Source organism: Flavobacterium sp., assembly GCF_027484205.1.
In the GTDB taxonomy this organism is placed as follows: domain Bacteria; phylum Bacteroidota; class Bacteroidia; order Flavobacteriales; family Flavobacteriaceae; genus Flavobacterium.
The window spans coordinates 1-115,343 of the sequence record NZ_JAIXUB010000013.1; the positions used below are offsets into that span (position 1 = coordinate 1).

101 protein-coding genes and 3 tRNA genes (1 of these 104 running past the window's edge) are annotated in these 115,343 nt (G+C 30.8%); 48 read left to right on the forward strand and 56 right to left on the reverse strand.

The window, feature by feature from the left end; genetic code table 11:
- Window positions 1-147 precede the first annotated feature (147 nt).
- From Q0049_RS04175 to Q0049_RS04185, 3 genes are read right to left on the reverse strand one after another with little or no spacing between them, the layout of a single operon-like run.
- On the reverse strand, window positions 148-678 hold the full coding sequence (locus Q0049_RS04175) for a 2'-5' RNA ligase family protein (RefSeq protein ID WP_298116885.1): 531 nt from the start codon (window positions 676-678) through the stop codon (window positions 148-150).
- Window positions 679-689: 11 nt separating this feature from the next.
- Window positions 690-1,334, reverse strand: a complete 645-nt coding sequence (gene nth / locus Q0049_RS04180) for an endonuclease III (RefSeq protein WP_298116887.1) — start codon at window positions 1,332-1,334, stop codon at window positions 690-692.
- A 2-nt stretch (window positions 1,335-1,336) separates the two neighbouring features.
- Window positions 1,337-2,200 (reverse strand): alpha/beta hydrolase, encoded by an 864-nt coding sequence (locus Q0049_RS04185; protein ID WP_298116889.1) that lies wholly within the window; start codon window positions 2,198-2,200, stop codon window positions 1,337-1,339.
- Window positions 2,201-2,276: 76 nt separating this feature from the next.
- On the opposite strand from Q0049_RS04185, the gene Q0049_RS04190 reads away from it, so the two are divergent.
- The 13 genes from Q0049_RS04190 (at window position 2,277) to rpsA (ending at window position 22,512) form a co-directional block, all read left to right on the forward strand.
- Window positions 2,277-4,217, forward strand: coding sequence for an alpha-1,4-glucan--maltose-1-phosphate maltosyltransferase (locus Q0049_RS04190; protein WP_298116890.1), 1,941 nt, complete (start codon window positions 2,277-2,279; stop codon window positions 4,215-4,217).
- Window positions 4,218-4,237: 20 nt separating this feature from the next.
- Complete coding sequence (locus Q0049_RS04195; RefSeq protein ID WP_298116893.1) at window positions 4,238-5,860, forward strand: trehalose synthase; 1,623 nt, start codon at window positions 4,238-4,240, stop codon at window positions 5,858-5,860.
- Window positions 5,861-6,162: 302 nt separating this feature from the next.
- A complete protein-coding gene (locus Q0049_RS04200; RefSeq protein WP_298116895.1) occupies window positions 6,163-6,474 on the forward strand; it encodes a GIY-YIG nuclease family protein in 312 nt (103 codons plus the stop codon).
- A gap of 311 nt (window positions 6,475-6,785) precedes the next feature.
- Entirely contained in the window at window positions 6,786-8,690 is a 1,905-nt protein-coding gene (gene glgB, locus Q0049_RS04205; protein WP_298116897.1) for a 1,4-alpha-glucan branching protein GlgB, read from the forward strand.
- A gap of 207 nt (window positions 8,691-8,897) precedes the next feature.
- A complete protein-coding gene (locus Q0049_RS04210; protein WP_298116899.1) occupies window positions 8,898-11,291 on the forward strand; it encodes a glycoside hydrolase family 31 protein in 2,394 nt (797 codons plus the stop codon).
- A gap of 37 nt (window positions 11,292-11,328) precedes the next feature.
- Window positions 11,329-12,147 carry a M48 family metallopeptidase gene (locus Q0049_RS04215; RefSeq protein ID WP_298116901.1) on the forward strand — a complete coding sequence of 273 codons (819 nt, stop codon included), beginning with the start codon at window positions 11,329-11,331 and terminating at the stop codon, window positions 12,145-12,147.
- A 73-nt stretch (window positions 12,148-12,220) separates the two neighbouring features.
- A complete protein-coding gene (locus Q0049_RS04220) occupies window positions 12,221-13,531 on the forward strand; it encodes an MFS transporter (RefSeq protein ID WP_298116904.1) in 1,311 nt (436 codons plus the stop codon).
- 62 nt (window positions 13,532-13,593) lie between these two features.
- Window positions 13,594-14,568 carry a DUF6252 family protein gene (locus tag Q0049_RS04225; RefSeq protein ID WP_298116906.1) on the forward strand — a complete coding sequence of 325 codons (975 nt, stop codon included), beginning with the start codon at window positions 13,594-13,596 and terminating at the stop codon, window positions 14,566-14,568.
- Between the two features lie 208 nt (window positions 14,569-14,776).
- Window positions 14,777-17,230, forward strand: coding sequence for an endopeptidase La (gene lon / locus Q0049_RS04230; protein ID WP_298116908.1), 2,454 nt, complete (start codon window positions 14,777-14,779; stop codon window positions 17,228-17,230).
- 127 nt (window positions 17,231-17,357) lie between these two features.
- The gene (porQ, locus tag Q0049_RS04235) at window positions 17,358-18,389 is read left to right on the forward strand and encodes a type IX secretion system protein PorQ (RefSeq protein WP_298116910.1); all 1,032 of its coding nucleotides are present in this window, start codon (window positions 17,358-17,360) and stop codon (window positions 18,387-18,389) included.
- A gap of 17 nt (window positions 18,390-18,406) precedes the next feature.
- On the forward strand, window positions 18,407-19,096 hold the full coding sequence (gene cmk, locus Q0049_RS04240) for a (d)CMP kinase (RefSeq protein WP_298116912.1): 690 nt from the start codon (window positions 18,407-18,409) through the stop codon (window positions 19,094-19,096).
- 78 nt (window positions 19,097-19,174) lie between these two features.
- Complete coding sequence (locus Q0049_RS04245) at window positions 19,175-20,494, forward strand: nucleoside permease (RefSeq protein ID WP_298116915.1); 1,320 nt, start codon at window positions 19,175-19,177, stop codon at window positions 20,492-20,494.
- 245 nt (window positions 20,495-20,739) lie between these two features.
- Window positions 20,740-22,512 carry a 30S ribosomal protein S1 gene (gene rpsA / locus Q0049_RS04250; RefSeq protein WP_298116917.1) on the forward strand — a complete coding sequence of 591 codons (1,773 nt, stop codon included), beginning with the start codon at window positions 20,740-20,742 and terminating at the stop codon, window positions 22,510-22,512.
- 170 nt (window positions 22,513-22,682) lie between these two features.
- On the opposite strand, the gene Q0049_RS04255 is transcribed toward rpsA, so the two are convergent.
- Complete coding sequence (locus Q0049_RS04255; RefSeq protein ID WP_298116919.1) at window positions 22,683-23,219, reverse strand: biopolymer transporter ExbD; 537 nt, start codon at window positions 23,217-23,219, stop codon at window positions 22,683-22,685.
- 96 nt (window positions 23,220-23,315) lie between these two features.
- The gene (locus Q0049_RS04260; RefSeq protein WP_298116922.1) at window positions 23,316-24,032 is read right to left on the reverse strand and encodes a hypothetical protein; all 717 of its coding nucleotides are present in this window, start codon (window positions 24,030-24,032) and stop codon (window positions 23,316-23,318) included.
- Window positions 24,033-24,216: 184 nt separating this feature from the next.
- Between Q0049_RS04260 and Q0049_RS04265 the strand changes: the two genes are divergently transcribed.
- The gene (locus Q0049_RS04265; RefSeq protein ID WP_298116924.1) at window positions 24,217-24,783 is read left to right on the forward strand and encodes a fasciclin domain-containing protein; all 567 of its coding nucleotides are present in this window, start codon (window positions 24,217-24,219) and stop codon (window positions 24,781-24,783) included.
- Window positions 24,784-24,831: 48 nt separating this feature from the next.
- Here the strand turns inward: Q0049_RS04265 and Q0049_RS04270 are convergent, their stop codons facing one another.
- The gene (locus Q0049_RS04270; RefSeq protein ID WP_298116926.1) at window positions 24,832-25,593 is read right to left on the reverse strand and encodes a C40 family peptidase; all 762 of its coding nucleotides are present in this window, start codon (window positions 25,591-25,593) and stop codon (window positions 24,832-24,834) included.
- A 37-nt stretch (window positions 25,594-25,630) separates the two neighbouring features.
- Window positions 25,631-26,809 (reverse strand): acetyl-CoA C-acyltransferase, encoded by a 1,179-nt coding sequence (locus tag Q0049_RS04275; protein WP_298116928.1) that lies wholly within the window; start codon window positions 26,807-26,809, stop codon window positions 25,631-25,633.
- Between the two features lie 264 nt (window positions 26,810-27,073).
- On the opposite strand from Q0049_RS04275, the gene Q0049_RS04280 reads away from it, so the two are divergent.
- The 4 genes from Q0049_RS04280 to Q0049_RS04295 all read left to right on the forward strand — a co-directional run bounded on the left by Q0049_RS04280 (window position 27,074) and on the right by Q0049_RS04295 (window position 28,140).
- A tRNA-Ser gene (locus Q0049_RS04280) sits at window positions 27,074-27,160 on the forward strand.
- 13 nt (window positions 27,161-27,173) lie between these two features.
- Window positions 27,174-27,248: transfer RNA gene (locus Q0049_RS04285), tRNA-Pro, on the forward strand.
- A 25-nt stretch (window positions 27,249-27,273) separates the two neighbouring features.
- Window positions 27,274-27,347, forward strand: a tRNA-Arg gene (locus tag Q0049_RS04290).
- A 76-nt stretch (window positions 27,348-27,423) separates the two neighbouring features.
- Window positions 27,424-28,140, forward strand: a complete 717-nt coding sequence (locus tag Q0049_RS04295; protein ID WP_298116930.1) for a M15 family metallopeptidase — start codon at window positions 27,424-27,426, stop codon at window positions 28,138-28,140.
- 3 nt (window positions 28,141-28,143) lie between these two features.
- Here Q0049_RS04295 and Q0049_RS04300 read toward each other — a convergent pair whose 3' ends face one another.
- The 6 genes from Q0049_RS04300 to tsaD form a co-directional block, all read right to left on the reverse strand.
- A complete protein-coding gene (locus tag Q0049_RS04300; RefSeq protein ID WP_298116945.1) occupies window positions 28,144-28,707 on the reverse strand; it encodes a hypothetical protein in 564 nt (187 codons plus the stop codon).
- Window positions 28,708-28,709: 2 nt separating this feature from the next.
- Window positions 28,710-29,894, reverse strand: coding sequence for a class I SAM-dependent methyltransferase (locus tag Q0049_RS04305; protein WP_298116947.1), 1,185 nt, complete (start codon window positions 29,892-29,894; stop codon window positions 28,710-28,712).
- 81 nt (window positions 29,895-29,975) lie between these two features.
- Entirely contained in the window at window positions 29,976-30,923 is a 948-nt protein-coding gene (locus Q0049_RS04310) for a zinc metalloprotease (protein ID WP_298116949.1), read from the reverse strand.
- A gap of 116 nt (window positions 30,924-31,039) precedes the next feature.
- Window positions 31,040-31,678 (reverse strand): DUF4159 domain-containing protein, encoded by a 639-nt coding sequence (locus tag Q0049_RS04315; RefSeq protein WP_298116951.1) that lies wholly within the window; start codon window positions 31,676-31,678, stop codon window positions 31,040-31,042.
- A gap of 4 nt (window positions 31,679-31,682) precedes the next feature.
- Window positions 31,683-32,387 (reverse strand): 16S rRNA (uracil(1498)-N(3))-methyltransferase, encoded by a 705-nt coding sequence (locus Q0049_RS04320; protein WP_298116953.1) that lies wholly within the window; start codon window positions 32,385-32,387, stop codon window positions 31,683-31,685.
- A gap of 2 nt (window positions 32,388-32,389) precedes the next feature.
- Window positions 32,390-33,412 carry a tRNA (adenosine(37)-N6)-threonylcarbamoyltransferase complex transferase subunit TsaD gene (gene tsaD / locus Q0049_RS04325; RefSeq protein WP_298116955.1) on the reverse strand — a complete coding sequence of 341 codons (1,023 nt, stop codon included), beginning with the start codon at window positions 33,410-33,412 and terminating at the stop codon, window positions 32,390-32,392.
- A gap of 108 nt (window positions 33,413-33,520) precedes the next feature.
- Between tsaD and Q0049_RS04330 the strand changes: the two genes are divergently transcribed.
- The 5 genes from Q0049_RS04330 (at window position 33,521) to Q0049_RS04350 (ending at window position 41,662) form a co-directional block, all read left to right on the forward strand.
- Window positions 33,521-38,038: a translocation/assembly module TamB domain-containing protein gene (locus Q0049_RS04330; RefSeq protein ID WP_298116957.1), complete on the forward strand. Its 4,518-nt coding sequence runs from the start codon at window positions 33,521-33,523 to the stop codon at window positions 38,036-38,038.
- A 156-nt stretch (window positions 38,039-38,194) separates the two neighbouring features.
- Window positions 38,195-39,181: a 6-phosphofructokinase gene (gene pfkA / locus Q0049_RS04335; RefSeq protein WP_298116959.1), complete on the forward strand. Its 987-nt coding sequence runs from the start codon at window positions 38,195-38,197 to the stop codon at window positions 39,179-39,181.
- Window positions 39,182-39,290: 109 nt separating this feature from the next.
- On the forward strand, window positions 39,291-40,298 hold the full coding sequence (gene gap, locus Q0049_RS04340; protein ID WP_298116961.1) for a type I glyceraldehyde-3-phosphate dehydrogenase: 1,008 nt from the start codon (window positions 39,291-39,293) through the stop codon (window positions 40,296-40,298).
- A gap of 75 nt (window positions 40,299-40,373) precedes the next feature.
- Window positions 40,374-41,225 (forward strand): BadF/BadG/BcrA/BcrD ATPase family protein, encoded by an 852-nt coding sequence (locus Q0049_RS04345; RefSeq protein WP_298116963.1) that lies wholly within the window; start codon window positions 40,374-40,376, stop codon window positions 41,223-41,225.
- A 62-nt stretch (window positions 41,226-41,287) separates the two neighbouring features.
- Entirely contained in the window at window positions 41,288-41,662 is a 375-nt protein-coding gene (locus tag Q0049_RS04350; RefSeq protein ID WP_298116965.1) for a methylglyoxal synthase, read from the forward strand.
- A 6-nt stretch (window positions 41,663-41,668) separates the two neighbouring features.
- Here Q0049_RS04350 and Q0049_RS04355 read toward each other — a convergent pair whose 3' ends face one another.
- From Q0049_RS04355 to Q0049_RS04370, 4 genes are all read right to left on the reverse strand, one after another.
- A complete protein-coding gene (locus Q0049_RS04355) occupies window positions 41,669-42,682 on the reverse strand; it encodes a hypothetical protein (RefSeq protein WP_298116967.1) in 1,014 nt (337 codons plus the stop codon).
- A 151-nt stretch (window positions 42,683-42,833) separates the two neighbouring features.
- A complete protein-coding gene (locus Q0049_RS04360) occupies window positions 42,834-43,289 on the reverse strand; it encodes a hypothetical protein (protein WP_298116969.1) in 456 nt (151 codons plus the stop codon).
- A 120-nt stretch (window positions 43,290-43,409) separates the two neighbouring features.
- Window positions 43,410-43,790 (reverse strand): RidA family protein, encoded by a 381-nt coding sequence (locus tag Q0049_RS04365; RefSeq protein WP_298116971.1) that lies wholly within the window; start codon window positions 43,788-43,790, stop codon window positions 43,410-43,412.
- A 120-nt stretch (window positions 43,791-43,910) separates the two neighbouring features.
- A complete protein-coding gene (locus tag Q0049_RS04370; RefSeq protein ID WP_298116973.1) occupies window positions 43,911-46,637 on the reverse strand; it encodes a putative LPS assembly protein LptD in 2,727 nt (908 codons plus the stop codon).
- An 83-nt stretch (window positions 46,638-46,720) separates the two neighbouring features.
- Here Q0049_RS04370 and Q0049_RS04375 point away from each other — a divergent pair, with 83 nt between their 5' ends.
- From Q0049_RS04375 to Q0049_RS04415, 9 genes are all read left to right on the forward strand, one after another.
- The gene (locus Q0049_RS04375) at window positions 46,721-47,869 is read left to right on the forward strand and encodes an N-acetylmuramoyl-L-alanine amidase (RefSeq protein ID WP_298116975.1); all 1,149 of its coding nucleotides are present in this window, start codon (window positions 46,721-46,723) and stop codon (window positions 47,867-47,869) included.
- A gap of 35 nt (window positions 47,870-47,904) precedes the next feature.
- Window positions 47,905-48,858 (forward strand): MlaD family protein, encoded by a 954-nt coding sequence (locus Q0049_RS04380; protein WP_298116977.1) that lies wholly within the window; start codon window positions 47,905-47,907, stop codon window positions 48,856-48,858.
- A 15-nt stretch (window positions 48,859-48,873) separates the two neighbouring features.
- Entirely contained in the window at window positions 48,874-50,208 is a 1,335-nt protein-coding gene (locus tag Q0049_RS04385; protein ID WP_298116980.1) for a (Fe-S)-binding protein, read from the forward strand.
- A gap of 89 nt (window positions 50,209-50,297) precedes the next feature.
- The gene (locus tag Q0049_RS04390; protein WP_298116981.1) at window positions 50,298-50,744 is read left to right on the forward strand and encodes a phosphoheptose isomerase; all 447 of its coding nucleotides are present in this window, start codon (window positions 50,298-50,300) and stop codon (window positions 50,742-50,744) included.
- 76 nt (window positions 50,745-50,820) lie between these two features.
- A complete protein-coding gene (locus Q0049_RS04395) occupies window positions 50,821-51,612 on the forward strand; it encodes a (Fe-S)-binding protein (RefSeq protein ID WP_298116983.1) in 792 nt (263 codons plus the stop codon).
- Window positions 51,613-51,665: 53 nt separating this feature from the next.
- Entirely contained in the window at window positions 51,666-52,148 is a 483-nt protein-coding gene (locus tag Q0049_RS04400) for an ABC transporter ATPase (RefSeq protein ID WP_298116985.1), read from the forward strand.
- A gap of 9 nt (window positions 52,149-52,157) precedes the next feature.
- The gene (locus Q0049_RS04405; protein WP_298116987.1) at window positions 52,158-55,151 is read left to right on the forward strand and encodes a glycoside hydrolase family 3 N-terminal domain-containing protein; all 2,994 of its coding nucleotides are present in this window, start codon (window positions 52,158-52,160) and stop codon (window positions 55,149-55,151) included.
- Between the two features lie 64 nt (window positions 55,152-55,215).
- On the forward strand, window positions 55,216-56,349 hold the full coding sequence (gene bshA, locus Q0049_RS04410) for an N-acetyl-alpha-D-glucosaminyl L-malate synthase BshA (protein ID WP_298116989.1): 1,134 nt from the start codon (window positions 55,216-55,218) through the stop codon (window positions 56,347-56,349).
- Window positions 56,346-56,771 carry a protease complex subunit PrcB family protein gene (locus Q0049_RS04415; protein ID WP_298116991.1) on the forward strand — a complete coding sequence of 142 codons (426 nt, stop codon included), beginning with the start codon at window positions 56,346-56,348 and terminating at the stop codon, window positions 56,769-56,771. Before bshA ends, Q0049_RS04415 begins: the two co-directional genes overlap by 4 nt.
- 36 nt (window positions 56,772-56,807) lie before the next feature.
- Here the strand turns inward: Q0049_RS04415 and Q0049_RS04420 are convergent, their stop codons facing one another.
- Window positions 56,808-57,299, reverse strand: coding sequence for a hypothetical protein (locus tag Q0049_RS04420; RefSeq protein ID WP_298116995.1), 492 nt, complete (start codon window positions 57,297-57,299; stop codon window positions 56,808-56,810).
- 134 nt (window positions 57,300-57,433) lie between these two features.
- On the reverse strand, window positions 57,434-58,246 hold the full coding sequence (locus tag Q0049_RS04425) for a hypothetical protein (RefSeq protein ID WP_298116997.1): 813 nt from the start codon (window positions 58,244-58,246) through the stop codon (window positions 57,434-57,436).
- Window positions 58,247-58,404: 158 nt separating this feature from the next.
- On the opposite strand from Q0049_RS04425, the gene aroC reads away from it, so the two are divergent.
- The 3 genes from aroC to Q0049_RS04440 are packed head-to-tail and all read left to right on the forward strand — an operon-like array spanning window position 58,405 to window position 62,443.
- Window positions 58,405-59,469: a chorismate synthase gene (gene aroC / locus Q0049_RS04430; RefSeq protein ID WP_298116999.1), complete on the forward strand. Its 1,065-nt coding sequence runs from the start codon at window positions 58,405-58,407 to the stop codon at window positions 59,467-59,469.
- 2 nt (window positions 59,470-59,471) lie between these two features.
- Entirely contained in the window at window positions 59,472-60,728 is a 1,257-nt protein-coding gene (locus tag Q0049_RS04435) for a cation:dicarboxylase symporter family transporter (RefSeq protein WP_298117001.1), read from the forward strand.
- 59 nt (window positions 60,729-60,787) lie between these two features.
- Window positions 60,788-62,443, forward strand: a complete 1,656-nt coding sequence (locus Q0049_RS04440; protein WP_298117003.1) for a T9SS type A sorting domain-containing protein — start codon at window positions 60,788-60,790, stop codon at window positions 62,441-62,443.
- A gap of 36 nt (window positions 62,444-62,479) precedes the next feature.
- On the opposite strand, the gene Q0049_RS04445 is transcribed toward Q0049_RS04440, so the two are convergent.
- The 3 genes from Q0049_RS04445 to Q0049_RS04455 form a co-directional block, all read right to left on the reverse strand.
- Entirely contained in the window at window positions 62,480-62,617 is a 138-nt protein-coding gene (locus tag Q0049_RS04445; RefSeq protein ID WP_298117005.1) for a hypothetical protein, read from the reverse strand.
- A gap of 67 nt (window positions 62,618-62,684) precedes the next feature.
- Complete coding sequence (locus Q0049_RS04450; protein WP_298117007.1) at window positions 62,685-63,095, reverse strand: thiol-disulfide oxidoreductase DCC family protein; 411 nt, start codon at window positions 63,093-63,095, stop codon at window positions 62,685-62,687.
- A 2-nt stretch (window positions 63,096-63,097) separates the two neighbouring features.
- Window positions 63,098-65,266 (reverse strand): DNA mismatch repair protein MutS, encoded by a 2,169-nt coding sequence (locus Q0049_RS04455; RefSeq protein WP_298117008.1) that lies wholly within the window; start codon window positions 65,264-65,266, stop codon window positions 63,098-63,100.
- 81 nt (window positions 65,267-65,347) lie between these two features.
- Here Q0049_RS04455 and ung point away from each other — a divergent pair, with 81 nt between their 5' ends.
- A complete protein-coding gene (gene ung / locus Q0049_RS04460; RefSeq protein ID WP_298117010.1) occupies window positions 65,348-66,010 on the forward strand; it encodes a uracil-DNA glycosylase in 663 nt (220 codons plus the stop codon).
- 133 nt (window positions 66,011-66,143) lie between these two features.
- Here the strand turns inward: ung and Q0049_RS04465 are convergent, their stop codons facing one another.
- From Q0049_RS04465 to Q0049_RS04535, 15 genes are all read right to left on the reverse strand, one after another.
- A complete protein-coding gene (locus tag Q0049_RS04465) occupies window positions 66,144-67,076 on the reverse strand; it encodes a transglutaminase (RefSeq protein ID WP_298117012.1) in 933 nt (310 codons plus the stop codon).
- A 20-nt stretch (window positions 67,077-67,096) separates the two neighbouring features.
- On the reverse strand, window positions 67,097-67,948 hold the full coding sequence (locus tag Q0049_RS04470) for a substrate-binding domain-containing protein (RefSeq protein WP_298117014.1): 852 nt from the start codon (window positions 67,946-67,948) through the stop codon (window positions 67,097-67,099).
- A 36-nt stretch (window positions 67,949-67,984) separates the two neighbouring features.
- A complete protein-coding gene (locus tag Q0049_RS04475) occupies window positions 67,985-68,482 on the reverse strand; it encodes a hypothetical protein (RefSeq protein ID WP_298117015.1) in 498 nt (165 codons plus the stop codon).
- 1 nt (window position 68,483) lies between these two features.
- The gene (locus Q0049_RS04480; RefSeq protein WP_298117016.1) at window positions 68,484-69,035 is read right to left on the reverse strand and encodes a GNAT family N-acetyltransferase; all 552 of its coding nucleotides are present in this window, start codon (window positions 69,033-69,035) and stop codon (window positions 68,484-68,486) included.
- Window positions 69,026-69,478, reverse strand: a complete 453-nt coding sequence (locus Q0049_RS04485) for a DinB family protein (protein ID WP_298117017.1) — start codon at window positions 69,476-69,478, stop codon at window positions 69,026-69,028. Before Q0049_RS04485 ends, Q0049_RS04480 begins: the two co-directional genes overlap by 10 nt.
- The gene (locus Q0049_RS04490; RefSeq protein WP_298117019.1) at window positions 69,475-69,852 is read right to left on the reverse strand and encodes a VOC family protein; all 378 of its coding nucleotides are present in this window, start codon (window positions 69,850-69,852) and stop codon (window positions 69,475-69,477) included. The genes Q0049_RS04485 and Q0049_RS04490 overlap by 4 nt, the downstream gene beginning before the upstream one ends.
- 19 nt (window positions 69,853-69,871) lie before the next feature.
- Window positions 69,872-70,738, reverse strand: coding sequence for a nucleoside phosphorylase (locus Q0049_RS04495; RefSeq protein WP_298117021.1), 867 nt, complete (start codon window positions 70,736-70,738; stop codon window positions 69,872-69,874).
- A 79-nt stretch (window positions 70,739-70,817) separates the two neighbouring features.
- Window positions 70,818-71,150: a translation initiation factor gene (locus Q0049_RS04500; RefSeq protein WP_298117023.1), complete on the reverse strand. Its 333-nt coding sequence runs from the start codon at window positions 71,148-71,150 to the stop codon at window positions 70,818-70,820.
- Between the two features lie 46 nt (window positions 71,151-71,196).
- Entirely contained in the window at window positions 71,197-71,595 is a 399-nt protein-coding gene (locus Q0049_RS04505) for a GxxExxY protein (protein ID WP_298117025.1), read from the reverse strand.
- Window positions 71,596-71,759: 164 nt separating this feature from the next.
- On the reverse strand, window positions 71,760-72,713 hold the full coding sequence (locus tag Q0049_RS04510) for a 2-oxoglutarate and iron-dependent oxygenase domain-containing protein (RefSeq protein ID WP_298117027.1): 954 nt from the start codon (window positions 72,711-72,713) through the stop codon (window positions 71,760-71,762).
- A gap of 377 nt (window positions 72,714-73,090) precedes the next feature.
- The gene (locus Q0049_RS04515) at window positions 73,091-73,360 is read right to left on the reverse strand and encodes a hypothetical protein (protein WP_298117029.1); all 270 of its coding nucleotides are present in this window, start codon (window positions 73,358-73,360) and stop codon (window positions 73,091-73,093) included.
- Between the two features lie 82 nt (window positions 73,361-73,442).
- Entirely contained in the window at window positions 73,443-74,096 is a 654-nt protein-coding gene (locus tag Q0049_RS04520) for a hypothetical protein (RefSeq protein WP_298117031.1), read from the reverse strand.
- 30 nt (window positions 74,097-74,126) lie between these two features.
- The gene (locus tag Q0049_RS04525; protein WP_298117033.1) at window positions 74,127-74,339 is read right to left on the reverse strand and encodes a KTSC domain-containing protein; all 213 of its coding nucleotides are present in this window, start codon (window positions 74,337-74,339) and stop codon (window positions 74,127-74,129) included.
- A gap of 3 nt (window positions 74,340-74,342) precedes the next feature.
- Entirely contained in the window at window positions 74,343-76,106 is a 1,764-nt protein-coding gene (locus Q0049_RS04530; RefSeq protein WP_298117035.1) for a helicase HerA-like domain-containing protein, read from the reverse strand.
- Complete coding sequence (locus tag Q0049_RS04535; protein WP_298117038.1) at window positions 76,103-77,290, reverse strand: SIR2 family protein; 1,188 nt, start codon at window positions 77,288-77,290, stop codon at window positions 76,103-76,105. Before Q0049_RS04535 ends, Q0049_RS04530 begins: the two co-directional genes overlap by 4 nt.
- Window positions 77,291-77,568: 278 nt before the next feature.
- Between Q0049_RS04535 and Q0049_RS04540 the strand changes: the two genes are divergently transcribed.
- The 3 genes from Q0049_RS04540 to Q0049_RS04550 are packed head-to-tail and all read left to right on the forward strand — an operon-like array spanning window position 77,569 to window position 80,463.
- Window positions 77,569-79,557, forward strand: coding sequence for a dehydrogenase E1 component subunit alpha/beta (locus tag Q0049_RS04540; protein ID WP_298117040.1), 1,989 nt, complete (start codon window positions 77,569-77,571; stop codon window positions 79,555-79,557).
- A gap of 5 nt (window positions 79,558-79,562) precedes the next feature.
- On the forward strand, window positions 79,563-79,787 hold the full coding sequence (locus tag Q0049_RS04545) for a hypothetical protein (protein WP_298117042.1): 225 nt from the start codon (window positions 79,563-79,565) through the stop codon (window positions 79,785-79,787).
- Window positions 79,788-79,833: 46 nt separating this feature from the next.
- Entirely contained in the window at window positions 79,834-80,463 is a 630-nt protein-coding gene (locus tag Q0049_RS04550) for an archaemetzincin (protein WP_298117044.1), read from the forward strand.
- Window positions 80,464-80,525: 62 nt separating this feature from the next.
- Here the strand turns inward: Q0049_RS04550 and Q0049_RS04555 are convergent, their stop codons facing one another.
- The 19 genes from Q0049_RS04555 to Q0049_RS04645 all read right to left on the reverse strand — a co-directional run bounded on the left by Q0049_RS04555 (window position 80,526) and on the right by Q0049_RS04645 (window position 105,344).
- A complete protein-coding gene (locus Q0049_RS04555) occupies window positions 80,526-82,502 on the reverse strand; it encodes a DUF3857 domain-containing protein (RefSeq protein ID WP_298117046.1) in 1,977 nt (658 codons plus the stop codon).
- The gene (locus Q0049_RS04560) at window positions 82,502-84,430 is read right to left on the reverse strand and encodes a DUF3857 domain-containing protein (protein WP_298117048.1); all 1,929 of its coding nucleotides are present in this window, start codon (window positions 84,428-84,430) and stop codon (window positions 82,502-82,504) included. The genes Q0049_RS04555 and Q0049_RS04560 overlap by 1 nt, the downstream gene beginning before the upstream one ends.
- Window positions 84,405-87,656, reverse strand: coding sequence for a hypothetical protein (locus tag Q0049_RS04565; RefSeq protein WP_298117049.1), 3,252 nt, complete (start codon window positions 87,654-87,656; stop codon window positions 84,405-84,407). Before Q0049_RS04565 ends, Q0049_RS04560 begins: the two co-directional genes overlap by 26 nt.
- Before the next feature lie 249 nt (window positions 87,657-87,905).
- The gene (locus tag Q0049_RS04570) at window positions 87,906-88,154 is read right to left on the reverse strand and encodes a 4a-hydroxytetrahydrobiopterin dehydratase (protein ID WP_298117051.1); all 249 of its coding nucleotides are present in this window, start codon (window positions 88,152-88,154) and stop codon (window positions 87,906-87,908) included.
- The gene (locus Q0049_RS04575) at window positions 88,141-88,890 is read right to left on the reverse strand and encodes an Asp/Glu racemase (RefSeq protein ID WP_298117053.1); all 750 of its coding nucleotides are present in this window, start codon (window positions 88,888-88,890) and stop codon (window positions 88,141-88,143) included. Before Q0049_RS04575 ends, Q0049_RS04570 begins: the two co-directional genes overlap by 14 nt.
- Window position 88,891: 1 nt before the next feature.
- Window positions 88,892-89,281 carry a hypothetical protein gene (locus Q0049_RS04580; protein ID WP_298117055.1) on the reverse strand — a complete coding sequence of 130 codons (390 nt, stop codon included), beginning with the start codon at window positions 89,279-89,281 and terminating at the stop codon, window positions 88,892-88,894.
- Window positions 89,281-90,192, reverse strand: a complete 912-nt coding sequence (locus tag Q0049_RS04585) for a fumarylacetoacetate hydrolase family protein (RefSeq protein WP_298117057.1) — start codon at window positions 90,190-90,192, stop codon at window positions 89,281-89,283. The genes Q0049_RS04580 and Q0049_RS04585 overlap by 1 nt, the downstream gene beginning before the upstream one ends.
- A gap of 48 nt (window positions 90,193-90,240) precedes the next feature.
- On the reverse strand, window positions 90,241-91,350 hold the full coding sequence (locus Q0049_RS04590; RefSeq protein ID WP_298117059.1) for a cupin domain-containing protein: 1,110 nt from the start codon (window positions 91,348-91,350) through the stop codon (window positions 90,241-90,243).
- A 53-nt stretch (window positions 91,351-91,403) separates the two neighbouring features.
- Window positions 91,404-92,384, reverse strand: coding sequence for a carbon-nitrogen hydrolase family protein (locus Q0049_RS04595; RefSeq protein ID WP_298117061.1), 981 nt, complete (start codon window positions 92,382-92,384; stop codon window positions 91,404-91,406).
- Window positions 92,374-92,736 carry a WG repeat-containing protein gene (locus Q0049_RS04600; RefSeq protein WP_298117063.1) on the reverse strand — a complete coding sequence of 121 codons (363 nt, stop codon included), beginning with the start codon at window positions 92,734-92,736 and terminating at the stop codon, window positions 92,374-92,376. Before Q0049_RS04600 ends, Q0049_RS04595 begins: the two co-directional genes overlap by 11 nt.
- Before the next feature lie 3 nt (window positions 92,737-92,739).
- The gene (locus Q0049_RS04605) at window positions 92,740-93,165 is read right to left on the reverse strand and encodes a thioesterase family protein (RefSeq protein ID WP_298117065.1); all 426 of its coding nucleotides are present in this window, start codon (window positions 93,163-93,165) and stop codon (window positions 92,740-92,742) included.
- A gap of 43 nt (window positions 93,166-93,208) precedes the next feature.
- The gene (locus tag Q0049_RS04610) at window positions 93,209-94,789 is read right to left on the reverse strand and encodes an FMN-binding glutamate synthase family protein (protein ID WP_298117067.1); all 1,581 of its coding nucleotides are present in this window, start codon (window positions 94,787-94,789) and stop codon (window positions 93,209-93,211) included.
- 65 nt (window positions 94,790-94,854) lie between these two features.
- The gene (locus tag Q0049_RS04615) at window positions 94,855-96,456 is read right to left on the reverse strand and encodes an AMP-binding protein (RefSeq protein WP_298117069.1); all 1,602 of its coding nucleotides are present in this window, start codon (window positions 96,454-96,456) and stop codon (window positions 94,855-94,857) included.
- 80 nt (window positions 96,457-96,536) lie between these two features.
- On the reverse strand, window positions 96,537-98,837 hold the full coding sequence (locus Q0049_RS04620; protein ID WP_298117071.1) for a bifunctional salicylyl-CoA 5-hydroxylase/oxidoreductase: 2,301 nt from the start codon (window positions 98,835-98,837) through the stop codon (window positions 96,537-96,539).
- A gap of 51 nt (window positions 98,838-98,888) precedes the next feature.
- A complete protein-coding gene (locus tag Q0049_RS04625; RefSeq protein ID WP_298117073.1) occupies window positions 98,889-99,488 on the reverse strand; it encodes a flavin reductase family protein in 600 nt (199 codons plus the stop codon).
- Window positions 99,489-99,797: 309 nt separating this feature from the next.
- Window positions 99,798-100,382: a hypothetical protein gene (locus Q0049_RS04630; protein WP_298117075.1), complete on the reverse strand. Its 585-nt coding sequence runs from the start codon at window positions 100,380-100,382 to the stop codon at window positions 99,798-99,800.
- A 12-nt stretch (window positions 100,383-100,394) separates the two neighbouring features.
- On the reverse strand, window positions 100,395-100,736 hold the full coding sequence (locus Q0049_RS04635; protein WP_298117077.1) for a hypothetical protein: 342 nt from the start codon (window positions 100,734-100,736) through the stop codon (window positions 100,395-100,397).
- A gap of 222 nt (window positions 100,737-100,958) precedes the next feature.
- The gene (locus Q0049_RS04640; RefSeq protein ID WP_298117079.1) at window positions 100,959-102,098 is read right to left on the reverse strand and encodes a tryptophan 7-halogenase; all 1,140 of its coding nucleotides are present in this window, start codon (window positions 102,096-102,098) and stop codon (window positions 100,959-100,961) included.
- An 18-nt stretch (window positions 102,099-102,116) separates the two neighbouring features.
- Window positions 102,117-105,344: a LodA/GoxA family CTQ-dependent oxidase gene (locus tag Q0049_RS04645; protein WP_298117082.1), complete on the reverse strand. Its 3,228-nt coding sequence runs from the start codon at window positions 105,342-105,344 to the stop codon at window positions 102,117-102,119.
- A gap of 293 nt (window positions 105,345-105,637) precedes the next feature.
- Here Q0049_RS04645 and Q0049_RS04650 point away from each other — a divergent pair, with 293 nt between their 5' ends.
- The 9 genes from Q0049_RS04650 to Q0049_RS04690 form a co-directional block, all read left to right on the forward strand.
- Window positions 105,638-106,057, forward strand: coding sequence for a helix-turn-helix domain-containing protein (locus tag Q0049_RS04650; protein WP_298117084.1), 420 nt, complete (start codon window positions 105,638-105,640; stop codon window positions 106,055-106,057).
- Window positions 106,058-106,156: 99 nt separating this feature from the next.
- Complete coding sequence (locus tag Q0049_RS04655; RefSeq protein ID WP_298117086.1) at window positions 106,157-107,446, forward strand: hypothetical protein; 1,290 nt, start codon at window positions 106,157-106,159, stop codon at window positions 107,444-107,446.
- A 28-nt stretch (window positions 107,447-107,474) separates the two neighbouring features.
- On the forward strand, window positions 107,475-109,013 hold the full coding sequence (locus Q0049_RS04660; RefSeq protein ID WP_298117088.1) for an MFS transporter: 1,539 nt from the start codon (window positions 107,475-107,477) through the stop codon (window positions 109,011-109,013).
- An 11-nt stretch (window positions 109,014-109,024) separates the two neighbouring features.
- Complete coding sequence (locus tag Q0049_RS04665) at window positions 109,025-109,240, forward strand: DUF6814 family protein (RefSeq protein WP_298117090.1); 216 nt, start codon at window positions 109,025-109,027, stop codon at window positions 109,238-109,240.
- A gap of 162 nt (window positions 109,241-109,402) precedes the next feature.
- On the forward strand, window positions 109,403-109,597 hold the full coding sequence (locus tag Q0049_RS04670) for a hypothetical protein (RefSeq protein WP_298117092.1): 195 nt from the start codon (window positions 109,403-109,405) through the stop codon (window positions 109,595-109,597).
- A complete protein-coding gene (locus tag Q0049_RS04675; RefSeq protein ID WP_298117094.1) occupies window positions 109,590-112,283 on the forward strand; it encodes an ATP-binding protein in 2,694 nt (897 codons plus the stop codon). The genes Q0049_RS04670 and Q0049_RS04675 overlap by 8 nt, the downstream gene beginning before the upstream one ends.
- A 98-nt stretch (window positions 112,284-112,381) precedes the next feature.
- Window positions 112,382-112,744 carry a response regulator gene (locus Q0049_RS04680; RefSeq protein WP_298117096.1) on the forward strand — a complete coding sequence of 121 codons (363 nt, stop codon included), beginning with the start codon at window positions 112,382-112,384 and terminating at the stop codon, window positions 112,742-112,744.
- Window positions 112,745-112,843: 99 nt separating this feature from the next.
- Complete coding sequence (locus Q0049_RS04685) at window positions 112,844-113,713, forward strand: helix-turn-helix domain-containing protein (RefSeq protein WP_298117098.1); 870 nt, start codon at window positions 112,844-112,846, stop codon at window positions 113,711-113,713.
- Between the two features lie 131 nt (window positions 113,714-113,844).
- Window positions 113,845-115,343: the 5' portion of an acetate--CoA ligase gene (locus Q0049_RS04690; protein ID WP_298117100.1), read on the forward strand. It continues 397 nt past the right edge of the window; 1,499 of the gene's 1,896 nt are visible here — the first part of the coding sequence; its start codon is at window positions 113,845-113,847; its stop codon lies off the right edge, out of view.

The window sequence follows — 115,343 nt, forward strand, 5'->3', positions numbered from 1 at the left end:
CCCATTCCGAACAGAGAAGTTAAGCCCGATTGCGCAGATGGTACTGCATAACTGTGGGAGAGTATGTCGCCGCCTTCTTTTTTAAAAACCCTATCCAATATGGATAGGGTTTTTTGTTTTGTATAAATTATAGAAAAATATACTCTGTTATTTATAAAAATAGATTGTTTCTATAATATCTGAATATTGTTTTGTTTTCTGATTGAATTTTCTAATGTGTAAAGAATCACAGATGAATTCAAAATTAATTTCTGTAGTATTAAATTGATCTTGAGTTTTTTTCATTTTTTCAGAATCTAATCCTCTAGCTATAGTCATGTGAGCATGAGTATTTTTAATATCAAAACCTATTGATTTATGTATGTCAATAATAATATTGTTAAGATATAGTTGCGATTTTTCATCTGGTGAAATAAAAAAGGTATGGTGATTAAAAGAATCTAAAGAATCAAATCTAACTTTTTGAGGAATGATAGTTTTACAAAAATCTTTTATTTGGTTTATGTAAAGTCCTAATGTCAACTCGTTTTCAAGATTTATTATTGTAATATGCGCATCAGAATTTGCACTACCAAACCAACCAATAGTTTCTTTTAAAGATTTCTTGAATGATTTTATTAAACTTCGTTGTTCGATAGTTGGAATAATAACTAAAGAATATAGTGGAATTGTTCTCAATATTTAAATCATTAAATAGTTTTTAAAGAATATTTACAATTATTTTGAATAGGACATTCTGTACATTTTGGATTAGTAGGTCTGCAAATTTCTCTTCCTAAAAATGAAATAGCCATTCCAATTTCTCCCCAAATTTCCTTTGGTAGTAATTGCATTAACTGTTTTTCAACCTTGTTTCCATCCTTACTTTCACCACATAAACCAATCCTTGGAGCAACTCTAATAACATGTAAATCTGCAATGATTCCTTCAGCAGGAGCTTTCATTTCTCTCATAATTACATTTGCAGATTTTCTTCCAATTCCTTTTAAAGAGATTAAATCATTTAAATTGGTTGGAATATTTTTATCGCTCTTTAATGTTTGAGCGATTTCAATGAGCCAACTTGATTTTATATTGAAATTTCTAACTTTATTTACATAAGGAAATAAATCTTCAATTGTTAAAGCTGATAGCGTTTCTAAATTTGGAAATTCTGCAAAAAAAGTTGGAGAAATTTTATTAATATTGACATCAGAATCCTGAGCTGATAATATAACAGCTACCATTAATTGATATAAATTATCGTAATTTAAAGGATGTTTTTTTTCTTTATATTTATCGATTAAAGGTTGTAATTTTTCTGCCCAATCATTTGTGCTTTCAAATAATTCCATAATTATTCATTTATAAATTTAATAATTTGCATAATAACTTCTGTATTTCCTAAAATTTTTCGATGACCTAAATTTTTTGTAATCATCAATTCTGAATTTTTTAAATTTTCATTAATCTGATAAGCAGCTTTTACATTAACATCAACATCATTTTCATCGTGAATTATTAAAACAGGAATTGAAACTTCTTTCGCTGCATTTGAAGCTGAATAATAATTCATTTCAACTCCATATTTTTTTTCAAAATGATCTCTTAATTTTATTCCAATTTCATGTTTCAATTTTAACTTCTCAATAAAATCATCAATTATATCTTGAATAATATCACCACTTCCTATAATAACAGCTTTATTTACTTTAAGATTTTCTCTTATTGCATTCAATATTGACATACCGCCAAGAGAGTGACCAATGGCAAATTCAAATGGTCCAAACTGTTTTTCCAATTCCAAAATAGAAGCAATAAATTCAATCATTATTGATGAATTTCCTTTGGATTTTCCATGCGCTGGTGCATCAAAACTTATTGTCGAATATCCCAAATTCAATAACTCATCTGCAATTTTTACTAATTGTGTCCCTCTTCCTGACCATCCGTGAACAAGTAAAATTTTCTTATCACTCTTTCCGTAATGATAAACAATAATTTCTTTATTTATAGAAGGAACGAAAATCATTTCTTGAAAACTTTCTTTGTCCATAAGAAATTCGCGTTTCGGAATTTTATGTTTTATTGGTGTAGTAAATAATTTTGCAGCAAACTTTACAACTAATTTTGTCGAAATTACTTCTAAAAATTTAGCTGTAATCAATATTACCTTCGGAATTTTCAATGTTTGGGCTTGTATTTCTTTATTTTTTGACATTTCAATAAATTTTAATGCAAGTTACTTTATTTTATCTTTTTTTCTTAAATTTAGACATCAATAAATTAATCTGAAAATGTTAAATCAAAAACGCGTAATAATTGAAAATGTATTGCCTCAATTAGACAATGGGGCATTTTTTATAAAAAGAATTGTAGGTCAAAAAATTAATGTAATAGCTGATATAATATCTGATGGTCACGATGTAATGGAAGCAGTAGTGCAATACAAATTTGAAAAAGACAAAAAATGGTCTGAAGTTAGAATGAATGCTTTACCAAATGATGTTTTCGATGCTACTTTTTCAGTTGAAAAACAAGGTTACTACTCTTATTTTGTAGAAGCTTGGATTGATTACGCTCTAAATTGGCAATACGGAATTGGTAAAAAAATCAATGACAACCAACATGTAAAATCAGAATTATTAGAAGGAGTAGAGTACATCAAACCTTTATTATCAAAAGTTTCAGCTTCAGATAAAAAATATTTGAATGAAGTTGTCGAATTATTTTCAAATGAAACTAATTATGAAAAAGCTGTAATTGAAGCAGTTTCAGATAAATTAAAAACTATCTTTAAAGAAAATCCAGCTAAGTTTTTAGCCAATCAAACTCAAGAATTAAGAGTTTACGTAGACAGACAAAAAGCATTATTCAGCACTTGGTATGAATTTTTTCCACGCTCGGCTTCAAAAGAAGAGGGAAGACATGGTACTTTTAAAGATTGTGAGCAAATTTTGCCAAAAGTTGCTAAAATGGGGTTTGATACCTTATATTTTCCGCCAGTGCATCCAATTGGAGAAGTTAATCGTAAAGGAAAAAATAATGCTACAGATGCGCAACCTGGTGACGTTGGTTCGCCTTGGGGAATTGGTTCTCAATATGGCGGACACAAATCGATTCATCCAGAATTAGGAACTATTGATGATTTCAAATCATTAGTTAAAAAAGCAAAATCATTAGATATTGAAATCGCTATGGACTTTGCACTTCAAGCGGCACCAGATCATCCGTATGTTAATGAATTTCCGCAATGGTTCAAATGGCGTCCCGATGGAACGGTACAATATGCTGAAAATCCTCCAAAAAAATACCAAGATATTTTACCAATTTACTTTGAAAGTGGCGATTGGAAAAACCTCTGGAAAGAACTTTTAGATTGTGCTTTATTTTGGGTTGAAGAATGTGGAATTCGTGTTTTCAGAGTTGATAATCCGCATACAAAGCCATTCTTTTTTTGGGGTTGGTTAATAGCCGAAGTAAAGAAAAAATATCCAGATGTATTGTTTTTAGCAGAAGCCTTCACGCGACCAAAAATCATGCATGAATTAGCTAAACAAGGTTTCACACAATCGTACTCTTATTATACTTGGAGAAATACTAAAGCAGAATTGCAAGAGTACTTAACAGAACTAACTCAAACCAATCAAAAGGAATTTTTCCGTCCAAACTTTTGGCCAAATACGCCAGATATTAACCCATTTCCATTGCAAGGTGCAAATGAAAGTACGCACTTACAAAAATACTTTTTAGCTGCTACATTATCTTCATCTGTTGGAATTTACGGTCCGATATTTGAATATATGGTTTCAGATGCTATTCCAGGAAAAGAGGAATATATGGATAGTGAAAAATACCAAATTCGTCATTGGGATTGGAATAAAGAAAATAAAATAACCATGCTAATTTCTAAAATAAATCAAATTAGAAAAGAGCAAACTTCATTACAACAAACTAATAATATTGAGTTTTGTGATACAGATAATGACCAAGTAATTGCCTACTACAAATTTGACGATAACAAAGAAAATGAAACACTCATGATTGCCAGTTTGGATGCTTATTATACCAAACAAGCATGGGTAAAATTACCATTAAAATCATTAGGAATTCACGAAGGTCAATCCATAACTGTAGTTGATTTGATAACAGGAAACAGCTATAATTGGGACAAAGAATGGAATTTTGTAGAGTTGCATCCAGTTTTACCTTTTCACTTATTTAAAATTCAGAAGTAATTAATAATAAATTTATTATCATGAAAAACGATAATCAAGATACTTTTGCTACTCCATTCAAGTTTAAAAATGAATGGAAAGACGCCTTCAATGATGACGAATTTATTAAAATTTTCTCGTCGGATATCCTTGAAAATTATATCATTAACAAAAGATGGTATGGCGGAAAAGCGAGTACGTTAAAGTATATAGAAGTCGTCGATCATTTCAAAATTACTTCTAAAAAGAATACTTATTATGGCGTTTTATTGGAAGTAAATTTTAAGGAAGCTTTCTTTCAGCACTATTTTATGCCAATTGCTTTCATGACTAATGATGAGTTAGATACCAATACTATCATTGCTCCTGCAAAGTTTGGGAATATTGATGGCTTTCTAGTTGACGCACTTCATCAAGACGATTTTAGGAGACTTCTTTTTGAAAATATTGTAAATGAAACCCAAAATAAATCACTCAATCTAATATTTCATAAAGGAATAAATTTAGTCGATAAAGAATACAAATCGTCAAAGTTTATGGGTGTTGAACAAAGTAACACTTCAATAATTTATAATGATACCTTTGTTCTCAAAATTTTCAGAAGGATTTATGTAAGCACTAATCCTGACTATGAATTGAGTCGTTTTTTAACCGAAAGAATGCATTATCAAAATACGCCAGCATACACAGGAAGTATTAATATTGCAATGACTGAAGGAAATATTACCTTGGGATTAATGCAAGAATTAGTTCCAAATCAAGGCGACGCTTGGAAATTTATGCTCGAACAAATGGATGGAGTTTTCGAAAACCTTTCCAGAAAAAAAATTAAAATTGATAAACTTCCAGAGGTTGACTTATTCAAACGATTAAAAATCAACGAAATTCCACCCGAAATTATTGATTGGGTTGGTTTGAGTCTATTTTTAAGAGTGCAAACTTTAGCTTTACGAACTGCCGAAATGCACATCGCACTCGGAAGTGATATTCACGAAACTGCTTTTACACCAACAACTTACAACGGAGATTATACCGTTTGGTTAAAAAATCGTTTGCTATACCAATTCCAAAACCGATTGAATATTATTGAAAATAGTTTACACAAACTCGACGGAATGGCACTCGATTTAGCACATCAATTCCTCGAAAATAAAAAGTTAATTCGTAAGCATTTCGTAGATTTCGATTGGACAAAAATGAAATCCGAGCGTATTAGAATTCACGGCGATTTTCATCTTGGTCAAGTTTTGGTAAACGGAGATGATTTCTATCTACTTGATTTTGAAGGTGAACCAGAAAGTACCATTCGTGACAGAAAAGTAAAACAACCACCATTGAAAGACGTTGCCGGAATGTTCCGTTCGTTTCATTACGCCATTTACGCCACGATTTTCAACAACGCCGATAAATATCCATTTGAGCAAGATGAATTGTTCAAAGCAGGCGAATTATTGTTTAAATACTTAGTCGGAGCTTTCCTTGAAACATACATTGAAAAAGCCCAATCTGGCAATTTAAATATCGGTTACAGTCACGAAATCAACTTTTTACTAAAATATTGCATCCTAGAAAAAGCGGTTTACGAGTTAGGTTACGAACTAAATTCTCGTCCGCGTTGGGCTGTAATTCCATTGCGAGGCATACAAACGATTATGGGATATTAACGTCAGGATGACTTTGTCGAAGTTAGGAGCGAATGGTTCGGGCATTTTCAATAATGGCAATTCCCGCTTTTCGTTTCAATCTTTTCACTTGTTGCCTGAGGTGTCACATTGAGCTTGTCGAAATGCTCACGAAGGCAACAAGTGAAAAGGATTTCCACTACAATCGGGGCTAATTAGTTTTTGTATTGAGTAGAGAATAGGTTTTTTAAGAAACCAAAATTTGAATTTTAAAAGTGGTTGTTAGATGCAGGATTTGTCACCCTGAGCGCAGTCGAAGGGCTTATTGTTAAATAGAAAGAAAAATGAAGTTTTATTACGTTTACATAGTAAGATGCAACGACAATTCCCTTTATGTAGGAATTACAAATGATTTAGAAAGAAGAGTAAACGAACACAACGACGGAAAATTACCAAATGCCTACACATTCAAAAGAAGACCGGTGGTTTTAGAATGGTTTCAAGATTTTACCGAACCCAATCAAGCCATTTATTTTGAAAAGAAGTTTAAAGGTTGGTCCAAACAAAAAAAAGAAGCATTAATAAAAGGAGATTTTGATATGATTGAAACATTAGCAGAATGCAGAAATGCAACACATCATAAATATAAACCATAAAGTAAATTACAAATGTAAAGCCCTTCGACTTTAGTTTATGCTGAGCGTAGTCGAAGCACTCAGGGTGACAATTCACGTAAATATTCATATTTTGCAGTCAAATTTAAAAATGGTTTAAAGAATTCTTATAAAATAAAGCTTAAGTAATAAGATAATAGAATAGTATAATTAATTGCATAGTCTTTCATCCCGAGAAGTTCATATTAAGTGCTGACGAAATAATGGCGAGGGAATGTTAAGAAAGAAATTAAAAACAATATCAATATCAATTGCAATATCAATGTCAATTGCAAAAAAATAAAAACATAAAAATGAACCAAGTACAACCACATTCCTTATTCACCGATTTCGACATCGATTTATTCAAAGCAGGAAAACATTTTCAACTCTATGAAAAATTAGGCGCACATCTTATCGAAGTAAATGGAGTTAAAGGCGTTTATTTTGCCGTTTGGGCACCATCAGCGCGCTCAGTTTCTGTGGTTGGTGATTTCAATTTTTGGGTTCAAGGCGAACACCAACTAAACGTTCGTTGGGACGAATCCGGAATATGGGAAGGTTTCATTCCAGGAATCGATAAAGGAACAACCTATAAATATAAAATTCAATCCAACAACGGCGGTTTAATCACTGAAAAAGCTGATCCATTTGCTTTATATTGTGAACATCCACCACACACAGCTTCTGTAATTTGGGATTTAGAATACAAATGGAAAGATTCAAAATGGATGGAAATCCGAAAAGATAAAAACGGATTAGACAAGCCATTTTCGGTTTACGAAGTACATCTTGGTTCGTGGAAACGCAACGCCGATGGTAAGTTTTTGACTTACATTGAATTGGCAGACCAATTGGTTTCTTATGTAAAAGAAACAGGTTTTACCCACGTTGAGTTTATGCCAATTATGGAATATCCTTACGATCCATCATGGGGTTATCAATTAGTAGGTTATTTTGCTCCAACTTCACGATTCGGAAAACCACAAGATTTTATGCTTTTGGTAGATAAATTACACCAAGCAGGAATAGGAGTAATTTTGGATTGGGTGCCATCACATTTTCCAGATGACGCTCACGGATTAGGTTTTTTTGATGGTTCTAACTTATACGAACATCCAGACAGAAGAAAAGGCTATCATCCAGATTGGAAGAGTTTAGTGTTCAATTATGGACGTAATGAAGTGCGTTCGTTCTTGATAAGCAACGCAATTTTTTGGCTAAAAAATTACCACGTTGACGGACTTCGAGTTGATGCTGTTGCGTCAATGTTATATTTAGATTATTCAAGAAAAGAAGGCGAGTGGGAACCAAATATTTTTGGTGGAAGAGAAAATTTAGATACCATAAGTTTCCTTAAAGACTTCAATGAAGCCGTTTATGCTAATTTCCCAGACGTTCAAACAATTGCTGAAGAAAGTACCAGTTTTCCAATGGTTTCGCGACCAACATTCCTTGGTGGTTTAGGTTTCGGAATGAAATGGATGATGGGTTGGATGCACGATACATTACAATATTTCGCAAAAGAAAGTGTCTATAGAAAATACCATCAAAACGACATAACTTTTTCTATGACCTATGCGTTTACAGAAAATTTCATGTTGCCACTTTCTCACGATGAAGTGGTTTATGGAAAACATTCCATTCAAGGAAGAATGCCAGGTGATGAATGGCAACGTTTCGCAAATCTTCGATTACTTTATGGCTATATGTTCACTCATCCTGGAGCAAAATTATTATTCATGGGTGGCGAATTTGGGCAAACATCCGAATGGAATTTTGAAAGTAGTCTCGATTGGCATTTATTACAATATGGTTTCCACGATGGAATCAAAAAATGTATCACCGATTTGAATGATTTATATAAAAGTTATCCAGCATTATATGAAAAACAATTCTCAGCAGAAGGTTTTGAATGGATTAATTATTCCGATAATGAAAATTCAGTTTTAGCTTATATCCGTAAAGGAAATAAAGAAAAAGAAAACCTAATTGTGGTTTGTAATATGACACCAGTTGTTCATGAAAACTACAGAATTGGACTTCCAACAAAAGGAAAGCTAACCGAAGTTTTCAATTCCGACAAAGTAGAATATAATGGAAGCGGAGTTAGTAACTTAAAACCAATAAAAATTGACAAAACTCCATGGAATGACAGAGAATTTTCAGCTGAAATTGTTCTTGCACCATTAGGAATTTGTGTTTTTAAAATTGGATAGTTTTTTGCCACAAAGACGCAAATTTTTAAAGAAATATTACTTTTTTAACTTACAAAATTTTCAAATTTGATTGTCCAAACTTTGTGTCTTCGTGTCTTTGTGGTAAATACAAACATCCGCAAACGTTATCGTTAAAAACTACTTTAATTACTTTTGAAAATTCGATGCTACATTCGTATTTTCGCAACTTGTCTTAAAATTATTCCTATGATAATTAATACCGAACTAGAATACAAAGGCGATTTATTTCCGTCTCAAATTATATCTTACAACCAAGAAGTAGATTCTATAGATTTCCATACTGATAACAATGTAATTCTAAGAGTTACAGTCCTTCGCGATAGTATGATTCGTTTTAGATTCACCGCTAAAGGTTACTTTAGTAATGACTTTTCGTATGCTATTGATAAAACACAATCACATGGTTACAATGTTTTAGAAGTTACAGAAGAAACAGACCACTATCGAATTAAAACTTCTAAAGTTTATGTTGTCGTTCAAAAACACGATTGCCGCGTTGGAATCTATGAATTAGATGGAACGACAATTCTTGAAGATGAAATTGGTTTTCATTGGGAAGAATGTTATGAATATGGCGGAAACATTGTAAAAATGAGTAAAACATCTCACGATGGCGAATCATTTTATGGTCTTGGTGACAAAGCAACTCATCTTAACTTAAAAGGAAAAAGATTAGAAAATTGGGCAACCGATCAATATGCTTTTGCAAAAGATCAAGAGCCATTATATAAAGTAGTTCCTTTTTATATAGGACTTCACCACAATAAAGCGTATGGTATTTTCTTTGATAATACGTTCCGCTCGTTCTTTGATTTTAGTCATGAAAGAAAAGGCGTAACCAGTTTTTGGGCTGATGGTGGTGAAATGAATTACTACTTTATTTATGGTCCAAAAATGAGTGATGTAGTAACGACTTATACGCATCTGACAGGAAAACCAGAATTGCCGCCACTTTGGACATTAGGTTATCAACAATGTAAATGGAGTTATTATCCAGAAGCAAAAGTTAAAGAAATTACAGGAAAATTTAGAGAACTTCAGATACCTTGTGATGCAATTTATTTGGATATTGATTATATGGATGGCTTCCGATGTTTTACTTGGAATAAAGATTATTTTCCAAATCCAAAACAAATGGTTGCTGATTTATCAAAAGAAGGATTCAAAACCGTAGTAATCATCGATCCAGGAATTAAAATTGATAAAGAATATTCAGTTTATAACGAAGGAATTGAAAACGATTATTTCTGTAAACGTGCCGATGGTCCATACATGAAAGGTAAAGTTTGGCCAGGCGAATGTAATTTTCCTGATTATACAAATCCCGAAGTTAGAGAATGGTGGGCGGGATTATTTAAAGAATTAGTTTCAGAAATTAGAGTAAAAGGTGTTTGGAATGACATGAACGAACCAGCAGTAATGGAAGTTCCAACAAAAACATTTCCACTAGATGTGCGCCATAATTATGACGGCAATAATTGTAGTCATAGAAAAGCTCACAACGTTTACGGTACTCAAATGGCACGTGCAACTTATGAAGGTGTAAAAAGATTTGCTTATCCAAAACGTCCATTCGTAATTACACGTTCGGCTTATTCAGGTGCGCAACGATATACTTCATCTTGGACAGGCGACAATGTGGCAACTTGGGAACATTTGTGGATTGCAAATATTCAAATGCAACGAATGTCAATTTCTGGAATGGGATTCACAGGTTCAGATATTGGAGGATTTGCAGAGCAACCATCGGCAGAATTATATGCTCGTTGGATTCAATTAGGAGTTTTTCACCCATTTTGCAGAACCCATTCTTCTGGACATCACGGTGAACAAGAACCATGGAGTTTTGGCGAAGAAGTAATTGATATTACAAGAAAATTTGTAGAGTTAAGATATCAATTACTACCATATTTATATACAATGTTTTGGCAATATATCAATGATGGTGTTCCAATGTTGAAACCATTAGTATATTTTGATCAAGATGATGCTCAAACACATTATAGAACTGACGAATTTATTTTTGGAAATCAGATATTGGTTTGCCCAATTTTAGAGCCAAATGCACTCGGAAGAAGAATGTATTTACCTCAAGGAAATTGGTATAACTATTGGACAAATGAATTAGTCAAAGGTAAAAAAGAACTATGGGTTGCTACTGATTTTGATCAGATTCCATTATTTGTGAAAGAAGGCGCAATTATTCCAAAATATCCTATTCAACAATATGTGGGACAAATTGAACATCCTCAACTAACTTTAGAAGTATATTTTAAATTAGGTAAAGAAAAATCGTATGTTTTTGAAGATGCTCAAGATGGTTATGATTACAACAAAGGAAGATTTAGCTATAAAACATTTACTTTAAACGGTAAAGAAAATGAATTATTAATTCATCAACACAAGGAAGGTACTTTCGAAACACAATACAAAACGGTTATAATAAATTTGAAAGGATTACCATTCAAGGTAAAAGAGATTGAAATCGATAATGAAAAAGTAAGCTTTGAAAGTGTAAATTTTGTAGAAGATTGTCTACAAATTGATAAAGATTTTACTGAATTACATATTTTTGCATAATAATATTTACATTTGTTTTAATAAATAAAATACAATTATGAAAAATAAAAGTTTAATTTTTGGTTTAGGTATTTTGGGATTACTAATTGCCTGCTCAAAAAATCCTTTTACTGGGAAAAGCACTATGGCACTTGTTCCAAATAGTCAGATATTTCCAATGTCTTTTCAGCAATACAATCAATTTTTAACAGAAAATAAAGTTATCAAAAATACTGCTGAGGCAAAAAAAATTGAAACGGTTGGTACAAAAATAAAAGTTGCTGCAGAAAGATGGCTAACAGCAAATGGACATGCTGATTATCTAACAGGATATAATTGGGAATACAATTTAGTTGAAAGTAAAGACGTAAATGCTTGGTGTATGCCTGGTGGAAAAATTGTTTTTTACACAGGAATTTTACCAATTTGTAAAGATGATGCAGGAATTGCAGCTGTTATGGGACATGAAGTTGCTCATGCATTAGCAAATCACGGTCAGCAAAGAATGAGTGCTGGAATGGTGCAACAATTAGTTCAAGTTGGTGCAGCTGCCGCAGTTTCAAATCAAGATCCACAAACACAACAAATGGTTATGCAAGCATACGGAATTGGTTCACAAGTTGGAGTAATGTTGCCATTTAGTAGAAAACACGAAAGTGAAGCCGATATGATTGGACTAACATTAATGGCAATTGCAGGTTACAATCCTCAAAATGCTGTTGCTGTTTGGGAACGTATGTCTGCACAAGCTGGAGGACAAGCGCCGCCAGAAATTTTAAGCACACATCCAAGTAATCAGTCAAGAATTGATCATTTAACATCATTAATTCCTCAAGCTAAAGCAGAAGCTGCAAAATTTGGAGTAACGTTTAAATAACATATAAATTACAAAAAAAGAGTATATTTGAATCCCGAGAAATCGGGATTTTTTTTATTTTAAAAACTAAAATATGGCAAATCTTGAGAAAGGAAATCCAAAATTAATTAATGCTTGGGCTTTTTATGACTGGGCAAATTCTGTTTATAGCCTTGTAATCGCTACAGCAGTTTTTCCAATTTATTATGAATCAATAACAGGTGATAATGGAGGAATTGTTCACTTTTTAGGAACTGAGTTTCATAATTCTACATTATTATCTTATTCATTATCATTTTCATTTTTAATAGTAGCTTTAATTTCCCCAATTCTTTCTGCAATTGCTGATTACACTGGAAATAAAAAGAGATTCATGCAGTTTTTTTGTTATTTAGGATCACTATCAGTAATGAGTTTATTCTTTTTTACTGGTGTTGAAAATTTATGGATTGGAATTATTTTTACAATTTTAGCAAGTATTGGTTTTTGGGGAAGTTTTGTTTTTTATAATTCATATTTGCCAGAAATAGCGCATCCAGAACAACAAGATAGAGTTAGTGCAAAAGGCTTTATGTTTGGATATACTGGTTCGGTTTTATTATTAGCATTTAATCTGATAATGGTAATGAAACCAGAATTATTTGGAATAAATGATGCTTCTTTACCTGCTAGAATTTCTTTTCTAATGGTTGGAATTTGGTGGATGGGTTTTGCACAAATTACTTTTTATCATTTACCTAATAATGTATTTCATAAAAAACCAGAAAAAGATTTTATTTTTAAAGGTTTTAAAGAACTTAAAGGTGTTTTAATTGCTTTAAAAAATCAAATGAGTTTAAAACTATTTCTTTCTGCTTTCTTTTTTTATAGTGTTGGTGTTCAAACTATTATTTTATTATTAGGAATTTATGTCAAAAAAGAGTTAGGAATCGAAACAAGTAAATTGATAATAATTATTCTTTTAATTCAAATTGTTGCCATTTTTGGAGCATTTCTATTTTCAAGAATTTCTGATAAAATTGGAAATATTAAAACCTTAAAAATAACTATAGCAATATGGGGAATTGTATGTTTAGCCATATATTTTACCAATGCAAAAAGTGAATTTATTGATTTACAAGTATATTTGCTTGGATCAGGAATTGGAATGGTTTTAGGAGCAATACAATCTATTTCTCGTTCAACATATTCTAAATTATTACCTGAGACGGAAGATCATGCAACTTATTTTAGCTTTTACGATGTTACTGAAAAAATCGCTATAGTTTTAGGAACATTTATTTTTGGTTTTGTTGGTGCAATTTCAGACTCATTAAAAAACTCTATTTTTATATTAGCAATTTTCTTTCTACTAGGTTATATCGTATTAAGTTTTATGAAAAAGAATGTAGTTTTATCAAAATAACGTACTACAAAAAATAATTTTTAGTTTATAAAAAATAATTATATTTGAAAAAAATAACCAAAATGAAAAAAATAAAATTTTTATCTGCTTTAATCGTACTTTTTAGCGCATTTACATTCATATCTTGTGATAATGAACCAATTGATTCAGCTATTGATCCTTCATCAGGCGGTGGTTCTGGTGGCGGTGGAGGTGGCGGAGGAACCGTGACAGGAACTTTTAAAGTAGATTTTGATGGACAAACTTTTGTAGCAAATGTAACTCAGGCTATAGTTAATTCAGAATATATTGCAATTTCAGGTTTAAAAACGTCAACAGGTGAATTTTTTCAAATTACAATTCCAAATGGAACTGTTGGAACATATACGTGGGATGATTTTGATTCTACAGGAATGGGACTAGGTTTAGTCTATTCAAATGGTTCTGTTTCAGAGAGTAGTTTTGTAAGTGTTAGTAATGGCGATGTAAATTTTGCGGATTTTCCCGAGTATAATGACACTGCAGAAGTTAATATTGTAAGTTTAAATTCTTCAACAAATAATATTACAGGAACATTTAAGTTTACAGGTGTTCGATTTACTGATGATACAGGAGATACAATTGAAACTAAGGAATTTACAAACGGACAATTTAATTTAACTTATACTTCTGATACAACTTCACCATCAGATAATTCATTTTTCGCAAAGTTAAATGGTGCTAACTTTAATCCAACTAATGTTGATGGATACAATAATAGTGGAGTTATTTCAATTATCGGAAGACGTGGAGCTGTAGAAAATATTAATTTAGCTTTTCCAAATACAATAACACCTGGTACTTATAATATTGAGTTTGGTGGAACTTACATGGGTAATTATATTTTAAATTCAACAGGTGAAGGTGTTTTTGGTGGTGAAACTGGAACGGTTACAATTATAAGTCACAATACTTCTACAAAAAGAATTAAAGGAACTTTTAATTTTAATGCAACTAGTTTCTTTTCAACCGCAACATACAACGTAACTGAAGGAACTTTTGAAGTCACTTATTTATAAAAAAATATTTTTAAATATAAAAATCCGTCTTTATGGCGGATTTTTTTTGTGGCATAATCATTGCATTTTTATAACAACTATCGATAAACAGCATTTCATCTCGACTTTATAGCATTTTTAATGCTTTACGTCGATTTTAATTTCGCAAACTTTATCAAAATGCTATATTTGTTTAAAATTTTAATGTCATATTGACTTATTCAAAACTATGTCAAATCAAAAAATAATCGCCTTTGACAATTTGTCACTTCAAGAATTTGACTCTGAAGCCGAATTGATTCCATTATTAACTCCAGAAGATGAAGAAGAAATGGCTAATGAAGAACTTCCTTCGTCGTTACCAATTTTACCTTTGAGAAATACTGTTCTCTTTCCTGGCGTTGTTATTCCAATTACTGCAGGAAGAGATAAATCTATAAAACTTATTAACGAGGCTAATGCTGGTAACAAAATAATTGGTGTTGTTGCTCAAAAAAATGAAGAAGATGAAGATCCAACTAAAAATGATATTCATCAAGTTGGAACTGTAGCAAGAATTTTAAGAGTTCTAAAAATGCCTGATGGTAATATTACTGTTATTCTGCAAGGAAAGAAACGATTTGAAATTGATGCAGTAATTTCTGAAAAACCATATATAAAAGCGCAAATTAAAGAAGTTCCCGAAAAACGTCCCGGAAAACATGATTCTGAATTTTTTACAATTGTAGATTCAATCAAAGAATTAGCAATTGAAATTATAAAAGAAAGTCCTAATATTCCTTCTGAAGCTACTTTTGCTATCAAAAATATTGAAAGTCAATCGTTTCTAATCAATTTTGTTTCTTCAAACATGAATCTTACTGTTGAGGAAAAACAAAATTTATTGATGATGAATGTTCTAAAAGAACGAGCATTAGAAACCTTAAGGTACATGAATGTTGAGTTGCAAAAATTAGAATTGAAAAATGATATTCAATCAAAAGTTCGATTTGATTTAGACCAACAACAGCGCGAATATTTCTTGCATCAGCAAATGAAAACCATTCAAGAAGAACTTGGAGGTGTTTCTAATGAGCAAGAATTTGAAGAAATGCGTCAACGTGCTAAAACAAAAACTTGGGACGAAAAAACGCAAAAACACTTTGAAAAAGAGTTTGCAAAAATGCAACGTATGAATCCGCAAGCACCAGACTTTGGGATTCAAAGAAATTATTTAGATTTATTTTTAGATTTACCTTGGAATAAATTTTCAAAAGATAATTTCGATTTAAAAAATGCTCAAAAAGTTTTAGATAGAGATCATTTTGGATTGGAAGATGTTAAGAAAAGGATGATTGAACATTTGGCAGTTTTAAAATTGCGAAATGACATGAAGTCGCCTATTATTTGTTTAACTGGACCTCCAGGAGTTGGAAAAACTTCTATTGGAAAATCAGTTGCAGAAGCTTTAGGAAGAGAATATGTTAGAATTTCACTTGGCGGATTGCGTGATGAGGCAGAAATTCGTGGTCACAGAAAAACGTATATTGGAGCAATGCCTGGAAGAATTATTCAAAGCATCAAAAAAGCACAAACTTCAAATCCTGTGTTTATTTTGGATGAAATTGATAAACTTTCTGTCAGCAATCAGGGTGATCCATCATCAGCTTTATTAGAAGTTTTAGATCCAGAACAAAACAATGCTTTTTATGATAATTTCCTTGAAATGGGTTATGATTTGTCAAAAGTAATGTTCATTGCAACTTCAAATACGATGTCAACTATTCAACCTGCCTTGAAAGATAGGATGGAAGTAATAAAAATGACAGGTTATACAACAGAAGAAAAAGTTGAAATTGCACGCCAACATTTGTTTCCAAAGCAATTAAAAGAACACGGATTAACTTCTAAAGATTTAACTATTGGAAAAAAACAATTAGAAAAAATTGTTGAAGGTTATACTCGTGAATCTGGTGTAAGAAGTTTAGAACAAAAAATTGCTCAAGTCATTCGAAATGCTGCAAAATCAGTAGCAATGGAGGAAGAATACAACAAAAAAATTACAGAAGAGGATATTGTAAAAGTTCTTGGTTCACCAAAATTAGAGCGTGACAAAGCAGAAGGAAACGATGTTGCAGGAGTTGTTACAGGTTTAGCTTGGACTTCTGTTGGTGGTGATATACTTTTTATTGAATCATTGATTTCTAAGGGAAAAGGCTCACTTACCTTAACAGGAAATTTAGGTACAGTCATGAAAGAATCAGCTACAATTGCATTGGAATATATTAAAGCAAATGCAGAGTTATTTGGTTTAAATCAAGAGGTTTTATCTAAATATAATATTCATCTTCATGTTCCAGAAGGTGCAACTCCAAAAGATGGTCCAAGTGCTGGAATTGCAATGCTAACTTCAATGGTTTCGTTGTTAACACAAAAGAAAATTAAAAAGAGTTTGGCCATGACAGGTGAAATTACACTTCGAGGAAAAGTACTTCCTGTTGGTGGAATTAAAGAAAAAATTCTTGCTGCAAAAAGAGCTAACATCAAGGAAATCATACTATGTCATGAAAATAAAAGCGATATCGAAGAAATTAAATCTGATTATTTAGAAGGTTTAACGTTTCACTATGTAAAAGAAATGAGTGAAGTAATTGATATTGCTATAACAAATCAAAAAGTTAAAAATGCTAAGGTTATTGATTAATTCATCCATTTAAAATTTTTGGAAGGCGTAAGTTTATTTCTTACGCCTTTTTATTTTGTTTTTATACTAACTTTAAAAATAATATCTTCGCATTTCCGTTATAGTTAGAGAAATTGCTATATTTTATATGTTAAAAAAACTTTTTATTGGTTTTTCATTGCTTTTTTGTGTCCAAATCAACGCACAAATTGGCGGTAAATCAGTGTATCAATTTCTAAACTTGGTAACCTCTCCACGTCAAGCTGCTTTGGGCGGAAAGGTGTTGACAATTTATGATAATGATGTCAATCAAGCCCATTTCAATCCGGCAACAATCAATGCCGAAATGGACAATCATTTGTCTTTGAATTATGGTAATTATTATGGCGAAGTAACCTACGGAACAGCAGCCTATGCCTATACTTATGATCGACATGTGCAAACATTTCATGCAGGTGTAAATTATGTAAATTATGGAAAGTTTGATGGTTATGATGAAAATGGACAGCCAACATCTTCATTTACAGGTAGTGATATGGCGCTTTCTTTTGGTTACGCATACAATGTTCCATTTACTGAATTTTATTTTGGTGCTAATGCAAAATTAATTTCCTCAACCTTAGAAAGTTATAATTCCTTTGGAGCAGCAGTTGACTTTGGTGCTTTATTTATTGATGTAAAAAACGATGTCAATTGGGCTTTAGTTGTTAGAAATGTTGGAACCCAAATTACAACATACGCAGGAACACAAGAAAAGTTGCCTTTAGAAATATTATTAGGAGTTTCTCAAGAAGTTGAAAATGTGCCTATTAGATGGCATTTAACGTTAGAAAACTTGCAACAATGGAATATCGCTTTTTCAAATCCAAATAGAGCGGTTGGAAGTATTGATGGCGATGCAACTCCTGAAAAAGTTGGTTTTGTCAATAATGCTTTGCGTCATGTCGTTTTTGGAGCAGAGTTGTTTCCTAAAAAAGGATTCAATTTACGATTTGGATATAACTTTAGAAGAGCTGAAGAATTAAGAGTTTTAGAGCAAAGAAATTTTTCAGGATTATCGGTTGGAATGGGATTGAAAATGGGTAAAATAAAATTTAATTATTCCTATTCGAGATATACTTTAGCAGCAAATACAAGTCTTTTTGGATTAACAATTGATTTTTCTGATAGCAGATATTAAACTTAAAACACAAACTTTTGAAAAACATTACTATAGCAATTGACGGATTTTCTTCAACTGGCAAAAGCACTTTGGCTAAGCAATTAGCAAAACATTTTGGATATATTTATGTTGATACAGGTGCAATGTATCGAGCAGTAACCTTTTTTGCTATGGAAAACGGTTATATTTCAAAAGACTTTTTTGATAAAGAAACACTTATAAATAGTTTACCTTCAATAAAATTGCACTTTGAGTTTAATGCTGATTTAGGATTTGCAGAAATGTTTTTGAATGATATCAATATCGAAAAAGAAATCCGCACCATTGAAGTTTCAAGTTTTGTGAGTAAAGTTGCAGAAGTTTCTCAAGTCAGAGCAAAATTGGTGGAACAGCAACAGGAAATGGGAAAAAATAAAGCAATCGTCATGGATGGGCGCGACATTGGTACTGTTGTTTTTCCTGATGCCGAACTTAAAATATTCATGACAGCAAGCGCAGAAACAAGAGCGCAAAGACGATTTGAAGAGCTTCAAGCTAAAGGTGATAATGTGTCTTATGAAGAAGTTTTAAAAAATGTTCAAGAACGCGATTATATTGATACACACAGAGATGATTCACCTTTAGTAATAGCTGATGACGCCATTGAAATTGATAATTCTTATCTTTCAAGAGAAGAACAATTTCAAGCAGTTTTAGATTTAGTTGACGAAGTAATCAATTCATAAATTCATTCTCAAATCATTTGTAAATCTCAATTTTAATAGTAGATTTACATTCTATTTACGTTACAAAAACATATTATTATGAGTATAAAGTTTAGATTAACTCTAATGAATTTCTTCCAACTTTTTGTTTGGGGTGCATGGTTGACAACATTAGCAAGTTATGGATTCGGTTTTAAACAATGGAGTGGTCAAGAATTTGGAATTGTTTTTTCTACTTTAGGAATTGCGTCTATTATAATGCCTGCAATTTCTGGAATAATTGCGGATAAGTTTATGAACTTAGAAAAATTATATGGATTACATCATATTTTGTATGGTGTTACATTATTAATTATTCCAAATATAGATAATGCGTCGTCATTTTTTTGGGTTATGCTTCTTGCGATGGTTTTTTATATGCCAACATTATCATTGTCCAATGCGCTTTCCTATACAATTTTAAAAAATAATGATTATGATGTAGTTAAAGTTTATCCACCAATTAGAGTTTTTGGAACAATAGGATTTATCGTTGCAATGTGGATAACTAATTTAGTGAGTGATCCCGAATCACCTCTAGCTTTTGGTTTAGAAATTGGAAATAGAATATCAAACTTGACAGGAATGGCTATCCAATGTAATCAATTTTATATTGCTGCATTTTTTGCAATTTTACTTGGTATATATTCAATGACTTTACCTAAATGTCCGCCTAAAAATGAAATTAATAGCACTAATGCTTCATTAGCAGAAAAGTTAGGTTTACAAGGATTTAAATTATTTAAACAAACAAAAATGGCAACTTTTTTCATTTTTAGTATGTTTTTAGGAGCTGCATTACAATTGACTAATATGTATGGTGAAACCTATATTAAAGATTTTAGTAAAGTTCCAGAATTTGCTGATACATTTGCTGTAAAGTCAGCTAATATAGTATTGTCTATTTCACAAATTTCAGAGACCATTTTTATTTTAGCAATTCCTTTTTTCTTAAAACGTTTTGGTATTAAAAAAGTAATGTTATTTAGTTTAATTGCTTGGGTTTTACGTTTTGGATTCTTTGCTTATGGTGATCCAATTAATAGTTTATGGATGATTATAATGTCAAATATAGTTTATGGATTTGCTTTTGACTTTTTTAATATTTCAGGTTCATTATTTGTTGAAACAACTACAGATTCAAAAATTCGTTCCTCCGCTCAAGGTTTATTTATGATGATGACTAATGGTTTTGGTGCTGTTTTAGGTAGTTTGTCAAGTGGATACTTAATAGACAATTATTTTACTCATAACGATGTTAAAGATTGGCATAATATATGGTTAACATTTGCAATATATGCATTGGTAATAACCGTTTTATTTGCAATTTTCTTCAAACACAAACACAATCCTGATGAAGTGGCTAATGTAAGTCATTAAACATATTTAAATTTTGTATTTAAAAACCCTATTAAAGTAATGATTTGATAGGGTTTTTTCTTTATTGTAGGTTTTTAATATTTTGTAGTTGTAAATATTTTGTAATTAATAAATTATGCTTACTTTTGCAAACCTTTTGGCGAAGAAGAGTTTCCTTTAGGTATCAACTATTTATGTAAAACACTGCCACTGTTTTCTATTCGATAATAAACTCAAGAAGCACGGCATACAAATTTTTTATCAGCATGTCTGAATTAAACAAAGAACAACAAGCGTTTTTAAACGAATTTAACTGGCACAATTATGCAGAAGGAATTGATGCAGTAGATGCTAAAAACTTACAAGAATTCGAAGATTTAGTTTCTAAAACTTTCATCTCTACAGATCAAGAAGAAGTTGTAGAAGGTGTAGTAGTAAGAATTACTGACAGAGACGCAATTGTTGACATTAATGCAAAATCGGAAGGTGTTATTTCTTTAAACGAATTCCGTTACAACCCAAACTTAAAAGTAGGTGACAAAGTAGAAGTATTAATTGATGTTCGTGAGGACAAAACAGGTCAATTAGTATTATCTCACAGAAAAGCTAGAACTATCAAATCATGGGATAGAGTTATTGCTGCTAACGAAACTGGAGAAATTGTTCAAGGTTTTGTTAAATGTAGAACTAAAGGTGGTATGATTGTAGATGTTTTCGGAATTGAAGCATTCTTACCAGGTTCACAAATTGATGTGAAACCAATCCGTGATTACGATGTATATGTGAATAAAATGATGGAATTTAAAGTTGTGAAAATCAACCACGAATTCAAAAATGTTGTTGTATCTCACAAAGCACTTATCGAAGCAGATATCGAAGTTCAGAAAAAAGAAATTATTGGTCAATTAGAAAAAGGACAAGTATTAGAAGGTGTTGTTAAAAACATTACTTCTTATGGTGTGTTTATTGACTTAGGTGGTGTTGATGGATTAATCCACATTACTGACCTTTCTTGGTCTAGAATCAATCACCCAAGTGAAGTTCTTGAATTAGATCAAAAATTGAACGTAGTTATCCTTGATTTCGATGACGAAAAAACAAGAATCCAATTAGGTTTAAAACAATTAAACGCTCACCCATGGGATGCACTTGGTGCTGAACTTAAAGTTGGTGACAAAGTGAAAGGTAAAGTAGTAGTTATCGCTGATTACGGTGCTTTCATTGAAGTTGCTGAAGGTGTTGAAGGTTTAATCCACGTTTCTGAAATGTCTTGGTCAACTCACTTAAGAAGTGCTCAAGATTTCGTAAAAGTTGGTGATACAGTTGAAGCAGTTGTTTTAACTCTTGACAGAGACGAAAGAAAAATGTCATTAGGTATCAAACAAATGACTCAAGATCCATGGACAGATATCACAGCTAAATATCCAGTAGGTTCTAAACATACAGGTATCGTTAGAAACTTTACAAACTTTGGTATTTTCGTAGAATTAGAAGAAGGAATTGATGGATTAGTTTACATCTCTGACTTATCTTGGACTAAGAAAATCAAACATCCATCTGAATTTGTTAACGTAGGTGACAAATTAGAAGTTGTAGTATTAGAATTAGATGTTGACGGACGTAAATTATCTTTAGGTCACAAACAAACAACTGCTAATCCTTGGGATAAACACGAAGATGCATTTGCTGTTGGAACTATCCACACAGGAACAATTGCTGAAATCGTTGACAAAGGTGCTACTGTAGATTTTGGAGATGATGTTGTTGCATTTATTCCAACACGTCACTTAGAAAAAGAAGATGGTAAAAAATTGAAAAAAGGTGACGAAGCTGAATTCAAAGTAATTGAGTTCAACAAAGAATTCAAAAGAGTTGTTGCTTCTCACACAGCTATCTTTAGAGAAGAAGAAGAGAAAAATGTTAAAGCTGCTACAGAATCAGTTGCTGCTTCTAACAATAATAATCAAGCTTCAACTTTAGGAGATAACAATGATATCTTAGCTGAATTAAAAGCTAAAATGGAAAAAGGAGGAAAATAATTCTCTGAATTTCTAAAATAATAAAAGCTCTCAAGAAATTGGGAGCTTTTTTTGTGATTTATTTGAAGCTATTTCCTGCTGTTCGCTATATCTTTTTATTTTTAAAGAAAAAATAAAAAGGATGTCGCTTCCATCAGGGCTAGGGTAACATCTTTAATAGGAAATTTGATTTAATTCATAGCCAATAATTTAGCTTCATCTGGAGTAAAATCATTTACAATAGCATAAGTCTGAATATTAGTAATCGCCATTTCATCTAATATTGAAATTAAATTACCAAAATTTGATTTCTTACTAGGTTTGATAATAACAATCGCTCCTCGATCTTGGTCACCAAGTTGTTCTGTTATTATTTTGTTTTTCTTCAGTAATTCCTTTCTAATTCCTTCTTTTCCATAACTGAGGGTTTTTGGTTTATCGTCAGGTACTTCAAGTAAACCTTGATAAGTTATTACTTTATTGTTGTCATCAAGTAAAATAGTAATGACTCTATCTGGTCTTGGACCACAACTAATTCCACACGTAATTTCTCCACACATATCTGGTAAACCCAAATTCATTGCTTTAGGTTTACTAATTTCTATCATAACCATATAGAAAATGATTAATAGAAACGAAATACTAACCATAGCAGAAAAATCAACTTTTGCATGTAACTTTTTACTTCTAGGTTTGTTTAAGCTATTAAAATCTTTTTCATCTATCATAAAAAATATGTTTTAAGTTACTATTATTAAAATTGTAATTATATCTTAATAACGATAACATTTTTAGTTTATTACAATGACAGAATTAAAATTTCATTAGTTCTCTTTAAACTCTCTATTCCAAATCATATTATTAAAGTTTTTACCCATCATAAAAAAGTAGTAAGAGACTGTTCCTACTATAGATTTAAACATAAATAAAAAGATGATTAATGGTGCATAAGAAATTGATTTGCTTAATTTCGTTTCTGGAGTTAAAAATGTTAAAACCAAGCTTACTAAAAAACAAAAAAATGTAAAATTTATTATATTTTTTAGAGGTAGCACAGCAATCTTTCTGTACCAAGCTAAATCATTACCCCATTTATGAATTAAATAGTAATAATCATTTCCAATGGGTGCAAACAATAAAGGATCGTCATAATTTTTCAAATTAAACGCCTTACTTGGAGCCATAATTTTAAAACCTTCTAATGTAGTTTTGTGTGTTTTTTCTAAAGTTCTAATCTCCGAAATAGCTTCCTCTGGGATTTCATTTTTAAACAAACTGCTATTTAAGAAACGTAACCTATAATCTGTACAAACCTTTTCAATTTGATTGATATGAAAAATTTTGTCAGTTTCTAATAATTCGAAATCAAAATCATTAGTATTTGTTGAACTTTTAGATGTTAAATTCGATTTAATACTATTTCTTTCGAGTTCATTTAAATGTAAAATGGTATAGACTTCTTCTAATAAATTTTCAACTGAAATATTTTTTTTTCGTTGATGAAGTAATTCTTCCTTTAAGGTTCTAGCTTTTAGTTGCATAATGTTTTGATATAAAAATTTATTTAACAACCTGTTTTCTATATAAATAGAAAACTAAAAGTACATATATTTTATATTCTTTCAAAAAAAATCAATTACTAAACTAATGTTAAATTAAACATTCATAAAAACCAATGCTTTCTTTTGAGCGTAAATCATGCTATAAACTTTAAAAAAAATAATTATGAAAACTAAAAATTTAATGTCAGCTTTTGTTTTAGCATGTTCACTTTTTGCATCAACTATGACTTTTGCACAAAAAGAAAAAACAGTCAATGTTGGTGGTGCTCCAATGTATCCGTCAAAAAACATTATTGAAAACGCTGTGAATTCTAAAGATCATACCACTTTAGTAGCCGCTGTAAAAGCTGCAGGATTGGTAGAGACACTTCAAGGAAAAGGACCATTTACTGTTTTTGCTCCAACAAATGCTGCATTTGATAAATTGCCAAAAGGAACGGTAGAAACATTATTAAAACCTGAAAATTTAAAAACCTTGCAAACTATTTTGACGTATCATGTGGTTGCAGGAAAAATGAATTCTTCAGATATTGCAAAAGCAATAAAAGCAGGAAATGGTAAAGCAACATTAAAAACTGTTTCAGGTGGAACTCTAAGTGCTTGGATGAAAGGCAACGATTTATACTTAACAGATGAAAACGGAAATAGTTCAAAGGTTACTATTGCAGATGTTAATCAATCTAATGGTGTAATTCATGTTGTTGATTCTGTTGTTACTCCAAAATCTTAAAGTAGCAAGCATTTCAACAAAAAAGTCCTGATAAACTCAGGACTTTTTTTATATAATTTTCTTAATAACTCTTAATCGATGCGTATGTCTATTTTGCTCAGCGTTGTATATTCCTAAATGATCTAATCTATCAATTCTAACTTTTCCACTGGCATGAATGATGTAATTATTTTCAAGCATAATTCCAACATGGATAATTTTACCTTCTTCATTGTCAAAAAAAGCTAAATCACCAGGTTCACTTTCTTCAATAAAACTTAAAACTTCACCTTGTGACGCCTGTTGTGAAGCGTCTCTTAATAATTTATAGCCATTTAGTTTATAAACCATTTGTGTAAAACCTGAACAATCAATTCCAAAAGGCGTTTTTCCACCCCAAAGATAAGGAGCATTTAAATACATGTATGCTGTATTTACCAAATCGTTTTTTTGTTTTACACCGCTAATTTTTAAACCTTCAAATTCATAATTTTGAGTATTAATCTCGGAATGGTTTAAGAATGATAGTGATGCACCTAATGTAATTGGAATCAAAATATTATTTGGAGCAGAAATGTATTCCACCAAATCAGAATTCAAAATCAAGGCTTCATTACAAAGAATATCATAGTTTTCTTTAGAAATTATTTGATATTGTTTGGAATCAATCCAACCCTCATAGCTGTCAAAATTCAATTTAATTTTTGACCATTGCCTATCTTGTTCAATAATCTCAAAATGCTCACCAAAAAGAACTTGAGAAACAATTTCGCTTTTGTCGCTTGGTTCAAATCGCATTGGAATTATAGATAAATTACAAATGGCAAACATCTATTAAAATAAATTTATGAATTAATAAGTGAATAATTTAAGCTTTTTCAATAACAATTGCTGAAGCACCGCCGCCACCATTACAAATTGCAGCAGCACCAATTTTAGCATTATTTTGTTGTAAAACGTTTATTAGAGTTACAACAATTCTTGCACCTGAACAACCAAGAGGATGACCTAGTGAAACTGCACCACCATTGACATTAATTTTATCATTTGGTAAACCTAATATTTTTGCATTAGCCAAACCTACAACAGAAAAAGCCTCATTAAATTCAAAATAATCAACATCTGATATTGCTATACCTGCTTTTTCTAATGCTTTTGGTAATGCTTTCGCCGGAGCAGTTGTAAACCACTTTGGTTCTTGAGCTGCATCAGCATAAGATCTTATATATGCTAATGGTTTTAATCCCATTGAAAGTGCTTTTTCTTCACTCATCAAGATTACAGCTGCTGCACCATCATTTATTGTTGAAGCGTTTGCAGCAGTAACCGTTCCGTCTTTTGTAAAAACGGCATTTAAAGATGGTATTTTATCTAGTTTTACATTTGTATATTCTTCATCTTTGGTAACCATAATTGGTTCTCCTTTTCTTTGTGGAACAGCAACAGGAACTACTTCAGAATCAAATTTACCTGATTCCCATGCTTTTGCAGAACGTTCATAAGATTGAATTGCAAATGCATCTTGTTCTTCACGTGATATTTTATATTCTGATGCACAAAGGTCAGCAGAAACTCCCATAGCATTATTGTCGTAAGCATCAACTAAACCATCTTTTTGCATTCCATCTAGCATAGTAGTTGGTCCAAATTTTACTCCATTTCTCATATTTACATAATGTGGAATCATACTCATATTCTCCATTCCACCAGCAACTACAATTTCAGCATCACCAGCTAAAATTGCTTGTGCTCCAAACATTATAGATTTCATACCAGATGCACAAACTTTATTTACAGTAGTACAAGCTACTTCATTTGATAATCCTGCAAAAAGAGCAGCTTGTCTTGCAGGTGCTTGTCCAACTCCAGCCTGTACAACATTGCCCATAAAAACTTCATCAACTAAATTTGGATCTAAATTAATTTTATTTAATGCTCCTTTGATTGCGGCAGCACCAAGGTGAGTAGCAGAAACACTTGATAATGAACCCATAAAACTACCAATTGGAGTTCTAGCAGCAGAAACAATTACTATTTTTTTATTCATGACTTTAAAGTTTGAGATTTTGCTTGTTAGTTTGTAATGCAAATCTACTATTTTTTAGGGAAAATACATTTTTAAGCAAAAGAAATCCTAAATTTATTTGTGAGATAAAAAATAACTTCTTGTATATATTTGATTTTTAATCATTTCATTAAAATGTAAAATTAATATTAAAAAAAAGAGTTTAAAATGTTGTAAATATTATAATGATAACTTACATTTGCAACCGCTTAAAGAGAAAAGTTCTTATATTATATATTGAATTTTGGAGAGTTGCCTGAGTGGCCGAAAGGACTTGTTTGCTAAACAAGCGTACGGGAAACTGTACCAAGGGTTCGAATCCCTTACTCTCCGCTTTTTATGTTTTCGGGGTGTAGCGTAGCCCGGTTATCGCGCCTGCTTTGGGAGCAGGAGGCCGCAGGTTCGAATCCTGCCACCCCGACTTTTAATAATTTATTATTAAAATTGGTTCCATAGCTCAGCTGGATAGAGCAACTGCCTTCTAAGCAGTAGGTCGAAGGTTCGAATCCTTCTGGGATCACAACTAAAACCTTCTTGAAAAAGAAGGTTTTTTTGTTTAAAAAAAATTCTTAAATTGTCAATCAATTCATATTGTTATGACAATTCTAAAAAAAGTTTTTTTACTTCTGTTTTTATTTATCGCATTTTCATGCAAATCTGTAAAAGAGGTTCGATTAGCTAATCAATATATTGCTAATGAGGAGATAGAAAAAATAAAAAAAAGTCCTTCAAAAACAAATTCTTTTATTTCATTTGAAGATAATATTGATACTACTTTTGTTAATCTTAAAAATTACAGTAATGATTTTGTTTTAGATATAAAATATGCTACTTCAGATAACTTTTTAAATGAAAAAGTTTATGATTGTGCAGCATGTTATTTGCGTTTAAAAACTGTAAAATCTTTGATTAATGCAAATAAAGATTTTATTGAAAAAGGATATAGGATTAAGATTTTTGATTGTTATAGACCTTTAGATGTTCAGAAACGTATGTGGGAAATTGTTTCAAATCCTGATTATGTTGCCGATCCAAGTAAAGGTTCAATTCACAATAGAGGCGGAGCAGTTGATATTACTTTAGTAGATTCAAATGGTAATGACATTGATATGGGAACTTCATTTGACTTTTTCGGTGTAGAAGCAAGTCATGATTATCAAAATTTATCTGAAGAAGTGAAAAATAATAGAAAATTATTAAAAGAAGTTATGCTCAAAAATAATTTCAAATCATTTGATTCTGAGTGGTGGCATTATAATTTGAAAGATAGTAATTTAGATAATTTGTCTAACTTTAAATGGAAATGTGATTAAATGTTATTCAACACATTTTAAATAATTGATAAAATAATTTTCAGGCTTATATGTTTTTCCATCAAGTTCAGAAATTAATTCTGATTTTATTATGAAATCTTGCATTTCTCCTGCAAATTTTATTCTTATAATTTCAATTGGAGATTTTTTTAATTCCTCATAACTGTCTTTCATAAATAAGAAATAACCTGATATAAATCGGATGTTTTCATTTTCATTTCGAACTAAATTTCCACAATTTTCTTGTTCTATTCCGAGTAATGTAATAACTTTTCCGTTAGCTAATTGAACATAAACTTTTGAATTTTTGTCCAAACATTTTGCAGATATAAAATCGGAGTTTTTTTGAATATATTGAACATTTAAAGAAATTAAACCATCGGCATTGACTAAAGAGAAAAACAAAGTCGCTTTGTTATTTCCAAAATACCTCTCATGCATTACATAATCTTTCGTATTTTTATATGTTCCACTTGTATCATTTATATCGGAATCAAATTCACATTCTATCTGTGAGAATGAATTTGAAGTAAAAAGAATTAAAAATAGTATAGTTAGATTTCTCATTATTATTTTATTTTAGTGCAAATTAAAACTATTTTATTGTTATTAATGTCTGTGGTAAAAAAGCAATATTGATTTCCACCGTCTTTTATTTTCCATTTTTTTCTAATATTTTCTACAGTTTCAGGAAAGTTTCTTACAGTTATATTCGCTTTTTGATTTTCTAAAAATTCTTTCATTTCTGATTTAGAATAGTTTACAATTTTTTGAATTTCAAAAATTCTACCAGGAAAATCAACAATTTGATTTGAAGTATAAAGATGTGAGTGAAGCTGAATTTTTTTTAATGAAAACCTATTTCCAATTTCCGTAAAACCACCAGATTTCATAATGGCACTATTTGGTTCATATAAATATTTTTCAGGTAAACTATAGCTAGGAATTCCGTTTGAATTAAATAGATAATCAAACTGCTCTATTTTTTCTTTATTGAAGTTTATTGTTTTGATGTTGATTTCACTATTAAAATCTTTTTCAATTTCCCAAATTAATTCTTTAACTTCATTATCAACAGCTACAATATGAATGTTTTTTACATTTTTTAGTTCCAATAATCCAGCTTTTAAATCTAATATTGGCGCCGTTTTTATTAAAATGTTATTTGAAAATTTGAAATAAAAATCTTGTAAGTCAGGAACATTTGGTAAACAATCTTTCAACATAAAAACTTTACCTTTTGTATCGTTTCTTCTTGATGGATCAATATAAATCCATGTGTATTTTTGATTCAATTGTTCAAGAATTTCTGAGCTATCTCCTGAAATGCATTTTATATTTTGAGATTTTAATTGGTCAAAATTATGTGAAACAATTTCTGATAATTCATTATTTATTTCACAATGAATCACTTGGTTAATTTTTTTAGAAAAATAAAAATCATCTACGCCAAAACCTCCTGATAAATCGATTAAACTTTCTCCTGAAACTATTTCTGATTTGTATTTAGCTGTTATTTCAGAAGATGTTTGTTCAACGGATATTTTATTTGGATAAATTATTTTCGATGTGTTGAACCATGTTGGAAGTTTTTCTTTTGACTTTGAACGAGCTTCAATTTGATTCAATAAAAGTTTATAATCAAGTTTTGGAAAAGGATTTCTTTGAAGTGCCAATTTTGATACAGAAACAAAAGATTTTTCTTTTATAAAGTTTTGGATTTCTTCAGTAATTAGAAGATTTATATTATTCATTTGTTTCTAAAATTATTTTCTGTAAAAATAAAAAACTCGTTTACTAATGCAAACGAGTTTTAAAATATAAATTAGATTATTTTAATTTCTAAAAGAAGCTCTTGAACCTCCAACAGCAAAAACAGCATCCATTCTAGCTTTTTGACCTAATGAAAACATATACATTCCTGCATCATCAGTATAATCCATGTAGTTCATTGTCATTTCAATAGGTGTACCTGTGCACGTACTGTAATGTGGGTAAGTAGGAATTCCATAGTTTGCATCGTTGTGCGTTGGTGTATCAGCTACTAAATCACTTCCACAAGTAGCATCACCCCAAATGTGACGTAAATTCATCCAGTGACCAACTTCGTGAGTTGCAGTTCTACCTTTGTTAAATGGTGCAGTTGCAGTTCCCGTTGTTCCTAAATATTTAGAGTCAATTACAACTCCATCAGTTGCAGAAGCACCACCAGGAAACTGAGCATAACCTAAAATTCCACCACCAATTGTACAAACCCAAAGATTTAATTTTGTAGTTGGTGATGTTGGCGCTAATCCACCTTGATTAGTTTTTTTCATTGCATCTCTTGTTCCCCATGAAGTTTTTGTTGTAGATTTTCTAATTACTTGGTCTAATACGAAAGTAATTCCAACATTAGCTTTTACTCCTGCAAATACTGCTGGAACAAGGTTATAATCTGAGTTTGTTGCGTTAAAATCTTTATTTAAAACATCAATTTGAGATTGAATTTGAGCTAAAGAAATATTTTCAGCAGCAGTTCTATATAAAACGTTTACTACTACTGGTATTTCAATTTTACCGTTTACTAATCTTCCTTCGGTAATTGCTTTTTCAGTGAATGATTCAATTTCATTCATTTTAATTGCTAGTTCTGGATTTTGTCTTAATTGTTCTTCAAGAACTTCGTGAGATGCGCAACCTCTGTGAGCAACTTTACTAACATTTTCTGATTCAGAACTGTTTTCACTTTGACAAGAGAAAAGCATCATAACAATTGATGCAGATAAAAGAATTTTTTTCATAATATTTGGTTATTAGTTAATAGTAACGCAATTTTATGATAAAAAAACAATCAATTTTGTAGTGTAAATAACAAGTTATTAACAAATCGATAAACGACATGTTATTTTAACAAAAGTTAGTTTTTAAATATATAATTCAAAATATTAACTCCCATTTTTAAAGCTTTCTCACGAACTTCTTTTGGATCGTTGTTTACTTCAGCATCTTCCCAACCATCACCAAGGTCACATTCGTAGGTGTAAAGCAAGACCAATCGATTGTTTTCGAAAATACCAAAAGCTTGTGGTCGTTTTCCATCGTGTTCATGGATTTTAGGTAATCCACCAGCAAAAACATTTGGTGTCTGAAAAATAGGATGACTAGCAGGAAGTTCAACTAAATTATTATTAGGAAATATTTTTGAAATTTCTTTTCTAATAAATTCATTCATTCCATAGTTGTCGTCAATATGAAGAAAACCTCCAGAAAGCATATAATTCCTTAAATTTATAATGTCTGAGTCACTAAAAACTACATTTCCATGTCCTGTCATGTGTACAAAAGGATACGAAAATAAATCAGGACTGCTTGGTTCTACGGTTGCTGGTTTAGACTTGATTTTAGTATTTATGTTTTGGTTTGCATATTTAATCAAATTTGGTAATGAGGTTGGGTTCGCATACCAATCGCCACCACCATTGTATTTTAAGAGTGCAATTTCTTGTGAAAATCCACTGATTGATAGTAATAAAACTAAAATTAAATATTTTTTCATAAAATCATTCATTTGTATAAACCACACTATGACAAGCAACAACAGCAGCAGTTTCGGTTCTCAATCGAGTGTTTCCCAAAGATACTGGATTATAATTATTGTCCAAGGCTAATTGGATTTCTTTAACAGAAAAATCACCTTCTGGACCAATTAAAATGGTTATATCAGAATTTGTTTTCAATTCACTTTTCAACGATTTTTTATCGGTTTCTTCACAATGAGCTATGTATTTTTGTCCGTCAATTTTCTTTTTTATAAAGTCTTTAAAAGTAATTGGTTCGTTTAATTTTGGCATGTAATAATGTAATGATTGCTTCATTGCTGATTCAATTATCTTTTGAAAACGATCTATTTTTATTACTTTTCTTTCAGAATGTTCGCATATAATAGGAGTAATTTCTTGAATTCCAATCTCGGTTACTTTTTCTAAAAACCATTCGTAACGTTCGTTCATTTTTGTTGGAGCAACCGCTAAATGCAAATTAAATTTTGGTGTTTCTTGTTTTTCAAACGAAACTACATTAACAGTACATTTTGAATCTGAAGCTAAGGATATATTTGTTTTAAACAAAAAACCTAATCCATTGGTTACAAATAAAATATCACTTTCTTTTTTACGTAATACTTTAATTATATGTTTGCTTTCTTCTTTGTCAAAAACAAAGAAAGTATCTGTATCTTTTATATGTTGATTGTAGAATAATTGCATAATTAAAATTCAATTCTTGCTTTCGAAATTACGGTGCTGTCATTAAATTTTTCCTCTAAAAATTTTTGATAACCCACAATTCCTATCATAGCAGCATTGTCTGTTGTGTATTCAAATTTCGGAATAAATGTTTTCCAACCATATTTTCCTTCAGCATTTTTTAAAGTTTCTCTGATACCTGAATTTGCAGAAACACCTCCACCAATTGCTATTTGTTTTATTCCGGTTTCGGCTACAGCCAACTTTAATTTATCCATCAAAATTTCAATAATTGTATGTTGAATGGAAGCGCAAATATCATTTCTGTTTTCCTCAATAAAGTTTGGATTTTCGGCTACATTTTTTTGAATAAAATATAAAATTTGAGTTTTTAATCCCGAAAAACTAAAATTTAATCCATCAATTTTTGGTTTTGTAAACTGATATTTTTTTGGATTTCCTTCTTTGGCATATTTATCAATTAATGGTCCACCAGGATAAGGCAATCCCATTATTTTTGCCGATTTATCGAAAGCTTCACCAACAGCATCATCAGTAGTTTCGCCAATAATTTCCATATTAAAAAAACCATTGACTTTTACAATTTGAGTATGTCCACCAGAAATTGTCAATGCAATAAATGGAAATTCAGGTTTGTCAAATCCATCTTCATCAATATAATGAGCCAAAATGTGCGCATGCATGTGATTTACAGCAATTAAAGGAATATTTAATGCTAATGATAAAGATTTAGCAAACGAAGTTCCTACAAGTAATGAACCCATCAATCCTGGACCTTGAGTAAATGCAATTGCCGACAATTGATTTTTAGTAATATTAGCTTTTTTTAAAGCCATATCTATCACTGGAACAATATTTTGCTGATGCGCTCTCGAAGCTAATTCTGGAACAACACCACCATATTCTTCATGGATTTTTTGACCTGCAACAACATTTGATAATACCTTATCGTTATGCAGAATTGCTGCTGCGGTATCATCGCAAGAACTTTCAATAGCAAGAATAAAAACATCTTTGTAAGACATTGGGCACAATTTTTGAATTATATTTGATAAACCGCTATAAAACGATTATTTTTACATCGTTTGCAAAAGTAACTATTTTCAAGGTTTCTTGTTCAAGCTAAATAAAATTTGGAAGAAAAAAAGAAAAATACACGTTTTAAAACTTTTAGAAAAATAGTTTTCCGCACCATTATTGTGCTGATTCTGTTGCTTCTCGGTCTTGCTATAGCACTTTCTTTACCTTCGGTGCAAACTTATATTGCACAATATATTACAAGTGAATTGAATAAAGATTATGGTACTAACATCAATGTTGAACATGTTGAAGTTACCATTTTTGGTGGCGTTCAAATGAAAAACGTAATGATTAAAGATGAGAAAAAAGATACTTTAATCTTCGCAAAACGAATTAGTACTAATATTTTAGATACAAAAAAGCTTCTTGATGGCGATTTAATTTTTGGCGATATAAAAGCTGATGAATTATTGCTAAATATAAAAACCTATAAAGGAGATAAAGACACCAATCTCGATAAATTTGTGGCAGCATTTGATGATGGAAAGAAAGGAACAAAGAAGTTTTTAATGACATCAAATAAAATTACGCTAAAAAATAGTCGTTTTGTTATGCATGATTATAACAGAGCAAATCCTAAAGATGTTGATTTTACAAACTTGAATGTTTCTGCAACCGATTTCAAAATTTATGGACCAGATGTTACTACAAATATCAAAGAAATGTCTTTCAAAGACCATCGTGGATTGGTTGTTGAAGATTTGAAATCTAAGTTCACTTATACCAAAAAAAATATCCGACTTAAGGAATTAGATTTAAAAACTAAAGAGTCAAATTTTGTTGGAGATATAATCTTAAAATATGATAGAAAAGATTTTGCTGATTTCAATAATAAAGTAATTTTTGACGTCAATACAGAATCGGCAACTATTGCATCAAATGATATTCGATACTTTTATAATGAATTAGGAAAAGATAAAGTTTTTACTTTAAAAGGTAAAATTGATGGTACTTTGAACAATTTTACAGCAAAAAATTTACACTTGATTGATGATAGAAAATCTGAAATTAAAGGCGATGTAAATTTTAAAAATCTTTTTGCAAAACAAGGTCAAGGCGAATTTTATATGAACGGTTCATTTGATAAAGTGGCTTCAAGCTATGATGAATTGACAAAATTATTGCCAAATGTTCTTGGAAAAAAACTTCCTTCTTCATTGAGAAAGTTAGGAAAATTCAATTTGAAAGGCGATGCAGAAATTACAACCAAAGCAATTGATGCTGATTTTACATTGCAAACAAAACTAGGAAATGTTGCTTCTAAATTAGTTATGACCAATATTGACAATATTGATAATGCAAAATATTCAGGAAATATTGTTTTGGATAATTTTGATTTAGGAACTTTTTTAAATCAAAAAGATATAGGAAGAGTTACTTTAGATGTTGATGTTGATGGAAAAGGATTTACTGAAAAATATTTGGACACAAAATTTTCAGGAGAAGTTAAAAATTTCCTATATAACGGTTATAATTACAAAAATATTATTGCTGATGGAAGTTTTAAAAAACCATTATTTAAAGGAAAAGTAAACATAAATGATCCAAATTTATTTATGGATTTTGATGGCACTGTCGATTTGAGTAAACGCGAAAATATTTATGATTTTCATGCAAAAGTAGATTATGCAAACTTGAAAAAATTAAATTTCATGAAAGATTCTGTTGCCGTTTTTGCAGGTGATGTTGTCATGAAAGTTAGAGGAAATTCTATCAATAATATGCAAGGTGAAGTTATACTTTCAAACGCATCTTATAAAAATCCTAAAGACCAATATTTCTTTGATAATGTAGTTTTAAATTCCTCATTTGATAGTAATAATACGCGTTTTATGACTATTAAATCAATTGATGGAATTGAAGCAAATGTTGAAGGTAAATTTGATTTGAATCAAGTTCCAAAAATGATTCAGAATTCTCTAGGAAGTTTATATACCAATTATAAACCTAACAATATTAAGAAAAATCAATATTTAAAATTCAATTTTAAAGAGTTTAACAAGGTAATTGAATTGTTAAATCCATCGATAGTTTTGTCTGATGATGCTTTACTTTCAGGAACTATAAATTCTAATGAAAATGATTTTAAAATGAATTTTACTTCAACTAAAATTGAAGCTTTTGATATTACAGTTGATAAAGTAAACGTTGAAATTGACAATAAAAACCCTCTTTACAATGCTTATATTGAATTAGATAGTATAAAATCTAAATATTATAAAATTAGAGATTTTTCATTAATTAATGTCACTTCAAATGACACTTTAAATATTAGGACAGAGTTTAAAGGAGGAAATAAAGGAAATGATTTTTACAACATGAACTTATTTCACACAATTGATAAAGACAACAATAACGTTGTTGGATTCAATAAATCGGAAATGATGTTTAAAGATTTTCTTTGGTATTTGAATGAAGAAGAAAACGATAAAAACAGAATAATTTTTGATAAAGATTTTAAAAATTTCAATTTTGAAGATGTAGTTGTTTCGCACGAAAATCAATCATTAAAACTCAACGGATTTATAAATGGAGTTTCTAATAAAGATTTGCAACTCACTTTTAAAGATGTCAATTTGAATAAAATAACGCCCGACGTTCCGCAATTCAAATTTGATGGTTTTGTAAATGGTGATGTCAATTTAAAACAAAACAATTCTGTTTATCAACCTACGGCTTCATTGGTAATTAATGATTTATTTGTTAATGAAAACGAACTTGGAAACATGAGTTTAGAAATTGAAGGAGATGAAAATTTTTCAAAATTCATAGTTGATTCTGCTATTGAAAACGAAAACTTTGATTCATTCAAAGCAAGTGGTGACATTCAAATAGTTAATAATGAAACTCTTCTTAATTTAGATTTGAATTTCCAAAAATTTAATTTGGGAGTTTTAAGTAATCTTGGTGGTGAAGCTATTAGTAACATCAGAGGATTTGTCTCTGGAAATGCACGAATTGATGGAAACGTAAAAAATATTGATTATAACGGAAGACTTTTTGTGGATGAAGCAGGTTTAACGGTTCCGTATTTGAATGCAGATTATACCTTAAAACCAAATTCAATTGTTGATGTGACTAGAGATAAATTTATTATTCAACGCACGCAAATTACGGATACAAAATTTGAAACTGAAGGAAACTTTTATGGATTTATCAAACATAAAGAGTTTGGCGATTGGGAATTAAACTTGAATGTCGATTCCGATAGAATTTTAGTTTTAAATACAAAAGATAGTGAAGATGCAGCTTATTTTGGAACTGCTTTCATCAATGGAGAAGCTAAAATTTATGGACCAACAAACGGCTTATCTATTGATGTTAGTGCAGAATCTGAAAAAGGAACAGACATTAAAATCCCAATTAATGATGCCGATGCTGTGGGCGATGATGAATACATGCATTTCAAAACCTACAATGAAAAATACAATATTAATCAAGAGACTGAACAAAGAGGAAGAAATTATAATGGCTTAGAAATGAATTTTGATTTTGAAATTACTCCAGTTGCAAACATTGAAGTAATTCTTGATAGAGATTCAGGCCATGGAATGAAAGGAAATGGAGTAGGAACACTTGGAATGAGCATCAATACGTTAGGAAAATTTGAAATGACAGGTGACTTTCAAATTTGGGAAGGTTCTTATAATTTTAAATATGGAGGTTTAATTGACAAACAATTTAAAGTTAAAAAATTTGGTTCCATCGTTTGGGAAGGCGATCCATATAAAGCTATTCTTGATTTAGAAGCTATTTATGAAACTTCAGCTAATCCAGCCGTATTAATTGATAATTCTTCAATAAGTAAAAAAGTTCCAGTTCAAGTTAGTATTGGTTTGAAAGGAACAATTAGTAATCCTGAACCCGATTTTAATATTAATTTTCCAACAGTTAGTTCGGTAATGAAATCGGAAATTCAAACCAAGTTAGATGATAAAGATACACGTCAAACACAAGCTTTGTATTTACTTTCTACTGGTGGATTTTTAAGTCAAGATGGTTTAAGTCAATCACAATTAACAAATAATTTATTTGAAAAAGCAGGAGTTTTATTCAGTGATTTATTCAATGATAAAGATGGAAAACTTCAGTTAGGTTTTGATTACGTTCAAGCCGATAGAACACCAGGTTTAGAAGCTGACGGAAGAGTAGGTGTATCTATTTCAACAAAAGTAAATGACAGAATTACAATCAATGGAAAAGTGGGTGTGCCTACTGGTGGTGTTTCTGAAACTGCTGTTGTTGGAAATTTTGAATTAGAGTATCGTGTAAACGAAGACGGTACATTGAATTTAAGAGTTTTCAATCGTGAAAATGACATTAATTATATTGGTCAAGGAGTAGGATATACACAAGGAATTGGTATGAACTATGAAGTTGATTTTGATACTTTTAAAGAATTAGTAAATAAAATTTTTACCAAAAACAAATTAGATAAAGAGAAAAAATCTACTATTGAAGTAGATGATTCTGACCAAATTCCATTTAAAACTGAGGAAGGCAAGGAAGAAGAAAAAAAGCAAGATGAAACTCCAAAAGTAAATCAAGAAGCAATTCCTACCGAAGAATAATTTTCAAATTAATTATTGAATTCTCAAATTTCTTTTTAACAAACAAGAAACTTATCAACGAAAACGATTGAATTTTACTTATTTTATTAAATCTGTAAAAATCACACGTTTTATGTGCTTATTCTTTGTTAAATTTACATTTTAAAACATAAAAATATGTCAAAAACGATAAAAAAAATAGGTGTTCTTACTTCAGGTGGTGATTCACCAGGAATGAATGCAGCTATTCGTTCTGTTGTTCGTACTTGTGCTTATCATAACGTTGAATGCGTTGGTATTTATAGAGGTTATCAAGGAATGATTGAAGGTGATTTTAAGGAAATGGGACCACGTTCTGTAAATAATATTGTAAATAAAGGTGGAACGATTTTAAAATCGGCTCGTTCAAAAGAGTTTATGACAGTTGAAGGTCGCAAAAAAGCACACGATAATCTTGTTGCTGCAGGAATTGATGCTTTAGTAGTTATTGGTGGTGATGGATCTTTTACTGGTGCTGAAGTTTTTAATAATGAATTTGGTTATCCTGTAATGGGAATTCCTGGAACTATTGATAATGATATTTTTGGAACAAGTCATACTTTAGGTTTTGATACCGCATTAAATACTGTTGTAGATTGTATTGATAAAATTCGTGATACCGCAAGTTCGCACAACCGATTATTTCTTGTAGAAGTAATGGGAAGAGATGCTGGACATATAGCTCTAAATGCAGGAATTGGTGCTGGAGCAGAAGAAATATTAATACCAGAAGAAGATTTAGGTTTAGAAAGACTTTTAGAATCTTTACGTAAAAGTAAAGCATCTGGCAAATCATCAAGTATTGTTGTCATTGCGGAAGGTGATAAAATTGGTAAAAACGTTTTTGAACTTAAAGATTATATCGAAGAAAATTTTCCAGAATACGACATTCGCGTTTCTGTTCTTGGTCACATGCAACGTGGTGGTTCACCATCATGTTTTGATCGAGTTCTTGCAAGTAGATTAGGTGTGAAAGCAGTTGAATCTATTCTTGAAGGAAAATCAAATTATATGGTTGGAATGTTAAGCGATAAAGTAGCCTTAACTCCTTTAGAACAAGCAATTAAAGGTCATTCAGAAATTGATAAAGAATTATTGAGAGTTTCTGATATTATGACAACCTAGATAAAGTTTATGTTGTTCAAAATGGTTTAAAAGTTTAAATCGTTTTGAAACAATTGTAAACAAGATTAAAAAATTTTAAATTAAATTAAACCATTTTAAACATAAGAAAATGTCAAAAGTAAAATTAGGAATTAACGGTTTCGGAAGAATTGGAAGAATCGTTTTTAGAGAAACATTTAATAGAGATAATGTAGAAGTTGTTGCTATCAACGATTTACTAGATGTTGATCATTTAGCTTACTTATTAAAATATGATTCTGTTCACGGTCGTTTTAATGGTAAAGTAGAAGTTAAAGACGGACAACTTTATGTTAACGATAAATTTATTAGAGTTACTGCTGAAAAAGATCCAAAACTAATCAAATGGGATGATGCTTCTGTTGATGTTGACGTTGTTGCAGAATGTACAGGTATTTTTACAACTTTAGAAACAGCTCAATACCACATTGATGGTGGTGCAAAAAAAGTAGTAATTTCTGCTCCATCAGCTGATGCTCCAATGTTTGTTATGGGTGTAAATCATACTGAAGTAAAATCTACAGACACAATCGTTTCTAATGCTTCTTGTACAACAAACTGTTTAGCGCCTTTAGCTAAAGTTATTAATGATAACTTCGGAATTGTGGAAGGATTAATGACAACAGTTCATGCTACAACAGCAACTCAATTGACTGCTGATGGTCCATCAAGAAAAGACTGGCGTGGCGGACGTGCAGCTAGCGTAAACATTATACCTTCATCAACTGGTGCTGCTAAAGCTGTTGGAAAAGTTATTCCTGCATTAAATGGAAAGTTAACTGGAATGTCATTCCGTGTTCCTACAGTTGATGTTTCTGTTGTTGATTTAACAGTTAAAGTTGCTAAAGAAACTTCTTATGACGAAATTATGGCAGTTTTGAAAAAAGCTTCTGAGAATGAATTAAAAGGAATTTTAGGATTTACAGAAGATGACGTAGTTTCTCAAGATTTCGTAGGAGATTCAAGAACTTCAATCATTGATGCAAAAGCAGGAATTGGATTAAACTCAACATTTTTCAAATTAGTTTCTTGGTATGATAACGAATATGGTTATTCAAGTAAATTAATTGACTTATCAGTTCACGTAGCTGGTTTATAATAACAAATCTATATTTCCCGATGACTTTTTATAAGTTATCGGGATTTTTTATACCAACCCAAACAAACCCAAACTATGAAATTATTAGTTGATAGTGGATCTACTAAAGCTGATTGGATTGCAATTGATGAAAATGGCAAAGTATTATTCACAACTCAAACCTTAGGACTAAATCCTGAAGTTTTAGATAAAGAAGAAGTAATCAATCGTCTTGAAGATAAATTTGATATTTCTCATAACAAAACAAAAGCTACACATCTGTTTTTTTATGGAGCAGGTTGTGGCACTGATAGAATGAAAAATTTTTTATCAGAAGTTTTTCAAGAGTATTTTCCAAATGCTGTTGTTGTAGTTCATGAAGACACGTATGCAGCAGTTTATGCAACAACTCCAAAAGATGAAGAAGCCATTGTTTGTATTTTAGGTACTGGTTCAAATTGCAGCTATTTTGATGGAAAAGTGTTGCATCAAAAAGTACAATCACTTGGCTATATTGCTATGGATGATGGTTCAGGAAATCGTTTTGGACGTCATTTATTGCGTGGTTATTATTTTAATAAAATGCCTAGCGATTTAGCAAAAGAATTTGAAGAAGAATACAATGTTGATGCCGATTATATCAAAGCTAATTTATACAAAGAATCGAATCCTAATGCTTATTTAGCAACGTTTGCCAAATTTATTATCAAACACAAAGACACAGAGTTTTGTAAAAAAATCATTTACAAAGAATTGAAAAAATTTGCTAAAAATTATATTATGCAATATGACAATTGCAAAGATATTCCAGTTCATTTTGTTGGTTCCATTGCTTTTTATTTGAAAGATGAATTGACAGAGATTTTGAATAAATATGATATTAAAGTAGGAAACGTTTTGCGACGTCCAATTGATGGATTGATTGCTTATCACGTTTTAAATAAATAATTAAAAAGAAACCTGACCATTACGTCAGGTTTTTTTATTTTTACATCAATAATTTTTTATAAATGGAAATCGCAATAATTGCCCACGACGGAAAAAAAGCTGATATGGTTCAGTTTCTAAATAAAAATAAAGAAATTCTTTTAAAAGAAAATATAAAACTCATTGCTACTGGAACAACAGGTTCAAAGGCAGAAGCTGCAGGTTTTAAAGTAAAGAAAATGCTTTCCGGACCACTTGGTGGCGATGCCCAAATTGCTGCTCGTGTAGCCGAAGGAAAAACAAAAATGGTTTTATTCTTCAAAGATCCAATGTCAAATCATCCTCATGAAGTAGATATCAATATGCTAATTCGTGTTTGCGATGTTCACAATGTTCCTTTAGCTACTAATGAAGCAACCGCGCAATTGTTGTTATTGGGTATTGATGGGTTGAAGTAGAGAAGGTTATAATTTTTTTCTTAATCCAATTTTTGTGCTATCAATTTCTAATCTTGGATAAATATCATCATTTGTATTTATTTTTCTATCTGGACCAAATGATTTTAAAACATATTTATCATTTTTAACTTTGTAGTATAATTCAATACTTTTTTCAGTTTCAAATATTTCATTTATAATAATGAAAGAATTTTTATTTTTAATTTCATTTAGTTTTTCAGGATATTTTCCTTTTGCAATTTTGTAAAATTCAATTTGCTTTACTAAATCATTTAGATTTCCCTGAGTAATTTCTATAATTTGTTTATCAATGGATTTTGAAAAATAATCTGAATTATCAATAAAAGTTAAAATTGTCCAAAAAACAATTGTAAATAATATATCTATAACTCCAATAAAAATTAGTTTCAAATCTTTTCTTATTAAACCAATAATAGATAAAATTATACCAATTATTAAGCCGATGTTTGGAATTAATCCAAGGAAACCTAACCAATAAATATTCCTTGATTTTTTTACAGTTGAAACTGTGTTTGATGTTATTATTTTGCTTTTAATTTTTCCAATTATGTTGGCAATTTCTTCGTTTTTTAATTCTTTTTTATTAATTGTTATTGATGTGTTGTTTTCTAAAATAACAATAATGTAATTTGTTAAATCTTCTATACTTTTTATTAAACTCCAATCATATTTAGTTGGATTTTCTTTTCCAAATATAATTCCATCATCTTCTAAAAAAATAGATGTTTCACCAATATATAAAGGATTTTCTTTTATTAAATCGTCAGTTTTGTATATGTTGAATAAACTTTTTCCAAATAATAAAATTATTATTCCAAAAAAAGAAATTAAAAAAGTGATAATAAAGATTTTCCAATTAATTGATTTTTCTGCTATTATAAGTGAAATGATTAGAGGAATTAAAAATATAGCAATGATACGTTTCCAAAATTCTTTACGTAACAATTCAATCAAAGCATTTTTATAATCTTCTTGTTTTAGTTTATACTCAATTTTCATTTTTTTAGATATGTTTATCAAAAATATGGCTTACAACTTATAAATAAACGCATTTTTATCATCAACCATTTAAAATTACTTATTAGCGTTTGTAAGTAATTGTAAATATAAAAAAAAATCCTCATGAGTTTTCACTCTCGAGGATTTATAGCTAATTAATTTCATCAATTTTAATGTCAGCTAATTTTAAAATCTTTTGAGTTACTTTTAAAAAGTTTTTATAGGATGTGTTTTTGTCGTTTTTACTTAAACCCCAAATTTTATAAGTAATTTCATTTGTTGTATCTCCAAAACTTAATTCTGTTGAAGCTCCATCAACACCAAATTGAAAATTATTATACAAATCTTTTACTTTAATTTTCATTATTTCTTTTTCAATCTTCATGAAGTCAGAGTTTGAAATCTCTTTTTCACTGATAATCTTATTATTTTCAGAACGTACAATATAACCATTTTGAGTATTATAAGAAGGATAAATTGATATTTCAATTTTGCTATTTCTTTTTATTGAATGGCTATATTCTAAACCTATTCTATCAAGTTTTTCATTCTGAGAAAATACAAATACATTAGTGAAAAGAAAGAATACAATAAGTTGAATTTTCATTTATAAAAAATTAATTAATAATAGTAAATATAAAAAAAATCCTCAAAAGTTTTCACTCTCAAGGATTATGTATTTTTCACTTCGACTGCGCTCAGTGTGACACAATCTGCTAACTGAAATTTACTTCACAGCAATCATAGAAATTTCAACATTTACACCTTTAGGTAAACCAGCCACTTGAACAGTTTCTCTTGCTGGAGCGGTTTTTTCATCAAAATAACTTCCGTAAACGCTGTTGATTCTTGCAAAGTCATTCATATCCATAATGAAAATAGTTGTTTTTACTACATTTTCAAAAGTCATTTCTGCCGCTTCAAGAACGGCTTTCATGTTTTCCATAACTTGTTTGGTTTCAGTTTCAATATTGTCTAAAACCAATTCCATCGTTTGTGGATTTAAAGCAATTTGCCCTGATGTATATAAAGTAGTTCCAACTAAAACCGCTTGGTTATATGGTCCAATTGGAGCAGGAGCATTTTCTGTAATTATTATTTTCTTCATAAATTTATGTTTTATAAGCACTTCGACTGCGCTCAGTGTGACAACTTACCATAGACTTCCAACTTCAACTTCCATCTTCCAATTTCCATCTTCCATCTTCCATCTTCCATCTTCCATCTTCTATCTCAAAGTTCTATCTGGAAGCGAACGTTTATCCCACTTAATATCACTCAAGACACTCGCTTTGATTCCAATAAAAAATCCCCAATAAGTATAATCTCCAAAAGGAACCCAATTGAAATCCATTCGCCAACTCAATAAATCTCGTTCCAATCGAAGTTGGGTAAAAGTGACACCTTTTTGCACAAAATCATATCCTGTGGAAACACCCACTTTCCATTTAGTTGTCAAACTTGTATTAGCAGAAACCATTAAAGAATTGCTGGTAATTTTACTTTCTCGTCTAGCATTACTGTAAGTTATAGAGTAAGCTAAATTCAAATCCCAAGGCAATTTATATTTATAAAACTCACTGACGGATTTCTTTTCGTCTTCCTCGGTAAATTGGCTTTCGCGTCGGTCAGATAAATCCGTGTTACTACCAAATAAATCATCAGTTCGACCACCATTTTTAGCACCTTGCTTGTTTTCTTTTTTCTCAAAATCAGTACTTGCAACAGCATAATTTATAGTCATATTAGAACTCGTCATTCTAAACAAACTTCCACCATTATCTATATTAAAAGTATTGATTCTTCTACCATTATTATCAATTGCATACGGATCAAGTGTAGTAGCAAAATTGAGGTTCATTTTTTGTTTAAACAATTGTGTTCCACCACTAACTCGCATTGGTGCCCAACGAAGCGTATCGGCAGCCATGTCATATCCAGTAGAAAAATTCAAGTTGTTTAAAAGCATAATTTTCTTAGGTTCAGTTTTCGTTGAATCTCTATCAGTTACTTTTGCTTCAAAAGTATTACTCAAACTAAAACCAAGACTATTTGAATAATTTTTTCCTGGTGCACCAAAAATTCCACCTTCAAAACGTGTGTATTCTTTAATCATATTTCCGCTTCCATCAGCAGCATAAGTGTCGTAATATTTATCAAAACTTGGAGCATACGAATGTGAAATACTCGGACGCATGACGTGTCTAATCGATTTGATTCGTTTATCTTCACCAAAATTAAAGGTTCCATAAATAGTAGTTCCAATGCTATTAGAAACATTATAAGTTCTAAATGCATCAAATCCATTTACATCGGTATCAATTACTTTATTTTCGGTTAAATCAAATGATCTTTTTATAGTTTTTAAATACCATACTTCATTATAATTAAGAGAAGTTGAAGCACTAAAATACTTGAAAATTTTAAAATTGGTACTCAACGGAATTGAGTGTTGAAATCCTACTAATGCATCTCTAAACATTTCTGATTTAAAAAATAAGGAATCAGTAGTTGTAATTCTGTTTTCGCCTCTTAGATTATATTGCAAATTGATGTTTTTGAAAAATCCTTTTTTTGCACCATCTTTTGGAGCAAAGGGAAACATTCTATCAACACTTGCCTGTAAAGTAGGCAAAGTCATATTGATAAGTTGCGTTTGTGTATTTTGCGAATGCGTTGCTGTTAATGATACATTTACTTTAGGAACTGTTTCAAACGAAGTAGAGTAGGAAATGGAAGAGCTTAAAGTGTTATTCAAATTTGAACCTACATTGACTTGATTCAAGGATTGTTGGAAATATCTACTACTTCCTAAATTCACCGATGCTGAAAATCTAGAATTTGGATTTGATTTACTGTCTTTACTGTGCGACCATTGAATATTATAAATAGTAGTTTTTGAATAATCAGGATAACCACGTTCACTATTAATTAAGTTTTCGTAACGCAAATTTACATTTCCACTGAATTTATATTTCTTAGCATAACTGGATTCAAAACGCAATCCATAACTTCCATTGGTATAATAATCACCAAGAACAGCCAAGTCATAATTATCGCTCAAGGCAAAATAATAACCACCATTTTGAAGTGTATAACCACGCTGATTGGTGTAATTATAATTAGGAATAATAACTCCAGAACGACTTGTCTCAGTCATTGGGAAGAAAGCAAAAGGTAATGCTAATGGTGTTGGAACATTAGCAATGACTAAATTTGTAGGACCAACAACAACTTTTTTTCCAGGAACAAATTTTACTCTTGAAGTGTAAAAATAATATTCAGGATCGTCAATATTTTTAGAAGTTGTAAAACGCGCACCTTTCATAAAGTAAACAGAATCATTTTCTTTTTTGGTGATTTCTGCTTTTACTCTAAATTCGCCTTGTTCTGTTTTTGAATTCCAAACTAATGCTTTTTTAGTTTTGTAATTAAATCGGATAGAATCTGGTTCAATAACATTTGAACCTTGTTTAAAAACAGGATATTGAATATATTTTCCAGTAGAATCTTTTAATCTTCCAGCGTAAACTTCTTCTTTTTGGTAATCAAAAACGATAATTCCTGCTTTTAATTCATAATCTTGATAGTATAATTCGGCACCATCATTAAGAGTTATCAACTTTTTTTTATTGTCAAAGCGAGCATAATTTTTAGCTTTATACCTAACTTTTCCCTCTAAAACGCCTTTTTTATTTTTTAAAGAATCACCATTTATTACGGTAACTTTCTCCTTAATAACGAGTTCGCTTCCTTCTAAATCACTCGTTTCTTTTGCTTTAGTTTGCTGATTATTAGCAGGAAACGGTTTGCTTTCTTTGGGTAATTCTTGCGAATAAGATTTGCTACTTCCAATTGTTAGGAAATATGCTAATAAAACGATATAAAATAAGTTTGTACGCAAAGGTTTAAATACTATTTTTGTAAAAATATGGCTTGATTTTTGGAGAGCCAAACTTACATATTATTTTTCGTCAAAAATAGAGAAATAATAATTTTAAAACCTTGCAGTTTTAATTAAAATTAACTTTTAGAATTATGAAAATAAAAAATAGATTTCAATTTATAGTATCATTAGCTTTAATTTTAAGCTCAACATATTCATTTTCACAAGCTGAAAAATTTAAAGTTGCTCTTGATGCAGGTCATGGATCGCACGATTTTGGTGCAGTTTATTCAGGTCATGTTGAAAAAAATATAAATTTAGCTATCGTATTAAAAGTTGGAAAAATACTAGAAAAAAATCCAAATATAGAGGTTATTTATACCCGTAAAACAGATATTTTTATCGATTTAGTAGAACGTGCTAATATTGCTAATCGAGCTGATGCTAATATTTTTGTCTCTGTTCATTGTAATGCTAATAAAAATACAGCTGCTTTTGGTTCAGAAACCTTTGTTATGGGTATGACTAAAAATGCTTCTAATCTTGAAGCTGCGAAAAAAGAAAATGAAGTAATCAAATTAGAGAAAGATTACAAGCAAAAATATGAGGGATATAATCCAAATGCTCCCGAATCATTAATTGGAATGACTTTAATTCAAGAAGAATACATGGAAAACAGTATTGCTCTTGCAGGAAAAATTCAAGATAATTTTAAAAACGATATGGGTGTAAAAAGTAGAGGAGTTAGTCAAGCGCCATTTATGGTTTTACACAAATCTTATATGCCAAGAGTTTTGATAGAAACAGGGTTTATTTCAAATAAAGAGGAAGGTTCAAGATTAGATTCTGAAGAAGGACAAAATGACATTGCTCAAGCAATTGCAGAAGCCATTGTTAGCTATAAAAAGGATTTTCATGGAGAATCAAGTAATGAGCCTAAAATTGATAAACCAGTTCGAAGAGTTGTTGAAAAACCTGTAGAAGTTAGTAAACCAGATTCTGTAAAAGAAGAATCAATTGAAAAAGTGAATGAGGTTATTGATGAAAAAGGAATCGTTTTTAAAGTACAACTTTCAGCTAGTGCTAAGAAACTTGATTTGACTCCAAGTAATTTTAAAGGATTGAAAAATATTACAAGTTCATACAATAATGGATTGTACAAATATATGTATGGTGCAACTTCAAATCATGAACAAGCAAAAAAATTATTGCAAGAAGCAAAAGCAAAAGGTTATTCAACTGCCTACTTAATTGCTTTTAAAGATGGAAAAAGTATAAACATCCAAGAGGCAATCAAATAAAAACACTAATTTTGTACCAATAAAAAAAAGATATTTTGAAATTATCAAGAGAAATTAAAACCGCTATTTTAGTCATATCTGCCATTCTTCTGTTTATTTGGGGATATAGTTTTTTGAAAGGAAGAGATTTATTTACAAACTACAAAACATTTTATGTTGAGTATGCTAATGTAGAAGGATTGACCATGTCTTCACCTGTAACTATTAACGGATTAAATATTGGAAAAGTAAATTCTATAAATTTAGATGACAAGTCGGGAAAATTATTAGTGGAACTTCAAGTAAATTCTGATTATCCAATTTCAAAATCGAGTTTAGCAGAAATTTATGCTCCAAGTCCAATTGGAGGAAGACAAATTGCAATTATTCCAAATATAGAGGATAAATCAATTGCGGTTTCCGGAGACTATTTAAAATCGTCTAGTAAATTAGGTTTAACCGATGCTTTAGCTCTTCAAATAGAACCCTTAAAAGATAAAATCGAAAAACTTTTGGACAATGCTAATACAATGTTAGTGAGTGTAAATGGAGTTTTAGACGCAAAAACTAGAGAAAATTTAAGAAGCAGTTTAGCAAATTTGAATGAAGTGATGGTGGAATTTAAATCGATTTCAAAATCTACAAGCTCTTTACTAGCTGATAATAAAAGCAAAATTGGAAATACGATGTCAAACGTAGAAAAAGCTTCTGCTAATTTTACAAAAGTTTCCGATTCATTAGCTAAAATCAATCTTGCTCCAACAGTAAAAACACTTGAAAAAACATTAGCTAATGTTGATAAAATGTTGGCAGATATGCAATCAGGTAAAGGAACAATGGGTAAATTAATGAAAGACGATGCGATGTATAATAACTTTACGAAAGCTTCTAAAGAACTTGAATTACTTTTACAAGATTTACGATTATATCCAACACGTTATGTAAATGTTTCACTTTTTGGAAAGAAAAACAAACCATACAAAGCACCTACAAACGACACTATTAAATAGCATAAAAAAACTATTATGGGAATTTTAGCCAACCTATTTTTTGCAATATTATTAATCATCGGATTTGGATATTTTACAATTAATGTAAAAAAACTTATCCGAAATATTAAACTTGGACAAGTTGTAAATCGTTCAGATAATTCCTCTGAAAGATGGAAGAATATGGCAATGATTGCACTTGGTCAATCTAAAATGATCAAAAGACCAGTTGCAGGTTTTCTACACATAATTGTTTATGTAGGTTTTGTAATCATCAACATTGAATTATTAGAAATCATCATCGACGGACTTTTTAGCACGCACCGAATTTTCAAATTCATGGGTGGTTTGTATGATGTACTTATTGGTTCCTTCGAAATTCTAGCATTTTTGGTTCTTGTTGCCGTAATCATTTTTTGGATTAGAAGAAACGTTACTAAATTGAAACGTTTTACAAGTACTGATTTGGATGGAAAACCCAGAAATGATGCAAATTACATTTTGTATTTTGAAGTAGTTTTGATGTCATTATTCCTTTTAATGAATGCTGCCGATTTACATCTTCAAAATCTTCCGGAAGTTTTTGGTCACTATGAAAAAGCAGGTTCGTTTCCAATTTCACAGTTTCTTACTCCTATTTTCGATGGAATGAGTTCTCAATTAGTATTTATGTTAGAAAGAACATTTTGGTGGTTGCACATCATCGGAATTTTAATTTTCTTAAATTATTTATATTTCTCTAAACATTTACATATTCTTTTAGCTTTCCCAAATACGTATTTTGCAGATTTGAATGCCAAAGGAAAATTTGATAATTTAGAAAGTGTTACAAAAGAAGTAAAATTAATGATGGATCCAAATGCCGATCCATTTGCAGCGCAACCCGTTGATGAAAATGCAGTTCCAAGTAAATTTGGAGCTTCAGATGTAATGGATTTGAATTGGGTGCAATTATTGAACGCATACACTTGTACCGAATGTGGTCGTTGTACTTCAGCTTGTCCTGCAAATCAAACAGGTAAAAAATTGTCTCCACGTAAAATTATGATGGACACAAGAGATAGATTGGAAGAAGTAGGAAGAAATATCGATAAAAACAAAGGTGTTTTTGTTCCAGATAATGTTTCCTTATTAAACAATTATATTACTGCTGAAGAATTATGGGCTTGTACATCATGTAATGCATGTGTTGAAGAATGTCCAGTAAATATTAGTCCGTTATCAATCATAATGGATATGCGTCGATTCTTGGTTATGGAGCAAAGTGCGGCACCACAATCATTAAACGCCATGATGACCAATATTGAAAATAACGGTGCGCCATGGCAGTACAATCAAATGGATCGATTGAATTGGAAAGATGAACAATAAATAATTTAATTAAATATAATGATAATTTTCCATGTTGTGAGGATTGGAAACTTGTCTAAATGAATGTGAAATAATAAAATTTAAAAAAAATGAAAGCGGAAGACATTGACAAAACCTTACAACCAGTTACTGAAAACGGACAACATTTAAGTCCAATTTTACCAGAAGGAGTAAAAAATTATTTAATTGATATTGACGGAACTATCTGTGATGATATTCCTAATGAAGAACCAGAACGAATGTTAACAGCAGAAGTGTATCCTGATGCTCTAATTACATTAAATAAATGGTATGATGAAGGTCATATTATCTTTTTCTTCACTTCTAGAACAGAAGCACATAGAGAATATACGGAGCGTTGGTTAAAACAACACGGTTTCAAATATCACGGAATGGTAATGGGAAAACCTCGTGGAGGAAATTACCATTGGATTGATAATCATTTGGTGAAAGCAACTCGTTACAGAGGAAAATTCACTGATTTAATAGAAAAAGAAGTAACCATCGAGGTTTTTGACGATGGACAACATGAATAATATTAAATATACGATTTTAGATATTAGATTTTTAAAATAGATCTAATATCTAAATTCTAAAATCTAAAATTAAAAGATGTCAGAAGTATTGAACGTGCCAACAATGGCAGAGATGTTAGCTCAAGGCAAGCAACCAGAAGTATTATTTTGGGTTGGTTGTGCAGGAAGTTTTGACGATAGAGCAAAAAGAATTACCAAAGCATTTGTACGAATTTTGAATCGTGCTAATGTAGAATTTGCTGTTCTGGGAACAGAGGAAAGTTGTACTGGTGATCCTGCAAAACGTGCCGGAAACGAATTTCTTTTTCAAATGCAAGCCATGATGAATATTGAAGTTCTAAATGCTTATGAAGCAAAAAAAATAGTAACAGCTTGTCCGCATTGCTTCAATACTTTGAAAAATGAATATCCAGAATTAGGAGGAAAATATGAAGTTATTCACCATACTGAATTTCTTAAATCATTATTAGATTCAGGTAGATTGACTATTGAAGGTGGACAATTTAAAGGTAAAAAAATTACTTTTCACGATCCTTGTTATTTAGGAAGAGCTAATAATATCTATGAAGCACCAAGAGATTTGATTCAAAAATTAGATGCAGAATTGGTTGAAATGAAACGTTCTAAAGCTAATGGTCTTTGTTGTGGTGCTGGAGGTGCTCAAATGTTTAAAGATGCTGAAAAAGGAGATAAAGAAATTAACATCGAAAGAACGGAAGATGCTCTTGAAACTCAACCAGATATTATTGCTGCGGGTTGCCCATTTTGCAACACAATGATGACTGATGGTGTAAAAAATAAAGAAAAAGAAGCAGAAGTTAAAGTTCTTGATATTGCCGAATTAATTGCAAACGCTCAAGATTTATAAAATAAAACAATTGTCACCCTGAGCGATGTCGAAGGGAAAAATCTAATAATACAATGTACATTCCATTTGAAAATTTACCGCAAGAATCTAGAATTTGGATTTATCAATCCAGTAGAAAATTTTCTGATGAAGAAGTTGCAGATATTGAAAAAGATTTGCTTCAATTTATTGAAAATTGGTCAGCTCACGGAACTTCATTAGAAGCTTCATTTACAATTAGATATAATAGATTTATAGTAATTGCCGTTAATCAAGAATTTCATCCTGCAACTGGTTGTTCTATAGATGCTTCAGTTGGATTTATTCAAAATTTAGAACAAAAGTATAGTGTAGATTTATTAGATAAAATGAATGTAGCTTTCAAACAAGGCGAATTTATTACTTACAAAACACTTTTAGAATTTAAAAAATTAGCAAAAGACAAATCGGTTTCAGAAAACACAATAGTTTTCAATAATCTAGTTAATACTATTGAAGAACTTAATGAAGGTTGGGAAATTCCTGCAAGTGAAAGTTGGCATAGTCGTTTCTTTTAAAAGCTATTGATGAAAAATTTAAAAAATCTATTATTACTATTGTTTATTGCTTTTTTTGTATCGAATTGCTCGACTACAAAGAAAACTTCGAGCCATAAAATTATCAAACCTGAAATTGTTGAAGCTGAAGAATTATATGTTCCGCATATAAAAGCAGAAAGAAAAACTTTTTTTAAAGGTAGCGAAGCAGAAGATCGATGGGTTGATAGTGTTTATAGTCAAATGCCTTTAAATGAAAGGATTGGGCAATTGTTTATGGTTGCTGCTTATTCAAATAAAAACGAAGAACATTTTAGTTCTTTAGACAAACTTGTTTCTGATTATAAAATTGGTGGATTAATTTTCTTTCAAGGCGGACCAAGTCGTCAAGCCAAACTAACCAATCGTTTTCAATCTAAATCTAAGCTTCCTTTATTTATTGGTATTGATGCAGAATGGGGTTTGAGTATGCGTTTAGATTCTACGTATCGTTTTCCTTGGAACATGACTCTTGGTGCAATTCGTGATTTAAAACTTATTGAAAGAGTAGGTGAGCAAATGGGCAAAGAAACCAAAAGAATGGGAATTCATTTTAACTTTGCTCCAGTTATTGATATAAATACCAATCCTTTAAATCCAATTATTGGCAATCGTTCTTTTGGTGAGGATAAAAAAAATGTAACCGATAGAGCAATTGCATTAATGACTGGTGTTCAAAATCAAGGAGTATTTTCCACAGGAAAGCATTTTCCTGGTCATGGCGATACGTCAACCGATTCACATCATACGTTACCAATGGTTAATTTTTCTCGTGAACGAATCGAAAATGTAGAGCTTTATCCATACAAGCGTATGTTTGACGAAGGTTTAGAATCGGTAATGGTTGCACACTTAAACGTTCCAAGTCTTGAACCTCGTGAAAATTATCCAACTTCTTTGTCTTATAATGTTGTAACTGATTTGCTTCAAAAAGAAATGCAATTTGAAGGATTGATTTTTACTGATGCTCTAAATATGAAAGGCGCAAGTAGTTTTAAAAAACCTGGCGATATTGATTTAGAAGCTTTTTTAGCAGGAAACGATATCTTACTTTTTGCAGAAAATGTACCTATTGCTGTTGAAAAAATTACGCAAGCCTATAATGATTCTATAATTTCAGATGATAGAATTGCTCAATCTGTAAAAAAGATTTTGCATTATAAATTTAAAGCAGGGTTGAATAAATATAAACCAGTTGAACTTAATAATATTGTTTCTGATATTAATCCTGTTGATAATGTTTCATTACAATATCAATTGTACGAAAACGCGATTACAGTTTTGAAAAATAATAATGATGTTCTTCCCATTAAAAATTTAGAAACTAAAATTGCTTACGTAAAATTAGGAGATGACAGCAATACACCGTTTGTTTCAACTTTAAAAAAATACACAGAAGTAACTGAAATAGAATTAAATAGTGTAGATAGTTTAAATATTCAGTTGAAGAACTTTGATTTAGTTATTTTGGGTTTTCATAAATCTGATAAAGCATGGAAAAAACATGATTTTACAGATAAAGAGTTACAATTGATTCAAGAAATCGCAAAGAATAATAAAGTTATTTTAGATGTATTTGCCAAACCTTATTCGTTAATTCCAGTTACAGATTTTAGTGAAATTGAAGGTTTAATTATTTCTTATCAAAATGGAGATATCGCTCAAGAAGTTTCTGCTGAATTGATTTTTGGTGCTATTGAAGCCAAAGGAGTTTTACCTGTTTCGATTAATGATAATTTCAAATTTAACGATGGTTTATCAACCGAAAAAGTTGATAGACTTGGATTTACAACTCCTGAAAACGTTGGAATGAGTTCATCTAAATTGGCTGAAATTGAAACTTATGCTAAAAAAGCAATTGATGGCAAAATGGCTCCGGGAATGCAAATTCTGGTTGCAAGAAAAGGTAAAGTTGTTTATCAAAAATCTTTCGGGTATCATACTTATAAAAAGCAAACTAAAGTTCAAAATTCTGATATTTATGATGTTGCTTCTGTAACTAAAATGGTTTCAACTTTACCAAATGTCATGCAATTGTACGATAAAGGAAAGGTAAATTTAGATACTCGTTTAGGTGAAATGTTGCCACTTTTTAAAAGCACCAACAAAGATTCAATTTCATTTAAAGAATTATTATCTCACAATGCACGTTTACAAGCTTGGGAACCATTTTATAAAGAAACTTTAGATATCGATAAATGTCCTGCTGATAAGTATTATTCTTTATTTTATAAAAAAGGTTTTACTAAACAAGTTGCTGAAAATCTATATATTAGAGATGATTATCAAGATACAATTATGAAAAAAATTGTTGACAGTAAATTATTACCTAAAAAAGAATACAAATACAGTGACTTTACTTTCATCATTTTAAAAGATTATTTAGAGAAAGCTACAGGAAAATCAATCGATGAATTGAGTACGCAACATTTTTTCAAACCACTTGGAATGAATAATACAATGTACAATCCGTTGCGAAAATTTGATATGAGTGTTATTCCTCCTACAGATGATGATACTTACTTTCGTCATGCAACAATTCAAGGTTATGTGCACGATATGGAAGCGGCTATGGAAGGTGGAATTGCTGGTCATGCCGGAATTTTTTCAAATGCTATGGATATAGCAAAAATGATGCAACTCTTTTTAAACAAAGGAACGTATAGCGGAAAACAATATTTTTCACCTGAAACATTCGATGTATTTAATACAAGATATTTTGAAACAGAAGGAAGTCGAAGAGGTTTAGGATTTGACAAACCACAGCTTGGAAAAGAAGGGCCAACTTGTGGTTGTGTTTCAAGTAAGAGTTTTGGACATACTGGTTTTACAGGAACAATGGCTTGGGCTGATCCAGAAACAGAAATTATTTATATTTTCCTTTCTAATAGAACCTTTCCAGATTCTAATGCAGCAAATAAATTATCAAAAGAAAACATTCGTGAAGATATTCAAAGAATAATTCAGGAAGCAATTATAAAATAGTTTAACGATTATTTTAAAATCTTCTCATTGCTTTTTCTTAATTTTACCAGATTAAAATTTGTCAATGAAAATAGCAATCGTTTGTTACCCAACTTTTGGAGGTAGTGGAGTTGTAGCAACAGAACTTGGTCTTGAATTAGCTCATCGTGGTCATGAAATCCATTTTATTACCTACAAGCAACCTGTTCGTTTAGCGCTTCTAAATTCAAATGTACATTATCATGAAGTCAATGTTCCTGAATATGCCTTGTTCCATTATCAACCATATGAGTTAGCCTTATCGAGTAAATTAGTTGATATGGTAAAATTGTATAATATTGAATTGCTTCACGTTCACTATGCTATTCCTCATGCTTATGCAGGTTATATGGCTAAACAAATGTTAAAAGATGAAGGTATTAATATCCCAATGGTTACCACACTTCACGGAACAGATATTACTCTTGTAGGCAAGCACCCATTTTATAAAACTGCCGTTTGCTTTAGCATCAATAAATCGGATGTGGTGACTTCTGTTTCTGAAAGTTTAAAAGAAGACACATACAAACATTTCAATATAAAAAAAGACATTCATGTTATCCCGAATTTTATAGAATTAGGTAAACATAGAAATGAATCTTTAATTTCATGCCAACGCTCTGTTATGGCAGAAAAGCACGAAAAAATTATTACTCACATTAGTAATTTCAGAAAAGTTAAAAGAATTCCTGATGTTGTTAAAATATTCTATAAAATTCAACAACAAATTCCGTCCAAATTAATGATGGTTGGTGATGGTCCAGAAAGAGAAATTGCCGAAAAAATGTGTTATGATTTAGGCATTCAAGACAAAGTAATTTTCTTTGGAAATAGTAATGAGATAGATCAAATTTTGTCTTATTCCGACTTATTTTTATTACCATCAGAAACAGAAAGTTTTGGCTTGGCTGCGCTTGAAGCTATGGCTTGGTCAGTTCCTGTAATTTCAAGTAATTCAGGAGGTTTGCCCGAAGTTAATTTTGATGGAAAGTCAGGATTTTTAAGTAATGTAGGAAATATTGATGAAATGGCAGAGAATGCTTTGAAAATTTTAAACAATAATGAAACATTAAATACGTTTAAAGAAAATGCTTTGGCTGTAGCACAACAATTTGATATTGCTAACATATTGCCATTGTATGAAGAATTGTATAAAACTGCAATAGATAATTCAAAATGAGAAAATTAATAGTATTATTTTTGATTGTAACTTTAACATCTTGTTCCTCTAAAAAAGTTGTAGATACATCAAAACAATTGTATCAGGTTTTAGTTTCAAGTGAATATGGCGGAGGTTCTTTTGAATTTTATGAAACTATAACTGAAGAAAAAGAATTCAAAATGCTTTTAGGTGACGATGAAATTAAAAAGTTTGTTAAACCAAATGATATTTTAACTTCGAATTTCATTTTAGTAAATCTTGGAGAAAAAAATAACGGAGGTTATAGTGTAGAAGTAGATAAAATTGAGGAACTACCAGACAAAATTAAAATTTCTTTTAAAAAGATTACACCATCACCAGGAACAAATACAACAATGGCAATTACAAATCCTTATTGTGTTTTAAAAATTAATTCGAAAAAGCCTATAGAAATTGAATAAAAAAAGCTTCCGAATTACGGAAGCTTTTTTGTTTATTTAGAATTTGTATCTAACTCCTAGAGCGATGTCTGGTCCAAAGTTATCTTCTCTGTAATCATCAGAATTAAAATATAATTCAGGACGTAAGTCTAATGACAATTGAATTGGAGCTTCTGCAAAATTGTACTCAATTCCAATATCTCCAGCAGCAAAAAGAATTGTTCCACTGTCACTAATTCCAGATTTATCATAACTCCAACTTCCAACACCACCACCAACACCAGCATACCAGTTGAAACCACCATCAATATTCCATACCCATTGGTATAATCCTGCTAATTTAAAAGCATCAACATCATTACTATTTCTCCATCCTAAATCCAATTCAAGTCTGTTGTTGTCACCTAAACCTCTTTGGTAGGATACTTCTCCACCAAAACCATCATTATCTCCTAAACGAAGACCTAAAGCATTTTTAGAAATTTCTTGAGCTTGAGTGCTGAATGCTAATCCTAATAGCATAAAAGCAGATAAAAATAATTTTTTCATAAATTGTTATTTAAATTAAACACTACAAAGTACAAGAATTATGCCATTTTACCTGTTATATAATATTCACTTTTTCTTATATAATTATGCTTTTCAAAAATATCTTAATTAGGTAATTAAATACAAATAATTTTTTAATTTGCTAAATAAGTATCTAAAAATTCCTCTTGCGATTGACTTCCGCTTGAAGGAATTGGTAATGTTACACCAGGAATTGATTGTAATTCATAAGTAATATTGGTATCAGTATATACCATTCCAATATCTTTTGAATAGTGTTGATAAGAGGTAATAACATCTTGTGGAGCTAAAACAGTTATAGTAACAGGAAAACCACCAAGATTTTGTGTAGTTGTAATTTTTAAATTTAAAACTACTTTAGTTTTGATTACATCTTCGTATACTTCACCATTTGGAGAAGTAAAGCTAGCCAATTCAGTCACATTATATGATTTTAAAACATAAGTAAAATCTAGAGGATAACCAGAAATAGTTTGTGACAAAGTTCCATTTATTGTACTAAGTTGTTCGTTTGCAGTTGCATTTTCTTTTAAGATAATGAAATCAGTAATTGCTAAATTGATTGGAGTTCCTAAGCCTAAGTCATAACTTGCAGTTCCACTAATTTTTACTGTGTTTCCATCAACTCGTAAACCATTATTTCTTAATGTGCTAGAGTAAAATCCGTTAGGTAAAGCTAGGGTTTCCATTTTTTTATGAGTCACACCAGAAATTAAAATGTCGCCGTTAACAAAAAGTGAATCTCTACCAGAGGTAATTCCACCTGTAGCATCTTCATTTTCTACATCATATGTCCAATAATTTCCTGATGCTAATGGTAAATTAGTTGTGGTTGTATCTCCTGAACTACCTGAGTCATCAGAAGAACATGAAGAAATTACTACAGCAAATAATAAGATTGAAAATTTTAAAAAGTTTGTTTTCATTTTTTTGTAATTAGTTTCCACAAATAAAAGAAAAATTCGTGAACATATAATAAAAACTCGTTTTTTATAATTTTATTATAATTATTTGAATCGTAAAATTGTTAATATAACTTTTAAACTTTGACTGAAACTACTATATTTGTTCAAAACAAAAACAAATGGCAGGAAATACATATGGAAATCTATTCAAAATAACCACTTTTGGTGAATCTCATGGTGATGCTTTAGGTGGAATTATCGACGGTTGTCCTGCAGGAATCGATCTTGATTTTGACGCTATTCAATTTGAAATGCAACGAAGAAAGCCAGGTCAATCATCAATTGTTACGCAAAGAAAAGAAGAGGATGAAGTGCAATTTCTTTCAGGAATTTTTGAAGGAAAAACTACAGGAACACCAATTGGTTTTATCATTCCAAATACCAATCAAAAATCCGATGATTATACGCATATAAAAGATTCTTATCGTCCAAGTCATGCAGATTTTGTTTATGAAAAAAAATATGGAATTCGCGATTATCGTGGTGGCGGAAGAAGTTCGGCTCGCGAAACAGCAAGTAGAGTTGTGGCAGGAGCAATTGCAAAACAAGTAATTTCAGAAATAAAAATAAACGCATTTGTTTCCTCTGTAGGTGAAATTTTTATAGACAAACCTTATCAAGATTTAGATTTTTCTTTGACAGAATCCAATGCCGTTCGTTGTCCTGATTTGGCTTCAGCTGAAAAAATGGAAGATTATATAAAAGAAATTAAAAAGCAAGGAGATACTGTTGGTGGAACGATAACTTGCGTCATTCAAAATGTTCCAATTGGATTAGGCGAGCCTGTTTTTGATAAACTTCATGCAGAACTCGGAAAAGCAATGCTGTCCATAAATGCAGTTAAAGGATTTGAGTATGGAAGTGGATTTTGTGGTGCTAAAATGAAAGGTAGTGAACACAATGATTTATATAATGCAGATGGAACAACAAAGTCAAATCTTTCTGGAGGAATTCAAGGAGGAATTTCAAATGGAATGGATATTTATTTTAGAGTTGCGTTTAAACCAGTAGCCACTTTAATTCAAAAACAAGAAGTTTTAACCAATCAAAATGAGCTAATTGAGCAACAAGGTAAAGGTCGTCATGATCCATGTGTTGTACCAAGAGCAGTCCCAATAGTTGAAGCAATGGCAGCTTTAGTCATCGCGGATTTTTATTTATTAAACAAAATACATCAAACATAATAATGACATCACAAGCCGAACAAAAAAAATCCTTTTTAAGCAATCTTACGGTTCAAATCTTAATTGCTATGGTTCTTGGAGCTATTCTTGGAATTTATATTCATAATAATTTTGATTCTGAATTTGCAAAGAATTTTAGTGATAAAATTAAAATGCTTGCAACAATTTTCATTCGATTAGTTCAAATGATTATTGCACCATTAGTAATTACAACTTTAGTTGTTGGAATTGCAAAACTAGGTGATATAAAATCTGTTGGACGAATAGGAGGAAAGGCAATGGGATGGTTTTTTACCGCATCTTTCATATCCTTATTAATTGGATTATTTTGGGTAAATGTTTTGCAACCTGGAGTTGGATTAAACTTAACCGATATTGATGTTTCAACCGCTGTAGAAGTTACAGATAAAACAAAAAGTTTTTCGGCACAAAATTTTGTTGAACATATTATTCCTAAAAGTATTTTTGAAGCTTTAGCAACCAATGAAATTCTACAAATTGTAATTTTTTCTATTTTCTTCGGATTAGCTGCAGCTTCAATAGGTGATCATGCTAAACCAGTTGTTAAAGTATTGGATATAATTTCACATATTATTTTGAAAATGGTAAATTATGTCATGAAGTTTGCTCCAATTGGTGTGTTTGGTGCCATTGCAGGAGTTTTTGCTATTAGAAATTTACAAGAATTATTACTTACATATGCTAAATTCTTTGGTTCCTTTTTAGTTGGTATCTCAAGTTTATGGGTTGTTTTACTAATAGTTGGATATTTATTTTTAAAAGGTCACATGACAACTTTACTAAAAAGGATTGTAAGTCCATTAATTATTGCCTTTGGAACGACAAGTAGTGAAGCTGTTTTCCCTAAATTAACAGAAGAATTAGAACGTTTTGGTGTTAAAGATAAAATTGTTTCATTCATGTTACCACTTGGATATTCATTCAACCTTGATGGAAGTATGATGTACATGACTTTTGCAAGTTTATTTATTGCACAAGCTTATGGTGTTCATTTAGATATGGGAACACAAATGACAATGCTATTAGTTTTAATGCTTACAAGTAAAGGAATTGCTGGTGTTCCAAGAGCAAGTTTAGTGGTAGTTGCCGCAACTTGTGGAATGTTTGATATTCCTATTGAAGGAATCGCATTAATACTACCAATTGATCATTTTTGTGATATGTTTAGAAGCGCAACAAATGTATTAGGAAATGCTCTTGCAACCTCAGTTGTAGGAAAATGGGAAAAAGAAGACTAGAAATGCTTTTATAATTCTTTTTTTTTCTAATTTTACAAAAAACTATTAAATTCATTCACATGAAAAAAACTACTTTATTATTTTATTTTTTATTTTTATCTATCACTTCTGTTTTTGCACAGTCTGATTTTTATTTAGCAATTCCTTCTGATAATAGTACATCAGGTAATTGTAGAGCTCCACATGGATTATTTAGATATCAGAGAGGTGTGATTTTAATCAAACCAAGTGAAATGGCAGCATCAGGAATTGTTAATGGTGATGTTATAAATTCAATTGCTTTTAATTATTTAGTTGCACAAAATGTAACTACAACAGCAACAATGACTTTATACTTACAAAATACTACTGATGTAACAAATTTAAAACCAACCACATGGTCAGTTGCTGGAATGACAGCTGTTAGAACTGGTGCAGTCACAATTCCAAATACTGCAGGTATAGTAAGTTTTGATTCTACAACAAATTTCACATACACTGGTGGAGGAGTTTATGTTGCTTTTGATTATCAAAATGCATCAAATCCACTTCCTACAACTTTTGTAACTGTTGATTGTAACAGTACAGGATTAGCTGGAGGATTTAAAGGAGCACAATCTGATGCAGGTGTTCAAACAACTATTGCTGCTTCTTCATTTAGACCTGTTATTTTGCTAGGTAAATCAGTTGCTTGTGCTAAACCAGTAAATTTAGGGTTTAATACTCCAACATTAAATTCTGCTAATTTATTATTCAGCGCAACTAGTGGAGGAACAGTTGATATTGAATACGGTGCTTACAATTTTACTCAAGGAACAGGAACAACAATTACAAATGTAACAAGTCCATATACCTTATCAGGTTTAACGCCAAGTACAGTTTATGATTTCTATGTGAGAAAAAATTGTGGTTCAGGAGTTTACAGTGCTTGGGAAGGTCCATACGCTTTCCATACAGCATTTCAACCTACTACAGCAACTTACACGACTGGATTTGAACAAGAAGATTTTCCATATATTGGTTGGTTAGCGTTACCAAATACTACGGCTAACGATTGGTTTATAAATATTGGAGCTGCTGGAAATGCATTAGCACAAGAAGGTGCTGCTTCTGCTGTTGCCATTACACCAACGGCTGCTGCTGGAACTCAAAGTTTATTCTCTAGAGGTATAAATTTAACAGCAAATTCTAATGTTACAATAACTTTCTATGATAGAAATTTTGTTAGTACAACTGCTCCAATTTCAACAAATACTGCTAGTTATTCTTTAACAGTTGGAACTGATCAAACAGTTGCTAGTCAAACTACATCTCTATATTCAACGACAGGTTTAAGTACTACGACTTTTACACAAAGAACAGCTACTTTTACTCCAACAGCAACAGGAACTTATTATTTCAGATTCCTAAATTCATCTCCTGCAAATGCAACAGGAACTCATGCTATCATTATTGATAACTTTACGGTTACTGAAGTTTTAGGTACGAATGAATTTTCTGAATCTAAATTATCTGTATATCCAAATCCAACAAAAGGTTTAGTAGATATTTCAAATGATACTGATGCAACTATTTCATCTGTAGAATTATCAGATTTAAATGGTAGAGTTGTAAAAAGATATGCTATTGGTGAAAACGAAAGTCAAATAAATATCTCAGAGTTTTCTCAAGGAGTTTATTTAATGAAAATAATTTCTGACAAAGGAATTGTAACTAAGAAAATTGTGAAAGAATAATTCTCTTTTATTTTATAAAAAAAGACTAAGCATTGCTTAGTCTTTTTTATTTTTATCACTTCCCATCATTAGTAATACTATTCCAATTAATCCTATGATGACTAAAGCAAAAACTCCAATCATAATGAATGTTCCATTGTCATGAGAATAGAGAGGTAACATTAAGTTATACATGATTTCTATTGTTTAGGTTAATCAAAAGTACTTCAATTAATACAGTAGAAATATGACAATTATCATACTAAAGAAACTTTGATTTCAACTCAGGAGTTGGAATCATGCAACTTTCTTTTTTACCATACCATTTGTATCTATTTTTCGCTACAAAATCATAAATGAAATTAGCTGACTTTCCTAAAAAACTAAAATAACTTAAAATAGGATACCAACCTTTCATATTTTTTGAAATTCTCATTACGGCTTCAGCTTTATAATAGTAAGCAATTCCAGGTTCATAAAGTAAAATACTGTCAATAGAGTTAGTGTCAACTCCAATGTGTTTTAAAATTTGTTGCCCTAATTCTGATTGTAGTGCAACAAATCTGAAAATGTCTTTTTCATCATGCTTTATTATCAATTGTACTGATGCATCACAAAGGTTACAAACACCATCAAAAAGAATAATTTTTTTATCTTTTGGTAGATTTTCCATAATTATTTTGGTCTTTCAACGAATTCTAAAACTTCTATGCTCACTTTAGATGTAAAAACACCATAATTTACTACAGCTTTATTTTTTTCAATTTTATCAATAGTTCCAATAGCTTTTCCATCAAACATGCGAACTCTATCGCCAAGTTTTAATTCTACTTTTGGTTTTTCAGGTACTAAAGCGGCTTTTATTTTTTTCTCTTTTTTTTCTTTTCGAATTTCTTCAACTTTTACAGTTACTTCTTCAGCAACTTGCTTTTTAATGACTTCCTTAACTTTCTTCTCTTTTACTGAAAGTTTTCTTCGTTTAGAATTTTCAATTTCGACCATTTTTAAAAACTCACCAATCAAGGTTTTCTTGTCTTTATTATTGAAATAAGTTTCAGAAATATCATCAATCTTTTGTCCTAAATAAATTAATCGTTGATTGGCATCATATAACTCTTGATAGCGTTCTAGTTTTTCTTGAATTTTAGCATTAATGGTTTCCATCTTTTTACTTTCTTCACGAGCTTTGGTTTCTTCATCTTTCAGATTTAAAGATGTTTTTTCCATTTTAGAACGTTCTTTTTGAAGTGTCGCAATAGTTTTATCAAAACGTACTTTTCCACCATCAATTTTCTTTTTGGCACGGTTTATTAATCCGTAAGGAATACCATTTTTTTGTGCTACTTCAAAAGTAAACGAACTTCCGGCTTGACCTAAAATCAATTTATACATAGGTTCAAGCGACTTTTCATCAAAAAGCATGTTTGCATTTGAAGCATAGGGTAATTCGTTAGCTAAGATTTTCAAATTAGAATAATGCGTTGTTATGATTCCGAAAGATTCTCTATGATAAAATTCTTCTAAAAAAGTTTCTGCTAAAGCACCACCAAGTTCAGGATCAGAACCTGTTCCAAATTCGTCAATTAAGAATAATGTTTTAGAATTACATTTTTTCAAAAAGTAATTCATGTTTTTAAGCTTGTAACTATAGGTACTTAAATGATTTTCAATAGATTGATGATCGCCAATATCGGTTAAAATTCGATCAAATAGAAACGTTTCACTGCGTTCGTGAACAGGAATTAACATCCCACTTTGTAGCATCAATTGTAATAATCCCACAGTTTTTAACGAAATTGTTTTTCCTCCAGCATTTGGACCAGAAATAACAATGATTCGATTTTCATTTTGTAATTCTATAGTTTGAGGATATGTTTTCTCACCTTTAATTTTATTGTTTAAAAAAAGAATAGGATGGAAGGCATCTCTAAAATACATTCGTTTTTCTTCAACAATCGTGGGAAGAATCGCGTTAATTTTATTGGCATATTTTGCTTTTGCAGCTATCACATCAATATCGCTTAGGAATTCTTGATATTGTTTTAATAAATCCAAAAATGGACGAATATCATTAGACAATTTCTTTAATATTCGAGTAATTTCTTCACGTTCTTCATATTCAAGATTACTTAATTCTCTCGAATATTTTAAGGTAGCTTCTGGTTCGATATAAGCGATACTTCCAGTTTTGGAACTGCCTAAAATGGAACCTTTTACTTTTCTACGATACATGGCCAAAACAGCCAAAACTCTTCTGTTTTCTACAAAACTTTCTTTAATGTCATCAAGATAACCGAGCGAATTATATTGCGACATGGCTTGTCCAAAACTTTGATTTACTTTGCCACGAACAACGCTCATATCACGTCGGATGTTTATCAAATCGGGTGAAGCATTGTCTTTTATGACGCCATATTTATCGACAACTTCATCAATTTTTTGAATGATATATTTGGTATATTCAACTTGTAATGCTCTTTCGTTTAGTTTGGGATAATAATCATTAAATTTTTTGAAAAATAATAGCAAAACATTAACGGTTTCAGAAAGTGTTGCCATTTTTCTAAAACTTCCAACTTCTAGAAAACTGTCTTCAATTCCGAGCATTTTTAAATCGTTCGATATGTTATCGAAACCATGATTTGGAATGGCATTATTATTTGTGAAAGAAGAAACATATTCTGATGTTTGAAGTAACGCATTCATAAGAAAATCTTTCTCCTTGAATGGTGTTATTTGCATTGCCTTTTCTTTTCCAATTTCAGTATTGCATATAGCTGAAATGGTTTCTAAAATGGTATTAAATTCTAAATCTTGAAGCGTTTTATCTGTAATTGAAATCATTGTTTAAAAGTAAGTTTCAAAGTTACAAAGTTTCAAATGTTATTTAGTTTGGAATTTCATAATTTTGGAAAAAATTATAGTATGTTCATCAACAATTCTTCATGGCAAACCATTTTATCGTCAGAAATTGAAAAACCTTATTTCATTGATTTGATGCAACAAATTGATAGTGAGTATGATAATTATACTTGTTTTCCTCCTAAAGAATTGATTTTTAATGCTTTTGAAAAGTGTTCTTTTGATGATTTGAAAGTCGTCATTATTGGTCAAGATCCATATCATGGTGAAGGCGAAGCTAATGGTTTAAGCTTTTCGGTTAACGATGGTGTAAAAATTCCTCCTTCGCTTAAAAATATTTTTGCAGAAATTGCCAATGAATATGATACTATTTTTAGTCCTACAACAGGAAATTTAGAACGTTGGGCTAGGCAAGGAGTTCTTCTTTTAAATGCTACACTTACGGTTAGAAAAGATTTAGCAAATAGTCACAAACATCTTAATTGGCAGGTTTTTACGGATGCTGTAATTCAAAAAATATCTGATGAAAAAGCAGAGGTTGTTTTTATGCTTTGGGGAAATTTTGCTAAAAAAAAAGCCGAAATTGTAGATAGAACTAAACATTTAGTTTTAGAAAGCGGACATCCTTCATTTGCGAGTGTTCACAAAAAGTGGTTTGGGAATAATCATTTTGTGATGTGTAATGACTATTTGATTTCTAAAAATAAAGTTGTTATTGATTGGTAACAAAAGGAAAAACGGAAAACTTTTTAGCCCTGATTTCGTCATTGTTGGAGCTCTTGGCTCGTTTAAAAAACGTGACAAAGCGACTGACGAGAGCAGGAATAGGGTTAACAAATAAATCCCAAGCCATTCGCTCCTAATTCAATGTCAAAGCACCGAGAATTATTTCGTGCATGAATGGTCCACCAGGATATTTTGCCGTATAATCTAGGTTTAACCAAATTTGACCTCGCTCATCGATGTGGTAATGAATTACTTGATTTTTACTTTCATTCACAAAAAGTTCTTGCTTGATTAGGTAAATGATTTCTTCTAAATTTTTTTTCGAACCAATTAGAATTTCTGGATAAATGTGTCCATCAGTGTGAATCAATCGTGGTGTTCCTCCAATTGATTTTATACAAGCAGCCATAAGAATAGAATGATCATCGCAATCGCCTGAAAGATAGCGTAATGATTCGCTTGCTGTGGCAATATAATCTTTGTCTTTTGGATCGGAAACATAATTCCATCGTGAATTTATTTCTTTAAAAACTGCAAAACATTGAATTAAAGTGTAATTTTCGTGGTATTTTTTTACACCTCTAAAATGTTTAGAAGTAGCCATAATTGCAAAATTTCTAACAATGGGTTTGTCGTATTCAATGGCTTTCAAAACCTCAGATTTATTAGGAAATGGTAAAAGTTTTGATATGATTACATCTTGCGGATTAGGATTTTCTGACATGGAATACATCATGTATTTGTAGTCTTCAAAAACACTTTTAAATCCGTAACCTCCAAAAACGGTACCTATAAACAAAATAATAAAATAGAGAAAAACAGAAAGTAAGGTTATCTTTCGCATTGCTCTCAAAATCAGTTGAATAATTACGATAATTATCACAAATAATATGATTCTATCTAATTGCCAAATCCATTCTAAATCAATCAGATTTTGATGTGCAATAAGAAATACTGGAATTGTTATAAGTACATTTAAAGCAAAAATAATCACTATATCCCAAGGTTTTTTTACTTGAAATTTAGTTGATAGTTCTTCGAAAAGTAGTTTTGCCTTTTGAATCATGTTTGCATAAAATATAAAAGCTATATGGCTTTTACAAGTTCAGCAAAAGTACCTTTTTTCTCAATAATTTTGAGGTCAAATAATTGATTTTGAATTTTGTTTAACATTTTTTCAGATAATGGCTTTTGCGACCATTCTGTTAAACGCAACCATTCTTGAATATCTTCTATTTTTTGGTGGTATTTTGTTGCTAATGTTCTGTCAATACTCGGAATTTCTTTGAACTCTTGCGTTGTGATGTTTATAATTTCCAGAATTTGAGCAATGGCATTGGGATATTTTTTCAAAACTTCCTCACGAACTGCAATGACGAAGCAAGGCCAAGGCGTAGGACAATCGGCAATTCTTCTGAAAATTCCTTTATCTACAAGAGGTTTGGTCATAAAACGTTCCCACATGAAATAATCGGATTCGCCTTTGGTTAAGCTTTCAACAGCGCCATCAATGGTGTTTATGATTTCAAATTGTAGATTTTCGGTATTCCAACCTTGATTATTGGCATTTACATAAGCCATTAATTGTGAACCTGAACCTAATCTTGAAATAGCAACTTTCTTATTTTCTAAATCGGAAAGGGTTTTAAAATTGGAATTTGCAGCCACATGAATTCCCCAAATCAGAGGACTTTCAACATAGACTTGCACAATTTTAGAAGGATTTCCTGCATTGATATCTTTTACAATTCCTTCCGATAAAATTACAGCAATATCCGTTTCACCATCACGAAGCATTTGACACATTTTTCCTGTACCTTCAGGAACATCAGTCCATTGTAAATCGATTCCAACGGATTCAAATTCGCTATTTTCAATACATAAATGCCAAGGAAGATTGAAATGTTCAGGAACTCCTGCTATTTTTATAGTTTTCATTTATTAGAATTAAGATAGTAGTATTAAGTATTAAGATTACTCAGAGAGTTTTTGAATACATTGTTCTCTAATGTCCCAAATTTCACCAAAGGTATAATTTTGATTGGTTTCTTCAATCCATTTTTTCAAGAATGCTTTGTGATAGTCAACTTTAAAATCGCTAACCTGTTCAGGAATTATCTCGATTTCTTCTAGAATTTCCTTTTTTATTTTATCGTAAAATGATTCTGAAGTTGTAACATCCAATGGAATGTCATTAATTTTTAAATAGCAATGCGCTTCTGGAATGTAGTCAATATCATTTTTTGAAAATAAATCTCCTAATATAGGCGTATTTACCTCGCTCATTTTAAAAATTCCAATGTATAATTTTACGTTTCCAATGTCATTTTTATCAGCATAATCTTTTAAAAAAGCATGTTTTGAACTACAAGTTCCTTTATTTTCAGAAAGTACTAATGAAAAATCATACCTATTAGAATTTCTTCCATAAGGAATGTGTTTTACTTTTTCTACTAGTGCTTCAAAGTTCATTTTACTTCGTACTTATAACTTTGTATTTCGTACTTTCCAATTGCCACCATTTCCAAATGACGCCATCTTTATCTGGATAATCTTCAACAAAATCGAAACCTACTTTCTGTAAAACATGATTGGACGCACCATTTTCTGCATGTGTGTAGGCGTTCATTTCTTTGATATTCATTTGGTTAAAACCATAATCAAGCCATGCTTTTGAAGCTTCGGTTGCATAACCTTTGTTCCAAAATTGTTCATTCAAACGATAGCCATAATCATAGAAATTGGTGTTTCCGTTTTCAATATGATCATTGATGTATTTAATTCCTGTCCAACCAATAAATTCTCCTGTTTCTTTTAGAATTGTTGCAAAACGACCAATTTTATTTTCAGCATATTGTCTTTGAACATATTCAATAACTTTTATACTTTCGTCAATTGCAACTTCAGGTTTTTGCCAAAGATATTTGTGAACATTTGGGTTTTTATTCAATTCAAATAATGCTTCAGCATCAGATATTTCTAATGGTCGAAGAAGTAATCTTTCAGTTTCTAAAATTAAATCCATTCTTGGTTAATTTGATTTAAGTGATGATATAAATGGTCGAAGTAATCTTCTATTAAAAATTGTAAATCAGACAGTTTACCATTTGGAAGAATTAATTGATAAGTCAGAGTTTCATTGGTTTGATTTTTTACAATATGCAAAATATGAAGATTTAAATTCATCCATAAATCCAATAATTCTTGATTATTTTTATTTTGATAATCATTAGATTTTACTAAATCATCAGGATTGTAAGTTCTTATTTTATAAGGTTTCTCAAAAGTTTGAATTTCAGTAAATCTTTGAAAATTATTAATTGCTGAATCAATTAAATGCCCTAAGATTTCTTTTTTAGACCATTTGATTTCTGATAGTTTTAATTCAAAATCTTCAACCTCATTTATTGAATATTGCACTCGGAATTTATTCAATAATGACTCAAATTCTTTTAATTTTACTTTCATTCTATCTTCAAATGTGAAATTACAACATGATATCCATCTGGATCAAGAAACATCTTACCGTTATCATTCCAATAGGAGTTTTTGGCTTGAATAAATTGAATTTTATTGGCAATTAAATTATCATGAATGAGTTCAAATTCTAATTTAGTATTTGGATAAAAAACCAAAATATCTTCTTCACCAAAATTAAATGTAACAAGTTCCTCCGATTTTGTAAATTCTAAATGCCAATTTTCATTAGTTTTACCAATAAAAGCGCCATCATAACCTTCGTGATTTTCAAAACCTCCAAGCAATTCTAATCCTAAAATATCAATATAAAAGGATTTAAGTTGTTCTAAATTGTTGGTATGTCTTGCGAATCTAAAGGTCATTTTTAATTCGTAATTATATTTACTCTGCTAATTTATCTAAAGCATATTCAATCAACGCATCAACAGCTTTGTATGGATCTTCACTGAAAGTTCCAGTAGCACGATTAGCAATGATTGCATTTAATGATAAACATTCGTGTCCAAGCAATCTTCCTAAACCATAAATAGCTCCAGTTTCCATTTCAAGATTGGTCATTTTGATGCCTTCAAATTCAAATTTGTCCATTTTACTGTTCAATTCTGTATCTTGAATTTCTAATCTTAAAACTCTTCCTTGTGGACCATAAAATCCGCCAGCAGTTCCTGTAAAACCTTTAAAGATTTTGTCACTTTCTAAACGTTTTTCAAGAATTTCACTCGCTTTAATTACATACGGACGACCTTTTTTAATATCCCAATTCGTCTGAGCGATAAAAGCGTCTTCCATGGTAGTTTCTGAAATTTCATCAATTAAATAGGAGCGAAGCATGTTGTCTAATCCTAATCCGTATTGACTCATAACAAAACTATCGCAAGGAATATCTTCTTGTAGTGAACCAGATGTTCCAATTCGGACAATGTTTAACGAAGTCAACTCTTCTTTAATTTCTCTAGTTTTCAAATCAATGTTTACCAAAGCATCTAATTCGTTCATGACAATATCAATATTATCCGGACCAATTCCTGTTGACATTACGGTAATTCGTTTTCCTTTGTAAATTCCGGTTTGGGTTTTGAATTCGCGTTTTTGTTGCGAAAACTCAATGCTTGAAAAATGTTTGGTTATTTTTTCAACTCTATTTTGATCACCAACAAAGATGATGTCTTTTGCAATATGTTCCGGTTTTAGGTTTAAGTGGTACACACTTCCATCCGGATTTAATATTAATTCTGATGATGCAATCATTTTTTTATTGTTTAAGGTTTCAGGTTTTAGGTTTCAGGTTATTTAACTTGAAACTTTAAACTTGAAACAAATTTTAATTTTAACCTCCAACTCGTTTTGTTTTAAATCCTTTGTCTTGTAATAACTTCATTATTTTATCACGATAATCACCTTGAATAATGATTTCGCCGTCTTTGAATGTTCCTCCAACGGCTAGTTTATTTTTTAATTCTTTAGCTAATAATTTGAAATCTTCATCTTCACCTTCATAACCTGAAATAATGGTTGTGGGTTTTCCTTTTCGTTTTTCAAATTTGCAAATCATTGGTTCTTTTTGAACGAATAATTCGTGTTCCTTTTCCTCAACGATTTCTGGTTCGTTAGAAACCTCGTGGTTTGGGAATAGTTTTTTTAGTTGTTCTTGTAAATCCATATTTTTTGGACGCGGATAAAGCGGATTCGCTTTTGCGAAACGCGAATTAAAACTGATTTTTTCTATTCTTTCTTTTATTCTCGTATATTTTTCTTCTAAATTCTGGTTTCTTTCCAAAATTTAATAATAATCCAATTTCACAATCTGTTCCTCTTAAATAATTTAATAGTTGATTTTCAAATTCTTCAATAATATATTCAGCCGCTTTTAATTCTAAAACAATTTTGTCTTCAACAATTAAATCTGCATAATATTCACCAACCTCGTTTCCTTTATAGAAGACTTTTATTTTCTTTTGAGGAATAACATTTAATCCTTTATTTCTTAATTCAATTAATAGTGAATTTTGATAAACTTTTTCAAGGAAACCGTAACCAAGTTCGTTATAGACTTCATAAAAAGTTTTCAAAATAATATCTGTTAAATCTTTGTGTAATAATTCCATGTGGCTTATATTTAATAACTTGATTTTTAAAAATCTGGTTTAATCTGCGTTTTACGAAGTAAATCCGTTTTATCCGTGTTCTATTGTGGCGTATATTTTGAAAATCAAAAAAGACATCAAGCAAAAACTCAATGTCTTTTTTTTATTGAATTTTATTATAAAGATTACTTTTTTATCAATCCTAAATCAACCAATCTTTCATATAAATAGTCACCTGCGGTAATGTCATCATATAATTTTGGGTTGTTTTCGTCAATACATTCAGGTAAGCAATTTAGTTTCATATCACTTACTGGATGCATGAAAAACGGAATAGAATATCTTGAAGTTCCCCAAAGTTCTCTTGGTGGATTTACTACTTGGTGAATCGTCGATTTTAATTTATTGTTAGTATGCCTTGATAACATATCACCAACATTGATCATCAATTCGTCTGGTTGTGCCATAGCATCAATCCATTCGCCATCATGATTTTGAACTTGTAATCCTTTTCCTTGAGCACCCATTAAAAGTGTTATCAAGTTGATGTCACCATGAGCTGCAGCACGAACAGCACCATCTTTAGGTTCGTCAGTGATTGGTGGATAGTGAATAGGACGTAAAATACTGTTTCCGTCTTTGATGTAATTGTCAAAATAGAATTCGTCTAATCCAATGTGTATGGCTAAAGCACGTAATACATAAACACCTGTTTTTTCTAGCATTTGATACGCTTCTTTACCTGTTGCATTGAAGTTTGCTAATTCATTTACAGTTACATTTTCTGGATATTCGTTAGCGTATTTTGAACCTTCCGAAACGTATTGTCCGAAGTGCCAAAATTCTTTCAAATCTCCGGCAGAACGACCTTTAGCATGTTCTTTTCCAAAAGAAATGTAGCCACGTTGTCCGCCAATGCCTGGGATTTCGTATTTTTCTTTTACTTCAAGAGGAAGATTAAAGAAGTTACGCACTTCAGCATAAAGATTTTCCACTAATTGGTCATCAAGAAAGTGACCTTTTAACGCTACGAAACCAATTTCTTCGTAAGCTTTTCCGATTTCATTTACAAATTTTTGTTTACGTGCCGGATCATCCGACAGGAAATCACGTAAGTCAACACTAGGAATTTGTTGCATATTACATTATTTAAATACTAAAACATTAAATGTAATTCCGTTAGATAATTTGTTAGGCTAATACCATTAGACTTTTCAAATTACTAAACTGAACTAAAACTTTTTTGTTAATAACTAAAATTGGGTTTTAACCAATCATAGTTACAAATGTATGAAAATTTTATTTTATTGGTACGGAAGTTATTAACAATTATTATAGGTTTTTTTGCAACGCGGATGAAAAGGATTAAATGGATTGTCGCGGATTTTTTATTACAACTAATTTTTTATTTTAATGTAATATGTTTTGTCTTTACATTCTAAAACGGAATTGTTTTCAATTGTTGTAAAATATAATTCATCGAATGAAAGTTTGTGGTTATTGCTGTAATTTAGTTTTATAGTATCGTTAGCAATTTATAAGTTCCTGCGTAGTAACCTGAATTTATTGCTCCAAGAACTTTAGAATACATTCTAAAAGTTTTATTTTTTCTTAAAATCAAAACATCTTCTCCCATTTTCCAACCTGACGTTGCCTCCAATTCTTTGCTATAAAATTGATTAAAAAAATCATTTCTACGTACTATACGATCACTTTTTTCCATCGAACCACAAGAAAGGATTGAGAAAATGAGAAGTAGAAGTAGTACTAATTTTTGTGGTTTCAAATTTGATTTTGTTTTGTGGGCATGGATGGTAAATCCTTGTAATCTGGGTTTTGAATTCTTTCGTTTATATAACGTTTTTTAATTAAAAGTTCCCTTTGTTTTCTTCATATAACTTTTTAGCATGATCTAAAGCTTCAATTTCTTTCATATTACATTTGTCAGAAACTTTAATTTCTTTTGCCCTTATTTTTACTCCCATATGTATATCTGCTGAAAATCCTGTTAGCCCAATTGCCTTATCATATTGACTATCTCTATCCAAAGAAAAAAAACAAATCCCAGTACTATTTTTAATTTCTTTAATTGGACTTAAATCGTACATATATGATAATTTACCATTTAAAATGTCAATATTTACTGAACTTGAATTCCATGTTGAATGATAATTTAATTTTTCATCAAAAGATTTTCCTCTAATTACTAAAGAATCAACCTCTTGTTCAAATCTTTCAATAATATATCTAACATTTCCAGAAGCACCAATATAAAATCCAACCCATGTTCCTTCAAGAAAATATGGTCCAAGGAATTTACATTTAATCCATGTTGATTTTTGTATGAGATACAAAATGAAAGTTGCAATTAATCTATACAAACCAAGAGAAATAATCATTCCAATGATTGTTGTTATAATTATGTTTATTGTTCCAATATCTAATAGTAATTTCCAAACAGAAAATACTATTGCTGTAGATATTCCAAATCCTATTGAGCTTAATTTAATTGTAGGTTTCATATTTAAATAATTATGGAGGATTAAATTCTTTTATCCAATTCTTGATTCCGAATAATGATCTCTAATATTTGCATTAAAGAACTTACCGCACGAACTAGAGGCTTTCATCTCATAATATAAATTTTCTGGTACATCAAAGTATTGCCAAATTGCACCATTATTAAATTCAACTTCTAATGTTGATGTTAAACTATCAAAACCGTAACTTCTAATCATTTTCGATTCAACGTAATCTCTTTCCATACTTTAAAATTTTTGTTGTCTTATTCTTGTAACTACTGTTTTATAGTTTTCATCATTTTCAGGATGTTCTTCTAGCCATTTTTCAACTAATTTTGGGTCATCACTTGTTGGTCTAGGAACATTTAGTTTTAGTCTAACTCTTGATGGAATTTTAATTGCTTCTCCTACAATAATTGCTTCTCCAGTTCTTAAAGACGGTAATAAGTCAATCAAACTATTTAGGTTATCAGGTGCAGAATTTTTCACAATTGATTGGTCGCCAGAATTAGTTAATCTTAAAGCTATAAATGTTCCAACTTGAGCTAAAATAGTTTCAGATATTTCAGATGGTCTTTGTGAAATAACTAATGCGCCAAGACCAAATTTTCGACCTTCTTTAAAAACTTTTTCAACAGCTTCTTTAGAATAACTATTATTATCGTTTTTGTTTAAATAAGTATGTGCTTCTTCAAAAGCAAGTAATAAAGGTCTATTCTTGCCAGTATAGGTTTCGTGTCGTCCCCAAAACATACTGTCGTAAACAAAACGTGTAATAAGACCAACTGTAATATCTAAAACCTCAAAAGGAACTCCGCTTAAATCAAGGATTGCAAGTTTTTTTTCACTTCCTATCCATTCGTTTAAAAGATTATGAAGGTCTTTTGGCGAATTTGAATCCTTATAATCACCAGGATTAAATAGGAAATCATATCTTGAATCTCTTAATCTTGATAATATTTTTTTTTCATAAGAATAAAATTCTTGATGTTTAGATTTAAAAGGAGCTGTGTTATTTGGTGGATATGGAGTAAATTGAGCAGGAATCATATTTTCTGCATCGCCATTATTTATTAACTGTGCAGTAGCTTTATTTTGGTCTTCTTTATTTGATATATTAAATGTAGCATTTAGCCAATAATTCATTTCATGCCATAATTGTCTTGCACTAAATGGAATTGGAGAATCAGCTGTTACAAAGTTAGGATTTACATCTCCAGATTTTAATGTACAATTTGCTTTTTTAAGATTTGTTACAAGTTCTCTGAATAATCTATATTCAACTTTTTGGTCGTCAGTTGGTTTTGCTCCTACAAGAAAATATGCTAATTCGTCAAAACTCATTAGCCAAAATGGAATGAATAATGGATTAGCTAATTCGTTTATTTTTAGAATTTTTGCGTCAGGAAATGCACTTGAATATTCTCCGTGTGGATCTACTAATATAACCCTTGAACCTTGATAATCATCTAAAATTGCTTTAAGAATACTAACTGTTGTATTTGATTTTCCACTTCCTGTTGACCCTAAAATTGCAGAATGTCTTAAAACAAGTTTATGTAAATCTGCGTAAACACTTAAATTTTCAGATGATGAATGTTTTCCAATTTCAATTGAACCAGCATCTTTTTTTCCATAGATGTCAAAAAGGTCTTTTTCAATAACGATATGGACTTCATCATTTATGGTTGGATATGTTCCTACACCTTTTTCAAATTCATCTTCTCCGATTTTCTCACCAACTAATTGTATAGTTAAGAATCTTGAACCAAAAGAATATTTCAAATTTATTTCGTCAGATTTGCTTGGCGTATTACTTACAGAAGAAACAATACCATAAATTGTTATGTTTCCTATTGGAATTTTGATAAAAGTTCCAATTTGTCCAATTTTATATAATCGACCATTTATAATTGGTGCAGCAGATGGAATATCATTTGATACTTCAACTTCAATAGTTCCAGAATCTACACGAATAATGTGTCCTAAATATGTTATTTCAGTTTTCATTTAACGATTGATTCTATTGCTTCCTTTTTACCAGAATTAGTTACAAAGAAGTTTACAAGCTCATTAAAATCTCCTAATGTAAATTTTTTGTCTGTATCATTCCAATACGAATCTGATTTCTCATTTGGTTTTAAGTCTGCTGTATATTCCCATTCTCCTAAATTCCCATTAATAATTGCTTTTGTTGGTCCAAAAACATTTAGGTTCATATAAGAAGAAGTTTGTTTGTGAAGATTTTCTACTTCTGAATCTTGAAAGAAGAATACAAGAGCAGTTAATCTATTATTCTGTCTCAAACAATTAAAAATAATTTCATTAATATGTTGGTCAGAAAATGAGTAACCAGTAAAAACAAATAATAATTCGCCACTTAAAAGATAATTTTTAAGTCTATCAAAATAAGCTATGAATGGTTGTTTTTTTGATGAATCATATTTTTCTTTTGATGGATATATTACAAGTTCGTTATCTTCATCTTTTATGTTTTCTATTTTGCCGATTCTTATAATTTTTTGTGATTTTGTTTTTACATCTTCTTTCCAAAACCAACTTAATGAACCGTGAATTTTCCATAATCTTATCCAATTTTGTGTCAAATCGTTCTTTGAAACAAATTGGTCTATACTTTCTTGCCAAAAGAATGGTTCGTATGAACCAACAAAACCATCAAAATAAGGAATTTGACTTGCTTCTAAAGATTTTTCAATTATCAAGTCGTAGTTTGTAGTAAAAACTTCTTTTGAATAATCTCTATTTAATAAACTTAACCAAGCAAAGAATTTTTTTGTTTTTTCAATATCAGCTACAGATTCTTTATCTAAAATGATATTATAAATGATAGTACAAATTTCTTTATCCAGCAATTTTGCATTTTCACCACTTACTCCTTCATATACTTTTACAGTTTCTCCAGTAAGTTCTCTAATTCTGCGTATTTGATTTAGAATATCTTCGATATTTACTTTTCTAGTAGTTATTATAGTTTCTAAATCAGTTTTTACAAGTTTAAAATTAACTAAAAAATAGCCTGTCAATTTACTTTCAATTCCTGTTGTAAGTTGTTCAACGTTTGGAATACCTAATGCACAAGAAGTTCCAGCACCAAAAAAGAAACCAATATTTTTTGAATAAGACAAATGCGTTTTAAGTTCTCTTATTTCTCTAATTACATTTATTTTATCCATTATGATTATCTATTTGTATTATTAATTTTATTCAATCAAAAATATAAAATTAATCCTATTAAATAACACGTAAAACTACTTGATTATAAACAAATTTAAGTGAACATTTAAAAGTAAAAACAATAAATCTGCGACAATCCGTAAAATCCGTGTCATCCGCGTTCAAAACAATTTTATACAATTCACGAAAAACAATCAAAACCGCAAACAATTCCGCAAAAAGTATAGTACAAACGTATTCTTTTTTTATATTTTTGCAATCGTAAATAAACAATCACATGAACTTTGATAGAAAAGAATTGTCCAATATTCAATTGTTGGATTTATATAAAAAACTACTAAAACCTAGATTAATAGAGGAGAAAATGCTTATTCTTCTTCGTCAAGGTAAGGTTTCTAAATGGTTTTCAGGTATTGGTCAAGAAGCTATTTCTGTGGGAATTACGGCTGCTTTAGATCAAGACGAATACATTTTGCCAATGCATCGAAATTTGGGTGTTTTTACGGGTAGAGATATTCCGTTGCATCGTTTATTTTCGCAATGGCAAGGTAAGAAAACTGGTTTTACTAAAGGTCGTGATAGAAGTTTTCACTTTGGAACACAAGAATTCAAAATTATTGGAATGATTTCGCATCTTGGCCCGCAAATGGGTGTTGCTGATGGAATTGCTTTGGCAAATAAATTAAAACAAAATGGAAAAGTAACTGCGGTTTTTACTGGTGAAGGAGCAACAAGTGAAGGAGATTTTCACGAAGCATTAAACATTGCTGCTGTTTGGGAATTACCGGTTTTATTTGTAATTGAAAATAATGGTTACGGACTTTCAACGCCAACTAACGAGCAATATCGTTGCGAAAACTTGGCTGATAAAGGCGTTGGTTATGGAATGGAAAGTCATATTATTGATGGAAATAACATCTTAGAAGTTTATACCAAAATTGCTGAATTGAAAGCGTCTTTAGCTATAAATCCGAGACCTGTTTTATTGGAATTTAAAACTTTTAGAATGCGTGGTCATGAAGAGGCGAGTGGGACCAAATATGTTCCACAGGAATTGATGGACATGTGGGCAATTAAAGATCCAATTTCAAATTATAAAGAATATTTGATTAATGTTGGAGTTTTATCTGAAGAATTAGATGCTGAATTTAAAGCCACAATTAAAACTGAAATCGATGAACATTGGGCAATCACTCAAGCTGAACCTGAAGTTGTAGCTGATTTAAGTGAAGAGTTAAATGATGTTTACGAACCATTTCAATATGAAGAAGTTAATCCTTCAAATGACGCTGAAATTTCGACAGAAAACATAAGAGTGATTGATGCTATTTCAACCGCTTTAAGACAATCAATGGAACGCCTTGATAATTTGGTTATTATGGGACAAGATATTGCAGAATATGGTGGTGCATTCAAAATTACTGAAGGTTTTGTAGAACAATTTGGAAAAGGAAGAGTTAGAAACACACCAATTTGCGAAAGTGCTGTAGTTTCTGCTGCAAATGGTTTATCAATCAATGGATACAAAGCGATTGTTGAAATGCAATTTGCTGATTTTGTTTCTTCAGGTTTTAACCCAATTGTGAATTTATTAGCGAAACAACATTATCGTTGGAATGAAAAATCGGATGTTGTAGTTAGAATGCCTTGTGGTGGTGGAACTCAAGCTGGACCATTTCACTCGCAAACTAACGAAGCTTGGTTTACCAAAACTCCAGGTTTGAAAGTAGTTTATCCTGCATTTCCATATGATTTTAAAGGTTTGTTAAATACAGCAATTAATGATCCAAATCCGGTAGTGTTTTTTGAACACAAACAATTGTATCGTTCGGTTTATCAAGATGTTCCTAAAGATTACTATACGTTGCCTTTTGGAAAAGCTACTTTGCTTAAAGAAGGTAATGATGTTACTATTATTTCTTTTGGAGCAGGAGTTCATTGGGCTTTAGAAACGTTATCTAAAAATCCTGAAATTAAAGCTGATTTAATTGATTTAAGAACATTGCAACCTTTAGATACTGAAACTATTTTTGCTTCGGTTAAGAAAACAGGAAAATGTATTATTTTACAAGAGGATACTTTATTTGGTGGTATTTCAAGCGATATTTCTTCTATGATAATGGAAAATTGTTTCGAATATCTAGATGCGCCTGTGAAACGTGTTGGAAGTATTGAAAGTGCTATTCCGTTTGTAAAAGCATTAGAAGATCAATATTTACCTAAAGTGAGATTTGAAGACGAATTATTGGAATTATTGAAGTATTAATTGTCATGAAACCTTTAACGGAAAAATTGCTTTTAGAAGATGCAACTGTTCACAAAGTTCAATTTGATAAAGAATGGTTTTACAATTTAGATGATATGAAATTTTATTTAAACGAAGATTTGTCTGAAGTGGAGTATATTCATTTACCGATGCTGGTTTTTGGTGAAGAAGAAATTGTAAAGTGTTGTACATCAGAAGATATTTTGCGTGGAAGAAAAGAAAAAGAATAAATTAAAGGCACAATTATTGTGTCTTTTTTTATTCAAACTATCTTTTATGAAATCGATTATACTATTAGCTTTTTTTTCGCTTTTATCATGCTCAGAAAAAGACAAATCAAAAGAAATACAAACTAAAATTGTTGGAATAATTCCTTACGATGAAGTTTCAAAATTAGAGGTAGAAAAAATTTCAAAAACTATTGAAGAATTTTATAAAATTAAAACTCAAATATTACCATCGGATGTTTTACCACAACAAGCATTTGTAAATATTAAATTACCACGATACAAAGCAGATAGTATTATTAGAATTCAAAATAGAAAAAAGGTTGATTCATTAGATTTTATAATGGGTTTAACCACAAAAGATATTTCTGTAACCAAAAAGGATAAAGACGGTAACATTTTAAAACCAACATGGAAATACAATGATTTTGGAATTATGGGTTTGGCATATCGCCCGGGAACGAGTTCTATAATTTCAAAATTCAGATTAAAGAATAATAATAAATCACTTGAATTAGAACGCTTTAAAAAGGTAGTGATTCATGAATTTGGACATAACTTAGGTTTACCACATTGTCCTAATAAGCATTGTGTTATGACAAGTGCGGCTGAGAAAATAAGTACAATTGACAATGAAAAGATGGAATTATGCGAGGAATGTACTTTAAAGATTAAATAAAAAATGCCCCAAATAGTACTTAACTTTTTGGGGCATGTTTATATTTGAACTCTTTTTTTACATTAATTTTTAGATAGAATTATGATAACTTTATTAAAATCAGCGGCTGCATTAATGACATCTTTATAAGATTCAAATTTATCCAAAGGATATTTTGTAATGTTATAAAACTCTGTATTTTCTACATTGATAATGTTACCATTTTTTGAATGTTTGCTATAGAAAGCAGCTTCTACTTTATCATTAATTTTTGTTTCAAAACTTAAATCAAATTTTTCTAAATTTTTAACAGTTACATTTTCGGGTAAAATTAATTTCACATTTCTTTTGTATGCGTGAGGATAATCAATTTCAACAGGAGTTTTTCTTGTACCTTCTTGATACAATTCAGTCTGTTTTCCAATTGTCAATCCGGCAGAGAATAGAAAATTTGGACCCGCTTTTTGAATTAGATCTTTACCATCAAAAGTTACTTCAATAGTAAATGGTTTTTTCCCAATAAAATCTAAACCATCATTTTTTGTTTCTAACGATTTGAACTCTTTTGAACCAGTATAATTCTCAGCAATTTCTTTTAAAATATTTTTATAATCTTCTGCTGGCACATAATCTTTTATTGGTTGGATATTTATGTTTGAATAGCCACCAAATTGGATTTTAGTGGTAATTAAAGGGTTTTGCAAATCTTTAGTAAAATCGATTGTAATGTCCATCAAGTCCTCTGTTAAAGAAGTATCAGGAAGTTTTATCATTTCTATTTCTCCATAGCCCATTTTTACACCTGAATATTCTTTTGTTTTAATAAATAATCCATTAGTATCACCATTTTCTGAGGGAAATAATGGAAATCTATATGTTGGATTTGTAGGCGATAGATATTTATTTACAATTGGAAAATAAAATAAGATGTCATTTAAATTTTCATAACTTTCAAAATCTTTATCAAAAGGGATTTCGAAACGATTTGAAGTGAAAACAATATTGTGCTCAATTTTAAAACTATTGAAAGCCGCCAAATAAAGTTTAATTATATCTGATTGATTTGCTTGTTTTGATTTAATAATATCAGAAAGATTTTCTTTATTGTCAAAGTATGAATTGTAGATAATTGTTTTTTTAATTTTGTTTTCAATATTCCAAATATTTTCTTCTTGATTATTAGATTTCGGAACATTTTTGAAAAAATCTTCAATATCTCTCACACTTTTTTTATCGAGTTCTTTGTATAAATTTTCATAGACATTAGAAGAAAATGTTTTAAAATTATACATGTTTTTTGCACCATTTGCTGTATTTTCATCTAGTTTATATCGGAACATTTTAATGCTGTTGTTCCAGTTTGAAAATTTATCATCATCAATAAGTCCTGAAATATTTTTTTCTTGAATGGTTAAAATTGATGCATTTTGATCTTTTAGTTTTTCATTATCAATAACTGGTTCACTTAGACCATTATAATTTTTTGTTTTAAAAACTAAATGATTTGGATAAATTAATTCAAAATTTAAATTACCAATTGGCTGTTCTGTTTGTATTTTTATAGTTTTTCCGTTAAGATCAGGAACTTGTTCAAATAAAAATATTTCCTCTAATACAGCTCCTTTTTCTAATCCTGTTACAGCAAAATAGTTATATTTCATTTCTTTTTCTTCATCAATTTCTTCCTTAATATCTTTAGTATTCAAATTGATTATTTTGCCATTGCTTAAAATCACTCTAGCTTTAGTTACAAGTAGTTTTTCATCTTCACTAAAAGGAATGTAAATTTTATTGTATTTATTTACAGCATCGTCAGAGTTTACATAAACTTTTTGATGTAAAAGAAAATATTGTTTAGCAACTTTATTTTCGTTGATAAGTTCAATTTTTACTGTTTTATCAAGAATTACTTCATTTTCACTTTTGTATATGTCAGGTATGTTGATTGAGGTATTTTTTTCATCCCAATTATATTTTTTAAGTATTGATTCTTGTGCATTTAAAAATAAAGCATTTAGAAAAAATGCTATAATTATTAATAAGTTTTTGTTTTCTTTCATTATTTTTTTTCTAAGATTATTGTTTCTGAGTAAGCTTCTTTTATTTTGTATATACTTTCATTCCATAACTTAAAATCAGTTACTTGCAATGTCATTTTTTTTAAGGTGAAAGTCGCATCTAAATGAACTGTATCATTTTTTGATTCAAATTTAAAATTTACATCAACCAAGTCATTGCTGAGAGAAAAATTACTTGGTAAATGTTTAAGCTTATAATTTTTTGGAACTTGTAAAATGTATTTTGCGGCTGATTTTGTTAGATATTTTAAATCATAATTACTTTTTCTGTCATCATTTAAGGATAATTGTGTAATATTTTGATCTAAAAATAGATTAACATATATTTCATTATCAACATTTATGATATAATTTGGAATTTCGAAATTAAAGTCAATGATGTATGATTTATCCTTATCGAGTATATTTTGTTCTTTATAATCTTTTAAATTGAATTTATTATTTCCTTTTATTACAATTCCTTTAATGATGTCAAATCTTAATTTATCTTTAGAATCTTTTAAATTATATAACATTTCTGTTCTATTATATCCATTAAAAAACATAGAACCACTGCCTAAAAGTTTATCATTATCGATGGAAACATTAATGACTTCATCTACTAAATTATCCTGAGCAGAAACAACAGGTACTTTTATAATTTTAAATGTATCACCATAACTCACTAACGCTTCCTTTTCCTGAATAAAGTCAGTTGGAATTCCAAATTTTGTTTGTTTGTCTGTTGCATCTAGGAATATATATTCGCCTTTGTTGTCATAAACAGCAATCATGTGATTGTCAACACTTGGAGTTGATAATTCTGCATATGTGTAAGGAATACTTCTAGTTCCAATCCAACAAATATGTACATTGTTTAAGTTTGCATATTTTGCCATTGAATTGATTAATGCTGCCATGTCTTTACAATCGCCAAATTTTCTTTGGAAGACTAGAGATGATTCTCTTGGTATGAATCCTGCATATGCTTCTTCAAATGCGATATAATTAATATTGTCTTTTACCCAATAGAATATTTTTTTTACTTTCTCAATTTCTGTTTTTTCGTTTTTAGTAATTTCGATTGCTAGGTTTTTTAGTTCTTCATCTTCTGTTTTATTTATTTGATTAATGAAGTTTTTGTAATAGGAATATAATCTTTCGATATTTCCTAAAACAGAGATAGTTTTGTTATCAATTGTATAATCTTTTATAAATACATTAATATTTGGTAAATCATATAATACTCCTAAAGTGTTGTCTTCAAACTTAAATGCGTTAATATTTTTTAGTGACCATTGGTACACTTTTTTTCCTTTTCTTTCAAATTGATTAAATTCAATTTTATTATTTGGATCATTAAAAACAGAATAACCAATGTTTATATTTTTATCTAAAATTACTTCTAAAGTTGCATTTTCAGTGGGAAAGCCATTTCCGAAAATGAATCTATGCAGAAGAAAAGGATCAGTAAATTCTCTTTGATAAGAATAGTTCTTTTTTGATCCTACTTCAAGATTTGGAAATATTAATTGTCTTAGTTTAATGTCATCATGAAAAATAGAACCTGAATTATCTTTCTTTTCATTAGATTGTGTGACGTTAATAATTTTATCTTTCCCTTTAATTGTATTTTTCGTAAAAGCTTTGTAGTCAATAAGAGTTATTAAATCTGAATAAGAAAAACTTTCTTCATTATTATTAATGCCGATATCGGATAGTATTTGTGATTCAAATTCATTGCTAGAAAGTATCTTTAGTTTTTTACCTTCAATAGAAATAGAGTAGGATTGATAGTCTTTTATGACTATTTCATTGCTATCTGGATATAAAGATTTATATTCTTCAAAAGTTTTTTGACTATAACTTGCATTAAAACCTAATAAAAATAAAAAAAATAGTACTTTACTTAATGATGTCAACCAATTCATCTTGAATATATTTTTTTGTTAATATTAGTATTCCGTTTTCATATATAAGAACATTTCCATTAAGTTCGTCATTAGTATATTCAGCAGTTATCCATTTCTTTCCGTCTTCCTTAAAATATTCAATTAAACCTTCATAATTACCATTTTTATAATGCTCTTTTTTGTAAATTTTCCCATTAGCATAATATTCAATTCGATCACCTTCAACTAGATTTTTCTTATATTCTGAAGAGTATTCTTCGCGACCTTCAGCACTAAAGACATTAATTTTTCCATCTAATAAACCTTTAACAAATTTTAAATTGAATGCTTTTTTTCCATTAGCATAATTTGATACAACATCAGCAGTTTGATTTACTATTTCAACTTTTTCTGTTAATAAACCTTGTTTGTCTAATCTTAGATAGTATAGAGGAACATCATTTTCATAATAAATAGTAGCTATATTTTCTCCTTTTCTATTATACCATTTGTATTCGCCTTGATAAACATCTTCTATTTCATTGTATTCATAAAGTTTTGTTTTATCATTATTATATCTTGTAGTAATACCTGTATCGTTTCCAAAACTGCTAGTGAAAGCAAGTCTTAAATTTCCTGCCAAGTCATAGTATTTTTCGAAACCATTTTGTTGTGCATTATAATATACTAATTCGTTTGCAATAGATCCATTTGGATTATAATGTTTGTACAAACCATGTAAATTACCATTAACATAATTAGATTCAGTAATTTTATTGTTGAATTTATCTACTAATTCAAATTTTCCATCATACTCACCATTTTTTAGAGTAAAGTTTGTTTTTGTCATACCATTATGGAATGGAATGGAATAATTTCCTGTTTTGTTACTAAAACTAAACTTTGTTTCAATTTCACCTTTTGAATTATAAACTTCATAATCAGTAAAATTATTATCATTATAAACAGTTTTACTTTCAAGATTACCATTTGTATCGTATGAGTAGCTTACAGAATTTAGTTTACCATCAACATAAAAATCTTCTTTTTTAATTTTATTATTTGGATAGTAATTTGTTGATGGACCATTTTTTTCATCATTAACATAGTAAGCACTATTATTCAAACCTGAATCATCATAATATTCATATAAACCATTTAAATCACCATTTATATAATTACAAATAACAGAAGTATTTCCATTTTTTCTATAATTATATTGAATACCGTTTATTTTTCCATCTTTGAAACTTTCTTTAATTCTTACGTTACCATTGTTATGATAATATATCCATTCGCCTGTTTTTCTTCCTTTTTCAAATTCACCATCAACAAATTTAGTTCCATCTAGATTAAAAATTTCAAATGCTTTTTTTGTTAGATTTATTTCCTTTGGAGCTGCATTTTTAAAATACTGTATTCCCGATTTTAATTCGCCTTTTTTGTACTTTTCTTCAAAGAATTTTTCACCCAAATGATTATATAAAACTATACTTTCTCTGTCTTCATCATCAGAATAGAAAGATTCTTGATCTAGTTTTCCATTTAATTTATATTCTATTTCTTTTTTAATTTTACCATTTACATATATAGTTTCTTTTTCAAGTGTACCATTTGAATAATAACTTTTAAAACTTCCTACAACTTTTCCTTTATCGTAAGTTGCTTCCGATTTTATTTTTTTTCCATCATAATATTTGATGTATTTACCATCAAGTAAATCATCACTATAATTAGCTTTTAATGTAATGTCTCCAACTTCATTATACTCGATTACTTCACCATTATATTTGTTTTTAGAATAGTTTGCTTCCAACATTTTTGTTTGGTTAGAAAAATAAAAAATGACTTTGCCATCTTTTTCATTATTTGCAAAGTTAAGTTCACCATATTTTCCTCCATTTATTTTATATGTAGTAACTAAACCATTTAATTGATCATTTTTATAATTTTCAACAGATGCTAATTGTCCATTTTCATAATATGTCTTTTTTACACCATCAATTTTTCCATCAACAAATGTTTTCTCAGAACTTAAAATACCCGTTGTGTAGTAATATTTTTGAAGACCATTCAATTCATTGTTTTTGAAAAATAAATCACCACTTTTATTTCCTGATTCATCAATGTATAAAAAGTTTCCTTCTTTTTTTTCATTTACAACTTTACCAATTAAGTAAGGAGAATTATTATTATAAATTATTGAAACATCTTCTTTTTTTCCATAAAAGTCAATTGTTTTTTGTGTGATTTTTTTCCAAAAAACAGGTACAAAATTTGTGTAGAAATTTTCAATTTTTTTCTTTTGGGAAGTCAATCTTTTTCCTAGCGTATTTTCCATACTTAATAACATATAGTAACTAAGATTTTCAACTTGATTACTTTTAACAAGTTCTTTCATCCAAGGAATATAATTTCTTTCAAAAAAACCATCTGACAATTTGTGTTCTGCAGAATATTCAACAATAGCTTGAACTTGTCTTGTAAGAACATCGTCGATTTCAGATTTTAGTTTGTAATTTTTATTTAATGGAAATTGATTTCTTAAAATGTCATTCATTTCTTTAAAATTGTCACCATTTTTAGAAAAAACTAATTTTCCTTCTTTAGTGTAATTGTCTCCAAACTTTGAATTCAAAGTTTTTATAGCTTCTCCAGCAAATCTACCATTAGGAGAACAAACTAAATACGTTATCAACGATAAAGCTCCTTCAGTTATATTACCATTTTCAAATGCTAAAAGTCCAAGAAGATAATGTGCAGAAGCATAATTTGGATTGATTTCTACTAGCTTTTCAAGAGTATCAATTGCTTCTTGTCTTTTATCAACTTTAATGAAAAACACGGCATAATTATATAAATAACTTGAGTTATTACTAAGAAATTTTCCACCTTCTTTGAAAATTTTTCCAGCATTTTCAAAATCATTTTCATCGTCTAGAAAACTTCCATATCTTATATATAATTCAGGGTAATCTTTCATTTTTCCTGATTCATAAAGGTTTTCAAAGAGTTTTTTCAATTCAGTTTTGTTTTCTGCAACTGTAAGAGAAAGGGCTATTTCTGATTGAGCTTTTAAATAATTTGGATCAACCTTACTAATCTTTTGATATTCAGCAATAGCATCAGAATATTTTTTTTCATCATGAAGTGAAACACCTTTACTAATTATGGTATCTGAAATATAAAGAAGTGAGTAATCCTTTTTTTGTGAAAATGTCAATAATGTTGTGAAGAAAATGAAAGTGAATAAAAGTCTTTTCATTGTTATAATTGCTTTTAGTTATATTTTATAAATTAATTAAATAATATTTTACTGTGCAATAAAATACTTGTAAAAATTTGTCTAAATTTTTGAGGAAATATAATTTGTAGTACTTTTTTATTTTTATAAAATTTTCTTAACCAACCAATACACAACAATAAAAACGATTATAGTTCCAAAACAGCCAAATTTAGTTTTCTTAGCCGCAAAAAATGCTGCAATAAATGCTATTAAGTTTTTCATAGAATTTTAGTTTGTAATTATACTTTCTATTTTTTTAGCCAATTGACAATCTAAATCTGTAATTTCATTTTTATCATGTGTAAATAATGAAATTTCTAATTGAAATGCTTTGTGAATTTTACAATCGGGATGATGATTCATTTCATCTGCAAAATGTGCAATTTTCAGAAGAAATTCAACCAATTGTGTTTGCGATGTAAACTTTAAATTAGTTACTAATTTTCCGTTTACGGTTTCCCAGTTAATATTTTCCATTTAATAATTCTCCTCCAATAGCTGATTTTGCTTCGATTCCTAATTTTTTCATCATTTCATAAGTTGTACAAACAGCTGCCGATGTTACAGGAATGCCACATTCTGCTTGAATTAAATCAATTGCTTCTAAAGATGGCATTTGTACACATGCAGATACTACTAAAACATCAACATCTGTTAAGTCTAATTGTTTGTAGATTTCCAATAAATTCATTGGGTTTTGAGCAGCAACTTCTAAATTATCAGGAATTTCTAAAGCAATACTTTGTTTCACTTTGATACCTTGATGTTCAATATAATCGACAACCATGTCAGTCAAAGGTCGCATGTAAGGTGTAATAATTGAAATTTGTTTGGCTCCTAAAACTTTCAAACCATTTATTAAAGCTCCAGCCGAAGTTACAATTGGAGTAGGAAAGTCATTAGCAACGGTTTCTTGGTGCAAATTCACTTCCGAAACGCAATGATAACCTCTTCCCATACTCATAATGGCAACCAAACAAGCATAACCAATAACATCAACATGAGCATCTGAAAGTTCTTGAGCACACTTCAAACTCATGGCATCCATAGCCTCGAGTTCTTCTTTGGTTACTTTTTTCATTCTCATTCTGCTTGAATGAAACGTAAAACGTTCTAGCAAAATGGTTTCACGTGAACGGAAAATTGCTGGTATTTCGGTTTCCATCGTTACGTTTGAAGATGGAACTATTTGTCCTATTCTGTATTTTTTCATGTTAACTAAATTTATAAATTGTATCTGAACGAAGAATTAATAATTCTGGAGTTTGTCCAAAAGATTTTATTTGTTCTAAAACTTCATCTACAATTTCTTTTGCTAAAATATAATGTATTGAGTCATTGAACGACATTTGAATTCCGACCATTTCATCTGAAAATGTAAATTCATTTTCTCCGAACTGATAGTAAGTCCAATTATCTCGTTGAATTTCTTTTAATTCTAATGATTTTGGCAACATGATTTCTTCAAATTTGTCAATGGGAATATTGATGTCACCAGTTATCATAAACTCAAAATCTTTGCCTTTCCAATCACTTCTATCTATATTTTCAATATCTTTTTTTGCTTTAAAATAATTTCTTATAAATTTAAATAGTGATTTCATTAATTAATTTCTTTAACCGTATTCACAATCGTTCCAATTCCTTCTACAAATGCTTCAACCACATCGCCATCGTATAACCATTCTTGTGGATTTCTTCCTGCGCCAACGCCAGATGGAGTTCCTGTGGCAATAATATCGCCTGGTTCTAAGGTGAAAACGATACTCAAATCTTCAATCAAATCATTGATATTGAATAATAGAAATTTGGTATTTGAATTTTGTTTTTCAACACCATTTACTTTTAAAGATAAATTCAAATTGTGTGGGTTTTCTATTTCGTCTTTGGTTACTAAAATTGGTCCCATTGGTGCAAATGTATCTTGTCCTTTTGAAACAATCCATTGTCCTTCACGACGACAATCACGAGCAGAAATATCGTTGATTACTGTATATCCAAAAACATAATCCATAGCATCAGCTTTAGGAACATATTTTCCTTTTTTTCCAATTACCACAGCCAATTCAACTTCCCAATCCAATTGTTCTGTAAGTTTGGTGTTTTTTATGATTTCTGTATTAGTAGCAGTTACTGTTGTTGGTGGTTTTGAAAATATAATTGGTTTTTGAGGTAATTTTCCTGTTGTATCTAATGTTCTTGCACTTTCCGCAACGTGTTCGGTATAATTTAAACCTATTCCGATGATATTTTTTCTAGGTTTTGGAATAGGAGCAAGGAAGGTTACTTCGTCCATTTCGTAGGCAATTTCATCGAAAAACGATTGCTCAGTTTCTGCAATCATATCGTTAAGTTCTTCAACTAATTCAAATCCCATATCAATTAAATCCAACATATTGTCGGGTAATGGAAAATTGGATATTTCACCAAAATCTTCCATGTCAATTACTTGATTGTTGTGTAAAAAACCTAATCTTGGTTCGGTATCTTCTGTTTTATAGGTAAGTAGTTTCATGTTTTATGCCGCTAAGACGCAAAGGCGCCAAGTTAAAATCTTTATTATTTATTCTGTTTTCTGATATCCGTTATTTTCTTCCAATTCTCTTCCTTGATACAATCCCAGACTTTCAATTACAGGTAAATCATTGAAATTGAATAAGCAAGCATCTTCCGTATCTGATAAATTGTGATGCTCATGCCAAGCCCAAGATGGAACACAAAAAATATCTCGTTCTTTCCAATCAAATCGTTTTCCATTGATTATGGAATATCCTTTTCCTTTTGCGCATTGATAAACAAATGAACCAGTGTGTTTGTGCGCTTTTCCTTTGAAACCTGCTGGTAATAATTGCATCGCTGCACCCATGGTTTGCATTACGTGTCCGCCTGTTAATGGATTAGAATAGTTCATAAAAATACCATCAAAAGGATTGACCTCATTTACTTTTTGAGCTTCCAAAAGTGCAGGATATACGCTTTTCCACGAATATTTGAATAATGGTGAATAGGGTTTGTCCCAAGTTTTATCGGCTGGAATTAAACCGGCACAACCGTAAGTTATCGGTGAATAATTTAATGGTTTTACCAATTCTTGTTTGCCATCGTAAACAGCATAATCATTTGCTTCAAGCGCATTTACTAGAGGAATGTCCAAACCATCTTGCCAAATACACGTTTTTCCGCCTTCTTCAACTCCATGTTCGTGCCATGTTGAATTGGGAGTGATTACAAAATCATTGACTTCTAACATTATTTTATTGCCATCAACAACCGTGTATCCTTTTTCGCCTTCCATAATAAATCGTAGGGCAGAAGCCTTGTGACGATGTGCTGAAGTGCTTTCGCCTGGACGAGTTACTTGAATTCCGGTATATAACCAACCAACAGCTGCTGAAACGTCTTTTCGTTTGTCATTTACTAAATAGACCACGCGTCTTCCTGCTTGTTCTGGCGTAACTAATTCGGATGATTTTAAAACTAATTCGCGTAAATCATCATATTTCCAAAGCATTGGAACAGAAGAACTTCTTGGTTCCCAAGGTTCGATATCGTTCGCAACAGTCCATAATGCGCCAGCGCCAAGTGTTTCAAGTTCTTTATAATAAGCTTCAAGTTCAGGTGTATCTTGAACTCTTGCTCTTCCTATTTGATCGTCTGAATGGTTTTGGTTCATATTTCTATTTTTTATATTGGTGGCTGAGGCACTCGAAGTCACCAATAATATAATTATCTTTTATTAAACTCCTCGTGATTATCAATAAACGTAATCTTTCGAGTAGGAGCAATATTTACTCTCAAATCGAAAATATCAAATCTATTGTAATGTCCGAGAATATCGTGCATTTGTTTAGGTTGGATGCATTTTTCTAAATCAATATCGGCATAAACCATTCCTTCATCATCAATTAATGGTTCGCCAATTACAGCGCCATTTGGTCCGATAAATCCTGAAAAAGCAGAATTCTTTCTAGTTAAAAGTTCATCAACATTAGGAACATCTTCTCGTAAAGCGTCTTTTATTTCTTGTGAAATTGTGGAACATGAAACTATGGTAAACAATTTTCCTTCAAATGAATGTGCTGCAGCACGAATTTTAATAGCTTCTGCCATGTTGTAATCTGGTGGTGCCACTGGAAGCGAAATGTAATTGGCAATGTGAATTAATTCGCCTTGTGAAAGCAGTGTAAAACGTGCTAACGTATTTGTGTTTTCTCCACAAGCAAGTGTTCCAATTGGACCAATTTCTGTATTGTAAACTTTTAAAGATGAACCATCGCCTGAAGTCCAAGTAAGTTTTTCAGCCCAAGTTGGTACTAACTTTCTGTGTTTTCCAATTAGATTACCGTTGTTGTCTATTACTAAATTAGTGTTGTAAATTTCACCATAAGAATCGCCGCGTTCATTGATTCCGATTACAATATGTATGTTGTTATCTTTTGCTGCTTGGAATAATGGTTTCATCGATTCATCTGAAACAGCAATAGAATTTTTATACAATTGTTCGTACCATTTACTTCCTTGAACAGGAGTCATGATCCAATTCCAATAAGGATATCCTGCGATGAAAACCTCTGGAAATGCTATTAATTGCGCTCCGTTTTGACTGGCTTCTTTGATGAAAAAAATAGCTTTATCTATAGTTTTTTCTACATTCAGAAAAACAGGTGATGTTTGAACAGTTGCGGCTTTGAATTTTTTAAAGTTCATTTAAAAAAATATTTAATTGTTGAATAGCTTCTTCTTTGTTCCAATAGATAGTTTTAATAATTTCTTTTCCATTTTCATTTATAAATCCGAAAGCGCCAGCAACATTTTTTACTAAAGCATACTCACTATTATTTTCTTTTTTTTCAAAAGAATAAATTTTTGAATAAATAGCAGGTACTATTTCTTTGTTTTCTTTATTTATAAATCCGAAAGTATTTGCAACTGTTTTAACTAAGGCCCAATCTTTTTGATACACATCGAATTCATAAACTTTTTTGTAATGTGAATTTACCACTTGTGAATAACTATTAAACGCTAAAAAAAATAATAGTATAAAAATTGATTTTTTCATAATTTATTCAATGTTAAAGTTAGATATCTTTTCTTTTATTTCCTCATTAAAAGCTTCCGCTTTGATGCTTTGTCTATCTTCTTGAATTTTTACGTTTACCAAAGTTACTTCGCCTTCTAAAACGGTTTGTTCGTTTTGATTAACAAATTGAAATCCGCAAATTATTGATGATGTTTTTAGTTCTTTTACCCAAAGTTTTTTGGTTAAAGTTTCTCCAATCCGAGCTGCATTTTTGAATTGTACTTTCAAGTCAACTGTAGGAATTCCATTGGTTTCGTGCATTTTGGAGAAAGGTCTTTCTAAGGCTTCTTCAAACCAATCTTCCACCAAATCATTGAGCATTTCGAGAAAACGAGGATAGAAGACTATTCCTGCGTAATCAATGTGTTTGAAACGGATTTTTTCTTGTTTTATAAAAGGTTGGTTCATGTTATTTGATATTTAACCCTGTCAGAGTTTAAAAGTTTGTGTATTAAAATTTTTCACTACTAGCTTTTCTCCAAAAGTACAAAAATTCTTTTGGAACTGTACTTTCAAATAACAAACAACCCGTTTCTAATTCGGGAAATATTTCAGCAAAAGTTTCTACTTTGTTTCGGTCGATTCTTGTGGTGATTACGTCACGAGTTACTTCGTCAGGATGCGATAATCCTGCAGATGCCATTAAATCCATTGCCGATTTTACAGTTTCGTGTTGGAAACGAGCAACTCTGACGCTTTTTTCTTCGGGAACTAAACCTTTCATTAAATCGGGATTTTGAGTAGCAACTCCTGTTGGACACGTATTGTTATGACATTCGAGCGCTTGAATACAACCCAAGGCAAACATCATTCCGCGTGCTGAGTTACATAAATCGGCTCCAAGTGATAATGTTCGTACAATATCAAAACCTGTTATTACTTTTCCAGAAGCAATTATTTTGATTTGGTCTTTGATTCCGAAACCGTTCAAAGCATCGTAAACAAAGGCAATTGCATCGCGCAAAGGCATTCCAACGTGATCAGAATATTCTTGTGGTGCTGCGCCAGTTCCACCTTCGCCACCATCAACAGTAATAAAATCTAAATACGTTTTGGTTTCAACCATTGCTTTACAAATAGATAAAAACTCGGATTTATTTCCGATACAAATTTTGATTCCAATAGGTTTTCCTTCGGAACCTTTTCTCAATAATTTTACAAAATCCATTAATTCCAATGGTGTTGTAAAAGCAGAGTGCGTTGGTGGTGATAAAATATCTTGTCCTTTTGAAACTAAACGAATAGCTGCAATTTCATCAGTTACTTTCTCTTTTGGTAAAATTCCTCCATGACCAGGTTTTGCTCCTTGAGAAAACTTAATTTCAATCATTTTGACATTGTCCAAAGTCGCTCTTTTTACAAATTCATCATAATTGAATTTTCCATCATTGGTACGACAACTGAAATAACCTGTACCGATATTCCAAACTACATCGCCACCTTGAAGATGATATGGAGAAAGTCCTCCTTCGCCTGTATTGTGGTAAAATCCGCCTTGTTTTGCTCCGTTGTTCAGTGCTAAAATGGCATTTTTACTCAACGAACCAAAACTCATGGCACTAATGTTGAACATACTTGCATCATAAGGTTTAGTACATTGAGACGAACCAATATGAACTTTAGGATTTTCGTTTACTTTAGAAAAAGGAATGGCACGAATACTGTGATTAATCCATTCGTAGCCATCTTGATATACATCTAATTGTGTTCCGAAAGGCATAGAATCAGATTCTTTTTTGCTTCGTTGATATACGATACTTCTTTGCAAACGATTGAATGGTTTTCCATCTAAATCGGTTTCAATAAAATATTGACGTATTTCTGGTCCAAGGCTTTCTAACAAATAACGCATTCTTCCTAGTAAAGGAAAATTTCTACGAATGGTTTTCTTGGATTGATACATATCATATAAACCCATTAAAATCAATGGAATAAATATCAATAGTAGAAAACTGAATTTCCAATTGACGTAAATTAATATTCCTGTTAAGGAAAGAATAGTTATGCTTATTATTAGGAATGCTTTTCTCATTTTTATTTTAGACACGAATTGCACTAATTTGCACAAATTCTATTTTTGTTATTATTTCACGAATTTTATTTCAACTTAAATCGTTGAATTTTACCTGTTTCTGTTTTTGGTAAATTTTCTATAAAATTAATTACTCTAGGATATTTATATGGTGCAGCAACTTCTTTGAACCAATGTTGAATACGGTTTTTCATTGCATCTGTTGCTTTAGTATAATCTTTCAAAACTATATGCGCACAAACTAACATTCCACGTTCTTCATCGGGCAATCCTACTACAGCACATTCTAAAATATCTTCATGGGTTAAAAGTACCGATTCTACTTCAATTGCGGCAATATTGTAACCTGAAGAAATAATCATATCATCGCCACGAGCTACAAACCAAAAATAACCATCTTCATCTTGACGGAAAATATCTCCGGTAATGTTCCAACCGTTTTCAACATATTCTTTTTGTTTGTCTTCTCTGTTCAAATATTTACAACCTGTAATTCCTCTAACGGCTAATCTTCCTGCTTCGTTTCTTGGCAATTCGTTTCCTTTTGCGTCGATAATTTTGGCTTCATATCCTGTAATTGCAACACCAGTTGCGCCAGGTTTCATATTTTTTTCATTGGATGAAATAAAAATATGTAGCATTTCTGTTGCTCCAATTCCGTCAATAATTTTCAATCCAGTTGCATCGTACCAATCTTGCCAAACCTTTAATGGTAAAGTTTCACCGGCAGAAACACATTTGCGTAAGCTAGAAATATCAAACTCATTTACTTTAGTTGTAATGATTCGCCAAGCAGTTGGTGCCGTAAAACAAATGGTGATTTTATGATCCTGAATGGCTTTTAAAAGTAAATCAGGACTTGGTTTTTCGATTAAGAAAGTCGATGCTCCAAAATACATTGGAAATAAAACCAATCCGCCTAAACCAAAGGTAAATCCAAGTGGTGGACTTCCTGTAAAAATATCATCTTGAGTTGGTTTTAACGAATATTTTGGAAAGCATTCGCAAATATTCAAAATATCTTTATGATAATGAGCAGTCATTTTTGGCAAACCAGTTGTTCCTGAGGTAAACCCAATTAAGGCAACCGAATCGGATTTTGAATGATAATTATCGAATGTTTTTGGTTTAGAAGCCATCAATTCTTCCAATTGAGAATTACCGTAGAAACAGGTTTTCTTTAAAAAATCGTCCCGAAACTTCGGGATTACCAAATGAATTTCTTCTTCCAATTCTTTGTCACAAAAAGCATGTGAAATTTCAGCACAATCTATAATTGTTGTTAATTCTTTAGAACGAAGTAGAGGCATGGTTGCTACAACAATTCCGCCAGCTTTTAAAACTGCAAACCAACAAGCCACCATCATTGGGTTATTAGCTGAACGAATTAAAACTCTGTTTCCAGATTTCAAACCTAAATCATCTACCAATACATGAGCGATTTGATTGGCTTTTTCAAACAAGTCTTGATAGGTCCAAATTTGCTCAAAAGTTCGAATACAAATGTTGTTTCCTCGACCTTCTTTGATGTGATTGTCTAATAGTTTTTCGACACAATTTAACATTTCTGGATGCTGAAATTGCGGTAAATCAGTAAAAACATAATTCGGTTGCAAGTCTAAACTTGGCAAGTTTAAGTGAGCAAAATTATCTTCGTAGTGTTTCATTTGAAAAATTCTATATTGTATATTTTATAAATGTATATTGACTCAATTTTACAATATACAATTATATATTATACATCTTTTTACTTCTTATTACTCTTCGGTTTCAAAGCTTTTTTCATTCCTTCAACTTGTTTTCTTTCAGAAGCTTTTATTGAATAAAAATGTGAAATTCCCATTTTGTATTGATTTGGAATATCATTTGGTTGAAATTGTTCATAAGCTTGCGCATTTCTTACAAAATTTGCATCTAATAATAAAGGTCTTCCTAAAGCAACCAAATCGGCTCTTCCGTTTAAAATGATTGTATTTATTTGATCAATATCTTGAATAGTTCCAGCGGTTATTGTTGGAATATGAACTGTATTTCGAACGGCATCTGAAAATGGTGTTTGCCACATTCTGCCTGTAATTGGCTTTTGATTTGCAACCGTATTTCCTGTAGAAACATTGATAATATCTGCTCCAGCATTTTTGAAAGCAGTTGCTATTACAATTACATCTTCTACAGAAATTCCGTTTTCTGCCCAATCGGTTGCTGAAATTCGAACTGACATTGGTTTTCCTTCTGGGAAAACAGCTCGCATTTCATTAAATACTCGTAATGGAAATTTTAATCGGTTTTCAATGTTTCCGCCAAATTCGTCAGTTCTTACATTAGTCAATGGTGATAAAAAAGAAGCTAATAAAAAACCGTGATGCGCTTGTAATTCAATCATATCAAATCTTGCATCGTTTGAATTTTTTGTAGCTTGAACAAATTGTGAAGTTATCAAATCCATATCTGCTAATGTCATTTCTTTTGGAATAATTCCACCTTCATTAAATGGAATAGCAGAAGCTGAAAGTAATTCCCAACTTTCACCCAAAAAAGTGTCTTCCCAAGGAATTTTAGACGCACCTTTTCTACCAGAATGTCCTAATTGAATTCCGATTTTTGTTTGCGTATTTTTATGAATAAAATCGTTAATTCGTTTCCATTCAACTATTTGATTTTCATTATATATACCTGTGCAACCTAAAGTAATACGTCCAGTTTCTGAAACAGCTGTCATTTCTGTCAAAATCAATCCTAATCCTCCAATAGCTCTTGAAGTATAATGTTGGAAATGCCAATCGTTTACCAATCCATTTTTAGCCGAATATTGTCCCATTGATGACATTACAATTCGGTTTTGCAATTCTAAATCTCTTAATTTGAAATTTGAAAAAGCTGCCGATTTTGAGTTGGAAGCCTGAAGCTGGGAGTTTGAAGTTTCGAAAAACTCGTTTAAAACCTTGTCTGTAAAAGTTTTATCTCTAATTTGTAGATTTTCAAAAGTTACTTTTTTAGAACGTGTCATGCAACCAAAGGCAAATTGATAAAAAGGATGTTGGTTGTTTCTATCCATGTTTTCAAACCAATCTAAAGACACTAAAGCGGCGTACTGAATCATTTCTACAGGAGTTCTTCGCATTTTATCGTATTGTTCAAAAGCGGCTTGGATATTGTTTTGATTTGCAATTACAGCATCCGAAAGTCCAATGGCGCAATCCATGGCTAATTTTGTTCCGGAACCAATAGAGTAGTGGGCTGTAGCTTTTGCATCACCTAATAAAACGATGTTTTCATGAAACCATTTTTCATTTGTAACATGAGGAAATTGTCGCCAATGTGATTTATTCGAAATTAGTGGATGTCCGTCTAATTCTTCTTTGAAAATTTCTGCAATTTTTGAAATTGTATCCTCTTCATTAGTCACTTCAAACTGGAATTTTTGCCAAGTTTCATCAGAACATTCGAAAATCCATGTACTCATTCCAGGTTCGTATTGATAGGAATGAGCAACGATTACTCCGTGTTTAGTAGTTCTAAAAAAGTAAGTAAAAGCATCCAGTGGTTTTGTAGAACCTAGCCAAACGAAACGGTTTTTCTTTAAAACAACTTTGGTTCCAAATTCCTTTTCATATTTAGAGCGAATACCACTTGAAATACCATCTGAAGCAATAATTATATCGGCATCTTTATATTGGTTTAAATCATCAATATTTTGTTCAAAATGAAGATTTACTCCTTCTTCACGGCAACGTTGATGCAATAATTTCAACAACGTTTTACGTGAGCAACCACAAAAACCATTTCCCGCAATGTTTACATTTTGACCGTCTCTTGCAACTATAATGTCATCCCAATAGGCAAAGTTGGAACGAATTAATTCATACGATTCCATATCACGTTTTAGAAATTCACCCAAAGTTTCATCAGAAAAAACGACTCCAAATCCGAAACTATCATCGGGTTTGTTACGTTCATAGATGTCGATTTGGCAATTTGGCATTGCTTTTTGGGTAAGGATTGAAAAGTAAAGTCCTCCTGGACCACCACCAATTACTGCTATTTTCATTTATACAGAACTTATTTTCAGTATCTCTTTTAAGATACTTTATATTTTTATTTAACTTCTTTTGATAGAGAACATTTCTCCTATTTTACTATAATTTGAACCTGCTAATCTTGAAACTGGCTTGTAATTTTCCATATTGATTTTGTAATTATCTAAAAGAACATCGTCATCAAAATGCATCATTACAATTTCACCTACAATCATAGTCGCTCCATTATTTTCAGAATGTGGCATAGTGTAAGTATGAATCATTTTGCACTCAAAAGAAATTTTAGATTCTTTAACTCGTTTTGGTTGTATCAAGTCGCTATCAATAGGAGTAAGATTGGCATATTTAAATTCATCTTCATTAGATGGTATTTCTGCCGATGTCATGTTCATTGCTTCTACAACTTCTTCAGTAACCATGTTTACTACAAATTCGTTATTTTGAAGTATGTTGTTCAAGGTGTCTTTGTTGTTTCCTTTGTTTTTTGCAGTAGAAAACATAATGTGTTTTTCTCCTACAATATTGAAATAGGAAAAAGGAGCAAGGTTATTTACGCCATTATTATCAATGGTAGAAATCCAACCAATAGGTCTTGGAATGATTGAACCTGTTAGTAATTTATATACTGCAGAATGTTCTAACTCGTTTGGGTCGAATTGCATTTTAAGTTTAGTTTGTTGTACACAAATTAAAGCTATTTTTTTTAATTTTTTGAGTGTTTTCAAAAATTATAATATGTCTGTTGAATATCTATAAAAAATATTTTTGGAAACAGATTTTAGAAATTCTAATAATTTTTATAATGTATTAGATTCGGGGAATGTTTAAAGGTTTTTGCTCTAAATTTATTAACGCAAAAATCACTTGAATTAACAATTGATTCGTAAATTGAACGATATCCTTGTTTATTCAAGTGATGAGCATAAAATGATAAGTAACTTCTAAGAATTATAAAGTAGAATCATTTATTGTTAGTATCTAGATCCATTCAAACGAAGAGGTTCTCCTTTTGAAAGCACAATTTTACCATCAGCACCTATACTTGCTTTTGGACCACCAGTAATGGTTTGCATATTCATATCTTCTCTAAAAGGCCATGGCGGTCCAGCATATTCGCCAGCACTAGATAAGTCTGAACTTCCTTCAAAAATATCAGCTAGTGCTTTGGCTCCCATAGCAGGTGTCATCGTTGCTAATGCACCAGCAACAGTTCCTTCAATTACAATTGAAGACAAAGAAAGAGCACCTCCAGAGACTAAAGCGGATGCTCCTAAACTTCCAGCAACTCCAGCAAAAGCAGAATATCCTCCAGTAACTGCACCAAGCAAAACACCTCCAACAATTGCAGCAATTGGCCATACACAGTCCCAAGTATCAATATCGAGTGTGTTGTTTGGAGATATTCTAGCTTTTACTGTAAACCAAACTGCTCCTGTATCTCTTCTGAAAACTTGTCCTGGCTGAACCAGTTCATAATATAATGGACCAACTTGGTTAAGAGAAATAATCAGAGGCCATTGTGTGTCATTTTTGATTTGAAATCCGGGTGTTATCATACTACTGAATTTTTAAAGTTTATTTGATTTTAAGTTGCTAAAAAGAGACCAAACTTGAGGTGTTTGTTCTAATACCTTTTCTTGCAAGGCATGAATTAGTTTGTGTCTGTTTTTAAGTAAATCGGCATGTTTTTCGTCTTCTACGAGGTACTTTACCGATTGGTTTTCGTATTCAGAATTACCTTCAAAAAATTTAACACTGAATTTGTCGTCACCAAAACGTATGTCAAATTTAAATCCGTTTACTTCATCGTCATTCCCTTCAAAATGAAAGAATGAGAATCCGACAACTTCCGGTAATAACCGACCTGCATTTAAAGCATCATTTGGTTTTGATAATTGATTTTTTTCCATTGAATGAATTTTATGATTAATAGATTTTTTTGCTCATATCCATTATAAGCAATTCAAATTTACCAAATCAAAAATTCAGAAAATAGAGTAAATACACCTGTTTTTTTTTGGAAATAAAAGAATAGTAATTAAGCTTTTAGAATACGAATAAACAATTGATATCAAAATTATTTTTTAGTAGAATCAAATACTTTTTTTATAATCAAAAGGCTAATTCAAAAATCAGATTCTTCTTTTCCAAAACTCGGAATCTTTCCAGCGTAATTCTTGACTGTAGAAAATGCGTTTGTGTTTCAGGTAGTGTTCCCAAATTTGATTAATTTGGTTTGTGTAAGTTGTTTGAAATTGTTGTTGCTTTTTGAGGTTGAGCTCATTTATAATTTCAAATTCCTGAAGTAAATCTGTGAGTTGAAGTGCACTTGCCATAGCATTAAACATTCCTTGAGATGATAACGGATCAAAACTGATTGCGGCATCTCCTAAAGCTGCCCATTGTTGTCCAGCTACTTGAAAAAGTTTAGTTGAGTTGGCTGAAACGGTTCCGTTAAATTGTATGTTATGCTTATTTTTGGATATTATACTCTCCATTTGAGGATTTGCTAAAGCCAATTGTAGAAAGGCATCTTTGCTTTTTAGATTGGCGCGTTCCATCAAATCGGAATCGGTTTGTAAAGCCAAAACTCGTTTGTTGTTTGGTAATGGTGCACTATACCACCATCCCAATTCATCTGCTGAAATGGTGCTCAATTTTGATATTTCTTCATTAGTTAAGGTAGCCCAACAGCTAATAAGTTTATCAATAACTTCACGTTCTATGCCTAATTTTCTTGCAAAATGAGATTGTCTTCCACTAGCATCAATTACAAATTTAGCTTTGATAGTTAACGTTTCTGAAGGTGTATTATTAGTTGTAAAATTCAATATCCAATGAAGGTTTTCATATTGACAATGATGTAATTTGTAACCCCAAAAACAATCAATAATACGTTGCTGAGTACTTTCACGCAAGTAAATTTCAAATTCTTTTCGGTTTAATTGCCAGCCAAATCCGTCGGGATTTCTCAAAGAATCAGTAATCTGCACTTTTTCGCTTCCCCAATAAGATTGTATTCCATTGTTTCGTTGCTGGATTTTTTTTTCTGATGTCGTAATTTTATTTTCAAATTCTTCAATCAAATTGAGACGTTTTAGAATACGTCGTGCTGCTGGTGCAAGACATTCGCCAATTCGATCTATAGGTTCTACAAGTTTATCAATTACAGCCACTTTATAGCAATCTGAAAGAGCGATGGCAGCAGTACAACCTGCAACGCCACCGCCTATAATTGCTATATCAACTTCTGTAGGTTGATTTGTTTTCATATAAATTAAACGTTACTTTTATTTTGGTTCGTAACGATGGAAACGATTTCCTTTGTCTGTCATGCCCAGATTAACTCTATTACCTCCAGGATGTTTAGCTCTCACTAATTGTGTTGTTTTTGAAGATAATAAATTCAATAATTTTTGTACACTTGGAGACGATTGGAAATCATCGGTTAATTCGGTTTCTACTAATTCAATCAACTGATTTTTGGCGTTAGAAAGCATATCTTGTTCAGTAAACAAATCCTTATCGGATAATTGAGTAACGGCCAATTTTAGAACACCTTGCACATTTTTATCAAGGGATTTTTTAGTTTTTAAGATACCTTGAAGTTCTTTCAGTGCTTCTTTAAGTAAATTAGCTTCTTGCTCTGGTGTTGGTGTGAGTCCAACTTGCATAATCATTGGGAAGTTTTCACTATTTTCAACTCCTTTTTGTGGTTGCACTACGGCTAATTTATCAAAATATTTAACCATACTATTAATTTGATTGGTATAGGTTGGATCTTGACCGTCAAGAGGTAAATCGTCAAGCCACATTCTACGATATGCAAAAGCTTGTTTACGTGTTTCTTCAGGAAGATTAGGATTGATGGCTTCTTTGTAACGTTCTTCATCTAAAATATTATTTGGAACACGTGCTGGCCAAAATGTTGGAACATAAGGATCATAAGTAGAAACATATCCATCACGACAACTTGCAGTATCCGTTTGCCATGGAATTGCCATCCATCTAGTAATTCCTCCTGCAACTTGACCGCCTAAAAGTGGTCCTTTTGCTAAGGTAAATACATCACTAGTCATTGTTGGACCATAATATGAAGTATCTACCAAAGGAGTTTTTGGTGCATGTAATAATCGAAATGGCGCCATGTACATACCTGCAGTTCTCATTGGCCAAGTCATTTCACAACCTGGATGAAAAGCATCTGCCAAACAAAATTCCATTGCGGCTTTGGTCATCATATCTGGTTGTTCAGCGACAGGTAATTTATCTAAAGTAATTGGTTCAGGAATATGAGGACAGCCTGTCATATCAATATAGTCGGCATCAAAATCACCCATTACCCATTGGTCTAAAAATGCCAATTGTAAGTTTGATAATGCTGCATGTTGTCGTACAGAACCTTCAGAAGGAATACTTATGGCATCACCGTACAACCATGGCCAAAGTTGTGGTGCTTCTGCTCCAGATGAATCAAATCGTCTGAAATTATTAGAAATTGTACGTCGCATTTCCATATTGGCAGACGAAGGATCATTCAACCGTACTTTCCATTTAGAAGTAGTATAATCAAATTGTCCACCCCAACCAAAAGCTGCTGCAAATCCTGCATTTACCCATTGTAAATTTGTCATACGTTCAAAAATTGGTAATATGTCTTTAGTGAATGAAGGTCGAACAGGACGTGTTAACATTCCAGAACTTACGGCAACATCTCGCATTAAATCCCACATAGTTCGCACTGATTTTTGCATTGGAGCATAATCAGGCGGAGCACAAATTACCCAAGCTGGATCAACTTTGAGTGATACGCCATTGTATTCAACTTCGGCTGTAACTGGACCATCGGAAATATCATCATACCAACCTTCATTATTAGCAAAAGTAATGGCGATGTCACCTTTTAAGTTTTCTGATAATCCGTGTCCGCCAAGCATAATTAAGCGACCTTTTTCATCCGTACGCATTTCTCCCAAATACACTGGTTTTTCTTGAAATTTTCCAACAAATTCGTGACCACTTTTTATATTTGGTTTACTGATTGTTTGTAATCCGCCATCAATAATAAGTGAATTACGATCTTTTAGATCAATGTTTCTAAGTAATGATGGTGGAGCAGTGGCAGCATCTGGAATATCCAATGCCATTTGAAACTGATACCATGAGGCTTTTTGGTTTGCCAAATGTGAATGCCAAGTAATTTTTGAATTCTCAGATGTTAATTCTTTTATAGCTTTTCCAGCTGCATTGAAACCATAAATTCGGAATTGCGCAGCTTGACGTTTCAATGCTCCAGTGGCATCTCTGTATGCATTTTCATCTGACATTGGAACAGGTTCTGAAACCAATGGACCAATAAAAAATTCGTTTTCACTATTTCCAACGCGCATTACACCAATTGGAGGGTAAATTCCTGCTTTTACAATACAATCACTGTTTTCATCGATATTACCTTTGAAAGGACGATTGATTGTTTCTGGTTCTTGTGTGGAAAGTCCGTTTGCTTGATGTCTTACATGTGAGCTTGCCGCATAAACTACTTTTCGTGTAGCTGCAATTGAGCCAAGAGGTTCGTGTTGTGCTAAAATTCGAAAGATATTAAAGGAAAGGTTATTTCCAAACTCCGATTGACCGATGGCGCAAATGTCTTGTTGTGGAAAATGTAATTCGGCTATACTAATGTAAGGACTTTCTTCGGTGCTCCAAACTGCTTGCGCATCATCAAGAGGCATTGTTTTATCATTTGTGCGTAGCTGAATTTCAAATCTAAATTTAGCAGGTTGTTGACGCAGACGTTGTTGCAAATCGAGAGCCAAATAATTGTTATCGTTAAATGGCGCACCTTGGTAGGTATCTTCTGGAACCAAACGGTATTTTACGATTTGTTTGTCACCCAGTTTAAAAGGAAGAATGGCCCAATAACTTGCACTCAAGCAACTCGCTTCAACTTTACTCATTGCATTTAGAATAGCTGACAATTCTGGATGTTTATTGATATAGGTATCATAATCTTTATCTACTACACCTGCGGTTGTGAAACTACACATTTGTTGTGCATCACGTGCAAAAAAGCGATCTATATTTTGAAAGATAAAATCAGCATTGTTACCTTCACCCAATAATTTTGGTCCTTTAACTCCAAATAATTTTAATCCTAATCCGAGTGTAGAATGCAAATCGGGTGAAGTTGGAGATGTATCACTTGAAAAACGTACAGCACATTCGTAGGAAGTACCATCGAAAATACCAATTTTAAATTTTGAATCAATATTTTTATTGATTGTAAAAGTTCCGTATGCAATTCCGTGTTGCTTACGAAAAACTGGTCGTTCAGCAGGTTTTTGTCCATTTTCAATGCGGGTTTTTTGGCCCATTTCAACAAACATTTCCTCCAGACGTTGTGTAACTACTTTAAGGTTGCCGTCACTATCCCAACAAGCAACATTATTTGCTGTTGGTTTACTTTTAAATGCATTTGTAGCATTATTTTTTTTTTGGTTGTTGGATTTTTCTGCCATAGTTTATAAAATTTGGTTAGTAAGTCAATAGTTCAAAATTAGCCAAACTTACAATCATGATATAGCGTATAAATACGTGTTTTATGTTATTTAGTTATGGATTTTAAATTACACATAATCTAATAAAGATTTTTAATCCACTTTTTATGAGTTTTATAAATACGCTTTAAAATTGCACTAAACACAATTTTTACCCTTTAAAATTGCACACTCAATAATTTTAATGCAAAAAAAATATAAAAAATGTTTTTATATATTTGCTAAATTAGTATATTTATGCAAAATTTATATATATGGAGATTTTAGCTTGTCCAAAATGCCAAAGTGATAACATTGTTAAAAGTGGTGTAATCAAAGACAGACAAAGGTTTTTGTGCAAAAAATGTAATTATTACTTTACGGTAAATAAACTAGGAAAAAAGATAGATAGTTATTATGTAACAAAGGCATTACAGTTGTATTTAGAAGGTTTGAGTTTTAGAGAAATAGAGCGAATTATTGGTGTATCACATGTTACAGTTAGCAATTGGGTAAAAGAGTTTAAAGTTACAAAGCCTAATCACACCGATTATCATCCTACCTATAAGATATATAATCATTTAGAATTGATAGAGTTTTTAAAAAATAAAGATCAATTAAAAGGAGCCGGGATGATTATAACCGAGCTAGGTGATAAATTTATGCTAATAAAGTGGGAGCGTTTCAAAGATTAACTATAGTATTTACATAAATATATATCTTATTTTTTTTCATTAACAAAAATTTAGAATTTGGTCATGCAAAAATAAATTACTAACCAAATTTTAAACCTTATGAAAAAAATTATTTTGTTATCCTTTGTAGCATTCTCATTTATAGGAAATGCTCAAACGACAACTACAACTACCGCAACTGCTACACCAGTAAAACCTTCGGAAAAAGAATGGGATGTTAGTCTTTATGGTTTTGTTAGAACCGATTACATTTGGGATACAAGAAAATCAGCTCAAGTTAGAGAATATAATTTAAATCTTTATCCACTTGATGAAGTGCTTGATACAAATGGAGACGATATCAATGCTGCAGAGCAATCTAATTTTTTGTCAATTGTATCACGACTTGGTGTTAAAGCAAAAGGACCGAATGTTTGGGGTGCAAAAGTCACTGGAAATTTAGAAGGAGATTTTTTTGGTAACACTGAATCTTCTATTGGATTATTCAGATTAAGACATGCTTATGCAAATTTAGAATGGTCAAAAACTTCATTGACTATGGGACAAACTTGGTACCCAACTTTTATACCAGAGGTATTTCCTGGTGTTGCAAATTTTAGTACCGGAATTTTATTTAACCCCTTTGGATGGGCTTCACAAGTTAGATTGAAACAAAATTTAACTAAAGATTTGTCTTTCGCTGTAACTGCTTATAAAGAAAGAGAATTTACTACAACAACCGCAACTGGTGGAACTCAAAACTCTGCTTCAATAAATTCAGCTTTACCAACATTACATGGGCAACTACAATTCAAAAATAAAAATTGGATTGCAGGATTTGGAGCTGAATATAAATCGTTACAACCATTAACAGAATCTGCTGGGAAAGTATCATCTGAAAAAGTAAATAGCACATCAATTGTGGGTTATGTTAAATATTCAAATGACAAATTTTCAGTTAAAGCTTACGGAATTTCAGGAGGAAATATGTACAACTTAGTAATGCTTGGAGGTTTTGCTGGTTATAATGAAACTGGTGCGCAAGAAAAATATGAAGCTATAAAAACAGCTGCTTATTGGATTGATATTGCTAGCAATGGTAAAAAAATTGCACCAGGTTTATTTATTGGTTACACTAAAAATGATGGAACTGATAAAAACGGTTTAGCTGCAGGAGAAACTGTAAAATTCTACGGAAGAGGTTTTTCAGGAACAAGAGTTGTAGATAATGTTTTAAGAGCTTCAGCGAGAGTTGATTTTAAACAAAATAAATTTAGAATAACACCAGAACTTGAATATACAGGTGCTACATGGGGTGATTTAAATGCTAATGCAAATGGTACAGCAGATTTGAACAAAAAAGATGTAAAAAACTATAGAGCAATGGTCTCTTGTGTTTATTCTTTCTAAAAAGAAACCAATTTAAAACTATATAAATATGAGCGATAAAAAAACAACAGGTATTTGGAAAGTAATTTCCGCTTCCTCAATGGGAACAATGATTGAATGGTATGACTTTTACATCTTCGGTAGTTTAGCCGTAGTGTTATCAACCAAATTCTTTCCAACAGATAATCCAACAGCTGCCTTCTTATCAACATTAGCAACATTTGCGGCAGGTTTCGTTGTACGTCCTTTTGGAGCACTTTTCTTCGGTAGATTAGGTGATTTAATTGGAAGAAAATATACCTTCATGGTAACATTAATGTTAATGGGTGGAGCAACATTTGTAATTGGATGTATTCCAAGTTATGAAACTATAGGTTTTGCGGCTCCAATCTTAGTTCTGGTACTTCGTTTACTTCAAGGTTTAGCTCTTGGAGGTGAATATGGTGGTGCTGCAACTTATGTGGCTGAACATGCACCAGCAGGAGAAAAAGGATATTGGACATCATGGATTCAAACAACTGCAACTGTAGGATTGTTTATTTCATTAATGGTTATTTTAGTAACAAAAGCATCATTATCTAAAGAAGCATTTGACGAATGGGGTTGGAGAGTACCGTTTTGGGTTTCTATCTTAATGGTTTATGTATCTTATTTAATTCGTAAAAACATGCACGAATCTCCGGCTTTCGCAAAAACTAAAGCTGAAGGTAAAACTTCTACAAATCCTTTAAAAGAAAGTTTTGGAAATAAATTCAATTTAAAATTCGTTCTTCTTGCATTATTTGGAGCAACTATGGGACAAGGTGTTGTATGGTATACAGGACAATTCTATGCAATGAACTTCTTAAAAACAGTTCAAAGTATTGATTCATCTCAAGTTGATATGTTATTGGGTGTAGCATTAATTATGGGAACGCCATTCTTTGTGGTATTTGGTTGGTTAAGTGATAAATGGGGTAGAAAATCAATTATGATGACAGGAATGTTATTAGCTATTTTATTATATCGTCCAATTTATAGAGCGATGTATGCTTCAACAGATTTAACTTTAAAAACTGAAATTGTTGCTCAAACTAAGGTTGTTCCTTCCATTAAAGAAGTTGATGCTACAAAAATGGATTCTATCTATACTACAACAAAAGCTTACACCGATGGAACTACAGTTGAAGAAATCAAAACTATTCATTTTGAAGCTGGAAAAGTGATGGTTGACGACAAAGGAAAAGATAAAATTGAAACTAAAGTTACCAAAATGATTAACAGTAGTGATCGTTGGTTCTTAATCTTTATGGTTTTCATTCAAGTAATTTTTGTTACCATGGTTTATGGTCCAATTGCTGCATTCCTTGTAGAAATGTTCCCTGTTAAAATTAGATATACGTCAATGTCATTGCCATATCATGTTGGAAATGGTATCTTTGGAGGATTACTTCCTGCAATTTCAACCTACTTTGTAACGAATGCAAAAGAAGCTGGTGATGTAGAATTTTACCTTGAAGGATTATGGTATCCAATTGGAATAGCCGCAGTTTGTTTCGTTATCGGAATGATCTACATTGACAGAAAAATTAATACTCTTCACGACTAAAATATAAAACTATGAATGCATTAAAAAAATATTTAGGAATTGTTTGGATTGCACTAGCAGCTGCAGTTGCTTACTTTTCAATTGGGATTTTTGGTTACAAATTGACCACAGGAAAACAAGACGATTTAGTTTTTGGAATTATTGTTTTCTTCATTTTATTACCAATGATTGTTACCGGTTTAACCATTTTTGGTTGGTATGCAATCACCAATGAATACGAAGATTAAATAATTTTATTGGTTAGTCTCAGAAGCTCTTATTCACGTAAGGGCTTTTGAGCATTTATAACAGAAGGTTTAAAAGTTTATGTATTTAATTGAAAACTTTATGTAAATTCGTAAAAATAATTAACAATAAAACTTTGTGCCTTTGCGACTTTGTGGCTTAACATGAAAAAAAGACATCAACAAAAATTAGTAATTATCTCTGTAGTCATGCTAATAGGATTTAATCTTCCTATTGCATTATTATTTGATTCTGCACAAAATTTTCTTGGTTTTCCAGTTGTTTATATTTACTTTTTCTCTATTTGGTTGTTTTCAATATTAGTTTCACTTTTAATTGTAAAACGATACAATGAATAGTATAGCGCTTTTAATAATTCTCTCAGGATATTTAGCGGTTCTTTTTTATATCGCACATTGGGCAGAGAAAAAAGGAAATAGCAAATGGACGAATAATCCTTATGTTTATACTTTATCTTTAGCTGTTTATTGTACTGCTTGGACGTATTACGGAAGTATAGGCGTTGCTGCCGATAGTGGTTTGAGTTATCTTCCAATTTATCTTGGACCAATAATTATTGCGCCTTCATGGATATTGATTCTCCGAAAAATCATAAGAATTTCGAGAGTTAATAAAATTTCGAGTATTGCCGATTTTATTTCACTTCGATATGGAAATAGTCGTTTTCTTGGAGCCATTGTGACTGTAATTTGCCTAACAGGAATTATCCCTTACATTTCATTGCAACTCAAAGCCATTTCAGAAACTTTTCATGTAGTTACTAATACACCAACAAGTAAAAATATTTTTGATGATACCACAACTCTCGTAGCAGTTGCCTTAGCACTTTTTGCGTCATATTATGGAACTCGATATGTTGATGCTTCCGAAAAAAGGAAAGGAATCGTTACTGCTGTTGCCATGGAAAGTGTTTTAAAATTAGTGTTCTTTGTCATCATCGGAGTTTACGTTACATTTTTTGTCTTTGATGGTTTTGACGATATTTATCAAAAAGCAAGTTTATTAGAACATTTTAAAGAAAAAAACACGATTGGTGGATTGCCTCAAGCTATCAATTGGTTTTTACTATGTGTGCTTTCCATGTTTGCCATTTTTCTTTTACCAAGACAATTTCAAGTTTCTGTAATCGAAAATAATCGTGAAAATCACATTAATACTGCGGTTTGGTTATTTCCATTGTATCTTTTATTGTTCAATATTTTTGTCTATCCAATTGCTTGGGGTGGAAATATTTTGTTTGATGGAAAGAATGTAAATTCAGATACTTATTCTTTGTTAATTCCACAATTATTTGATCAAAAAACACTAACCGTAATGGTTTTTCTTGGCGGATTCTCAGCAGCAATTTCAATGATTGTTGTTTCTTCAATAGGACTTTCAACAATGATTACTAATAATATTTTAATACCTTACAACCTATTAGGGAAACTAAAAAGTGCCGATTCTGTTAGCAGCAAAAGTATCTTAAATAGTAGAAAAATAGGCATTTTTTCCTTAATCATATTATCTTATTTTATTTACAGATTCTTCGGTTTAGACTATAATTTAGTTTCAATCGGATTAGTAGCTTTTGTAATTATTTCACAATTAGCACCAGCTTTTTTTGGAGCTTTATTTTGGAGAAGAGGTTCACGTTTAGGTGCCGTTTATAGTATCTTGGTCGGATTTGCAATTTGTATTTATACGTTATTAATTCCGTACACCATAGGAATTACCAACAGTTCTAGTAATTTTATTTCAGAAGGTTTCATGGGATTTTATTTGCTAAAACCATTCCAACTTTTCGGATTGGATTATTTACAACCCGTTCCACATGCATTGTTTTGGAGTTTATTATTTAATTCGGTTACTTATTTTGCAGTTTCAGTAAGTTTCAAAGGAAATTATCGGGAACGTAATTATGCCGAAATGTTTGTTGATATTAACAAATACATTACTAATCACGAAGATGCATTTATCTGGAAAGGAACCGCTTACAGAAATGATATTGAAAAAGTATTGATTCGTTTTCTTGGTGAAGAACGTACCAAACGTGCCATGAATATTTTCAATGTAAAATATAACGTCGATAAAAAACTTGAACTTGCTGATGCCAGATTAATCAAATTTGCAGAAAATCTTCTCACAGGACATATCGGAACGGCATCTGCTAGAATATTGATTTCTAGTGTTGTAAAGGAGGAAAAAATCACCTTGCCAGAAGTATTAAAAATATTAGAAGAATCTAAAGAAAATATTATTATCAACAAAAAATTGACTGAAACGTCTAACGAATTAAAAGAAATTACGGCCAAATTACAAAATGCCAATGCCTCTTTAATCATCAAAGACAAGCAAAAAGATGAGTTTTTAGATACGGTAACACACGAACTTCGTACACCAATTACCGCTATTCGCGCTGCCAGTGAAATTTTGCACGATGATGATGAGATTCCAGAAGATTTGAAAAAACAATTTCTTCAAAATATCATTTCAGAATCGGATCGATTGAATCGTTTGATTGATAAAATTTTGGATTTAGAAAAATTTGAAACTGGAAAACAAACCATCAATCCTAGTAAAAATAATTTGGTTGAAACCGTAGAAAAGTCTATTGAACCATTAAAGCAACTTATTAGAAATAAGAATATTACGATTCATATTGAAAGTAAAGATAAAATTAATGCTTATTATGATGAAGATAGAATTGTTCAGGTTGTAACCAATTTATTATCAAATGCAATCAAATTTTGTCCTGATACAGAAGGATTAATTACGATTCAAATTATTGAAAAAGATAATTTTATTCATACTTTCGTACATGATAATGGAAAAGGTATTAATACAAATGATTTTGAAGCTATATTTGAAAAATTCTATCAATCAACCAATCAAAACATTAAAAAACCTGTTGGTAGCGGATTAGGATTAGCCATTTGCAAACAAATTATTGACCATCACAAAGGTAAAATTTGGGCGCAACCAAGTATAAAAGGAGCTTGTATTGTATTTACTTTACCGAAGCAAAAAACAGATTTCAGTTAGTAGAATGTTTTTTTCAAACAACTGAAAAATAGATTAATATTTGTAAAATTGAAATTGATATTGATATTGATATTGCAATTAGATAATAAATTTAAGAAATGAAGAAGATTTTAATAGTTGATGACGAACCTAACATAGTAATGTCACTTGAATATACTTTCAAGAAAAATAATTTTGAAGTATTCATTGCACGTGACGGACAAGAAGCTTTGGATATTGTAAAAACCAATTATCCCGACATGATAATTCTTGACGTGATGATGCCTATGGTTGACGGTTACGCTACTATTGAGCAAATAAAAAAAGACGACAACTTAAAACATACCAAAGTGATTTTTCTTTCTGCAAAAAACAAAGAAAGCGACATCGAAAAAGGAATGGCTCTTGGTGCTGATGCCTATCTAACGAAACCATTTTCTATCAAAAAAGTAGTCGATCAAGTGATGGAGTTACTTTCTTAATTATCTATTTTTATTTCATTTTCATAAATTGTTTGTAAAAAAAATGTAAATCTTACTGAATACATTTTTAATAAACTAAAATCTAAATACTTTTGAAAGATGAAACAAAAGCATCTTTATATTTTATTTTTATTAGTCCTAGCCATTATTACAATTCCGTTTAGTTGCAATCATCTAACAGAATCTCCAATTGATAATCCCAAGAACGAAATACTTTTAAGAAAAATAGGGCATGAAGTTTTGATTAGTTCCAATGATAAGACTTCAAAAGTAGTACCCATAAAAATAATTTCAGAAAATGAATTTCAAATTAGCTTTGAAAATAAGTTTGCTTTTGCTCCCGATTCTCTTATAAACATCGTTAAAAAGAACATTTCTAAAAGTACATTCCCAAAAGAATATTCTGTCTCAGTACAAAAGTGTTCCAATGACGCAATTGTTTATGGTTTTCATATTGCTGCTGATTCAAGTAAAAATATCATTACTTGTAAAGGAAGAAATATGCCTTTAGATTGTTATGTTATAAGTTTTAAATTCGCTTCAAAAACTAATTCTATTTTCAATAAATATTTCTTTGTTGTAATTCTATTTTTTGCTGTCTTAGTATTCTTTTTGATAAAATTCAAAAAAGTAAAAAGCAAAGACGAAACAATTATTACTAATAAAGAAGAACATATACTAATCGGAAAATACTTTTTCTTCTTCCAGAAAAACCAACTTCAATTTGAAAACAAAAAGATTGCTTTAACTCCTAAAGAATCTAAATTATTGCATATTCTGTCCTCATCTCCAAATGAAATAATCGATAGAAAAACTTTGCAAAAAGAAATTTGGGAAAACGAAGGTGTAATTGTTACGCGAAGTTTAGATATGTTTATCTCAAAACTTAGAAAAAAATTAGAAAAAGATTCCTCTATTACAATCGTAAACATTCATAGTGTTGGTTATAAATTGGAGATTAAAAATTAAATTTTAAGTTTAAATTGATCTTTACGAAAACGTTTTCGTATATACCTATTTAGCAAGAAAATTTCATTTGGTATTGTATTAATAGTTAAATTTACTTTACTAGTTTAACAAACACAAACCTAACAATACCAATGAATTACCAAGAATTTTACAACCAAAGCACGCAATCACCAGAAGCATTTTGGAAAGCTCAAGCAGACCAAATCGATTGGTATACAAAACCTACAACAATAGTTGATAAAGACGAAAATGATTATCCATTATGGTATAAAGATGGAGAATTAAATATATGTTATTTAGCGTTAGATAAACATATTCAGGATGGTTTCGGTGATCAAACTGCAATTATATATGATTCACCTGTAACGCAAACTGTAAAAAAATATACCTATAACGAAGTAAAATCGGAAGTAGCAAAACTTGCTGGCGGTATGATTTCTTTAGGATTAAAAAAAGGCGATACAGCAGTAATTTATATGCCTATGATTCCGCAAGCCACTTTTGCAATGTTGGCTTGTGCACGAATAGGAGTAACGCATTCCGTTGTTTTTGGAGGTTTTGCACCACACGAACTAGCTATTAGAATTGACGATTGTAAACCAAGATTAATCATTACAGCATCATCTGGAATTGAAATAGACCGATTAATCGCTTACAAACCATTAGTGGATGAAGCCATTGAATTAGCCCAACACAAACCTAAAAAAGTAATCGTTTTCAATAGAAAATTAGGAGCCAGAATTCCTTTCAAAAAATACGATGTTGATTATGATGCATTAGTTTATGGTTCAGAAGAAACGCCATGTGTTCCTGTAAATGCTTCACATCCATTATATGTTTTATACACTTCTGGAACTACAGGAAAACCAAAAGGAATTGTCAGAGATACAGGAGGTTATGCAGTATCACTTAAATTTTCAATGCAATATATTTATGGAGCCAAGCAAGACGAAGTTTTTTGGGCAGCATCCGATGTAGGTTGGGTTGTTGGTCACAGTTATATTGTTTATGGACCATTAATTAATAGAAATACAACAGTAATTTTTGAAGGAAAACCAATACGAACGCCAGATGCAAGTACGTTTTGGAGAGTAATTGCCGAACATAAAGTAAGTATTATGTTTACTGCACCAACAGCAATTCGTGCGATAAAAAAAGAAGATCCAAATGGTGAATTTATAAAACAATACGATTTGTCCAGTTTGCGAACACAATTCTTGGCTGGTGAACGTTGCGATGTAGCCACTTTAGATTGGTATCGCGAGCACATTCCAGTTCCTGCAATTGACCATTGGTGGCAAACAGAATCAGGTTGGCCAATGATAGCAAACATGATGGGCGTGGAGTATTTATCCATAAAACCAGGTTCTGCAGGAAAAGCGGTTACTGGTTACGATATTAGAATTTTTGGTGAAAACGGACAAGAATTAGGTCCAAATGAAGAAGGTTATGTAGTTATCAAATTACCATTGCCTCCAGGAACAATGTTGGATTTATGGAAAGATAACGAACGTTTCAAAGCTGGTTACTTGAATAAATTTCCAGGATATTATTTCTCAGGTGATGGCGGATTTAAAGATGATGAAAATTATATTTACATTACAGGTAGAGTAGATGACGTTATCAATGT

What these genes read in the sequence shown, in the direction of transcription:
- nth (WP_298116887.1), bottom strand. Translation starts at nt 1,334, where the DNA reads ATGGAATTATTTGAAAGCACAAATGATTGGGCAGAAAAATTACAACCT.
- Q0049_RS04185 (WP_298116889.1), bottom strand. Translation starts at nt 2,200, where the DNA reads ATGTCAAAAAATAAAGAAATACAAGCCCAAACATTGAAAATTCCGAAG.
- Q0049_RS04190 (WP_298116890.1), top strand. Translation starts at nt 2,277, where the DNA reads ATGTTAAATCAAAAACGCGTAATAATTGAAAATGTATTGCCTCAATTA.
- Q0049_RS04195 (WP_298116893.1), top strand. Translation starts at nt 4,238, where the DNA reads ATGAAAAACGATAATCAAGATACTTTTGCTACTCCATTCAAGTTTAAA.
- Q0049_RS04200 (WP_298116895.1), top strand. Translation starts at nt 6,163, where the DNA reads ATGAAGTTTTATTACGTTTACATAGTAAGATGCAACGACAATTCCCTT.
- glgB (WP_298116897.1), top strand. Translation starts at nt 6,786, where the DNA reads ATGAACCAAGTACAACCACATTCCTTATTCACCGATTTCGACATCGAT.
- Q0049_RS04210 (WP_298116899.1), top strand. Translation starts at nt 8,898, where the DNA reads ATGATAATTAATACCGAACTAGAATACAAAGGCGATTTATTTCCGTCT.
- Q0049_RS04215 (WP_298116901.1), top strand. Translation starts at nt 11,329, where the DNA reads ATGAAAAATAAAAGTTTAATTTTTGGTTTAGGTATTTTGGGATTACTA.
- Q0049_RS04220 (WP_298116904.1), top strand. Translation starts at nt 12,221, where the DNA reads ATGGCAAATCTTGAGAAAGGAAATCCAAAATTAATTAATGCTTGGGCT.
- Q0049_RS04225 (WP_298116906.1), top strand. Translation starts at nt 13,594, where the DNA reads ATGAAAAAAATAAAATTTTTATCTGCTTTAATCGTACTTTTTAGCGCA.
- lon (WP_298116908.1), top strand. Translation starts at nt 14,777, where the DNA reads ATGTCAAATCAAAAAATAATCGCCTTTGACAATTTGTCACTTCAAGAA.
- porQ (WP_298116910.1), top strand. Translation starts at nt 17,358, where the DNA reads ATGTTAAAAAAACTTTTTATTGGTTTTTCATTGCTTTTTTGTGTCCAA.
- Q0049_RS04245 (WP_298116915.1), top strand. Translation starts at nt 19,175, where the DNA reads ATGAGTATAAAGTTTAGATTAACTCTAATGAATTTCTTCCAACTTTTT.
- rpsA (WP_298116917.1), top strand. Translation starts at nt 20,740, where the DNA reads ATGTCTGAATTAAACAAAGAACAACAAGCGTTTTTAAACGAATTTAAC.
- Q0049_RS04255 (WP_298116919.1), bottom strand. Translation starts at nt 23,219, where the DNA reads ATGATAGATGAAAAAGATTTTAATAGCTTAAACAAACCTAGAAGTAAA.
- Q0049_RS04260 (WP_298116922.1), bottom strand. Translation starts at nt 24,032, where the DNA reads ATGCAACTAAAAGCTAGAACCTTAAAGGAAGAATTACTTCATCAACGA.
- Q0049_RS04265 (WP_298116924.1), top strand. Translation starts at nt 24,217, where the DNA reads ATGAAAACTAAAAATTTAATGTCAGCTTTTGTTTTAGCATGTTCACTT.
- Q0049_RS04270 (WP_298116926.1), bottom strand. Translation starts at nt 25,593, where the DNA reads ATGTTTGCCATTTGTAATTTATCTATAATTCCAATGCGATTTGAACCA.
- Q0049_RS04275 (WP_298116928.1), bottom strand. Translation starts at nt 26,809, where the DNA reads ATGAATAAAAAAATAGTAATTGTTTCTGCTGCTAGAACTCCAATTGGT.
- Q0049_RS04295 (WP_298116930.1), top strand. Translation starts at nt 27,424, where the DNA reads ATGACAATTCTAAAAAAAGTTTTTTTACTTCTGTTTTTATTTATCGCA.
- Q0049_RS04300 (WP_298116945.1), bottom strand. Translation starts at nt 28,707, where the DNA reads ATGAGAAATCTAACTATACTATTTTTAATTCTTTTTACTTCAAATTCA.
- Q0049_RS04305 (WP_298116947.1), bottom strand. Translation starts at nt 29,894, where the DNA reads ATGAATAATATAAATCTTCTAATTACTGAAGAAATCCAAAACTTTATA.
- Q0049_RS04310 (WP_298116949.1), bottom strand. Translation starts at nt 30,923, where the DNA reads ATGAAAAAAATTCTTTTATCTGCATCAATTGTTATGATGCTTTTCTCT.
- Q0049_RS04315 (WP_298116951.1), bottom strand. Translation starts at nt 31,678, where the DNA reads ATGAAAAAATATTTAATTTTAGTTTTATTACTATCAATCAGTGGATTT.
- Q0049_RS04320 (WP_298116953.1), bottom strand. Translation starts at nt 32,387, where the DNA reads ATGCAATTATTCTACAATCAACATATAAAAGATACAGATACTTTCTTT.
- tsaD (WP_298116955.1), bottom strand. Translation starts at nt 33,412, where the DNA reads ATGTCTTACAAAGATGTTTTTATTCTTGCTATTGAAAGTTCTTGCGAT.
- pfkA (WP_298116959.1), top strand. Translation starts at nt 38,195, where the DNA reads ATGTCAAAAACGATAAAAAAAATAGGTGTTCTTACTTCAGGTGGTGAT.
- gap (WP_298116961.1), top strand. Translation starts at nt 39,291, where the DNA reads ATGTCAAAAGTAAAATTAGGAATTAACGGTTTCGGAAGAATTGGAAGA.
- Q0049_RS04345 (WP_298116963.1), top strand. Translation starts at nt 40,374, where the DNA reads ATGAAATTATTAGTTGATAGTGGATCTACTAAAGCTGATTGGATTGCA.
- Q0049_RS04350 (WP_298116965.1), top strand. Translation starts at nt 41,288, where the DNA reads ATGGAAATCGCAATAATTGCCCACGACGGAAAAAAAGCTGATATGGTT.
- Q0049_RS04355 (WP_298116967.1), bottom strand. Translation starts at nt 42,682, where the DNA reads ATGAAAATTGAGTATAAACTAAAACAAGAAGATTATAAAAATGCTTTG.
- Q0049_RS04360 (WP_298116969.1), bottom strand. Translation starts at nt 43,289, where the DNA reads ATGAAAATTCAACTTATTGTATTCTTTCTTTTCACTAATGTATTTGTA.
- Q0049_RS04365 (WP_298116971.1), bottom strand. Translation starts at nt 43,790, where the DNA reads ATGAAGAAAATAATAATTACAGAAAATGCTCCTGCTCCAATTGGACCA.
- Q0049_RS04375 (WP_298116975.1), top strand. Translation starts at nt 46,721, where the DNA reads ATGAAAATAAAAAATAGATTTCAATTTATAGTATCATTAGCTTTAATT.
- Q0049_RS04385 (WP_298116980.1), top strand. Translation starts at nt 48,874, where the DNA reads ATGGGAATTTTAGCCAACCTATTTTTTGCAATATTATTAATCATCGGA.
- Q0049_RS04390 (WP_298116981.1), top strand. Translation starts at nt 50,298, where the DNA reads ATGAAAGCGGAAGACATTGACAAAACCTTACAACCAGTTACTGAAAAC.
- Q0049_RS04395 (WP_298116983.1), top strand. Translation starts at nt 50,821, where the DNA reads ATGTCAGAAGTATTGAACGTGCCAACAATGGCAGAGATGTTAGCTCAA.
- Q0049_RS04400 (WP_298116985.1), top strand. Translation starts at nt 51,666, where the DNA reads ATGTACATTCCATTTGAAAATTTACCGCAAGAATCTAGAATTTGGATT.
- Q0049_RS04405 (WP_298116987.1), top strand. Translation starts at nt 52,158, where the DNA reads ATGAAAAATTTAAAAAATCTATTATTACTATTGTTTATTGCTTTTTTT.
- bshA (WP_298116989.1), top strand. Translation starts at nt 55,216, where the DNA reads ATGAAAATAGCAATCGTTTGTTACCCAACTTTTGGAGGTAGTGGAGTT.
- Q0049_RS04415 (WP_298116991.1), top strand. Translation starts at nt 56,346, where the DNA reads ATGAGAAAATTAATAGTATTATTTTTGATTGTAACTTTAACATCTTGT.
- Q0049_RS04420 (WP_298116995.1), bottom strand. Translation starts at nt 57,299, where the DNA reads ATGAAAAAATTATTTTTATCTGCTTTTATGCTATTAGGATTAGCATTC.
- Q0049_RS04425 (WP_298116997.1), bottom strand. Translation starts at nt 58,246, where the DNA reads ATGAAAACAAACTTTTTAAAATTTTCAATCTTATTATTTGCTGTAGTA.
- aroC (WP_298116999.1), top strand. Translation starts at nt 58,405, where the DNA reads ATGGCAGGAAATACATATGGAAATCTATTCAAAATAACCACTTTTGGT.
- Q0049_RS04435 (WP_298117001.1), top strand. Translation starts at nt 59,472, where the DNA reads ATGACATCACAAGCCGAACAAAAAAAATCCTTTTTAAGCAATCTTACG.
- Q0049_RS04440 (WP_298117003.1), top strand. Translation starts at nt 60,788, where the DNA reads ATGAAAAAAACTACTTTATTATTTTATTTTTTATTTTTATCTATCACT.
- Q0049_RS04445 (WP_298117005.1), bottom strand. Translation starts at nt 62,617, where the DNA reads ATGTATAACTTAATGTTACCTCTCTATTCTCATGACAATGGAACATTC.
- Q0049_RS04450 (WP_298117007.1), bottom strand. Translation starts at nt 63,095, where the DNA reads ATGGAAAATCTACCAAAAGATAAAAAAATTATTCTTTTTGATGGTGTT.
- Q0049_RS04455 (WP_298117008.1), bottom strand. Translation starts at nt 65,266, where the DNA reads ATGATTTCAATTACAGATAAAACGCTTCAAGATTTAGAATTTAATACC.
- ung (WP_298117010.1), top strand. Translation starts at nt 65,348, where the DNA reads ATGTTCATCAACAATTCTTCATGGCAAACCATTTTATCGTCAGAAATT.
- Q0049_RS04465 (WP_298117012.1), bottom strand. Translation starts at nt 67,076, where the DNA reads ATGATTCAAAAGGCAAAACTACTTTTCGAAGAACTATCAACTAAATTT.
- Q0049_RS04470 (WP_298117014.1), bottom strand. Translation starts at nt 67,948, where the DNA reads ATGAAAACTATAAAAATAGCAGGAGTTCCTGAACATTTCAATCTTCCT.
- Q0049_RS04475 (WP_298117015.1), bottom strand. Translation starts at nt 68,482, where the DNA reads ATGAACTTTGAAGCACTAGTAGAAAAAGTAAAACACATTCCTTATGGA.
- Q0049_RS04480 (WP_298117016.1), bottom strand. Translation starts at nt 69,035, where the DNA reads ATGGATTTAATTTTAGAAACTGAAAGATTACTTCTTCGACCATTAGAA.
- Q0049_RS04485 (WP_298117017.1), bottom strand. Translation starts at nt 69,478, where the DNA reads ATGAAAGTAAAATTAAAAGAATTTGAGTCATTATTGAATAAATTCCGA.
- Q0049_RS04490 (WP_298117019.1), bottom strand. Translation starts at nt 69,852, where the DNA reads ATGACCTTTAGATTCGCAAGACATACCAACAATTTAGAACAACTTAAA.
- Q0049_RS04495 (WP_298117021.1), bottom strand. Translation starts at nt 70,738, where the DNA reads ATGATTGCATCATCAGAATTAATATTAAATCCGGATGGAAGTGTGTAC.
- Q0049_RS04500 (WP_298117023.1), bottom strand. Translation starts at nt 71,150, where the DNA reads ATGGATTTACAAGAACAACTAAAAAAACTATTCCCAAACCACGAGGTT.
- Q0049_RS04505 (WP_298117025.1), bottom strand. Translation starts at nt 71,595, where the DNA reads ATGGAATTATTACACAAAGATTTAACAGATATTATTTTGAAAACTTTT.
- Q0049_RS04510 (WP_298117027.1), bottom strand. Translation starts at nt 72,713, where the DNA reads ATGCAACAAATTCCTAGTGTTGACTTACGTGATTTCCTGTCGGATGAT.
- Q0049_RS04520 (WP_298117031.1), bottom strand. Translation starts at nt 74,096, where the DNA reads ATGAAACCTACAATTAAATTAAGCTCAATAGGATTTGGAATATCTACA.
- Q0049_RS04525 (WP_298117033.1), bottom strand. Translation starts at nt 74,339, where the DNA reads ATGGAAAGAGATTACGTTGAATCGAAAATGATTAGAAGTTACGGTTTT.
- Q0049_RS04530 (WP_298117035.1), bottom strand. Translation starts at nt 76,106, where the DNA reads ATGAAAACTGAAATAACATATTTAGGACACATTATTCGTGTAGATTCT.
- Q0049_RS04535 (WP_298117038.1), bottom strand. Translation starts at nt 77,290, where the DNA reads ATGGATAAAATAAATGTAATTAGAGAAATAAGAGAACTTAAAACGCAT.
- Q0049_RS04540 (WP_298117040.1), top strand. Translation starts at nt 77,569, where the DNA reads ATGAACTTTGATAGAAAAGAATTGTCCAATATTCAATTGTTGGATTTA.
- Q0049_RS04545 (WP_298117042.1), top strand. Translation starts at nt 79,563, where the DNA reads ATGAAACCTTTAACGGAAAAATTGCTTTTAGAAGATGCAACTGTTCAC.
- Q0049_RS04550 (WP_298117044.1), top strand. Translation starts at nt 79,834, where the DNA reads ATGAAATCGATTATACTATTAGCTTTTTTTTCGCTTTTATCATGCTCA.
- Q0049_RS04555 (WP_298117046.1), bottom strand. Translation starts at nt 82,502, where the DNA reads ATGAAAGAAAACAAAAACTTATTAATAATTATAGCATTTTTTCTAAAT.
- Q0049_RS04560 (WP_298117048.1), bottom strand. Translation starts at nt 84,430, where the DNA reads ATGAATTGGTTGACATCATTAAGTAAAGTACTATTTTTTTTATTTTTA.
- Q0049_RS04565 (WP_298117049.1), bottom strand. Translation starts at nt 87,656, where the DNA reads ATGAAAAGACTTTTATTCACTTTCATTTTCTTCACAACATTATTGACA.
- Q0049_RS04570 (WP_298117051.1), bottom strand. Translation starts at nt 88,154, where the DNA reads ATGGAAAATATTAACTGGGAAACCGTAAACGGAAAATTAGTAACTAAT.
- Q0049_RS04575 (WP_298117053.1), bottom strand. Translation starts at nt 88,890, where the DNA reads ATGAAAAAATACAGAATAGGACAAATAGTTCCATCTTCAAACGTAACG.
- Q0049_RS04580 (WP_298117055.1), bottom strand. Translation starts at nt 89,281, where the DNA reads ATGAAATCACTATTTAAATTTATAAGAAATTATTTTAAAGCAAAAAAA.
- Q0049_RS04585 (WP_298117057.1), bottom strand. Translation starts at nt 90,192, where the DNA reads ATGAAACTACTTACCTATAAAACAGAAGATACCGAACCAAGATTAGGT.
- Q0049_RS04590 (WP_298117059.1), bottom strand. Translation starts at nt 91,350, where the DNA reads ATGAACCAAAACCATTCAGACGATCAAATAGGAAGAGCAAGAGTTCAA.
- Q0049_RS04595 (WP_298117061.1), bottom strand. Translation starts at nt 92,384, where the DNA reads ATGAACTTTAAAAAATTCAAAGCCGCAACTGTTCAAACATCACCTGTT.
- Q0049_RS04600 (WP_298117063.1), bottom strand. Translation starts at nt 92,736, where the DNA reads ATGAAAAAATCAATTTTTATACTATTATTTTTTTTAGCGTTTAATAGT.
- Q0049_RS04605 (WP_298117065.1), bottom strand. Translation starts at nt 93,165, where the DNA reads ATGAACCAACCTTTTATAAAACAAGAAAAAATCCGTTTCAAACACATT.
- Q0049_RS04610 (WP_298117067.1), bottom strand. Translation starts at nt 94,789, where the DNA reads ATGAGAAAAGCATTCCTAATAATAAGCATAACTATTCTTTCCTTAACA.
- Q0049_RS04615 (WP_298117069.1), bottom strand. Translation starts at nt 96,456, where the DNA reads ATGAAACACTACGAAGATAATTTTGCTCACTTAAACTTGCCAAGTTTA.
- Q0049_RS04620 (WP_298117071.1), bottom strand. Translation starts at nt 98,837, where the DNA reads ATGAAAATAGCAGTAATTGGTGGTGGTCCAGGAGGACTTTACTTTTCA.
- Q0049_RS04625 (WP_298117073.1), bottom strand. Translation starts at nt 99,488, where the DNA reads ATGCAATTCGACCCAAACGAGTTAGAACATTCTGCAGTATATAAATTA.
- Q0049_RS04630 (WP_298117075.1), bottom strand. Translation starts at nt 100,382, where the DNA reads ATGATAACACCCGGATTTCAAATCAAAAATGACACACAATGGCCTCTG.
- Q0049_RS04635 (WP_298117077.1), bottom strand. Translation starts at nt 100,736, where the DNA reads ATGGAAAAAAATCAATTATCAAAACCAAATGATGCTTTAAATGCAGGT.
- Q0049_RS04640 (WP_298117079.1), bottom strand. Translation starts at nt 102,098, where the DNA reads ATGAAAACAAATCAACCTACAGAAGTTGATATAGCAATTATAGGCGGT.
- Q0049_RS04645 (WP_298117082.1), bottom strand. Translation starts at nt 105,344, where the DNA reads ATGGCAGAAAAATCCAACAACCAAAAAAAAAATAATGCTACAAATGCA.
- Q0049_RS04650 (WP_298117084.1), top strand. Translation starts at nt 105,638, where the DNA reads ATGGAGATTTTAGCTTGTCCAAAATGCCAAAGTGATAACATTGTTAAA.
- Q0049_RS04655 (WP_298117086.1), top strand. Translation starts at nt 106,157, where the DNA reads ATGAAAAAAATTATTTTGTTATCCTTTGTAGCATTCTCATTTATAGGA.
- Q0049_RS04660 (WP_298117088.1), top strand. Translation starts at nt 107,475, where the DNA reads ATGAGCGATAAAAAAACAACAGGTATTTGGAAAGTAATTTCCGCTTCC.
- Q0049_RS04665 (WP_298117090.1), top strand. Translation starts at nt 109,025, where the DNA reads ATGAATGCATTAAAAAAATATTTAGGAATTGTTTGGATTGCACTAGCA.
- Q0049_RS04670 (WP_298117092.1), top strand. Translation starts at nt 109,403, where the DNA reads ATGAAAAAAAGACATCAACAAAAATTAGTAATTATCTCTGTAGTCATG.
- Q0049_RS04675 (WP_298117094.1), top strand. Translation starts at nt 109,590, where the DNA reads ATGAATAGTATAGCGCTTTTAATAATTCTCTCAGGATATTTAGCGGTT.
- Q0049_RS04680 (WP_298117096.1), top strand. Translation starts at nt 112,382, where the DNA reads ATGAAGAAGATTTTAATAGTTGATGACGAACCTAACATAGTAATGTCA.
- Q0049_RS04685 (WP_298117098.1), top strand. Translation starts at nt 112,844, where the DNA reads ATGAAACAAAAGCATCTTTATATTTTATTTTTATTAGTCCTAGCCATT.